The following is a 113,048-nucleotide window of genomic DNA, read 5'->3' on the forward strand; positions in this document are numbered from 1 at the left end:
GGAGGTCAGCGTCGACGACTTCCGCACCCTGGAGCGGATCGAGCAGCGCTTCCTGGCCTCCTCGTGACCACGGTCAGATTCGGCAGCTGCGACGCCGAACGGCAGTGGCGCCCCGAGGGCCTGGCGCAGCTGCCCGCCGTCCGGGACCGGCACGCCGAGCGGCTGATCCAGGGGATGGACGAGCTCCAGGCCGTGCTGTGCGGGCCTGAGGACGTCCTGCTCACCCACCACCGGCCGGATCCGGCGTTCGGCGAGGTTCTGCGTGCCGCCGGGTTCGGCGGCCGGCAGCTGCAGGTGCCGGGCGACCTGGCCGAGACCGTGGAACAGCGCCTCGCCGCCCACGGCCTGCCGCCGGAAGCCCAGCTCACCGGCGCCCGCGCCGAGCCGTACGCGGTGGTCCCCGACACCCACGCCGCGGTCAAGCAGGGCGGGTTGGAGGCGGAGCTGCCGGCGCTGGACGCGGTGCGGCTGGTGAACTCCAAGACCTGGTCCACCCGGCTGGACCTGCCCGGCGCCGGACGGATCGTCACCTCACTCGACCAGTTGCGCGAGGCCGCCCAGGGACCCTGCGTGGTCAAGGACCCCTACGGGGTCTCCGGCCAGGGCAACATCGTGCTCGACTCCCCCGCCCGGCTCGCCATGGTCGAACGCCATCTGCGACGGCAGCAGGAGCAGCGGCAGGACCGGATCGAGCTGGTGGTGCAGCCGCTGTTCGAGCGTCAGGACGACTTCGCCGCCCATCTGACCGTGGGTCGGGGCGGAGCGGTGGTCTGGCACGGCGTCCGGCAGATCCTCAACAACGGGCACTCCTACCGGGGCTCCGCGGCCCCCTCGCCGGAACTGCTGAGCCGGCTGGACCGGGCGGGCTACCGGGAGACCGCGGAGTCGGTGGCCGCCGCCGCGGCGGCCGAGGGCTACACCGGGCCGCTGTCCGTGGACTCCATGACGACCACGGCGGGCGAGCTGATCCCGGTCCTGGAGGTCAACGCGCGGCTCTCCCCCGCCCTGATCGCCCAACGCCTGGGCGTGCGGCTGCGGCTGGTCTTCGTCCCGGTCCCTGCCGAGGGGCACTACGCCCGGCTGGCGAACGCCCTCGACGAGGCCGGGCTGCTGGCGACCGCGAGCCGCCCCGGCGTCCTGCCGCTCGCGGCCGGTACCCTCGCCCCGCCGCGCGGCTGGCTCTTCTACGCCGTCACCGGAGCAGCCGATGACACCGAGCCCGAGCCCGACCTCGGCCCCGTCCTGGAACGACTCGTCTGAGCAGAAAAGAGGAACCCATGTCCGGCAACACCTACGGGCAGCAGGCAGCCGCGGACTACCGGGCGTCCCGGGAGATCCCCCGGGACGGTCTCGACAGCTGGCGCCGGGCCGTCGCCGAGGAGGCCGCGCTGAAGCCCGGTGCGACGCTGATCGACGTCGGCGCCGGGACCGGCGCCTTCGCCGCCGCGTTCCACGACTGGTTCGGCGTACGGGTGCTGGCCGTCGAGCCGGCCGAGGCGATGCGGGCACTGATCCCCGTCGCACCCGGGATCGAGGTCCTCGACGGAACCGGCGAGGCGCTGCCGGTCGCGGACGGCGCCGCCGACGCCGCCTGGCTCGGCTCGGTACTGCACCATCTGAGCGACCTCGGGGCGACCGCCCGGGAACTGCGGCGGGCGCTGAAGCCCGGAGCGCCGGTGCTGATCCGCAACGCCTTCCCCGGCCGCTGCGACCGCGACCTGCGGGTCCGGTTCTTCCCGGAGACCGCCCGCCAGATCGCCGACTACGCCAGCGTCGAACAGGTGACCGCGGCCTTCGCCGCCGAGGGCTTCCGGCAGGTCGCGCTGCGCTCCCTGCCGCAGCAGAACGCGCCCACCCTGGCCGCCTTCGCGGCCGGGCTGCGCCGCGCCTCCGACTCCAAGCTCCGCGCACTCAGCGACGAGGAGTACGAACGGGGCCTGGCCGCCCTGCACGCCGCGGCGGCGGCCGACCCCGCCGAACCCGCCGTCAGCTGGATGGACCTGCTGGTCCTGGCCTGACGCCGAATCCAGTGGCCCGTCCTCCGGCCCGCCTGCTTGGATACGGCCATGAACGCTCTCCCGCCCGGTTATGAAGTCTCCACCGACCCCGAACGCCTGGACCACGCGCTGATCCACCGGTGGCTGTCGCAGGACGCGTACTGGGCGCTCGGCCGGTCGCGGGAGAAGCAGGACCGCGCCATCGCCGGGTCCCTCAACTTCGGCCTCTACGACAGCGCCTCCGGCGCCCAGCTCGGCTACGCCCGGGTGGTCACCGACCGGGCCACCTTCGCCTGGCTCTGCGACGTCTACATCGCCCCCGAGGCCCGCGGCAAGGGCCTGGGCACCGCCCTGGCCGCCGCGGTCGGCGACCACCTCGCCCCGGACGGGCTGCGCCGGATCATGCTGGCCACCCGGGACGCCCACGCCGTCTACGCCAAGGTGGGTTTCGCTCCCCTGGCCGCGCCCGAGAAGTGGATGGCCCTCGGCGAGCAGTGACCAGCCCTTCGAGGTCTACGAGGCCAGCGGCAGTTCGGTGCGGTCGACCATCCCGGCCGCGGAGTCGGCCGAACCGGTGACCTGCTCCCGCAGTCCGCGGTCCTCCGTCCGCGGCGGATTGCGGTCGGCCGTGGACCCCCAGGCCCCGAGGACGACGACCACCAGGGCCGCCAGCAGCCCCCAGCCCGCGAAGGCCAGCACACCGGCGACGGCGACGCAGGAGATCGCGGCGGCGACCCGGGTGCGTCCGGACAGCAGCCGGACGGCGGCGGCGGTGCAGCCCAGGTAGACGACCAGGAACAGGGTGGTCGGGAAGGCCACCATCTGCGCGGTGGTGATCAGCCCGGTGCCGGTGCCGGTCAGCATCACGGCCCCGGTGACCACGATGCCCCACTGCAGCCGGCGCGAGCCCAGCCGGGCCCGGGCCGGGCCGCGGCGCGAGCGCAGGTCCGCGGCCAGGGCCGCGGCGCCGGAGAGGTAGGCGTTGGTGGCGGCGAGCGTCAGCACCACCGCGGCGCCGCCGGCGATCACCGGACCGGCCCCGCCCACCGCGACCCGCAGCAGGTCCGCCAGCGGGACGCTGCCGGCCCGGTCGCCGAGCACGGCGACCGTCGCCAGGGCCAGCGCGAGGTAGACCACGGCGGTCACCGCGAAGGCGATCATGATGACCCGCGGCAGCTGCCGTCCCGGGTCCCGCAGCCGGGCGGTCAGCGGGGCGATGGCCTCCCAGCCGACGAAGGACAGCATCAGCACCGAGGCGGCGCTGCCCAGCGCGGACCAGCCGTGCGGCGCGAACGGCGTCCAGTTGTCGGCCCGTGCGGCGGGCAGCGAGCCGATCACCGCGAACGCGACCAGGGCGACCAGCACCCCGACCAGGACCAGCTGCACCGTGGTCGTGGTCCGCGCGCCGCCCAGGGTCAGCGCGATCACCAGGGCCAGCAGCACCGCCGCCGCGACGGTGCTCAGCACCCGGCCGCCGCCGAACGGGGCCGCCACATAGCTGCCGCCGATCAGGCAGACCACCGGCGCCCCGCACACCGCCCCGGCCAGGAAGCACCAGCCGACCGCGCGGCCCGCCCGCGGACCGAGCCCGGCCTCGGCGTACGAGGCCACCCCGCCGCCGTGCGGCAGCAGCGTGCCCAGCGCGGTGAACACCCTGGCGAGCAGCGCCGAGAGGGCCAGCAGCCCGACCCAGCAGAGGATCGACGCGGGACCGGCGAGGTCGGCCGCCAGGCCCGGCAGGAGGAGGACGCTGGGCCCGAGCAGTGCGCCGATGTAGAGGGCGGCGCCCCGGGCGGTGGACAGACTCGGTGAATTCGTCATAGGACAAGCTTGCGCCAAAACGCGCGGCACGCGATGGCAAACATCCGCCCGCCGAACCCTCTCGGTGCACGAATATTCTGCGATCAGCTGGATAGGCTTGATTTCATGCCAGAGACTTCGTACGACAAGACCGATCTTGCCATCCTTGATCGGCTCCAGCGCGACGGCCGGATCGCCAATGTCGACCTCGCCGAGGCCATCGCCCTGTCCCCCTCGTCCTGCCTGCGCCGCACCAAGGCGATGGAAGGAGACGGGATCATCGCCGGCTACCGCGCCGAGCTCGACCGCGCCAGCGCGGGGCTCGGGCTGACCGTGTTCATCGCGCTCAAGGTCACCCAGCACTCCCGGGAGACCTCGCGGCAGATCGAGGCCGCGCTGATCGCCATCCCCGCCGTCGTCGCCTGCCACGTGGTCTCCGGCGAGGCGGACTTCCTGCTCGAGGCGGTGGTCCCGGACCTGGTCGCGTACGAGCGGATGCTGCTCGACCACATCCTGGCCATCGAGTCGGTCAAGGACGCCCGCAGCACCTTCGCCATCCGCACGGTGCTGAGCCGCGGACCGCTGCCGCTGGACCACCTGGCGCGGACGGCCAGGAGCTGACGCCGTCCCGGTGCCGGACATGGACCTGCGGGGCCCGGTGACCGGGCCCCGCAGGGGTTCACAGGCGCGTGGTCAGGATCACGGACCCGTGGTCAGGTAGGCCACCGTGGGACTTCCGGAGACCTGGCCGCCATTGTTGTTGATGATGTGGCTGATGGTGCCGGTGCCGCCGAGCGAGACCGTGACCATGTCGTGGAACGTGGTACCGCTGGTCGGCACCTCGATGGCGCGGTCCGCCTTCACCGCCGAGTTGGTGCTGAAGTAGCAGTAGACGCCGACGCCCCAGGCCTGGTGCGAGGTCACCGAGTTGGCGACCTTGTAGGAGGGGTAGCCGTTCTGGCCGCCGCCCGGTGTCCAACTGGCGTTGTTGGGAACGTCGTAGGGCATCTCGGACTGGTAGAAGTACGTCCGCCCGCCGTTGCCGTTCCACAGCGTCTGGTACTGCTGGTAGTGCTCGACCGCCAGCCCGTACATGGTGACGTTGGCACCGTTGACCACCAGGCCGTTGGCGGCCGTGTTGGTGCCCCAGCCGTAGGTGCCGTTGTTGCCGTGGTCGGCGCGCCAGATCCACAGGTCGCTGCCGATGGTGTTGGCGCTGTTGACCACCAGGGACTGGGTGGCCTTGCCGGCCACGTCACCGCCGACGCGGAAGAACACGTCCTGCAGCGTGGTCGGGTCGCTCGCGTGGCTCGCGGAGGAGCCCGCCGGGCCGATCTGCACCAGCGTGCCGCTGTTGGTGGTACCGGCGCTGATGATCAGTCCGGAGATGTTGATGCCGTCGACGTCGGCCGTGGTGATCGCGGTGACCCCGTTGTCCGGCATGAACGTGGCCAGGCCCAGGCCCAGCACCACGGTGTCGGGGCGGGTGATGTTCAGCGGCGCGTTCAGGTGGTACACACCGGGCGTGACCAGCAGGTTGAGCCCCGAGGACAGCGCCGCGTTGATGGTGGCGGCGGTGTCACCGGCCTTGACCACGTAGAACTGGCTGATCGGCAGCGAGGTGCCGGCCGTGCTGCCGCCGGTCCAGTCCGGGCCGGTGGCATTGGTGCGCAGCCCCGGGACCTCGACGTTGTACAGGCCGGTGGAGTCCACGTACAGGTACGGCTTCTCCTTGACCGTCGGCGTCTGCGCCACGTTGGTATAGGTCGGGAACGACTGCCCGGGGGCGCCGTTGTCGCCGACGAAGACCATGTTCCAGTTGGATCCGGCCCAGCTGCCCATGCTGGTGTCCTGGGTCAGGAACTGCTGCTGGGTACCGGAGTTGAGCTGGCCGGAGACCCGGGAGTCGCCGATGAAGCCGCCGGAGGACCAGTTGCTGCTGCTGTTGCCCGAGGTGTAGTCGTCCAGGGTCATGTTGCCGTGCACGTCCACCCGCCGGAACGGGTCGGCCTGCGAGACGGCCCACTCCAGCGTCCCCGAGCTCGGGGTGTCGGAGAGGTTCTCCACGTCGCGCCAGAAGTTCTGGGTCGCGTTGCCGCCGGACCAGGCCGCGTCCACGTGCACGCCGCCGCCGGTCAGCGAGACGTCGTCGGGGGACGCGCCGAGGCCGGCGACCTGGGTGTAGAAGCCGACCGGGACGTCCACGTTGTAGCTGCCGGGCTTGAACAGCAGCGCGTAGCGGTTGGTGCCGAACTGGTTGGACTGCTGCGAACTGTAGACCGAGTTGACGGTCGACTGGATCGAGGAGGCCGACATCGACGGGTCGAAGATCTTGACGTTCGGCCCCAGGTCGGGGTTGTTGGGGTTGCTCGGCGGGGTGGTGCCGCCGCCCCCGCCCACGGTGTTCAGCGCGAAGGACTGCGCGGCGGTGCCGTTGCAGGCGTACTGCTGCAGCTGCACCGCGTCGGCCGTGGACGCGCTGGGCACGTCCAGGCACAGGCCGCTGTTGTGGTTGACGAAGTGGTAGCGCCCGCTGCTCTCCAGCACCGGCTGCCACTCCTGGCTGCTGTAGCCGCCGTTGGCCCACAGGTGGATCACCGCGCCGTTCGCGGTGGACGGGCCGTCCACGTCGACGGCCGGCTGCGCGCCGTTGAAGTTGACGATCTCGTAGTAGCCGGAGTCGGCGCCCGCGCGGAACCCCCACTCCTGGGCAGTGGTGCCGTTGCAGGTGTACTGCTGCACGGCGGTCCCGTTGGCGGTACTGGCGGCAGCGGCGTCCACGCACTTGCCGCTGTTGTTCGCCACCAGGTTGTACCAGGACGAGGTCGAGACGGCGGCCTGGGCGCTGGTCATGCCGACGGCCGTGAGCGCGCCGGCGATGAGCACCGTGGCCGCGGCGGGACCGGCCAGTCCCCTGAGATGTTTCATGCTGCCCCTTCGCAACGGATGGATTGCGTTTCTGAAACATGAAGAGCAACAACGTCCGTCGATGCACATCTTGTACAGATCATTTACTGGCCCCCGCCTGCGAAAATGTCTGATAGAGCGCTCTCTGGAACAGGTGTTGCGCACACCCAAGCAGTCTGTTCCGGACGTGTCAAGATGTCCGCACATCGCCGCATGTCAGCCCTGGTCTATGCTCGGGACCGTGGAACACGTGCAGCAGACCAGCAGCCCCGCGGGCAGTGGCGCGACGGTCCGCGACCTCGCCGCCCGGCTCGGCCTGTCGGCCGCCACCGTCTCCCGCGCGCTCAACGGCCGCGCCCATGTCGCGGAGGAGACCCGCCGCCGGGTGCAGGAGGCCGCCGGGCAGCTCGGCAGCCCGGCCGCGCAGCCGCGGCCCCGCCCGCGCAGCGGCCCGGTACTGGTCCGCTGCCCCTACGAGCTGACCGACTACTTCGGCCCGATCGTCTCCAGCGTCGCCGAGACGCTGCGGGTGCACGGCCGCGAGGTGCTGCTCGACGCCGGAAACGCCGGCTACCACGACACCGTGCTCCGGCGGCTGCCCGCGCGCCGGGACATCGCCGGCGCCGTGCTGATCCTGCCGCCGGAGGAGCCCGCCGAGCTGGAGGCGCTGCGCGCCAGCGGGACGCCGTTCGCGGTGATCGACCCCCGGGTCCGGGTCCCGCGCGACGTGCTCTCCGTCGCCGCCGCCAACGCGGCCGGCGCCCAGGAGGCCACCGCGCATCTGGCCGCCCTGGGCCACCGCCGGATCGGCGTGGTCTCGGCCGCGCCGGCCCTGGCCGCCTCCGACGCCCGGATGACCGGGCACGCCACCGCGCTGGCCCAGGTCGGCGCCCTGGTCGACCCGGCGCTGGTCCGGGCCGGGGAGCCGGTCGCCGCCACCGGCTACGCCCTGGGCGGCGAACTGCTCGACCTGCCGCAGCGCCCCACCGCGGTGGTCTGCTTCAACGACAAGGTCGCCGTCGGCGTGCTCCAGGCCGCCGCCGAACGCGGGCTCCGGGTGCCCAGGGACCTCTCCGTCGTCGGCTTCGACGACTCCGACGTCAGCCGGGCCACCACCCCGCGGCTGACCACCGTGCGGCAGCCGCTGCTGGAGATGGGCAGCCTGGCCGCCAGCGCACTCGTCCGGATCCTGGAAGGCCACCGCGCCGAGGCCCTGCACATCGAACTCGCCACCCAGTTGATCGTCCGTGACAGCACATTCCGTGTGCCCGGCTGAGTGGAACCGCGGCGGATCTACCCCGTGGTAATCAAAGCATTTAAATCCCACTAGTATGCCCTTGCCACAGGGGGCACACGATCTGCAGCTGCGTCAGCAGGCTGGGCGGGACTGGTGCCGTGCTGCCCCTGGAACCATCGAAAGGCAGGGCATGTTCGGAATACCAGGGCGGGGAACCGTGCGGATCGCAGCCGCACTTCTGGCGACGGGGGCGTTCGCGGCGGGTGCGCTGACGGCGGCCACGTCGGCGTCCGCCGACCAGAACGGCAGCGCGGTCGCGACGCTCGGCAACGTGCTGCACGGCCAGACCGTGAACATCCCCCACGAGGGGCAGGGTGCGGCCGGTACGGTGGCGCTCAAGGAGGACGGCCAGAGCCTCGAGGTCTACTGCATCGACCTCTACCACGGCACGCGCTCCGGGGTGAAGTACCAGGAGACCGGCTGGGACCAGTCCGTGCTCTCGGACAACCCGGACCGCGGCAAGATCCAGTGGATCCTGGAGCACAGCTACCCGGTGCTCAGCGCGTCCGACCTGGCCAAGGAGGCCGGTGTCGGCAACCTGTCCCAGGACGAGGCGGCGGCGGCGACCCAGATCGCGATCTGGCACTTCTCCGACAAGACGGACGCGACCAGCAAGGACAGCACCACCACGGCGGTCGCCAACTGGCTGGAGCAGAACGCCACCAACGTCTCCGAGCCCGCTCCCTCGCTGGCCCTCTCCCCGGCCTCGGTCGCGGGCCAGAGCGGCGACAAGCTCGGACCGATCACGGTGACCACCAACGCCAAGTCGGTCGACCTCAAGTTCACCGCGCCCAGCGGCGTCCAGCTCGTCGACGGCAACGGCCAGGCCGTCACCAGCGCGGGCAACAACGACAAGCTGTACGTGAAGGTGCCCGCGGGCGCCGACGCGGGCACCGCGCAGCTCAGCGCCTCGACCACGACCAGCCTTCCGGTCGGTCGCGCGTTCAAGGCGCTGAAGGGCAACAGCCAGACGATGATCCTGGCCGGGACCGCTCCGGTGCAGGTCAACGCCGCTGCCACGGCGCAGTGGGCACCCAAGGGCCCGGTCCCGGCGGCCAACGCCACCGAGGACTGCAAGCAGGGCGGCCTGGACGTCACCGTGACCAACGGCGGCGACCAGCCCTGGACCGCGCAGATCGGCGACAAGTCCGTCACCGTCGCGCCGGGCGCCAGCGAGACCGTGCTGGTTCCGGTCAAGGAGGGTGACACCTACAACGTCACCGTCACCGGCCCGAACGGCTTCAGCAAGTCCTTCACCGGCGCGCTGAAGTGCCAGCCCACCGGCGGCGGCGGGACGCCCAGCGCCACCCCGTCGGACACGGCGACGGCCTCGGCCTCTGCCTCCTCCTCCGTCTCGGCCGCGGCGACCCCGTCGCCCTCCGCGACCGGTGGCCTGGCCGAGACCGGTGCCAGCAGCAGCACCCCGATCATCGCGGGTGTCGGCGCGGCCCTCGTGGTCATCGGCGGCGGCGTGGTGCTCTTCCTCCGCAAGCAGCGCGGCTCGCACGCGGGCTGATGCCCGCGTGCGCTGACGTGCCCACCGGCCCCGCCGCACCCGCGGCGGGGCCGGTGGTGTCTCCGCCTCGAAGACCGGCTGCGCACATACCCGGATGCGTCCCGGGCAGGCGCAGGACCCGGGGGCCGCACGGCCGGCGTCCCTCCGACCCCCGACGACAGGACCGGGCCCTTGCGTACCTTCACCAACCGCCTTGACGGCTACCAGCGCCGCCACCGCTGGCTCGGTATGCCGCTGGCCGTGCTCTACAAGTTCGTCGAGGACCAGGGCACCTACCAGGCCGCCCTGCTGACCTACTACGGCTTCGTGTCGCTGTTCCCGCTGCTCCTGCTGCTGACCACCGGCCTCGGCTTCGCCCTGCACGGGAACCCCCGGCTGCAGCAGCAGGTGCTGAACTCGGCACTGGGCCAGTTCCCGGTCGTCGGGGACCAGTTGGGCGCCAACATCCACTCCTTCCACGGCAATTCCTTCGCCCTCGCCGTGGGCGTCCTCGGCAGCGTCTACGGCGCGCTCGGCATCGCCCAGGCGGCCCAGAACGCCCTGAACCGGATCTGGGCCGTGCCGCACTACCGCCGCCCCAACCCGCTCAAGGGCCGGCTGCGCAGTCTGATCCTGCTGGCCATGCTCGGCGTCGGCGTCGTGCTCACCAGCGGCCTGGCGGCCCTGGCCGCCACCTCGCACGTCTTCGGCGTCGACATCAGTTGGGCGGCGCGGATCGGTGCCGTCGCGCTCTCGGTGGCCCTCAACTCGGCCCTGCTGATGCTGACCTACCGGGTGCTGACGGCCCGGGTGCTGAGCCGGGCGCAGCTGTGGCCCGAGGCCCTGGCCGGGGCGGTGGTCTGGCAGGGCTTGCTCGCCGCCAGCACCTACAGCGTGAGCCACACCCTGCGCGGCGCCACCGCCACCTACGGCATGTTCGCCATCGTGCTGGGCCTGCTGACCTGGCTCTACCTCGGGGCGATGACCTTCATCCTGTGCGCGCAGAGCGCCACGGTCCGCTCCCGCCGCCTCTGGCCCCGCAACCTGCTCGCCCCCTTCACCGACGACATCACCCTCACCGGCGCGGACAAGCGCGCCTACACCTCCTACGCCACCACCGAGTCCTACAAGCCCTACGAGGACATCCGCGTCCAGTTCGACCAGCCCCCGCCCCCGGCAGCCCCGGAAGAAGAAGAGCCGACCGGCCCGACGCCGGCCACCTGAGCAGCCCCGGCGTCGGGATCGCAGGCTGCACGCCCGGCCTGCTCCCGGCTCTCCATTGAGCGACGACCGGGGCCAATCCTTTTGCCGCTCGGCTCCGAATACCTGTGCTGGCTGCTGCTCACAGGAGACCCGGAGGCAAGGATGGCGATCGCCGTGCAGAAGAGGGACTGCGGCTACTGCCCCGAGCAGACTGCGGGGCCGCTACGGGGCGAGCGCGGGGGCCGGCGCGCGGCGCAGGACCATCCGGGCTGCTACGGGCGACTGTTGGCCGACCTCAGCGCCGTCGAGTCGGCCACCCGCACGGCCCGCGAGGCGTCCCGCCTGGCCGCACTGCAGACCGGGATCCTGCACTCCGAGGATCGGGCCCTCCTGGACGCCCAGGAGTGGGACCAGCCCGCCGGCCACCGGTACTGCGACGAGTGCCACTGTGACCGGCCCACCCTCGCAGTTGGTGCCGGCCTGCGATGGTGCCGGGTCTGCGCGGGGCGCCGGCTCACCGCCACCCGGGCCCTGGCCGAGGAGCACCCACGTCGGCACACTCCCGCGCTGCCGACGCTCAGGGCGTACTGACTTCCCGTCAATCCCTAAGCCCGCCTCAAGGCGGCCGTATGCCCGGCTATGGGTTTCCGCCTGGGGCAGTCGTGGCTTGACGGGGCATCTGGGGCAGGAAAGGATCGCCAGCATTCACGTTAGGAAAGCTTCCTAAACATGGAAGCCCTTTCTCGATGCTGACGAACCCTCACAGGAGACACCCCCTCATGGCCCCTCGTGCACACGGCCTGCGGCGTCGCAGGACCAAGGCCAAGCACCCCGCGGTGATCGTCGGAGGCTCGGCCCTCGCCGCCGGCGCCCTGGTCCTCACCGGCATACAGGCGATGGCCGCGACCGGCTCCCACCAGGCGACGACCACCACCGTCTCCACCTCCGCGCAGCTCAAGGCCGCGCTCGCCGCGGCCAAGCCCGGTGGCACCATCAGACTGGCCAACGGCACCTACTCGGGCCAGTTCAAGATCACCGCGGCCGGCACCTCCGCCGCCCCGATCACGCTGACCGGCGGCTCGGGCGCGGTGCTGACCTCCTCCGGCGGCAACGGCTACGGCCTGTGGCTCAAGGGCGCCCCGTACTGGCACCTGACCGGCTTCACCGTCGACAACTCCAGCAAGGGCGTGGTCCTGGACGCCTCCAGCCATGTCACCATCGACAGCCTGTCGGTCCACAACATCGGCTACGAGGGCGTGCACTTCCGCTCCGGCAGCGCCTACGGGGTCATCAAGAACTCCAGCGTCCACGACACCGGCACCAGCGAACCGTCCTACGGCGAGGGCGTCTACGTCGGCTCGGCCAACAGCAACTGGGGCCAGTACGCCGGGCCCACCGGGGTGGACGCCTCCGACTACGTCCAGGTCCTCAACAACAGGATCGGCCCGAACGTGGCGGCCGAGGGACTGGACATCAAGGAGGGCACCAAGGGCGGCACCGTCAGCGGCAACACCTTCGACGGCACCGGCGAGAAGAACCAGAACTCCGGCGACTCCACCATCGACGTCAAGGGCGACGGCTACACCGTCAGCGGAAACACCGTCAGCCACCCCTACACCGACGGCTTCCAGGTCCACAACGTCTACGCCGGCTACGGCTGCGGGAACACCTTCAGCGGCAACAGGTTCACCCTGGGCAGCGCGCCCGGCTACGGGATCAACGTCACCGACAACGCCAAGTGCGCCGCCAAGAACACCGTCACCGGCTCCAACACCTCCACCGGCGGCAAGGGCCTGACCAACATCCCCACCACGACGGGGGGCAAGGCCACCGCCACCGCCGCCCCCTCCTCCGCGAAGCCGACCGCCAAGCCATCGACGACGCCCAGTCCCACGCCCACCAAGTCCCAGCCCACGGCGCCGACTTCGGCCCCGGCCAGCAGCGCGGCGGGCCTGGACGACGCGCGCAAGAAGGAGATCGCGATGGAGCTCGTCTCCAGCGCGGAGAACTCCTCGCTGGACTGGAAGGCGCAGTACAGCTACATCGAGGACATCGGTGACGGCCGCGGCTACACCGCCGGCATCATCGGCTTCTGCTCCGGCACCGGAGACATGCTGGAGCTGGTCCAGGCCTACACCGCCACCGAACCCGGCAACGTCCTGGCCAAGTACCTGCCGGCGCTGAAGAAGGTCAACAACACCGACTCCCACACCGGGCTCGGCAACGCCTTCGTGGCCGACTGGAAGACCGCGGCCAAGGACACCGTCTTCCAGACCGCGCAGAACAACGAGCGCGACCGGGTCTACTTCAACCCGGCCGTCAACCAGGCCAAGGCGGACGGCCTGCGGGCGCTGGGCCAGTTCATCTACTACGACGCCATCGTCATGCACGGCCCCGGCGACGACCCCACCAGCTTCGGCGGGATCCGCGCGGCGGCCATGAAGAAGGCCAAGACCCCCGCCCAGGGCGGCAACGAGACCACCTACCTCAACGCCTTCCTGGACGCCCGCAAGGCCGCCATGCTCACCGAGGCCGCCCACGACGACACCAGCCGCGTCGACACCGAGCAGCGCGTCTTCCTCAACAACGGCAACCTCGACCTCAACCCGCCGCTCAGCTGGAAGACCTACGGCGACAGCTACACCATCAAGAGCTAGTTGTACCAACAGGTACACACAGGCACAGCTGCCGCGTACGCCCGCATCCCGGGGCGTACGCGGCAGCTGCCTGCGCGCCTATCCCGCAGACGGCTCCGGAACAGCGGCGTAGCGCTCGATCCGCGCCGGGCTCAGCCCCGCAGCCTCGGCGCGCCGGATCATCGCCGGACGCTCGGCCAGGGTGCGCCGAAAGGCCGCCAGTTCGGCCTGGGCCTCGGCGACGGCCGGGGTCGCCGCGGCGCGGGCGATCACCTCCGCCTCCTGCTCCGTCACCGGGACCTCGAGCCGCGGGACCGCCTCGGGGACCAGATCCGCCTCGTCCGCGGGCACCACGCGCACCAGGGCCTCGCCGTCCTCGGCGCCGAAGGCGTCCAGCCAGCCGTGGACCGCCGCGGTGTCCCAGCACTCCAGCTCCGGCAGCCGCCGGGCATCCACTCCCGGCGCCGCGTCCTGACCAGGCTGAACGATCACAAGCAGAGCCGAATCAGACACCGCGTCACTTCCTTCGGTAGGTCGAGCCTGCACTCTACCGAGCTGGGCCGAACGGCTTACGCCACGGCGCGCCGCGCTCGGATCGAGATCGTCGACCCAAGATCGTCATATAAATAGGCTGTCCTTTTTAGGATGATTTGACCTTGTGTTTGACCATCCTTGGGAGCAGCCCCGATGTCCCCAGCCGGAACCCGTCCGAGCAGCGTGGTGCGCAGCCCACTGCAGACAGCTCTCGCAGTGCTGCTGGTCATGTCGACCCTGTTCGCGCCCCTGCTGTCCGCCGCGAGCGCCGCGGTGGCCGCGGCTCCATTCGGCAAGGCCCGGGCCGCCGGCGCTCCCCTCGACTGCTCGGGCGGGACGATCTACGCCTACCAGCGCGGGTCGAACACCGCGGCCAACGGGACGCTGCTGTCGCTCGACGTCAGCACCCTCGGCTCGGCCACGCCCAGCACCGTCAACGCCACCGTGGTCAGCACCATGCCGGCGGGCTCGGGCCAGGCCAACGCCCTCGGCGTGACCCGGGGCGGCCTGGCCGCCTACGCGGTCGACCAGAGCCCGCCCAGCAGCGGCTCGGTCCACGTCTACGGCTACAACGCGCTCACCCAGACCTGGTCGACCTACACCGGGACGGCGGGGACCGGGAACAACTTCGTCGCGGGCGCGGTGAACCGGGCCAACGGCATCTACTACTACGCCAGCTTCGGGACGGGCACCTCCACCCGGCCCGGCACGGCGACCCTCTACGGATTCAACACCACGACGAACACCGCCATCCCCGGCATCATCGGCACCTTCGCGCTGCCGATCGCCAGCAACATCGCCGTCAACGGCGACATCGCCTTCGACGCCCTCGGCAATATGTACGCGCTGGCCTCGGCCGGCACCGCCTCCGGCATCAGCCGGGTGTCCGGGCCGCTCCCCACCACCGGTTCAACCAACGGGACGGCGCTGACCAGTACGGTCCTCAGCACCCTCCCCAACCCCAACAGCAACAGCTACAACGGCATGGCGTTCAACAACGCCGGCCAGATGTTCGTGGAGTTCAGCAGCACCAGCACCACCTTCATCGAGGGGCTCAACCCCAACACCGGCGCCGTCCTCTCCGGCCCGAAGGGCTACTCCAACAACAACTTCCTCTCGGTGGACCTGGGGGCCTGTTCCACCAACCCGACCCTGAGCCTGCAGAAGAACGTGGTCGGACGGTTCGTCACCTCGCCCGGCTCCAATGACCAGTTCGGCCTGGAGATCACCGGTGGCGGCATCTCCGGCGGCAACACCGCCACCACCGCCGGCACCGCCACCGGCGTCCAGCCGCAGGTGGCCGGCCCGGTGATCACCGTCTCCGGGACCAGCTACACCCTGGCCGAGACCGCGGCCTCCGGCGGCAGCCTCGCCAACTACACCACGGCCTACGCCTGTGTCGACGCCGCCAACGGCAACGCCCCGGTCTCCTCGGGGACGGGCACCAGCTTCCCGCTGGTCTTCCCGGCCACCCGGGTGGACGCCAACACCCCCAACGTCGCCTGCACCTTCACCAACACGCCCAAGGCCCCGGCGCCGTCCCTCACCATCGTGAAGTCGGCCGCTCCGACGACCATCACCGCCGCCGGCCAGAACGTGGCCTACTCGTTCCTGGTCACCAACACCGGCAATGTCGCGCTGAGCGGCGTCTCCGTCGCCGAGACCGCGTTCTCCGGCACCGGCGCCACGCCGGTCGCGACCTGCCCGGCGGGCGCCGCCTCACTGGCCCCCGGCGCGTCGGTGACCTGCACCGCGAGCTACCCCGCCACCCAGGCGGACATCAACGCCGGACGGATCACCAACACCGCCGTGGCCAGCGGCACCCCGCCGTCCGGCACGGCGGTCACCTCGCCGCCGTCCAGCGCCACGGTGACCGCCACCGCCAATCCGGCGCTGCTGGTGGTCAAGTCGGTGGACGCCACCCAGCTGAACGTGACCGGCCAGGTGCTGCACTACTCCTTCGTGGTGACCAACACCGGCAATGTCACCCTGCACACGGTGACCGTCACCGACACCGCCTTCTCCGGCACCGGCACCCCGCCGGTGATCACCTGCCCGGCCGGCGCCGCCTCGCTGGCACCGGCGGCCTCGGTCACCTGCACCGCCAGCTACACCCTGAACCAGGCCGACATCGACGCCGGGAAGGTCACCAACACCGCCACCTCGACCGGTACGCCCCCCACCGGGCCCCCGGTCACCTCGCCGCCCTCGACCGTCACCGTCCCCAACGTCCCCAAGCCGTCCCTCAGCGTGGTCAAGTCGGCCGTGCCGACCACGGTCACCGCGGCCGGTCAGAACGTGGACTACTCGTTCCTGGTCACCAACACCGGCAATGTCACCCTGCACACGGTCACGGTCGCCGACACCGCCTTCTCCGGCACCGGCACCCCGCCGGTGATCACCTGCCCGGCCGGCGCCGCCGCCATGGCCCCGGGCGCGTCCGTGACCTGCACCGCGAGCTACAGCGTCACCCAGCCGGACATCAACGCCGGCAAGGTCACCAACACCGCCGTCGCCACCGGCACCCCGCCGACCGGACCCGCCGTCGACTCACCCCCCTCCAGCGCCACCGTCACCGCCACCGCCAACCCGGCGCTGACCGTCGTCAAGTCGGCCGTGCCGACCACGGTCTCGGCGGTCGGCCAGGGCGTGGACTACTCGTTCCTGGTCACCAACACCGGCAACGTCACCCTCAGCGGAGTGACGGTGGCCGAGACCGTGTTCACCGGCAGCGCGACCGCGCCCGTGGTCAGCTGCCCGGCCGGAGCGGCTTCACTGGCCCCGGGCGCGTCCGTGACCTGCACCGCGAGCTACAGCGTCACCCAGCCGGACATCAACGCCGGCAAGGTCACCAACACCGCCGTCGCCACCGGCACCCCGCCGACCGGACCCGCCGTCGACTCACCCCCCTCCAGCGCCACCGTCACCGCCACCGCCAACCCGGCGCTCAGCCTGGTCAAGTCGGCCGCGCCCGGCATGGTCAGCGCGGCCGGACAGCAGGTGGCGTACTCGTTCCTGATCACCAACACCGGCAATGTCACCCTCAGCGGAGTGGCGGTGCAGGAGATCGCCTTCTCCGGCTCCGCACCGGCGCCCGCCGTCAGCTGCCCGGCGGGCGCCGCCTCGCTGGCGCCGGGTGCGTCGGTGACCTGCACCGCCGACTACACCGTCACCCAGACCGACATCAACGCCGGGCAGATCACCAACAACGCCATGGCCACCGGCACGCCGCCCACCGGACCGACCGTCAACTCGCCCCCGTCCGACGCCACCGTGACCGCCACCCCCGCCCCGGCGCTGGACCTGGTGAAGTCGGCCTCGCCGAAGGCGGTCACCGCCGCCGGCCAGAGTGTGAGCTACTCCTTCCTGATCACCAACAGCGGCAATGTCACCCTCAGCGCCGTGACCGTGACCGAGTCCGTGTTCACCGGGACCAGCACCGCCCCCGTGGTCAGCTGCCCGGCGGACGCGGCCTCGCTGGCCCCCGGCGCGTCCGTGACCTGCACCGCGGACTACACCGTCACCCAGACCGACATCAACACCGGCCGGATCGACAACACCGCGGTCGCCCACGGCACCCCGCCCAACGGGCCGACCGTCGACTCGCCGCCGTCCAGCACCACCGTGACCGCCACCGCCAACCCCGCGCTGACGGTCGTCAAATCGGTCGACGCGACCCGGCTGACCGCAGCCGGCCAGGTCCTGCACTATGCGTTCCTGGTGACCAATTCCGGCAATGAGACCCTCACCGACATCACGGTCCACGAGACCGCCTTCTCCGGGACCGGCACCGCGCCGGTGATCAGCTGCCCGGCCGGCGCCGCCTCGCTGGCACCGGCGGCCTCGGTCACCTGCACCGCCGACTACACCGTCACCCAGGCCGACATCGACAGCGGCCACCTGGCCAACACCGCCGACGCGACCGGCAACCCGCCGTCCGGGCCGCCGACCAGCTCGCCCCCGTCCTCGGTGGACGTGCCCAACACCCCGGCCCCCGCCCTCACCGTCGTGAAGTCCGCCTCGCCGACCACGGTCAGCGCGGCCGGCCAGAAGGTCGGGTACTCGTTCCTGGTCACCAACACCGGCAATCTCACCCTCACCGCGGTGACCGTCAGGGACACCGCCTTCACCGGCACCGGAACCCCGCCGGTGATCACCTGCCCGGCCGCAGCCGCATCGCTCGCCCCCGGCGCGACCGTGACCTGCACCGCGGCCCCGTACAGCGTCACCCAGGCCGACATCAACGCCGGGAAGATCAGCAACACCGCCGTCGCCACCGGGACTCCCCCGTCCGGGCCGCCGGTCGACTCGCCGCCGTCCAGCGCCACGGTGACCGCCGAACGGCACCTGGGGTTCAGCCTGCTGAAGAGCAGCACGACCAAGGAGATCACCGCCGCGGGCCAGAAGGTCCCGTTCACCTTCCTCATCACCAACACCGGCAATGTCACCCTCGTCCGCCTGCTCGTCAGGGAGACCGCGTTCAACGGCAGCGGAAAGCTCGCCGTGACCTGCCCGGCAGGCGTCACCTCGCTGGCCCCCGGGGCGACCCTGCTCTGCACCGCCGTCTACACGGTCACCCAGGCCGACCTCAAGCACAGCACGCTGAGCAACACCGCCGTGGTCGGCGGCAACCCGCCGTCGGGCCCGCCCGCCGACTCGCCGCCGTCCGGCGTCCGGATCCCGATCAAGCCCAAGCCCGTCCCCACACCGACGCCCACGCCCACTCTGAAGCCCACCCCCACCCCCACTCCCACTCCCTCGACGCCGCCCGGCCACATGGCCGCGACCGGGGTGTCCGCCCCGCTGGGCTACCTCGCCGCTGCCGCGCTGGTCGCCTCGCTCCTCGGCGGCACCGGCCTGCTCCTGGCCCGCCGCCGCCGACACTAGGCAGGCGGCAGGCACTGGGCCTGCCGCACCGAGTCGCGGAATGGACAAAAGCCGGAATGACCGGGCAGAGCCTGCGGTTGTCAGCCAAGGCTCTATCCGATCCTTCCCGCTGCAGGAGTCACACGTGACCATCAGTTCCCCCGGTTCCCCCGCCGTTCGCGCGGCCCAGGTCCTGAACCGGCCCATCACCCTGGGCGGGCTGACCGTCCCCAACCGCATCGTGATGGCGCCCATGACCCGCAAGCGATCCCCCGGCGGCGTCCCGGGCGAGGACGTGGCCGGGTACTACGCCCGCCGCGCGGCCTCGGGCGTCGGCCTGATCGTCACCGAGGGCACCTATGTGGGCCACGAGTCCGCCGGGCAGAGCGACGACGTGCCGCGCTTCCACGGCGAGGAGCAGCTGGCCGGCTGGGCCAAGGTCGCCGAGGCCGTCCACGCGGCGGGCGGAACGATCGTGCCGCAGCTGTGGCACGTCGGCATGGTGCGCAGCGCGGGCGAGCCCCCGTTCGCCGACGCCCCCGCGGTCGGCCCCTCGGGCCTCCGGCTGGACGGCACCGAGGGCGGCGGCCGGGCGATGACCCAGGACGACCTGGACGAGGTCGTCGCGGCGTTCGCCACGGCCGCCGCCGATGCCGAACGGAACGGCTTCGACGGGGTCGAACTGCACGGCGCCCACGGGTATCTGATCGACCAGTTCCTCTGGTCCGGCACCAACCGCAGGTCCGACGCCTACGGCGGTGACCCGGTGGCCCGCACCAGGTTCGGCGCCGAGATCGTGGCCGCGGTGCGCAAGGCCGTCTCGCCGGACTTCCCGGTGATCTTCCGCTTCTCGCAGTGGAAGTCCGGCAGCTACGACGCCCGGCTCGCCGCGACCCCGGCCGAGCTCGACGCGCTCCTCGCCCCGCTCGCCGAGGCCGGCGTGGACGTCTTCCACGCCTCCACCCGCCGCTACTGGCTGCCCGAGTTCGACGGCTCCGACCTGAACCTGGCCGGCTGGACCAGGAAGCTCACCGGCAAGCCGGTCATCACGGTCGGCTCGGTCGGCCTCGACGGCGACTTCATCAACGGCTTCCGCGGCGAGGGCGCCCAGGTCAGGGGCATCGACGACCTCCTGGACCGACTGGAACGCGGCGAGTTCGACCTGGTCGCCGTCGGCCGCGCGCTCCTGCAGGACCCCTCCTGGGCCGCCAAGGTCCTCGACGGCCGCTTCGACGAACTCGCCCCGTACGAGGCCTCAGCCCTCCGCGTCCTCAGCTGACACCGGGCAGCGGTTCCGGGGGCGGCGGCCGGCGGGACTCGCCGCCGCCCCCCGGGTGGCAGGGGCGCCTGGGACGGCAGACCATGGAAGGACGCCGACCGGAGCGCAGCAAGGTGATCGGAGGCACGGGAGCAACACGGTGCGCAATCGCGTCCCGCGTGGTCTTGAGCAGCGGAGATCCCTGATGACAGTCCAGCAACCGACCCGTGTCCAGGCAGGCGCCAGTCCCGCTTCACCCGCACGCCGCAAGGGGATCTCGATTCCTCGCGGGGTGGTGTTCGCGGCGGTGGTCATGGCGGTCAGCGGCATCCTCAGCATCCTGCAGGGCGCCGCCGCGGTCGCGCACAACGCTCCCTACGCGGGCGGCCTGCACTACGCCTACCGGTTCAATGTCTCGGCATGGGGCTGGATCCACCTGCTGTCCGGTGTCGCTCTCGTGGTCATCTCCGTGTTCCTGCTGAGCGGAATGCTGTGGGCCCGATGGGCCGGGGTGCTCTTCGCTGCCACCACCATGGCCCTGCAGTTCATCTTCCTGCCCTACTACCCGGCCTGGGCGCTGACGGTCATCGCCCTGGACGTCGTCATCCTGTGGGCGCTCCTGATCCACGCGAGCGAACCGGACTGACCACCGCAACCCGTGCCCGCCGACGAGTCCGCCGAGGAGGCACCGTGCTGCGGATCGAAGCTGTCGAGCCCGGCCCCGACGAGGAGGCCCTCTACCGGGAACTGTTCGCTCCGCTGTCCAGGCCCATGCCCGCGTCCATGCCCGTGTCCGAGCCGCCGAGCGAGGGCGGCCCGGGCCACTGGACCGCACCCGCGGGGGTGCTCGCGGCCCGGGAGGACGGCGCCCTGCTCGCCTGGGTGCTCTACTTCGCGCAGGAGCCGGGCAGCGCCCGTGCCGTGCTGCAGTGGGTCACGGTCGCACGCGAACGGCAGCGCATCACCACCGGCTACAACACCGAGCACCCCGGCACCGCCGCCGAGGTCGACACGCTCGCCGCGCTGGCGACCGAGGCGGCCCGCGCCGCCGCAGCCGCCGGCTACACCCGTCTGCGCTGGCAGCCTGCCGAACCGGATCTCGCCGAGGGCCTCGCCCGGCGACTGCGGGCGCGCACCGAGCACGAGGACGGCTTCACCTTCTACGAACTCCCGCTCCGGCGGCCCTGATCCCCCGTGGCTCCGGGGGCCGGTCCCGGGGGCTTGTCAGGGGCATCGGCGGCTCATAACCTTACTGACTAGTAAGTTTGCTTGCGATCAAGGGAATCGGACCGTGGGCGAGCCGCCAGGGAGGGACCCCTCATGAGTACTGTGGCACAGCTGCCGCGCGGATTCGCCGCGCTCGTCCGACCCGAGCTGCCGAGCCTGCTGAAGGAGATCCGGGAGGAGATCCGCACCGCGGTCCCGCACTACGCCCGGCAGTTGGACGGCCCGTACGCACGGGCCGTGCAGATGAGCGTGGAACTCAGCGTGGCCGGCTTCGTCGACCGCTCGGCCGATCCCGCCACCGCCGCGGCGGCCACGGTCCGGCGGGACAAGCTCTACCACCGCATCGGGCGCTTCGAGGCGTACGAGGGGCGCGGTCTCGAGGACCTGGAGACCGCCTTCCGCACCGGCGCCCGGGTCTGTCTGCGCAGGGGCGAACTCCTGGGAAAGCGGCACCAGTTACCGTCCTCGCTGCTGCTCGCCTACGCCGACCGCATCCTGGCCTACGGCGAGGAGCTGATCGAGGTGGCCCGCGGGGGCTACCTGGAGGCCCGCGCCGAGATGGAGGGCAGCCGGGAGGGCCACCGCCGCCGCCTGCTCAGGCTGCTGCTCGCCGGAACCCCGCTCCCGTCCACCGAGCTCGACGAACTCGCCGACCAGGCCGCCTGGCCGATGCCCCGCCAGGTCACCCTGGTGGCGCTCAGGCGCGGCGCCCTGCCCACCCGCAGCGCGCTCGGCGGGGACGTCCTGGTGGACCTCGCCGACTCGCAGCCGCACGCGATGATCCCCGGCCCGGTGGACGAGGACCGCAGGGCGCTGTTCCGCGCGGCCCCCAGCGACATCGTCGCCGCGATCGGGCCCACCGTGGCCACCTGCGACGCGGCACGCTCCCTGTACTGGGCCCGGCGGACGCTGGCCCTGGTCGCGAGCGGCGCCCTCCCCCGGCAGCCGGTCACCTACACCGACGAGCACCTGGTGACCCTGTGGCTGGCGGAGGACCCGGCCCTGGTCCGCGCGCTGGCACGGCGCCACCTCGGTCCGCTCGCCGACCTGACCGGCGCGCAGCGGGAGCGCCTGGTGGAGACCCTGCGGGCCTGGCTGGCCACCCACGGAAACGCGGTGCGGATGGCGGAGCAGCTGCGGCTGCACCCGCAGACCGTCCGCTACCGGATGCGCCTGGTCGAGCAGCTGCTGGGACCCACGCTGCACGACCCGGAAGGGCGACTGGCCGTCGAGATCGCCCTCCGCGGCTGGCAGCCCGCGCAGGCGTAACGGCGGAGGCGCAACGGCGGACCAGGCTCCGTCAGGCCTCCGGATCGGACGGGCGGTGCAGGCGGCGGAGCACGATCTCGGTGGCGAACTGCTGGTCCGGGTCGTCCAGCCGGTCCCCGAAGGCCTGCTCGAGCAGGCGCATCCGGTAGCGGACGGTCTGCGGGTGGACCGACAGCTCCTCGGCGATCCTGGCGGCCGTGCCCCTGGTCGTCAGCCAGCTGTGCAGGGTCTCGATCAGGCGCTCGCGCTGCAGCGGGGTGAGTCCGGCCAGCGGTTCGAGCTGACGCCGGGCCAGTTGGTCGACCAGGGTGGGGGCGCTGTGCAGCCAGAGCGTCACCAGGTGCTGCTCGCAGTGCACCACGCCGTCCCGGTCCGGCGCGATCGCCCCGGAGGCGGCGAGGGCCAGGGCCTGCCTGGCCCAGCGCAGCGAGTCCGGGGCCTCGGCGGCCGGGACGGTCAGGCCCACCGCCAGCGGCCGGCCCGGTAACGCGGCCAGCAGCGCGGTCCGCCGTTCGTCGGTCATCGGCCCGGGCAGCAGCAGCCGGGGCTCGGACCCGTCGAGTTCGGTGAGGATGTCAGGATCGAGCGCCGGACGCGGCCCGTTGCCACCCGCCCCGCGCGACCCGTCACCGCCCGCGGACGGCTCGGGCCCGACCACCACCGGGGTGACCTCGGGCGGGATCGGCCAGCCCAGCTGCTCGCCCAGTTCGGCGACCGGGACGGACGGGTTCGCCGAGGCGCCGAGCAGTAGTCGCAGCAGCCTGACCCGGCGCTGGTCGTCATGCTGCCGCCGCTCGGCCAGGGCGGACAGGTAGCCCTCCCGGGAGAGCGCGCTGAGCTCGCCGGTGTAGGCGAACAGGGCGTCGGCGAAGGTGAGGATGACCGCCGGGGAGAGGTTGAAGCGCCGGCCGACCTTCCTGGCCCGGCGCAGCGCCAGCCGGGCTCCCACCCGGTAGGTCTCCTGCAGGCTGTCCAGGCTGCGTCCGGACTCGGCCTCCAACCGGCCGAAGGCGCGGCACATCTCGTCCCGCAGCGAGGTGTCCGCGCCCGGCGTGGCGACCTGTTCCACGAAGGTGGCCAGATTCTGTTCCAGGCCGACGCGGGCGAGTTCGGCATTGGGGCCGCTGAAGATCTGCGCGTAGGAGGGAATGACACGAACGATCTCGGCCCATATCTCCTCCACCAGACTGGGGATTTCCGGGCGCATGATCGCGGCCATCTCCCGGGGAAGCGGCCCGAGCCCGTCCTGCCGACCCGCTGATGGAACGTCAATCATGAGCGTGCGCACCCCCTGCACCGGTGAACGGGCGTCCCTGCCCCACCCTGGCCCGAGCAACATAGACCAGCTCGGGCGCATGCGCACCACCTCGGACGCGCGAAGGCGTCCGCTAGTCACTTGCGGACAGTCGGGTATGCGGAATCTGCTCCGGAATCGACAAGGAATTACCGGCGGGTAATCTCTTTGCCCGGAAATCGGCGGCATCCCTTGTCCCGCCAGGTTACTGGCTCGTAACGTCCGGGACTGCTCAGCGATACGCCTCACTCCCCACCCCACCCCTTAGGAGGGATGGCACATGCGCAGCATCGTTCGCAGTTCCGTTCTCACCGCGGCGGCCGTCGCCGCGGCCATCGGATTCGCCGGGTCCGCATCGGCCGCACCGACCTGGACCGTGACCCCCGGCGGCACCTTCACCGGGACCGCAGGCAGCACCACGCTCAAGGACACCAACACCGGCACCACGGTCACCTGCACCGGCTCCACCGCGACCGGGTCGGCCGTGGCAGGCTCCGGGCAGTCCGGAACCGGCCTGGGGAAGATCAACAGCATTTCCTTCACCAGCTGCAAGGGCCCGCTGTCCTTCACCTTCACGGTCTCGGCCGGCAAGCTGCCCTGGAAGATCAACGCGGTGTCCTACGTGGCGTCGACCGGCACCACCACCGGCACCATCACCGGCATCTCCGCCCACCTGGCCGGCGCCACCTGCAGCGCCGACATCGACGGGACGGGCGGCGCGGGCTCCGGTACGGGCACCGTCAACCTGTCCTACGTCAACAGCACCCACAAGATGACGATCAGCGGCGGCGGCCTGACGGTGTACAACTCCGCCGGCTGCCTCGGCCTGCTCAACAACGGCAACACCGCCACCTTCAGCTCGGTCTACACCCTCAGCCCGGCGCTGACCATCACCTCCCCGTGACGGTGCCGGGGTGCCGCGTTGTGCTCACCCCGGCACAACGCGGCACCCCGGGTTTGTCATCGATTGACAAAGCATCAGGATCACGCAGGCCGGAGCAGTTCCTTCCTGTGCGATCTCTTGACCCCTTGATTTCGCCGAACGTAGTGTCCGGCGCCGCGAGCGTTATTCCGCCGGGCCGACGACAGTTGAGGAGAACGCCGATGAACGGTGCAGTCCGCCCGCGTCGTGCGGGCCGCCGACTGGCGGTGCTCGGCACGACGGCTCTGGTGGTCGGACTGATGCCGTTGGCCGCGGGGGCGTCGACGCCGACGCCGACGCCCTCGGGGTCGGCCCCGGCGACACCCTCAGCCCCGGAGACCGGCCCCGCCACCCCCTCGCCGTCCGCGTCCGCGTCCGGGTCCGGGTCCGAAACACCCACCGGCCACGCCGTCCCCACGCCCAGCCGGCCGTCCACCGCAAAAGCGCCCGCCACAAAGGCGAAGCCCCGGACCCGGACCCACGCCGACGAGGCCGCGCTGCCCTGTCCCCCGGTCCCGGAGGGGCAGTTGGACCCGAGCCGCTTCTACCCCTCGCCGCCGCCCGGCTCGCAGACGCTGATCAACCCGGCGTTCCCCGGCTGCGCCTATGTCGTCGGCTACTCCGACGTGAAGAAGCTCAACGGCGCGATGGTGGTCAACGATCCCGCGCGCAGCCCCCAACTGACGGCGATCGGCGTGGGCGTGCGGCTGGTGTACCAGCCGGACACCGGCTACTTCGAGGTCGGCAGCATCGGCGGGCTGACCCTCCCCGACTCCACCTCCACCTTCCTGACCTTCGGCTTCACGCCGACCAAGGCGCGGGTGCACTTCGTCGTGGAGAGCCCGTTGACCATCGAGGGGCTCCAGTTGGACTCCGACGACCTCAATGTGAAGACCTCGGTCAGCTACTACATGCACCTCCAGCTCCAGGACGTACGCGTCAACGGGGTTCCCCTGGACGCGGGTTCCAACTGCCGCAGCGGACGGATCCACGTGGTGCTGAATGGGACCACCGACAAGGGCTACGACATGTACGCGGGCGGGCGGCTCACCGGTTTCATCGACATCCCGCCCTTCACCGGCTGCGTCAGCAGGGGCCAGGACCTCGACCCGCTGTTCACGGCCTCGATCTCGGGGCCCGGCAACTACCTGGACTTCGTGCAGAGCCCGCTGTGCACGGACGTGACCGACTGCCACATCGACGGCCTGGCGCCCCCGCCGCTGCCGGCCTACTGACCACGACAAGAGCGAGTACCGGAACGAGAGAACGAGGAGGTGTGATGGGAATCGAAGTGGTGGTCGAGGGCCTGACCAAGTCCTTCGGCAGGCAGACCGTCTGGCGGGACGTCACGCTCACCCTGCCGCCCGGCGAGGTCAGCGTGATGCTCGGCCCCTCCGGCACCGGCAAGACCGTGTTCCTGAAGTCGATCATCGGGCTGATCAGGCCCGAGCGCGGCCGGGTGCTGGTCGACGGCGTGGACATGGTCGGCAGCCCCGAACGCGACGTCTACCGGGCCCGGAAGCTGTTCGGGCTGATGTTCCAGGACGGCGCGCTGTTCGGGTCGATGCACCTCTTCGACAACATCGCCTTCCCGCTGCGGGAGCACACCCGCAAGACCGAGCAGGAGATCCGCCGCATCGTGATGGAGCGGATCGACATGGTCGGCCTGCTCGGCTCCGAGGCGAAGTTCCCCGGGGAGATCTCCGGCGGGATGCGCAAGCGGGCCGGGCTGGCCCGCGCCCTGGTGCTGGACCCGCAGATCATCCTCTGCGACGAGCCCGACTCCGGCCTCGACCCGGTCCGCACCGCCTACCTCTCGCAACTGCTGATCGACCTGAACGCGCAGATCGACGCCACCATGCTGATCGTCACCCACAACCTCGACATCGCCGCGACCGTGCCGGACAACATGGGCATGCTGTTCCGCGGCGGCCTGGTCGCCTTCGGCCCGCGCGAGGAGCTGTTGACCAGTCAGGAACCAGTGGTGGAACAGTTTCTGAGTGGCCGTCGGGCCGGGCCGATCGGCATGTCCGAGGAGAAGGACGAGGCCGTCATCGCCCGCGAACAGCTGGACCGGACCACCGTCCTCGGCGTCCGGAGCAGGAACGTACCGCAGCAGCTGGAGCCCTCCCCCGGCCTGCCGGCCCGGGCCGCAGTGCAGCGGCGCCGGCAGCGGCTGCTGGAACTGCGGGACGGGGCCACCTCATGAGCACCCCGGTCGCCACGCACCCCGCACTGGCCCCGCTGCGCGAGACCGGGAAGCTGTTCGCACTGGCCGGGAGCGTACTGGCGGCCTGCTTCCGGCGGCCGTTCCAGTTCCGGGAGCTGCTGGAGCAGTTCTGGTTCACCGCGAGCGTGACCATCCTGCCCGCGGCGCTGGTCTCGATCCCCTTCGGCGCGGTCATCGCGCTCCAGGTCGGCTCGCTGACCGCACAGCTCGGGGCCCAGTCCTTCACCGGCGGCGCCAGCGTGCTGGCGGTGATCCAGCAGGCCAGCCCGCTGATCGTGGCGCTGCTGATCGCGGGCGCCGGCGGCTCGGCGATCTGCGCGGACCTGGGCTCCCGGAAGATCCTCGAGGAGCTGGACGCCATGGAGGTGATGGGCGTCTCGCCGATCCAGCGGCTGGTGGTGCCCCGGGTGATCGCCACGGTACTGGTGGCGGTGCTGCTCAACGGGCTGGTCTCGGTGGTCGGCGTGCTGGGCGGCTACTTCTTCAACGTGGTGCTCCAGCACGGGACTCCGGGCGCGTACCTGTCCAGCTTCAACGCGCTGGCGCAGCTGCCCGACCTCTACATCAGCGAGATCAAGGCGCTGGTCTTCGGCTTCATCGCCGGTGTGGTCGCCGCCTTCCGGGGGCTCAACCCGCGCAGCGGGCCCAAGGGGGTGGGCGACGCGGTGAACCAGTCCGTGGTGATCACCTTCCTGCTGCTGTTCCTGGCCAATCTGGTGCTCACCGCCATCTACCTCCGGGTCGTCCCGGCGAAGGGGGCCTGAGCGATGGCGGTCCAGGAGCGCGAGGACCTCGGCCCGTCCGCGGAGCAGCTCGGCCCGTCCGGGTCGGACCGCTGGTTCGGCTGGCTGGACCGGCCCGGCGAACAGCTGCACTTCCATATCGCCGCGCTGCTGTGGATCCCGCGGACGGTGCGCCGCTACTTCCGGGAGGTGCTGCGGCTGCTGGCCGAGGTGGCCTTCGGCAGCGGCGGGCTGAGCGTGGTGGCCGGCACGGTCGGGGTGATGATCATGATGACCCTGGCCACCGGGACCGTGGTCGGCCTGCAGGGCTACGCGGCGCTGGACCAGATCGGCACCGCCGCCTACACCGGGTTCGTCTCGGCCTACTTCAACACCCGGGAGATCGCCCCGCTGGTGGCCGGTCTTGCGCTGTCGGCGACGGTCGGCGCGGGCTTCACCGCGCAGCTCGGGGCGATGCGGATCAACGAGGAGATCGACGCCCTGGAGGGGATGGGCGTGCGCAGCGTCCCCTACCTGGTCACCACCCGGATCGTGGCGGGCGTGGTCGCGGTGGTCCCGCTCTACGGGGTCGGCCTGGTCAGCTCCTACGCCGCCTCACGGACCGTCACCGTGCTCTTCAACGGGCAGTCGTCGGGCACCTACGACCACTACTTCGGGCTGTTCCTCTCCCCCACCGACGTGCTGCTGTCCTTCCTCAAGGTGGTCCTGTTCAGCGTGCTGATCATCATGGCCCACTGCGCCTACGGGTTCCGGGCCCAAGGCGGACCGGCCGGGGTCGGGGTCGCGGTCGGGCGCTCGGTGCGCGCCGCCGTGGTGCTGATCACCGTCACCGACTTCTTCCTCAGCCTGGCCCTCTGGGGCGCGACGACGACGGTGCGGGTGACCGGATGAGCAGCGCCGCAGCCGTGCGCCGCCGGCTCTCGGGGGTGGTGTTCCTGCTGGTCCCGGCCCTGCTGGCGTGGCTGGCGGTGGCCGTCTACAACAAGGACTTCAGCGGCGGCGACACCGTCCAGGTGCGCACCGACAGCGTCGGCAACCAGATGCACCAGGGCGCGGACGTCAAGCTGGACGGCGTGGTGGTGGGCCAGGTGCGGGGCATCAGCGCCGACGGGAACGGCGCCAGGCTGACCCTGGACATCGCCCCGGGGCAGCTGAAGCGGATCCCCTCCGACGTCACCGCGCAGATGCTGCCGACCACGCTGTTCGGCGAGCGCTTCGTGGCCCTGGTCCGACCGGCCGCGGATGCGTCGGCGACGGGGAACGTCTCGGTGACCGGCGGGGGCTCGCTGCGGGCCGGGAGCACCATCCCGCAGGACCGGTCCAAGGACGCCGTCGAGCTGGAGCAGGTGCTCGGCCACGTCCTGCCGCTGCTCACCGCCGTGCAGCCGGAGAAGCTCTCGGCCACGCTGACCGCCGTCGCCCAGGCCCTGGACGGGCGCGGCACCGAGCTGGGCAGCACGCTGACCCAGCTGGACTCCTACCTGGCCGGGCTCAACCCCGACCTCCCCGCGCTGGACCAGGACATCCACCAGCTGGTGCAGGTCAGCCGCACCTACACCACGGCGGCCCCGGACATCCTGCAGGCCCTCACCGAGTTCACCACCACCAGCAACACCATCGTCCAGCAGCAGTCCCAGCTCGCCACCCTCTACGGGACCACCACGGGCACCGCGGACGACCTCACCGCCTTCCTGCGGAAGAACAAGGACAACATCATCCGGCTCTCCACCGACAGCAGGCCGACCCTGCAGCTGCTCTCCCGCTACTCCTCGGAGTTCCCCTGCACCCTGCGGACCCTCACCGACTTCGTCCCGGCGATGGACCAGGCGCTCGGCAAGGGCACCGACGAGCCCGGCCTGCATGTGGACGTCACCATGGTCCCCTCCCGGGGGCAGTACCTGCCGGGCAAGGACAAGCCGGTCTACCGGGCCGACAGCGGCCCCCGGCCCTGCACCCTTGCTCCTGCCCCCGCCGCGACGACAGGTACTGACGCCACGTCAGCGGCGAGGCCGGCCGCACCGAACAGCCCGGCGGAGAACCAGCTGGTGGACGAGCTGCTGGCGCCCTCGCTCGGCCTCGCGCCGAGCGGCCTGCCGAGTTGGAGCAGCGTGCTGGCCGGGCCCGTCTTCCGGGGAGCGCAGGTGACCATCCGATGAGGCACTCCGGAGTGGGCCGTCGCAGCCTGGCCGGGCCGCTGGCCAAGTCCCTGGTGTTCGTCCTGGTGACGGTGCTGGCCACCACCGCCCTGGCGCTGGGCATCGCCAACAGCGGGGTCTCCGACACCGTCGGCTACGCCGCCCTGTTCAGCGACAGCACCGGGCTCAACCCCGGCGACACGGTGCGCATCGCGGGCGTCCAGGTCGGGCAGGTCGACAGCATCGCCGTGGTCGACCGGCGGACGGCCCGGGTGCGCTTCTCGGTGCGCCGCGGGGTGGCGCTGCCGGCGTCCGCCACCGCGTCGATCAAGTACCTCAACCTGGTCGGGCAGCGCTATGTGGACGTCGAACGGGGCACCGGGCCGGTCGGTCAGGACCTCTCCCCCGGCTCCACCATCCCGCTGACCAGGACCACCCCGGCGCTCGACCTGACCCAGCTGTTCAACGGCTTCCAACCGCTCTTCCAGGGATTGTCGCCGAACGACGTGAACGCCCTCGCGGGCGAGATCGTCCAGGTGCTCCAGGGCGAGGACGGCACCGTGCAGAGCCTGCTGCAGCACCTCGGCACGCTGACCACCACGCTGGCCGGCAAGGACCAGGTGATCGGCGAGGTGATCCACAACCTCAGCAGCGTGGTCGACACCGTCAACACCCACGAGGCGGGGTTCACCGACCTGGTGACGACCCTTCAGCAGCTGGTGTCCGGCTTCGACGCCGACCGCAAGCCGCTGGGCGACGCGGTCAGCGCCCTGGCCGACCTCACCACCACGACCAGCAGCCTGCTCAGCGAGGGCCGGGCGCCGCTGAAGTCGGACATCGCCCAGCTGGGACGGCTGTCCACCAACCTCTCCGACAACACACCGCAGCTGCAGAGCTTCCTGCGGAACACCCCCGCCAAGATGCAGGACGTGGGCCGGCTCAGCTCCTACGGCTCCTGGCTCAACCTCTACCTCTGCCAGGTGAAGCTGAGCGGCGTCACCACCTCGGACGGGACGCCGCCGCCCACCGGCATCGGGATCACCCAAGCGAGGTGCGGCTCATGAAGCCCCGCATTCCCCGCCTCCCCAGGCCCAAGCCGATGCGGGAGCGCGACCCGCTCCGGGTCGGCCTGGTCGGGCTGCTGATCGTGGTGCTGCTGGCGCTGCTCGCCTACAACGCCGACAGCCTGCCGCTGGTCGGCGGCGGCACCGGCTACAGCGCCTACTTCACCGAGTCCGCCGGGCTCACCCCCGGCAACGAGGTGCGGATCGCCGGGGTGAAGGTCGGCAAGGTCACCGCGGTGAGGCTCGACGGCGACCGGGTGAGGGTCGGCTTCGAGGTGAAGGGCGCCTGGGTCGGCGACAGCAGCACCGTCGCCATCGGCATCAAGACCCTGCTCGGCGAGAAGTACCTCGCCGTCGACCCGCTCGGCGGCAGTCGGCAGAACCCGTCCACGACCATCCCGGTCAGCCGCACCACCTCGCCGTTCGACGTCACCCAGGCGCTGAACGGGCTGGGGCAGACGACGGGTCAGATCGACAGCGCCCAGCTGGCGCAGAGCTTCCAGGCCATGTCGGACGCCTTCAAGAACACCTCGCCCGATGTCCGCAGCACTCTGACCGGCCTGTCGGCGCTGTCGCAGACCATCTCCAAACGGGACACCGACCTGACCACACTGCTCAGCGGCAGCAAGAAGCTGACCGGCACCCTGGCCGGGCAGAGCGAGGAGTTCCAGACCCTGATCACCGACGGCAACCAGCTGCTGACCGAGATCGAGAGCCGCCGGGACGCCGTGCACGCGCTGCTCGTCGGCGCACAGAACCTCAGCACCCAGCTCAGCGGCGTGGTCCAGGACAACCAACGGCAACTCGCGCCCACGCTGGACGCGTTGGACCGGGTCACCGCGGTGCTGCGCGGCAACCAGCAGAAGCTGGACCAGATCCTGGCCCTGGCCGGCCCGTACTACCGGCTGGTCGGCAACACCCTCGGCAACGGACGGTGGATGGACACCTACCTGTGCGGCCTCACCCCGAAGGCCTACCTCCCGGCGGGGACGACGCCGAGCACCGGCTGCATGCCGCCGAAGGGCGGTCTGTGATGGCCCGGTTCGAAGTGACGCGCTGGAGGGTCATCGTCGCCGTCTTCGCGGTCCTGGCCCTGGTCGTCGCGGTGCTCGCGGTGCGGACGGTCGACGGCCTCGGGGTGACCCGGGTCAACGCCGACTTCGACCGGACGGTCGGAGTCTACGCGGGCTCCGACGTGCGGATCCTCGGCGTCCGGGTCGGCAGCGTCCAGTCGGTCCGCCCGGAGGGCGAGCAGGTGGTGGTGACGCTCCGTCTGGACGACGGGGTCAAGGTCCCGGCGGACGCGCGGGCCGTCGTGGTCGCGCCCAGCCTGGTCGCCGACCGCTACGTCCAGCTCACCCCCGCCTACACCGGCGGTCCCCGGCTGGCCGACCACGCGACCATCCCGGCCGGCCGCACGGCCACCCCGGTCGAGCTGGACCAGCTCTACCAGAGCATCACCCGGCTCAGCGACGCCCTCGGCCCGAACGGGGCCAACGCGCAGGGGGCGCTCTCCTCGCTGCTGGACACCGGCGCGCAGACCCTGTCCGGCAACGGGCAGCAGATCGCCACCACCATCCAGGAGTTCGGCAAGGCCACCAAGACCCTGGACGGCACCAGCCCGGACCTCTTCGCCACGCTGACGAACCTTCAGACCTTCACCGCCATGCTGAAGCAGAACGACACCCAGGTCCGGCAGGCCACCACCCAACTGTCCAATGTCACCGGCTTCCTGGCCGCCGACCGGCAGGACCTCGGCCAGGCGCTGAACCAACTCGCCACCGCGCTGGACCAGGTGAAGACGTTCATCCAGGACAACCGGTCGCGACTGAAGACAGCGGTGGACCAACTCACGCCGATCACGCAGTCGTTGGTGCAGGCGCGAGCCTCGCTGGCAAAGGCTCTGGACACCACCCCGCTCGCCCTGGACAACCTGGTGAACGCCTACGACCCCGCCCACAAGACCCTGGACACCCGGGTGAACCTCAATGAGATCAGCGCGGCGGCGGCGAGTGGAGCGCTCAACCGGAGCGTGGGAAACGGCGCCGCCGAGAGCGCCGGCAGCGGGCTCGCCCTGCCGCTGCCCACGGTGGACACCCCCTCCGGCGCGGGGGCAGGCCAGTGAGCCGGCCGCTGGTCCCCGCCGCCGCGATAGCCGCCGCTGTGGTGCTGGCCGGGACCCTGTCGGGCTGCTCCGGCGTCCAGCAGCTGCCGCTCCCCGGCGGGGCGGACCTCGGCAGCCATCCGTTCACCCTCACCGCCCACTTCGCGGACGTGCTTGACCTGGTCCCGCAGGCCGCCGTCGAGGTCAACGACGTACCGGTGGGACGGGTCACCCGGATCGACCTGGCCGGCTCGGGTACGGGCGCCGAGGGCTGGTCCGCGGTGGTCACCATGCGGGTCAACGGCGACGTCGTGCTCCCGGCCGATGCGGACGCCACGCTGGCCCAGTCCAGCCTGCTCGGCGAGAAGTACGTCGAACTCTCGGCCCCGAGCGGGGGCAGCAGCGGCGGGCGACTCACTGACCACGCCGACATCCCGCTGGCCCGCACCACCCGGGACCCGCAGGTCGAGGAGGTGCTCGGCGCGCTGTCACTGCTGCTCAACGGCGGCGGCATCGACCAGATCCACACCATCACCACTCAGCTCAACAAGGCCATGGGCGGTGACACCGACCAGCTCAGGGACCTGCTGCAGCAGATCAACACCCTGGCGACCAACCTCGACGCCCACCGCGCCGACATCACCGGCGCGCTCGACGGCATCAACCGGCTCTCCGCGACCCTGGCCACCCGCGACCAGCAGATCGGCACCGTGCTCACCAGCCTCAGCCCGGGGCTGAAGGTCCTTGACCAGCAGCGCAGCCAGCTGATCAGCATGCTGAGCTCGCTGGACACCCTCTCCGGCGTCGCCGTGGACACCGTCGAACGCAGCAAGGACGACATGGTCGCCGACCTCAAGGCCCTCTCCCCCACCCTGCAGCGCCTCGCCGACGCGGGCGACGACCTGCCCGACTCCCTGCAGGTGCTGCTCACCTACCCGTTCACCGACCAGGTGCTCAACGGCGTCAAGGGCGACTATCTGAACGCCTATCTGAGCATGACCGCCGCCCCGGGGACCCAGATCATCCCGGCGCTCGACCCCAATGCGCAGCCGCCGGCCACCCCGCAGTCCACCAGGGCCGGCAAGAAGGCCGCGACCGTTCCGCTGCCCCTGCCGTCCAGCGTGGGCGCCGCGCTGCCCGCACCCGAGCGCAGCGCGCTCTCCCGCTATGTGAACGGGGGCACCAAGTGATCACCCTCGCGACCAAGGTCAAGAACCTGGCCTTCCTGGTCGTCGCCGTCCTGGTGCTCGGCCTGGTCGCCGTCCGCTACGCCGACCTCGGCCGCTACCTCGGCCTCAGCGGCTACTACACCGTCCACGTCGACCTGGCCGCGACCGGCGGCCTGTTCCCGCACGCCGACGTCACCTACCGCGGCGTCTCGGTCGGCCGGGTCGGCGCGATCAACCTGACCCCGGACGGAGTGACCGCCGACCTGCGGATCAACGACTCCGCGCCGAGGATCCCGCGCGAGCAGCTCACCGCCACCGTCGCCGACCTCTCGGTGATGGGCGAGCAGTACATCGACCTGCGGCCGAACAGCGACCAGGGCCCGTACCTGGTCGACGGAAGCCACGTCCGACGCTCCGCCACCAGCGTTCCGGCGCCGGTCACCACCATGCTCAGCAGCGTGGACAACCTCGCCGGTTCGGTCCCGCTCAGCTCACTGCAGACCGTGGTGGACGAACTCGGCAAGGGCTTTACCGGACAGGGCGGCAACCTCCAGTCGCTGCTTGACACCAGCAGCGCCTTCGTCCAGGCCGCCCACGACTCCCTGCCCGCCACCCAGTCCCTGATCGTGGACGGTTCGACGGTGCTGCGGACCCAGGCCGACGAGAGCGGCGCGATCACCGGCTTCGCCACCAGCGCACGGCAGTTGGCGACCCAGTTGGTCAGCTCCGACAGCGACCTGCGCCGGCTCGTCGCCACCGTGCCGGTCGCGGCCGAACAGGTCACCGGGCTGCTCAAGGACCTCGATCCGCAACTCAGCGTGCTGATCGCCAATCTGACCACGACCGACGAACTGTTCGTCACCCGCCAGAACGGCGTCCAGGAACTCCTGGTCCGGCTGCCGCAGGCGGCCGAGGACGGTGCGAGCGCGGTGACCGCCAAGGGAGCCAGATTCGGCCTCGCGGTGACCTTCTTCGCCCCACTGCCCTGCACGGCCGGCTACGGCAGCACCAAGCGGCACAACGGCCTGGACACCGGGACCGCTTCCGCCCTCAACACCGGCGCCGGCTGCACCGCCGCGCCCAGCAGCGGCACCGACGTGCGCGGCTCGGCCAACGCGCCCAAGGGCGGCACGCCATGAGCCGACCGCGTGACGGACGCACCCGTTGGGTGTGGGGCAGCGCAACGACTGTGCTGCTGCTGGTCGTTGTGGTGGCCTATGGGTTCTGGCCGCGCCCCGGGCAGGTGCGGGCGGAGGCGGCCCACCCGGTCGGCGCCCCGACTGCGGCGGACGGCCGGGCGGCGGTACTGAGCGCGGCCCGACGGGAGATCGCGGAGCTCAGCGGCAACGCCGGCGCCGATCGCAGCCGTCGGCTGGACGACTCCACCGGGGCCCTGCACGAGGCGGTCGCCCGCGAGGGTGCGGTCCCGGGCGGAGGGGTAACCGCCGTCCCCGGCACGGTCACCGCCGTAGCCACCACCGCCCTCGACGCCGACACGAGCACGGCGGACCTCATCGCCACGGTGCAGTCGCCATCCGCAGGGGAGCAGCGCCTCGCCGCCACCATGGCGTTGGTCGGCGGCTCCTGGAAGCTGAGCGCGCTGAGCGCGGTGCCGGTCGGCGCCGATCCGGTCGCCGTCCCGGCGGGGGCCGGAGTGACCGCCGACGTCGGCGGCGCGCTGGCCCGGATCCTCAGCTACTCGCCGAGCACGGCCGCCGCCACCGCGCAGGCGGCCGACCAGGTACTGGCCGGTGCCGCAGCCACCCAGTACCGGCAGTTGCTGGGCGCCATCACCGCCCAGGTGCGGCAGCAGGGACTCAGCGTCGATTCGCGGGTGGTCCGGATCGGCGTGGAGCAGCAGACGACCGCCGACCGTGCGCAGTTGCTGGTCTTCCTCGACCAGACCGCCCGACGCAACGGCGGGGCCCGGACCCGCGTCGGCGCACAGCTGTCGGTGACCGCACAACTCAGCGGCGGACACTGGCGCATCGTCGCGCTCGCGTCCATATGACCAGGGGGTACCAGTGCTACTGAAACGCAGGACCGGCCGGCGCAACGGCGTCGGCCCCGGCAGGCGCCCGCTGCTCACCGCCGCGCTCGCGCTGACCCTGCTCGCGGCCGGCTTCGCCGCTTGGACCGGCTGGTCCTGGTACGCCGCGGCGCACGACAGCACGGCCGCGACCGGGCAGTCGCGGGACCAGGTGCTCGCGGACGGCGAACAGGCCGTGCAGAACCTCAACACCCTGGACTACCGCAGCGTCGACCAGGGCCTCGACGTCTGGCAGAGCTCCACCACCGGTGATCTGCACAGTCAGTTCACCCAGGGCCGGGCCCAGTTCGAGCAGCAGGTGAAGTCGGCGCAGACGGTGACCACCGCGAAGATCCTCTCCGGCGCGGTCACCGAGTTGGACGGGAAGGCGGGCAAGGCCAGCATCATGGTCGCCGTCCGGATCACGGTCACCGCGCCCAAGGCCGCGCCCTCGACCAAGGACAGCCGGATGGTGGCCGACCTCACCCGGACGGCTGCGGGCTGGAAGCTCAGCGCGCTCGGCCAGGCCGCGGAAGGCTCCTGACTGTCCCTGATCCGACCGTCCCGTACCGCGATCTGTGAGAGGAACCCGATGTCCACCACCCGCCATCTGGTCAACCGCCAGCGGCGGCTGGCCGCTGCCGCCCCCCGCCGGGCCACGTCCGCGGCACTGGCCGAACGCCCCCGGCCGACCGTTCCGGACCTGACTGACGAGGCAGCGGAGGCACCGGCCGCACGCACCCACCACCTGCGGCTGCCCCGTCTGCCACGGGTCGGCCTGCCGCTGCTGTGTGCCGTGCTGGTGCTGCTGCTCGGCGGCTTCAGCGCCTGGGCCGGGACCCGCGCCGACGACCTGGCGTCCGCCCCCGCCCGGCAGAACACCGCGCTCGCCGACAGCGCCCGCACCAGCGAGGTGAAGGGGCAGATCACCACGGCGGTGAACACCCTCTTCTCGTACAACTACGCCGACCCGTCCGCCACCGACAACGCCGCCCGCAAGCTGGTCGTCGGCGACGCCGTCCAGCAGTACGCCAAGCTGCTCGCGGGCGTGCGGCAGCAGGCCCCGGCCCAGAAGCTGGTGCTGACCACGACCGTCACCCGGAGCGGCGTCGAGTCGCTCAGCGGCGACCGCGCCCGACTGCTGCTGTTCGCCGACCAGCGGAACACCAGCACCACCGCCTCGGCCCAGTCCACCTACGGCGCCGCGATGCTCGCCGTGGACGCGGTCTACCAGGGCGGAGCCTGGAGGATCTCATCCATCGACACCTTCTCCTGAGTCCCCTGCGCTCGAGTCCTCGCGGCTACGACCGCGCTGCTTGACGGCCCGGAGCATGGACGCGGGCCAGGTGCGGGTGTCGCGGGGTTCGACGTAGGGCTCCTCGTCCACGGGCAGGCCGCCCTCGATGGCGCGTTCGCGGGCGAGCTCGGCGTCGAACTCCAGGCCCAGCAGGATGGCCAGGTTGGAGATCCACAACCAGACCAGGAAGACGATCACCCCGGCCAGGGTGCCGTAGGTGCGGTTGTAGTTGCTGAAGTTCGCCACATACAGGGCGAAGCCGCCGGAGGCCAGCAGCCAGATCAGCACCGCGAGCATGCTGCCGGGCGACAGCCAGCGGAAGCGCGGGACGTGCACATTGGGGGCGGCCCAGTAGAGGATCGCCAGCACCACCAGAACCGGCCACTTGATGATGGCCCAGACCGTCAGGCCGCTGCTGCCGACACCCAGCAGGTGTCCTGCCTGGTCGGCGAGCGGTCCGGTGAAGACGACGATCGCGGCACTGGCCGCCAGCAGGATCATCATCAGCACGGTCAGGCCCAGACGCAGCGGCAGGGTCTTCCACAGCGGACGGCCCTCGCGGATGTCGTAGACGTTGTTCGCGGCCCGGATGAAGCCGGCGATGTAGCCCGAGGAGGACCACAGCGCGCCCAGCAGCCCCACGATCGCCAGGATGCCGCCGGTGCCCCGGCTGGCCTGGAGCTGGGTGACGGCGGTGTGCAGGATGTCGCGCGCCGAGCCGGGGGTCAGCTGCTGCAGGTTCTCCAGGATCCGGTTGCTGGTCGAGGCCCCGGTCACCCCCAGCAGGGCGACCAGCACCAGCAGCGCCGGGAAGATCGCCAGCACCGCGTAGTACGTCAGCGCCGCCGCCCGGTCCGTCAGCTCGTCGGCGACGAACTGACTGCCCGTCCGCCGCAGCACCAGCCACCACGAACGCGCCGGCACCTCCTTGAGCTCCTCCGGGACGGTCTCGCTGCCGCTGCGCTCACTGCCTACAGGTGCCATACAGCACGACTAACCCCGATGTGTCCCCCGAATCCTGCCGCGCGTCGAAACGGGCGCTGGTGTGGCGCCGGGCCACCCGATCGCCGCCCTGGCAGGATGGCGGCATGGAACGTGTGCTTGGAATCGGTGGATACTTCATGCGGGCCGCGGACCCGGCGGCCCTGGGCGCCTGGTACCGCGACTGCCTGGGCCTCGACGCCGACGAGAACGGCCTGTGGAGCCCGGAGGCCGGGCCGACGGTCTTCGCGACGTTCGAGTCCGAGACCGACTACTTCGCCTCCCGCGCCCAGCAGACCATGCTCAACTTCCGCGTCCGCGACCTGGACGCGATGCTCACCCAACTCCGCGCCAAGGGCGCGAACGTGGCCGAGGAGACCCAGTCCATGGACGGCATCGGCCACTTCGGCTGGGTCACCGACCCCGAGGGCAACCGCATCGAACTCTGGCAACCCGTATCCGACCGGCCGTGAGCGCCGGCCTGCTTGGTCCAACCCGAGCAACGGCCGGACCGCGGTTCACTCCGAAGAGTGGAGATGCAGCGTCTCCCGTATGCAGCCGACCACGGATCCCGAGGATATGCGACCGAATCGGGACGGTCCCGCATCGAGGATCAGGCTGTCCCTGGAGAAGACCTGGACCTCTCGATCCTGGTGCGGCCCCTCAAGGACCAGACTCACCGCCGGGGCACACGAGTCGCGGATGACCCGGTGCAGGACCTCGCTCGACATCGTGTATCGCGTGCCTGACGGAAGCAGCGCATCGAAGGCGCATTCCAACGCACCCGTCCCCGTGGGCACCAGGAGGTATGATCCCGGGTCGATCGAATCCTTGCGGTACTGGTAGGAGAAGAATTTCACGCCTCCGGCCGAGGCCCGGAACTCCTGGTGCCGGTACCTTCCGGCGAGGATGACCGTGCAGAAGTCCCAGCGATGATTGTGGATGTTCTCCTGGAGCGCCACCGGCCAGCCCGGCGGCCTGTTCCAGAAGTGTAAGCGCAATCGGTAGTTGTGCTGGGAGAGGAGAACTATCTTGGCGAATCCGTTCGGATGCCAGACGGATTGGCCGACGACCCTTCGGAGTAGGACCGGGTCCTCAAGGACACCGCCGAGCAGCACTTTGAGATTGGCCTGTGAGGTCAGGAAACCCAGGCCGCCGGCAAGCGCTTGGCGGTCACCCGAGGTGTATTCGTCGACGTACTCGGACAAGCCTTCTTGGATTTCCGCTACCGACATTACTCCCTGCAATTCGATGCTCAAGAGCGGCTGCCTATCCCTGAGAAATATCCGCGTTCGAGTAGTCGCGCTCCCCGGTAACCTCTCTTTCCAGGTCAAGAAAGGCCGGAAGGATGACTTCCTCATGCTCGTCGGCGATCTGCACCTCAAGGAGCAGACAGGCCCGGCTGCGCGGTGCACGAATGTCGTCCAACTCCAGGAGGTGTCCCTCGAACGGGAACTTCCACCGCCTCTTCAGTACCGGGTTCCGGGCTTGGTCTGCAGATTTCCGGAGGCCTTCGTACTCGGCCCTGGTGATACTCCGCTCCTGAATCTCACGCACTCCGGCGCGCCGTGCTGTGAGGAAGGTGTGCACATATTCGGTTCCCGACACGGAGGAGGTGGCACGTATGCGCTCCTCGACCCCGGCGGCGACCTTCAGGTAGCACTGCTCGATCTCCAGGGCCTCGACGCCGAGCGAGACCAGCGCGGCCTGGGGAGGGAACGTGCGCAGGAGGAACTTCCGCTCGATCTCGATGACCATGGCGCCCCCAAACGGTTTGATCCTGATGGTCCCTAGATGTCGAACATCTTGAGAACGGGCAGCGTCGCCAGGTCGTCCTCGAGTTGCGCGGCGAAGGTCAGAGCACGCTGCAATCCGGCGACGATCTTCGGAGTGCCGGCCAGGATGCACTGGTCCTCGTTGCCTCCGCGGAGCCGGGAGACGAAGGGGACACCCGTGAATTCGTTCACGCTCAGCCCGGACTCGGTGGCGATCAGCGCGCCGGCGTGCAGGTCGATCTCCCCGATCCGATACCCGACGATGCCGTCGATGTCTCCGCGGGCAAGCATGGTCCAGCAGGTCAGCGGTGCCCACAGCTCGAGCAGCCGGTGTGCGTTGTGAGCAAGAGTGGCCTTCAGTGCGCGCGCGCCCACATCGCAGTTGTCCACCCCGTAACCCTGGATCCAGGCCAGCAGGGGCTTGCGCCTGGCCGGACCGGGCACGCGTGTCGGGTCGCTCGTTCCCCATGCCCCCTGCCCCAGCACGGCTGACGAGGTTCTTCCGGAGACGGGGTCATGGACCACGCTCACCACGGGAACCCCGTTGTGGCAGAGCGTGATCCCCACGGAGATCACTCGCAGGTCGAGAACCAGATTGTTGGTCCCGTCGATCGGATCGATGAGCCAGGTCCAGGTGGCGTCCCCGGCGATACGGCCGGCTTCCTCCGAGATGATGAGGCTGCCGGGGAACTCCCTGGTGATGCTGTCGATGATCAATCTCTCGGACGCCAGGTCCAAGCTTGTGACGACGTCTCCGTGGCCGCCCTTTTCCCGGACTTCGATTCTGCGTGTGAGTGCGGCCCGAACCAGGTCTCCGGCAGCCTCCGCTGTCCTGACTGAGAATTCGTGCTCATGCGCGAGACGCGTGTCCATGGAAGGTCTCTTCCTGCTCATCAAGACTGGTGCTGTATCACCCGTATGGATTCTTGGCATTCACGGCCTTGCTGACGATCTGTTCGACGTCTGCGCTGCCGTATCCCCTCGGCAGCGGTATGCCGATTGCCTCGAAGAGATCCCTCGCCTCCAGTTCGGTGGGTACCGGACTCAACTGGAGGGCGCCCACTGCTTCAAGGGGGACCGGGCGTGCCTGGGCGAGGCTCATACGCAGTTCTGTCGCATAGCCGTCATAGAGGGAACTCGCACTTGATATGAGGACCGCCGGGAACTGGGAGTCGTCCTGAGTGATGATCACCTGACTGGCTGACAGGTCGTACCGAAAGGTGGACATCGTGCCCGAAAGGCCGAGTCGGATATCGAGCAGCTGGAAGTTCTGCTTGTGCCAGCACGCAGCCAGGACGGTAGCGAAGGACTCCTTGCGCGTTCTGTCCGAGGTCCAGGTCTCGCCAGTGCCGTCGGGTTCCTTCGACAGGGACGAGCGATACCGTGCGTACTGTTCGCAGAGGGCTTCGTCGGTCGGGTCGATGATCTCCAGCCAGACCGCCAGGGCCCGACGTTCACAGTTGGTCGAGTTCGGAGATGAGTGGAAGCTTGTCCCGGAGTTCTTCGAGGGTTCGATCGGAGGCATCATTGCTCCATCGCTCACGGAGCAATGCGAATGAAAGCACAGCCAGAGCAATCAGGATCGAATTGTCAACAGCCTTGGGCGAGGCGAGATCCAACAGACTGAGAACGCTCACTGCGACACCCAGCAGCAGTGGAACCAGTGCGTCGACGTTCCGTGCGAACTGTAAGAACAGCCGCTTCGCTCTACTGTCGAGCATCTGATCCATGTACCGTCGCCCCCAGAGTCGATTGAAACAACTCCGGCCCGTTGCTCCCGCCTTCCGGAGTTCCGGGAACGATACCCTCTGACGGGCCGGCAGAACCCCGGAACCCCACCCGGGCTTCGGCGCGGTCAGGTCGCGGCGCGCCTCCACCGGCGCCGGCCTCCGCCCCCCTTTCCGCCCTCGCCCGGGTGGCGGGCGGATTCGGTGATGTTGCGGGCCATGCCGCCGAAGACGACGGAGTGGAACGGGGCGACGCTCCACCAGTACAGGTGCCCGGCCAGCCCGTGCGGGTGGAACAGGGCGCGTTGGCCGTAAACCGTCTCCCCCTGCTGGTTCTGACTGACGGTGAGTTCCAGCCACGCCAGCCCCGGCAGGCGCATCTCGGCGCGCAACCGGAGCAGCCGCCCCGTGGTGATCTCCTCGACACGCCAGAAGTCGAGGGCGTCGCCCACCCGCAGCCGCTGGCCGTCGCGCCTGCCGCGGCGCAGGCCGACCCCGCCGACCAGGCGGTCCAGCCAGCCGCGCAGGGCCCACGCCAGTGGGAAGGAGTACCAGCCGTTCTCCCCGCCGATGCCCTCAATCACGTCCCACACCGCCTGCGGACTGGCGTCGACCGCGCGTTCCCGGTCGTCCTGGTAGAGGCTGCCGCCCGACCACTGCGGATCGCTGGGCAGCGGGTCGCTCGGCGCCCCGCGCAGGGACGCGGAGGACCATCGGGTCTCGACCTCCGCCCGGCGGATGCGCTTGAGCGCGAGCGCCACCGCGTCGTCGAAGTTGACCAGCCCGGCCGCCGGGTCCGGTACATGGACGGCGATGTCGTGCTCCGCGCAGACCACCTCGTGCCGCAGCGACTCCACCAGGGGGCGCGCGATGGAGCTCGGGACCGGCGTCACCAGTCCCACCCAGTGGCTTGAAAGCGCCGGTGTCAGCACCGGCACCGGGACGATGATCCGGCGCGGCAGCCGGGCCACGGCCGAGTAGCGCAGCATCATCTCACGGTAGGTCAGCACCTCCGGTCCCCCGATGTCGAAGGCCCGGTTGACCTCGGGCGGCAGCAGAGCGGCGGCGGCCAGGTAACGCAGCACGTCCCGTACCGCGATCGGCTGGATCCTGGTTCCGACCCAGCTGGGGGTGACCATGACCGGGAGGCGCTCGGTGAGGTAGCGCAGCATCTCGAACGACGCCGAACCGGACCCGAGGACCACCGCCGCCCGCAGTTCCGCCGTCGGCACGCCCGAGGCCCTGAGGATCCGTCCGACCTCCGCCCGTGAACGCAGGTGCGGGGACAGGTCGCGTTCGGCGACGTCGGAGGGGATCAGTGCGCCCAGGTAGACGATGCGTCGTACCCCGGCCGCCGCCGCAGCCGCGCCGAAGGCCTCCGCCGCCCGGGCGTCGACTCGTTCGAACGAGCCGCCCGTCCCCAGCGCGTGCACCAGGTAGTAGGCGACGTCGATCCCCTCGAACACCCCGTCCAGGGTCTCCGGACGGGTGACGTCCGCCCGCACCACCTCGACCTGCCCGGCCCAGGGCTGGTCCCTGAGCCGCAGCGGGTCGCGGACCGGACAGCGTACGGTCGCACCGGCGGCCAGCAGGGCCGGGACCAGGCGGCCGCCCAGGTAGCCCGTACTGCCGGTGACCACGCAGCGCAGGCCGGCCAGACCCGCCAGGTCCAACTCGTTCGCCGGGGGGCTTACCGTCACGACCGGGCTCCTTGCATCGAGGGTCCACCGGCAGCTCGTCGCGCGGCCCCAGTATGAGATCTCTCCTGTTTGAGTATCTTCATCCCCCTTTCGGCAATATCTCTGCCCCATCGAACCGCTCGGCGAGTCGCAGCGGGGGGGGCTCCGACGATTCGAATCAGGCAGCGCAGCAGCGGCACGGAGTCCGCCGAGCTGGACCTGCGGCTGTCCGACCGCGCCTGACCCCTCGCAGCGATGAGTTCCGGCGGCCTCGACCGTCCTATCCAAGAAGCCATCAACGCCCACCAGGGAGCGCCCACATGACCCAGACTCAGATCCCCGTCACGTCAGCCACGTCAACCACGATCACCTTGGCCAACGCCACGACGCGGCGGCGTTCGACCGTCGCGGTGTGGTGCCTGCGCATCCTGCTGGCGCTGTTCTTCGCCGGGGCCAGCGCCCTGCCCAAGCTGCTCGCGATGGGCCCTGCGGTGTCCTCGTTCGACAGCATCGGTATCGGCCACTGGTTCATGTACCTGGTCGGTTCACTGGAGCTGGCCGGGGCCGTGGGTCTGCTGCTGCGGCCGTTGGCCAGGACCGCCGCGCTGTGCCTGATCGCCCTGCTGGCGGGTGCGTTCGCCACCCAGCTGGTGGTGTTCCACGGCGCCAACGCCGCGACGCCGTTGATCCTGATGGTGCCGCTGGCCGTGATCGCCCGGTACCACCGCCGCTGACCCCGTCCCGCTCGGGGCGCGCGCGAGCAGTCACCGGTCCTGAGGGCGGGCCCCACCCCCAGGACCAGGGTCACCAGTACACCGTGCGAAGGCCCCGGCGGGGCGAACCCCGCACGCACTGGCCACCGATACGGATGCCGGTCCTCGCGCGACTGTCCAGCACCCTACGGAGTGGGCAGAGAACGCCCTGATTCCTTCGGACACAGCCCCGGTACCAGGGCCACGCCCTCGGCGGAGCTCCGCGCACCGCCGATTCCATCATCGTGACTCAGCCACGACAGAAGTCAACCTCCCGAAAAACAGTCGCCCGGGAAGGTCGCCGCTGCCACCGCCGCTGCCCCAGCCACCGCCCCAGCCTCAGTCACCGCCCCAGCCGCCGCCCCGACCTCCGCCCGGCCCGGCCCCGCCCCGCCCCGCCCCGCCCCGCCCCGCCCCTGACAGCGGTGCCCGCAGTTGCCGCTGCCCTGGTAAGTGGGAGTTGGGGATTCGGCGACCTTGGACGCGAACCTTGACAGTCATGTGCGCGAGCCGTAGAAATCGAGTGGCTAGAGAGCGCTCTCTTCCGCACGAATGACGCCAACCGGACTTGTGGGCACCCCTGTTGTGGCATCACCCGGCCACGGCTGTGCCATGCCCGCTGCTGGAACCGTGAAGGCGCGAGCCGCGCTGAAGGGAAGGCAACGTGTTCGTCATACCGCGCATCGGCCGCAGAGCCGGCCGTCCATCCGAACCTCCGAAGCTGCTGTCCCCCGCGTCCCGGAAGGGCCGCTCGCTACTGGCCACCGTGGCACTCCTCGCCGCATGCCTCACCGGCACCGTGACCGCGACCATGGTCGCCGCCCCCGCCGCGCAGGCGGACACGGTTCCACCGGCGCCCGCAGGCTGGACCACCGTGTTCGGCGACGACTTCGCAGGGGCCGCGGGCTCCGCGCCGTCCGCCGCGAACTGGTTCTACGACATCGGCACCGGCTACGGCACCGGAGAGCATGAGCAGACCACCAACTCGACCGCCAACTCCTACCTGGACGGCAACGGCCACCTGGTCCTGAAGGCCATCAACAACGGCGGCACCTGGACGTCGGCGCGGCTGGAGAGCACCCGGGAGGACTTCCAGGCCCCGGCCGGCGGCAAGCTGGAGATGACCGCCTCGATCCAGCAGCCGAACCCGGCCAACGGCCTCGGGTACTGGCCGGCGTTCTGGGCACTCGGATCCCCGATGCGGGCGGGCGGCGGCTGGCCCCAGTCCGGGGAGATCGACATGATGGAGGACGTCAACGCCCTCAACCAGGCGTCCCAGACCCTCCACGACTCGGCGAACAGCCCCGGACACCCGTTGATCGCCTGCCCCGGCGCAGGGTCCACCTGTCAGACCGGCTACCACACCTACTCGGTCATCATCGACCGGACCAACACCAGCGCGGAGACCCTGCAGTTCCTGATGGACGGCACGGTCGAGAGCACCATCACCGAGGCCTCGGTGGGCACGGCGGCCTGGCAGCAGGCCATCGACCACGGCTTCTTCATCATCTGGGACCTGGCGATCGGGGGCAACTACCCGGACGGCATCTACGGTTCGCCGACACCCACGGCGGCGACGTCCTCCGGCGGCGCCATGAGCGTGGGCTATGTGGCCGTGTACGAGCAGGGCGGCAACTCCACTCCCACCGGGACCGCCACCGCAACCGGGACGGTCAAGGGGATCAACGGCCTCTGCCTGGCCAACCAGAACTCGCTGAACACCGAGGGCAACCCGATCGGCGTCAGCGCCTGCAACGGCAGCGCGGGCCAGCAGTGGTCGCCCTACACCGACAACACGGTGCGGGTCCAAGGTGGTTGCCTGGACGTGGTGAGCGCGGGGACGACCAGCGGTACCAACGTCGACTGGTATCCCTGCAACGGCACCGCCGCACAGGGCTGGACGCATCAGGCCAACGGTGAGCTGCTGAACCCGAGTTCAGGACTGTGCCTGACCGATCCAGGGGGCAACACCGCTTCCCGGCTCGACATCGAGACCTGCACCGACTCCGCCCAGCAGCAGTGGACCCTGCCCAGCGGCGGAGGCACCGGCAACACGGTGACGGTGACCGGCCCCGGCAGTCAGAGCGCCACCGTGGGTACCGCAACCAGCCTTCAGGTGCACGCAAGTGACTCCGCGTCAGGCCAGACCCTCAGCTACGCGGCGAGTGGTCTCCCGGCCGGACTGTCGATCAACGCCTCGTCGGGTCTCATCTCCGGCACCCCCACCACCGCAGGCACCTCCAATGTCACCGTGACCGCCACCGACACCACCGGGGCGGTCGGATCCACCACCTTCAGCTGGGTCGTAGCACCGACCGGTGGTGGCGGCGGCTGTGGCACCACCAATATCGCGCTCAACAAGACGGCGACCGCGTCCTCCCAGGAGAACGCCGGCACACCGGCCCAGGACGCAGTTGACGGCAACACCGGAACCCGCTGGTCCAGCGCCTTCTCCGACCCCCAGTGGCTCCAGATCGACCTCGGCACCAGCCAGAACATCTGCAAGGTCGTCCTCAACTGGGAGACCGCCTACGCCACCGCCTTCCAGATCCAGACCTCCAACGACGCCACCACCTGGAACACCATCTACAGCACCACCACCGGAACCGGCGGCACCCAGACCCTCAACGTCACCGGCACCGGCCGCTACCTCCGCATCAACGGCACCGCACGCGCCACCCAGTACGGCTACTCCCTCTGGGAGGTGCAAGCCTTCGCGGGAACGACCGGCACCGGCAACACGGTGACGGTGACCGGCCCGGGCAGTCAGAGCGCCACCGTCGGTACGGCGACGAGCCTGCAGGTGCACGCAAGTGACTCCGCGTCAGGCCAGACCCTGACCTACGCGGCCAGTGGTCTCCCGGCCGGGCTCTCGATCAACGCCACCTCCGGGCTGATCTCGGGAACCCCCACCACCGCAGGCACCTCCAATGTCACCGTGACCGCCACCGACACCACCGGGGCGGTCGGATCCACCACCTTCAGCTGGGTCGTGGCCGCCGGCAGTGGCGGATGCGGGACCACCAATATCGCGCTCAACAAGACGGCGACCGCGTCCTCGCAGGAGAACGTCGGCACCCCGGCCCAGGACGCGGTGGACGGCAACACCGGAACCCGCTGGTCCAGCGCTTTCTCCGACCCCCAGTGGCTCCAGATCGACCTCGGCACCAGCCAGAACATCTGCAAAGTCGTCCTCAACTGGGAGACCGCCTACGCCACCGCCTTCCAGATCCAGACCTCCAACGACGCCACCACCTGGAACACCGTCTACAGCACCACCACCGGAACCGGCGGCACCCAAACCCTCAACGTCACCGGCACCGGCCGCTACCTCCGCATCAACGGCACCGCACGCGCCACCCAGTACGGCTACTCCCTCTGGGAGGTGCAAGCCTTCAGTAGCTGATTGATCCCGCACACGGGTGGGGCCGGGAATCGGATTCCCGGCCCCACCGCTGTTACTCAAGGACGCTAGGCCTTCGTCCACTTCTGGTTGCTGCCGCCGTTGCAGGTCCAGAGTTCCACCCCGGTGCCGTTGGCGCTGGCACCGCCGCCCTTGACGTCGAGGCACAGGCCCGACTGCACACCGGTGATGGTGCCGTCGCTGTTGACCGTCCACTGCTGGTTGGCCTGGCCGTTGCAGGTGTACAGGTCGACATTGGTCCCGGACGTGGTGCCCTGGTTGAAGGCGTCCAGGCACAGGCCCAGTTCCCGCAAGGTGCCGCCCGAGTAGGTCCACTCCTGGTTGGCGCCGTGGTGGCAGTCCCAGATCTCCTGGAGCGTGCCCGGCGTGGCGTTGGAGTTGGGGTCGTCCAGGCAGCGCCCGGACGCGGCGCTGACGTACTCGGCGGCGCTGTCGGTGCCGGGCGGGGTGCGCAGCAGTTGGACCGCCCCGGGGCCGAGGTTGACGCTGTAGGTGCCGCTGATCGTGCCGATCGAGGAGCCGGTCCACAGGTCGGTGGCCGTGGGTGAGCCGGTGATGCCGGCCGCGGCCAGGTTGACGCTGACGGTCTGGCTGGCGCTGCCCGAGTAGTTGAACAGGCCGATGATCACGCTGCCGTCCGGTTCGGCCTTGCTGAACACCTGCTGGTTGCCGTTGCTGACGATCCGGGACGCGTCGATGGCGTCCTGGTCCACGGCCTGCACCGCCTTGTTCTTGAGGTAGCCGAGGTCGGTGGAGTCCAGGTGGGTCAGGTCGGTGCCGAGGATCAGCGGGGAGGCCCCCATCGCCCAGAGGCTGAGCTGCGACTGCCGTTCCGGCGCGGTCAGCCCGTCGTTGGAGCCGTTGCCGACCTCGATCGAGTCGTAGTCGTTGAACGCCCCCGGACCCCCGTAGGGCTGCCAGGCGGCGACCGAGGCGAAGCGCTGCTGGACGTTGCCCCAGTTCGTCAGCGGGAAGCTGCTGCCGTTGCTGCCGCAGTAGCACTCCACGTCCCCGCCGGTGCGCCAGCCGTTGGAGTACTGCGCCCAGGTGCTCGCGCTGCCGATGGCGAGGTTGTTGGACAGTTCCAGGTGGATCGGCCGTCCGGTCTGCTGGAGCGCGGAGGACCAGGCCTGGACGTCGCCGACGTCACCGGTGCCGACGCCGTCGATCTTGACGTAGTCCACCCCCCAGGAGGCGAACTCATTGGCCCAGGAGTTGATGAACGCCTGGGCGCCGGGCTTGCTGTAGTCGATGCCGACCATGCCGCCGCAGTTGTAGTTGGCCTCGTTGCTGGTGGTCGCGATGTCGTCGGCGTGGTAACTGGTGCCCTGGATCGGGGTGTTCTGGGCGACGGCCTGCTTGGAGATGCCCGGGGTGACGTAGATCCCGAACTTCAGCCCGTCGGCGTGCACATGGGACGCGACCACGGCGATCCCGTCGGTGGAGCCGGACGCTGGGAACTTGGTGGTGTCGGTCGCCCAGCGGCCGTACTGGTCCACCGTCGGGCCCTGGCTGCCGGGGCACTGGTAGTAGAAGTCGTCGATGTTGACGTACTGGTAGCCGGCCGCCTGCAGTCCGCTGCTCTTCATCGCGTCGGCCTGGGCGTCGATCACGGCCGCGGTCGGCGAGTACCGCACGAAGCTCCAACTGCTCCAGCCCAGCGCCGGGGTGAGGCCGACGCCGTTGCCCTCGGCCTGGGCCTGCGGCATCGGCAGCAGCGCCATGGCCAGCGCTGCCGCGCCCGCGCTGAGCGCGGCCACCAGCCTTCGTGCCCTTCTGGGGATTCCTGCGCGCATGAGTATCTCCGTCCTCGGGTGTGCCCGGGTGGGGACGTGCCGAAAGGAGCCTCCGACAGGGCAGACCGGATCCGGGGAGCGCCGCCGTGTCATGTTCGAGGCGACTGGAACTCAACTCCTGAGCCGACGGGCTGTCAATATATGTTGCAGAATGAGCACTAGGACTCTGGTAATTGTTTGAACTTCTTGCTTTCCCGAGAGCTCAGGGGCACAGCACGGAACCCGCGGCAGGGGCTGCCGCGGGTTCGCTCGGGCCGGCTGCAGGGGCTCAACCCACTGCGGCGATCCAGGCCTCGAGCTGCTCCTGGGTGGTGGACGGGTCGGCGACCAGGTTGCCCAGGTCGTCGTCCTTCGAGACCAGACTGGACACCGCAGGGCAGTGGTGGCAGGCGTCCACGCCCCGCTGGTTCCACCACATGCACTGGCTCCGCAGGTGGCACCGCGGCACGGCGGACCCCCGAGGGGGACCGGGGAGGGCGACGATCCGGTTGACCAGCCCGCACTCGGTCCCCACCCGCTGCCTGCAGTCCGACTCGCAGTGCGAGGCGAAGCGCAGGATCCGCCGGGGCTCGATGCCTTCCGGCACCAGGCTGATGACCTCCTTGGCCGGCACCGGTTCGGCGAGGTAGGCAACACTGCCGTCCTCCCCGGACCGTACGCCGAGGACCACGGACTCAGGACGGTCCGCAAGGCCGCTGGGACACCAGGACACCGTCTGCTCGGTGGTGCTCTCCACGGTCCCCGCCCCCTCAGCCGGGGAAGACCGGCGGGGGCGGCGGCGGGTAACCGCCCATCGGGTGGACACCGAAACCGGCTGCCGCGCTGCAGACCGTGTTCTGGGTGGCGACGGCCGCGAGAATGCTCGCGTGGAGCTGCTCCTGACCGGTGATGCGGGTGGCGCTGTGCGTGGTGGGGCGGGGCTGGGCTGCGTTGGCCGGTCCGGCGGTCGCCAGCCCGGCAGCCAGTACGGCGGCGGCCACGGCCGCGGCACGGGTGCCGGTGGTGTGCTTCATGCGTTCCTCTCCATGCGCCCGATGGGTGCGTACCCATGAGTTTCCGGACCCGGACGGGTCCGAAAGGAAAGCAGACAGCGATATTCGAAATCCACCGCCTGCAGCAGAACTTTAGGGGAGGCATTTCCCTTCCGGAAGAGGAGAGGGTGATTTCCACTGTCACCATTAATTGCATTACCTTTTACACAATGACTTCTGACACCCATGGGCCGCTGCCCTAGACTCGCGCGATGACCGCCGCTGAAGCACAGGTGAATGCCGAACTGCTCGTGAACTGCGCCATGGCCCAGCCCCCGGCGATCTCCCCGGACGGGGCTCTCGTCGCCTACGCCGTCTCCTTGCCCGGCCCGAACGGCGGGCGATCCAGCCAGCTGTGGCTGAGCCCCAGTGACGGATCGTCACCTCCCCTGGCGGCAGCCCCTGGTGTGCCCTGCCAGCATCCGCGCTGGGCCCCGGACTCGGCCTCGCTGCTGTTCCGCTCCCTCGGGCAACTGAACCGGATACGGACGGACGGCACGGACGGGGGCGTGCCGGAGGCGCTGACCGACTGGCAGGCCGGGATCGTGGACTACCGGCCGCTCGCCGACGGCAAGACCGTCGTCCTGCTCGCCGAGGACGAGCCGGAGGACGAACCGGACAAGGCCGACGCACCCGGCCGGGGCGATCCGATCGTCTGGGCGGAGCAAGGCCCGGGCGCCCGGCTCCGCCTGCTGGATCTCGGCACACGTGAGCTACGGGTGGTGGACGGACTCGGCGACCGGCACGTGGTCGAGGTCTCCCAGCGGCCGGACGGCGGGCCCCTGGCGGTGATCAGCTGGGCCCACCCGGATTCCGATCCGGGGGCCTTCACCGCCGAACTGCACCTGGTTGATCCCGCGACCGCCGAGGTCCGTGGCCTCGGCCGTCTCGAACTGGAGGCGGGCTCCCCCACCTGGTGGCGAGCGAAGGACAGTTGGCACCTGGCCTATCTGGCGCTGACCCCGCCCGGACCGGTTGGCGGCCGTGCCGTCCTCGACATCGCGATACCAGCCATCGGCCCCGCAGGAGAACACCGCAACCTGACTGCGGGCATGACCGCCTGCCCGACCGAACTGGTGCAGATATCGGACGGCGCGCCACTGGCTCTGTTCGCCGACGGCCTCGACACCGCGATCCACCGGCTCGACGCCGACACCGGCAGCTTCCGGCACGTATCCACAAGCAGAGGTCGGCTCACCTCGCTGACGGCCAGTCATACCGCAGGCCCGGTGGCAGCCCTGGTGAGCACCGCCCATGTACCGATGGATGTGCACGCCGGACCGGCACGGGGCCCGCTCCTCCGGCTCAGCGACACCAGGCCCGAACTACGCGGATTCAGCTGGGGCAGCCAGGAGCGGCTCTGCTACCGGGCCGACGACGGCCTCGGCCTCGACGGCCTGCTGATCCTTCCGCCCGGCCGGACCCGCGCGGACGGCCCCTTCCCTCTGGTCACCCTGGTGCACGGCGGCCCCTACGACCGCTGGGCCGACGAGTTCAACAACTCCTACTTCGCCCCGGCGCAGTGGTTGGCGACCGCCGGCTACGCGGTCTTCCTCCCCAACCCGCGCGGCGGCGAGGGGCACGGCCACGCCTTCGCGGCGGCGGTCGCGGGCCGGGTCGGCCTTGAGGAGTGGACCGACATCGTCACCGGAATCGACCTGCTCACGGCCGAGGGCGTCGCCGATCCGGACCGGCTGGGCATCGGCGGCTGGAGCCACGGCGGGTTCATGGCGGCCTGGGCGGTCGGGCAGACCGACCGGTTCAAGGGCGCGCTGATGGGCGCCGGGATCAGCGACTGGGGCATGCAGGCCGCGACCGGTGAACAGGGAGCCCTGGAAGCCGGCCTCGGCGGCAGCCACGGCTGGGAAGGCCCCGGGCCGCACCGGCACGACGAGCTCAGTCCGATCAGCTACGCCTCCAGGATCCGTACCCCCGTACTGATCGTGCACGGCGAGGACGACACCAATGTGCCGCTGGGACAGTCGGTGTTCTTCCACCGGGCGCTGCGCCGCTTCGGGGTGGACCACGAGTTCGTGGTCTATCCACGTGAGGGACACGGGCTCGTGGAGCCCGGTCACCGGATCGACGTGCTCCACCGTACCCGCGACTGGTTCGACCGCTGCCTGAGCGATAGCTGAGACGCCATCGATCGGAGCGGCCGGCCCGCTCCCGGCTGCTCCGATCGTAGGCGGAGCATTTCCGGCCATTTCCGGAACGTCTGTCTTGGGCACTTCAACTTCTGACGGTTTGTGAGCTACGTTGGCTGTGGATTTGGTTGCTTTTGCCATCCATCTGTCGACGTCCACCCGTCTTCCCGGTCCAGGAGGTGCCCATGCGCGTCAGCGTAGACACAGACCGTTGCTGCAGCTCGGGCCAGTGCGTGGCAGCGGTCCCCGAGGTGTTCGACCAGGACGAGGACGAGGGGCTGGTCCTGCTGCTGGACGCCGAGCCGCCGGTGCAACGGCAGGCCTCGGTCCGGCTGGCGGCCGGCATCTGCCCCGGCCGGGCGATCACGATCCACGAGGAATGATCCGGTCCCACCGGTGACCCCACCGGTGGGTTCGACCCGGCTCCACCCTGCAAGGGCTCCAACTGTGAGGGAGATCCACCCGTGACGACTTCCACACCAGCCACCCCGGCCGCACCCGCCACACCCCCGTCCTTCGCGTTTCCGGCGGAGCGCGGCGGGTGCCCGTTCGACCCCGCACCCGTCTACGAGCAGGCCCGGAAGGAGCAGCCGACCTGCCTGGTCTCGCTCTGGGACGGGTCCCGCACCTGGCTGGTCACCAGGCACGAGGACGTCCGCACGGTCCTCGGCGACCGGCGGTTCAGCGCCGACGCGACCAACCCCGGCTTCCCGTTCCTCAGCGCCGGACGCCGGGAGTTGGCCACGCGGAGCCCGAGCTTCATCCGCATGGACGACCCCGAGCACGCCCACCTGCGCCGGATGCTGACCGGCGACTTCATCGTCAAGCGGGTCGAGGCCCTCCGCCCGCGCGTCCAGGAGGTGGTCGACGACTTCCTGGACCGGATGACCACGGACCGGACCTCGGCCGACCTGGTCAGCGAATTCGCCCTGCCGGTGCCCTCGCTGGTGATCTGCCTGCTGCTGGGCGTCCCGTACGAGGACCACGACCTCTTCCAGCGCTGCAGCGCGGTCCTGCTCGACAGCCGTTCCACCGCCGACCAGACCCGCCAGGCCAGTGACGAACTGGTCGGCTACCTGGAGCACCTGGCCGGGGAGAAGGAGCACAGCCCCGACGAGGCGATCATCAGCCGCCTGGTCGCCCGCGGTGAGCTGAGCCGGCAGGAGGTGGCCCGGATGAGCCTGTTGCTGCTGGTGGCGGGCCATGAGACCACCGCCAATATGACGGCGCTCTCCACCCTGGCGCTGCTGCGCAACCCGGACCAGCTGGCCCGGCTGCGCGCGGAGCCGCAGCTGATCAAGGGCGCGGTGGAGGAGTTGCTGCGCTATCTGAGTGTCGTTCAGGCCGGGGTGACCCGGGTCGCCGTCGAGACGGTGGAACTGGGCGGGCACACCATCCGGGCGGGCGAGGGTGTGGTGTGTCTGCTCTCCACCGCCAACCGCGACGAGGGGGTGTTCGGGACTCCCGACGACCTCGACGTCGCCCGCGACGCCAGGCGGCACGTGGCCTTCGGGTTCGGGGTGCACCAGTGCCTGGGCCAGCCGTTGGCCCGGTTGGAGTTGCAGATCGCACTGGAGACCCTGCTGCGACGGCTGCCCGGCCTGCGGCTGGCGGTGCCCTTCGAGGAGATCGAGTTCAGGCCCGACATGGCCGTCTACGGCGTGAAGGCCCTCCCCGTCACCTGGTGAGACGGTCGGCGGCGCGGGTCAGGGCGTGGGCGCCGGTCAGGACGTGGGCGCCGGTGTCGGTGTCGACGATGCGGCGGGCTCCCAGGCGAAGCCGTCCGGGTCGGTGAAGGGCCCGGCGTCGCTGCCGATCACCAGCCGGTGCGATCCGGTCCCGTCCATGGGGACGCCGACGTCCTTGGCCGCGGCGCGCCGTCCGTACAGGGCCAGCTTGACCGGGCTCGACCCGGAGTCGAACTCGACGTACTTGCGGCCGAAGCTCTTCGCCACGGTGAGGCCGCGGTCCAGGTAGAACCGCTTGGTCGCGGCCACGTCCGAGGCTCCGAGCAGCAGCACCACTTGGTCGATCTCCTTGGCGGCCGGGCCGGTGTCCTTCTTCGCGGACGTGGCGACCTTCCAGATCGTCCCGTCCGGGGCCTGGACCACGCCGCCGTAGCCCCAGAAGGACTTGGCAGCGGGCTTCAGCGGCGTGGCGCCGGCGTCGAGGGCGGCGTCGATGAAGCTGTTGACATTGGCCGGCTGGGACACCGTGAGCGACAGGGTGAAGCCGCGGAAGCCGGTCGTCGGCGCCTCCGAGGCCCGCAGGCGCACCCGGGAGCCCAGGCCGAAGGCGGTGTAGAAGCGGTCGGCGGCCGTGGGGTCGGCCACCTCGAGGGTGAGGGTTTGAATGGATGTCATGACGATCACGCTAGTTGCGGCACGGGCGCCGACGCTTCTCGAATCCTGACCGGTCTGGTCACCTGCTTGGCCACGCACGAGGGCATCCCCTCGGCAGCACCCGACGCCGCGGTGGCCGCGGCCGCCTGGCGCTGGTAGGCGCTGGGCGGCAGGCCGACCAGTTCGGTGAAACGGGTACTGAACGTGCCCAGCGAGGAGCAGCCGACCGCGAAGCAGACCTCGGTGACACTAAGCTCGCCGCAACGCAGCAGCGCCATCGCGCGCTCGATCCGACGCGTCATCAAATAGGAGTACGGCGACTCCCCGTAGGCGAGCCGGAACTGCCGGCTGAGGTGCCCGGCCGACATGTGCGCGCCGCTGGCGAGCGCCTCGACGTTCAACGGCTGCGCGTACTCCCGGTCGATCCGGTCACGGACCCGGCGCAGCCGCGCGAGGTCCTTCCGACGCTGCGCCTCGGCCAGCGCACGCCCCCATTCGGGATGACACATGCGAGAACTCCTTCTCTCTCCGACTGTGATTCCGACTCCGACTCAGCGAAGTTCCTGGATCCGTACCAGGTTGCCCGCAGGATCGCGGAAGGCGCAGTCGCGGATGCCGTACGGCTGCTCGGTCGGCTCCTGGACCACCTCGGCGTCCCCCGCCTGCAGCTTCTCGAAGGTGCCGTCGAGGTCCCGGGTGGCCAGCAGGATCCAGCCATAGGTGCCCTTGGCCATCATGTCCAGGATGGTCCGGCGCTCGTCCTCGGTGACGCCCGGGTCGACGGCCGGCGGCGCCAGCAGGATGGAAGTGCCGGGCTGACCGACGGGACCGACCGTGATCCAGCGCATCATCCCGTGCCCGACGTCACTGCGGACCTCGAAACCGAGGATGTCGCGGTAGAAGGCCACCGCGGCGTCCGGATCGTCGTGCGGCAGGGCGCTGGTATGAATCGTGAGGTCCATGGCCGTCACGCTAACCGCGCCTCGGCCACCGCCGCTTCTCCGTTCCTGACCGACGGCACCAGGGCCAGCCGTCAGCCGGGGCTAACGGGGGTTCCTGCGTGGGACGGCGAAGGCGACAAGGGTGCCTGCGCAAGTGGCCGCGGCGCACAGGATCAGCGCCCCGATGTAGCCCGAGGCGGCCGGGGCAGTGCTGCCGGCCTGCGCGGAGCCCACGATGATCGCGGCGGCCAGTTGGCCGCCGACCGCGCCCCCGGCATTGCGCACGACGGTGTTCACGGCCGTGGCCGATCCGGTGCGGGCGGCGGGTACCGCGGAGACGACCTGGTTGGGCAGGGCCACCAGGCACAGCCAGAACCCGATTCCGAGCACCGTGGTAGCCGCGTAGATCTGCCAGGGGGCTGCGTGCCAGACGGCGAGGCTGCTGAAGCCCGCCGCGCAGCTCAACTGACCGGCGATCAACTGTGCCCGCAGGCTAAACCTGCGGTGCAGCAGGCCGGACGCCGGGCCGAGGAGCAACTGCACCGCGGCGGTCGGAAGCATGAACAGGCCCGCCCCGGTCACCGACGCGCCGAAGCCGTAGCCGAGCCGCACTGGCGACTGGACGAATTCTGGGATGATCAGGAACGAGGCGTACATGCCCATGCCGATCAGCATGGCTGCCGCGTTCGCCGTCCACACCCCGCGCAGCCGCATCAGGCCCATGTCCACCAGGGGGTTGCTGCTGCGGGCCTCCGCGCGGCCCCATCCCAGCAGGGCCGCCGCGCCGAGCAGCAGCAGGCCCAACGTCCTGATGTCCGCCCAGTGCCAGGTGGCCGACTCGCTCACGGCGACCAGTACCGCCGACAGGCCGAGCGCCATCATCAGGCTGGAGCCCCACGGAATCCCCGCCCCGGCCTCGGCGGGACCGTCGGCCGGAATGTAACGGGCGGCCAGCACCAGGGTCGCGAGGATGACAACGAGCGGCAGCCAGAACAGCCACTGGTAGGAGAGCCGGGCCATGATCGGGCCCGGCAGCACCAGGCCGAGGCCGCCACCGATGCCGAGCAGTGACGAGATCAGGCCGATGCCCGCCGGGACACGTTCCCGCGGCAGACGGTCCCTGATGATCGCGAACGCCAGCGGGTAGATACCGCCCGCGGTGCCCTGGACCACCCGCCCGGCGACGAGCTCGCCCAGACTGCCCGCGGTCGCGCAGACCAGGGTGCCGACCGCGAAGGTGGCCAGGCTGGCCAGCATCATCCGCCGCTTGCCCACCATCTCGCCGAGACGGCCGATGACCGGGGTGAGGATGCAGGCGCTCAGCAGGTACGCGGTGGAGATCCAGGCAGCACCGTCCGCGTTGGTGCCGAGGCTGGTCTGGATGCGCGGCAGGGCGGGGATGACCAGCGCCTGCATCAGCGCGAAGACGGTCCCGGCGAGCCCGAGCACAAGCAGCAGCGCGCGGGCGCGCACCGGCGGGACGTCGACCGGAGCACGGGGCACCGGACTGATCAGGAGGGTTTCAGCAGAGTCCACGAGAGACCTCCGACGAGGTTGGGTTCGGGCGTTTCGTGGACCACCGTCAGGTCTCCCGTGGGGGACGAGTCAACCCGCGCCTCGGTGCCGGTACCGCACCGCCGCGGCTTGACTCGTCCCCCACGGGAAACCTGAGGATTCGCCTATGCAGCAGTTGACCATCGGGGCGTTCGCACGCCTCACCCACCTGAGTGTCAAAACGCTTCGCTACTACCACGAAGTGGGCCTGCTCGAGCCTGCCATGATCGATCCGGACAGTGGCTACCGCTACTACCGGCCGGGCCAGGCGCACTCCGCGCACCTGGTCAGACGGTTTCGGGAGCTCGGCCTGCCGGTGGCCGACGTGAAGGCCGTCCTCGCCGCTCCCGACCAGTCCGCCCGCGACGCGCTCCTGGCCGGCCATCTGGACCGGATGCGCCGACAACTGCGGCAGACCGAGGCCGCGGTCGATTCACTGCACCGGATGCTCGAGGGCGGCCCGGCGGTCACCGCCATCGAGGAGCGTGGACTCGAAAGCGGGCCCACGGTCTCGGCCTCCGCCCACCTGTCGCGGCAGGACCTCGCCTCCTGGTGGGGGGACACCGTCGCGGGCCTACGAGCGATCGCCGCCGAGGCCGGGCTCGAACCCACCGGGCCTGTGGGCGGACTCTACGACGACGAGCTGTTCACGCAGGACGCCGGGCACGCGCGCATCTACCTGCCCGTCAAGGACTCCCCTGCGCTGGACCGTACGGGTGCGCGCTGGGAACTCCCGGCCGGCCGGTTCGCCGTCGCGCTCCACACCGGCGCGCACACCGACTACGACCGCACCTACGCGGCGCTCGGCATGTATGCCGCCGGGCAGGGCCGTGACGGCACAGGTCCGGTGCGCGAGCGGTACCTCGTCGGCCCGCTGGACACCCCGGACGTCACCCGGTGGCAGACCGAGATCTGCTGGCCGCTGGCCCCGGCGGCCGGTCGGCCGTGATCGATCGACGCATGACGACGTCGGCGCCGGGCGGGGGGCTCGGCGCCGACGTTTGGTGCGATCGGGGCTCAGACGACGATGCGGTCGAGGTTGGGGGCACCGGCCGAGGGGTTGGAGAATTCTATGGTGTTGCCGCTGCCGGCCTTGAGTTGGACGGTGATGGTCTTAGTGACGACGGTGTTGTAGTCCGGCGTCTCGGGGAAGCTGACGGTCTGGTTGACGCCGTTGGCGGTGACGGTGGCGGTGCGGGCCTGGCCGACGCTCATGAAGTAGATGGTCAGGGTGTAGCTGCCGGCCGCCGGTTCGGAGACTCCGGTGAAGGTGGCGGTGCCGCCGTTGCCCAGGTAGCTGAGCTTCTTGCCGCCGCTGCAGTGGGCGCAGCTGGTGATCGTGGTGCCGCCGGCCAGCGTGGCCGCCTCAGCCTCGTAGGAGACATTGCCGCCGGTCGGCGGGGTGGTCGTGGGCGGCGCGGTGGTGGGCGGAGCCGTGGTCGGCGGGGTGGTCGTCGGCGGGGTGGTGGTGCCGCCGGTGATCTTGTTGAAGGTCCGGGAGTAGGCGTAGCCAGTGCCCTTGTCGTAGCCGTCGACCTCCCAGAAGGACAGCTCCTGAACGCCGTTGGTGGCGGCGAAGCTCTCCAGCGAGGTGGCGTTGGCCTGGGTGAAGTTCTCGTTGTCGTCGTTCTTGCCGGCGATCGGGGTCAGGCCCAACCGGGCGTAGGCCGCCGAGGTGGAGATGCCGTACAGGCTGGCGAGCTGCGCCGCGGTGCCCTTGGCGGCCGAGATCGCGTCGTTGTAGGCGTTCTGGCCGTTGCCGAAGTCCATGGTCATGATGTTGACCAGGTTGACGTTGACGCCCTTGCTCTTGGCGTCCTTGAGCACGTTCAGCGTGTCGGACTCCAGGCCGGACGGGTCCACCGCCAGGGTGTAGTCGACCTGGACCGACGGGTTCTGCGCCTGCAGCGCGGCCAGGGCCTGGTTGCGGCGGGTGTTGGCGGCGGTGTCGCCGAGGGTGTCGCCCTCGATGTCGAAGTCCAGCCGGGTGATGCCGTAGGTGTTGACGATGCTGGCGTAGGCGGCGGTCAGGGAGGTCACCGAGGTGCAGGTCTGGGCCAGTTCCCCGCCCGCCTCGCCACCGGAGGAGATGATGACATTGCCGCCGGCCGACTTCAGCGAGTTCACCTGCGAGGTGAAGGCGTTCAGCGCGCCGTCGCCGTCCTCCCACTTGGGGGTGCAGCCGGACTTGGGGATCAGGAAGGCCAGCGTGTAGTACTTCAGCCCGGTGGCGCTCATATCGGCCGCCATGTCGCCCGCGGTGCCGCTGGAGAGCTCCAGGTAGGGCGCGGCGTAGTGGGCCGGGAACGCGCTGGTGGCCTGTGAGCTGGCGCTGGCACTGGCGTTGAGGGCCATCGCCATCGCTGCGACGGGCAGCGTGGAGGCGGCAAGGATCTTATAGCGGCGTGACCATGTCACAGGATTCCTCCTGGTGAGGTCGAGAGTGGGGGTGCTCCCGAGGCGAAAAGCGGCGCGCTGAAGTGGGGTCGCTGCGTTCGACGTCTCGGCAGGGAGTGAGAGTTCGCGCTGCGGGTCGAGGCGTTCATCTACCTTTCGCGGCAGAGTTAACTAGCGTGCGCAGGGGTCGTCAAGAGTTCTCGTAAGGAAACTTTCCTAACTATGCAGGAAGGACCGTGCCCGGTCGGCGGGATGCCGACCGGGCACGGTCCAGATGCTGGTGCCGGTCCTGATGCTGCGTCAGGCCTGTTCGGTCAGGGCAGCAGGTACTGGTCGTTGAGGGCCGCGCCCTTGTCGGGCTGGGTCTCGTCGTATCCACGGGCGTTGCACTGCAGACCGCCGTTGATGCAGTGGGAGACCATCGCCTGCAGGGTGGCCGGGTCCCAGCCGTTCATGAAGTCGTAGTGGAAGGAGAAGCCCCGCCCACTGGAGAGGTGGACCTGGGACATGTCGCCGCTGACCGGGAAGGCCATCTTGAACTCGATCATCGGCAGCGCCACCGGGTGGTCGGCGGGGCAGACCCCGTTGACCGGGTAGGCCATGTGGCTCTTGTGGTCGGGCGTGTCCAGGTACAGGCCGTTCCAGCAACTCGGCGCCTGGAAGCGGATGTTCAGCTCGGTTCCGGCCGGGCAGGTGGTCGGGAAGTCGATATTGAACGAGGAGTTGCCGCACTCCCAGCCCTCGACGAAGCCGGGGTGGCCCTTGAAGTCCGCGGCGTTGGAGGCCGGGTCGCCCACCACGAAACGCAGGCCCGGCGGGAAGGGGCGGACCGCCTTGTAGTCGTTGATGCCGGTCTTGTAGTAGATCACCTGCGGGCCGATCGGATCCATCGCCTTGTCGCCGTTGTACAGCGTGGGCATCCAGTAGCCCGACTTGTCACCGGGCGCCTTGCAGGCGGTGCCGCCGGTCAGCAGCTGGCTCGGGGTGGTTCCGGCGTTGGTGATGGTGCTGCCCATGAAGGTGTGCATGTGCGAGGCGCCGGGCTTGCCGGCGAAGACGATCGGGTCGTCCGGCAGGTCGTGGGTGACCGAGCAGTTCGCCTGGAACTCGTGGAAGTACGCGTGCGCGGGGGTGCCGGTGGCCGGAACCGCATTCGTGACCTGGGGGTTGGCCAGAATGTAGCCGGGGCCGCCCGGTGCGACCGCACCCGCGATCGAGCCGAAGACCTGGAACTCCCAGAGCGAGACGCCGTTCTGGCCGCTGCGGGCGGTGGCGTAGAGCCGGATGAACCGGCCGCCGGCGGTCAGGTCGAGGTTCTGGTTGCCGCCCTTGCCTGTGTTCGTCGAGTAGACCGTGGTCCAGGTGTTCGCGTCGGGCGAGACCTGGATCTGATAGGCCGTCGCATAGGCGTTCTCCCAGTGCAGCGCCACCCGATGGATCGTGGCCGTGTTGCCGAAGTCGACCTGGAGCCACTGCGGGTCGCTGAACTGGCTGGACCAGCGCGTGCTGTCGTTGCCGTCGGTCGCCCCGCGGGCCGCGAAGCCGCCGCTCTCGATGGACGAGGCCACCGTGGGACGGCCCTGCGAGATCAGGGTGTCGTCGCCCGCGGGCGCGGTGGTGGCCACGCCGGAAGGCATCGCGGAAGCGGGCGGCGCCGACGTGGCGGCGCCGCTCCCCGACGTACCGTAGACCTGGAACTCGTAGAGGGAGAAGCCGTACTGGCTACTGCGGGCGGTGCCGTACATCCGCACGTAGCGGCCGGTGCCGCTGACGGCCAGGGTCTGGTTGCCGCCCTTGCCGGTGGTCGTCGAGTAGACCGAGGTCCAGGTCTTGGCGTCGGGCGAGACCTGGATCTGGAAGGCGGTCCCGTAGGCGGCCTCCCAGCGCAGGACGACCTGGTTGACGGTGGAGGACGCGCCCAGGTCGACCTGGATCCACTGCGGGTCGCTGAAGGCACTGGACCAGCGGGTGCTGTTGTCGCCGTCGACGGCCGCCGAGGCGGGCCACTGGCCGCCCTCGACGGAGGACGCGGTGGCCGGCTTGCCCTGCGAGATGAGTCCGTCGGCAGCGGAGGCGGGTCGGTTGACGACCTGGAACAGCGCGAAGACAACAGCCAGCGCGGCCAGCACGGCCACGCCCGACAGGCCGAGCCATCGGCGTCGGGCATGTCGCCGCCCGCTGCGGTTCGGGGATCCCATGGATACTCCTCGATGAATAGGGACGTCGGAATTGCCCCTCCGCCGGCAATGGCGGGCACAGAAGGGGGCGGCAATGCCGGTGGTTCCGCACGGTCCCGCGGAACCTGCTGCCGGCTGGAAGAAACCACGCGGCGCGAGAAAGAAGACGATTACCGATCGGCGCCGGTAAACTCCGGAGCCGACTGCGCCTGTGACAACGTTGTGATTATTACCGTCCCGTGACGGCGGAAGCAAGCCCCGCAGGAGGAGCCAATTCCGCTTCGCCGGTCGCGGAGAAATCTTCGAAAAAAGTGTTATCCAGCAGGCCCTCGCCCGTCCGCATGGCTGCTGAGCTGGCCTTGCGGAGGTTTTGTGAGCAAGACATGGGGACCCGGTCAACATGATCTGCAATTGAGGGGAAGGGCGAATAAAAAGCGTCGGAGATTTCGTGGAATGCCTTCCTCGGACCGTCACCGACGTGCAAGGCTGTGCCGCGTCCGGAGGACCAATTCCCGGATCCAACCCCGTATGTCGATTCCACGACTGACCCGACCACTGGGGCGTCCATGCGCCGCGTCCGACAGTTCCGTGCCGCTCTGGGAACCCTTGTGCTCCTCGGGCTCGCCCTCGGGGCCGTCGCCGTGGCCGCCTCCTGGTGGCGGGCCGGCGGCTCCTCCCTGGACGGCGGCGACGCGGTGGACGCGGCAGCCCGGCTGGCCGGACTGCTCGCGGGCTACACCGGCGTGGTGATGCTCGCGCTGATGGCCAGGGCCCCGCTGGTGGAGCGCACCGTCGGGTCGACCCGGCTCGCCCGCACCCATGCGCTGGGCGGCAGGCTCGTGGTGCTGCTGATGTCGGTCCACGCGCTCCTGGCGACCGCGCACTGGGCGGAGGGAGCGTCGGCCGCCCAGTGGCGGGGGCTCGCGGCGTCCCTGGTCCGGCATGTGCTGCTGCTGGAGGCGGTGATCGCGTTCCTGCTGCTGCTCGGGGCGGCCGTCGCCTCGATCCGCAGTGCCCGCCGCCGGCTCGGCTACACCGCCTGGCACGCCGTGCACACCACCACCTATGCCGCCACCGCCCTCGGACTCGGCCACCAGCTCGTCGGGCCCGACCTGGCCGGCCGACCATTCGCCAGGGCCGCCTGGTGCGCGCTGTACGCCGTCACGGCGCTGCTGCTGGTCCGCTACCGGCTGGTCGAACCGCTGCGGGCGGCACGGCGGCACCGGCTGCGGGTGGCCGGGGTCGTCCCCGAGGGCCCCGGTGTGGTCTCGGTTCTGATCACCGGTCAGCACCTGGCCGAACTGCGCTCCGAGGCCGGTCAGTTCTTCCGCTGGCGGTTCCTGGCGGCGGGGCTCTGGTGGACCGCCAACCCCTACTCGCTGTCGGCGCCGCCGCGCGGCGACAGCCTGCGGATCACGGTCAAGGCCCTCGGCCCGCACAGCCGCGCGCTCGCCCGGCTGCGACCCGGCACCCGGGTCTGGGCCCGAGGGCCCTACGGCGGGCTCACCGGCCGGTCCGGCCCACCAGCGCGCAAGGTGCTGCTGCTCGGCGGAGGTATCGGCATCGCACCGCTCCGGGCCCTCTTCGAGACCCTGCCCGGCGAGGTGACCCTGATCTACCGGGCCCGCCGGGCCGAGGACCTGGTGCTCCGCAGCGAACTGGACGCCATCGCCGCGACCAGGGCGGCCCGGGTGATCTACGCGATCGACGGCTCCGGTGCGGACTCCCTGCCGCTGACCGGGCGGGCGCTGCGGGCGGCGGTCCCCGACATCGCCGACCACGTCGTCTACCTGGCCGGCCCTCCGGGCATGACCGCGGCGGCCGAGCGCTCGCTGCGGCGGGCCGGGGTGCCCCGACGCCATGTGTACTGCGAGGCGCTGGAGATATGACAGGGGTTCAGGAAGCCTCAGGCGCCCGTTCCGGGCAGGAGCCGCAGCGCGGACATCCAGACCGTGAAGGGGTTGATGCGCTCCGGGTAGAGCCGCACCAGCTGGGTGAGGAACTCCTCGCGGCCGGGCTGCGCGGCGAGCAACTCCTCGGCGGTGTCCAGGTATTCGCGGGTCGCGGCGATGTCGGAGGGCCGGTTCCCGCGCGACGGGTCCTGGTGTCCTGCGACCACGTCGGCCGGGTCGAGCGACTGCACCACCTCCAGTGCCTTCCGCCATGCCTCCAGCCCGCCGTCGGCGGACTCGCCGAGGTACTGGTGCACATTGTTGTAGACCACGTCACCCGCGACGACGAGTCCGATCGAGGGCACGTGCAGCACCGTCGAGGCGTCGATGTCGCTGTGTCCGACCTCGACCGGGAGCAGCGCGTGGCCGTCGATCCGGAACCCGTCGTCGGCCACCGGCTCCACCTCGAAGCGTGCGTCCGCGAGTTGACCGGGGAAGGCCGCGGGCCAGATGCCCGTGGCCACGCCGTCCGGCGCGGTCGCCCTGATCATGTCGACGGTCGCCCGGGTGGCGCGGACGGTGACCCCGGGGAACCGCTCGAGCAGCGGTGCGGTGCCGAGCCAGTGGTCGGCATGGCCGTGGGTGAGGTAGATCGTGGACAGCCGCTTGCCCGAGGCTCCGATCCTGTCCTCGATCCAGTCGCCCAGTTGCGCGGACTGGGCCAGGGTGATGGGCGGGTCGACCAGGACGGCCTCGGTGGGGCCGTGGATCAATGTGTGGGCCAGCGGCGACCAGTGGGCCTGCGCGCCGCCCGGAAGGCTCAGCGCGGACGGCGACAGCGCGGTCATGGCCGAGACGTGGACGTCATAACGGAGGGTGCTCATACCGGTGGCTTCCTTCGAGCTTTCGGACATACTCACCATGGATGTGACTGTGTCAATGAGTGGCGCGCCCGGCCGTCCTCAGCCGGCGGACTCCGCGAGCAGTTCACGGGCGAGGGCGGGAGTGAGGAAGTAGTCGGCGTACGGCGTGCCGGCGAAGTGCTCCCCCATCAGCCGCGACCAGGTCACCACTGCCCGCAGCGGCCGATGGCTGATCACGATGCCGCGCGTCAGGCCCTCCTCGTCCAGGCGGACCACCACCACGCTGCCGATGGGCCCGGCGGCCATCCGGGAGAGGTAGTCCTCGGCGAAGCCATTGGGGCCGTGCTCGCCCACGTAGACGAACTCCTGGTAGTCGTAGAGCGTCCGCGCGTAGCCCAGCACCGTCCGCACCGCCTGGGCACCGCGGATGACCCCGTCCATCACGGACGCCTCCATGGTGACGTCGTCCGCGAGGTTGTCGAGCCAGGCCGGGTAGTAGTCCGTGCGCTGCCGCGCCGGATCGCCGCCGTCCAGATAGGTACCCATGGTCTTCCCTTCTCCGTGAGATGCAACGACATAATCATAAGCACAGTGCCTATGTCCATGCCACCCGAAGGGCGGAGCCCGCGCCCGCCGCTCCGCCCGCACCGGCAGTCGGTTGTCCACACTTACGAGAGAGCGCTCTCCAATGTCAGGCGGCCGGACCTGCGCAAACACTCCATAACGGGTCCCCACGTCACACCGAGAAGCGGCACACCTGCTTCCGGGGATATTGACGCGCCCCATTCGCCCTGCTTCACTCTGCACGGGAGAGCGCTCTCCCTGCAGTGTGACTCCCAGCCTTCCCCACCCCCGGAGGCGTCCGCATTGACCGTCGGCACGGCATCGCCCTGCAGTGATGCCGCAAGCCACGTGCTGCTCCGGCGGCTTGACACCGCCTCGGACTCCACCCCCACGTACCCCGGTGCCCGCCTCTGCCTGGCGTACCGGTTCACCTTCTGCGCGGGCCACCTACCCGCGTCCCACCTAGGTAGAAGAGGTGCGGTCTCGTATGACCGAGTTCAGTAGCAGGACCAGACGCGAAGCGACCCCCGGGCCGACGGCACTGCGGCGCGGGGCCGCAGAGCCGGGTCGGCCTCGCCGCCTCCGTACCAGCGCGGCGCTGCTCGCGGCCGGCGCGGTCGTGGCGGCGCTCGCCGCCCCCGCGGTCACCGCCAGCGCGGCCACCGAGACGACGCTCAGCCGCACCGGCTGGACCGCCAGCGCGAGCACCAACTCCGCGGCCGGGGACGCGCCGGCGAACGCCATCGACGGCAACACCAACTCCCGGTTCAGCTCCGACGCGGTGGCCGCGACGGGGATGTGGTTCCAGGTGGACCTCGGTTCGAGCAAGAGCTTCAACCAGGTCGTCATGGACTCCACCAACTGGGCCGGCGACACCGCCCCCGGCTACAAGGTCGAGGTCTCCAACGACGGCACCAACTTCACCGTCGTGGACACCGAGGCCGCCGCGACCGGCACCGAGACCGCGACCTTCGCCGACCAGACCGACCGCTACATCCGGATCGTGCTGACCGGCAACTCCACCGGTGCCTGGTGGTCCATCGGCGAGTTCAACCTCGCCACCGACGGCGGCACGGGCACCGGCGGCGGCGGAGGCGGCACCGGCGGAGGCACCGAGACCACCCTCAGCCGCACCGGCTGGACCGCCAGCGCGAGCACCAACTCCGGTGCCGGGGACGCTCCGGCGAACGCCATCGACGGCAATGCCGGCACCCGCTACAGCTCGGACGCGGCAGCCGCGCCCGGCATGTGGTTCCAGGTCGACCTCGGTTCGAGCAAGAGCTTCAACCAGGTCGTCATGGACTCCACCAACTGGGCCGGCGACACCGCCCCCGGCTACAAGGTCGAGGTCTCCAACGACGGCACCAACTTCACCGTCGTCGACACCGAGGCCGGCCACGCCACCAGCGAGACCGCGACCTTCGCCGACCAGACCGACCGCTATGTGCGGATCCTGCTGACCACCGCGTCCACCGGCGCCTGGTGGTCCATCGGCGAGTTCAACCTCGCCACCGACGGCGGCACGGGCACCGGCGGAGGCGGCACCGGCACCCCGCCGCCGCCCACCGGCGGCAGCCTCGGCGCCAATGTGATCGTGTTCAGCCCCACCCAGGCGCAGGCCGACATTCAGAACCAGCTGAACACCATCGCCAACCAGCAGGTCGACAACGAGTTCGGCACCCAGCGCTACGCGCTGTTCTTCAAGCCGGGAACCTACGGCTCCACGGCCAACCCGCTGGTCTTCACCGTGGGTTACTACACCGAGGTGGCCGGCCTGGGCAAGAACCCGGGCGACGTCACCATCAACGGCTCCATCAACGCCTTCAACCGGTGCCAGGGCGGCGGCTTCAGCAACTGCAACGCCACCGACAACTTCTGGCGCTCCGTCAACAACCTGACCGTCAACGTGAGCGGCAACACCGGCTGCTACTCCGGTGACGACTTCTGGGCCGCGTCCCAGGCGTCCCCGATGCGCCGGGTGCACATGAACGGCAACGTCACGCTGATGGACTACTGCACCGGCGCGCCCGACTACGCCTCCGGCGGCTTCATCTCCGACTCGCAGTTCACCGGCGGCGGCATCACCAACGGTTCGCAGCAGCAGTACCTGACCCGGAACACGGCCCTGGACGGCTGGAGCAACGGCGTCTGGAACCAGGTGTTCAGCGGTGACACCGGCGCCCCGGCGCAGAGCTTCGCCGCCAACTCCGGTGCCAGCGGCGGCCCGAACCCGTACACCACGCTGGCCACCAGCCCGGTGACGCAGGAAGAGCCGTACCTCTACACCGACGCCGCGGGCAACTACAACGTGTTCGTTCCTGCCAAGCAGACCAACTCCACCGGTCCGACCTGGCTGAACGGCAGCACCCCCGGCACCTCGCTGCCGCTGAGCACCTTCTACGTGGTCAACGCGAGCAGCACGGTGGACCAGATCAACGCCGCGCTGAACGCCGGTGACAACCTGCTGTTCACCCCGGGTGTCTACAACGTCCCGAGCACCATCCAGGTCACCCACCCGGACACCAAGATCATCGGCCTGGGCTTCCCGACCCTGATCCCGACCAACGGCAACACCACCATGTCGGTCGCCGACGTGGACGGTGTCAACGTCTCCGCGATCATCTTCGACGCCGGACCGGTCAAGTCCCCCTCGCTGCTGCAGATCGGCACCCAGGGCTCGACCGTCAGCCACGCCAATGACCCGGTCACCGTGGACGACGTCTTCCTCCGCGTCGGCGGCGCCACCGTCGGCTCGGTCACCACCGCCTTCATCGACAACAGCAACAACTCGATCATCGACGACATGTGGTCCTGGCGTGCCGACCACGGCGCCGGAGGCGGCGTCTGGACCAGCGACCAGGCCGACACCGGCGTGATCGTCAACGGCAACAACGTCACCGCCTACGGCCTGGTCTCGGAGCACTACCAGAAGGACGAGGCCATCTGGAACGGCCAGGGCGGCACGGTCATCTTCTTCCAGAACGAGAACCCGTACGAGGTGCCGAGCCAGGCCGCCTGGATGGCGAGCGGGACGCAGAAGGGCTACCCGGCCTTCCACGTCGCCAACAACGTCACCAGCTTCCAGGGCTACGGCATGGGCGCCTACTCCTACTTCAACCAGGGGGTGGACATCCACAGCTCGATGGCCTTCCAGGCACCGAACAACCCGGGAGTCCAGTTCCACGACATCCTGACCGTGTTCCTCAACGGCAACGGCGGGATCGACTCCGTCATCAACGGCACCGGTGCCGCGGTCTCGCCGACCTTCGGCGGCCCCAGCAACGTGGTCTCCTACCCCTGAGCCTCATCCGCAGGATGAGGTGGTAGCCGCACCAAAGCACACCGGACCCCGCCAGTCGTCGACTGGCGGGGTCCCTGCGCGTTCAGCGGGGTGTCGGGACGGTTCCTGTCACGGTGAGGGCGTCACCGTCCAGGGTGATGACGGCGCCGCTGCCGCCGTCAACGGTGGTGAGCTGGAGCAGGCCCGGGCCCGCGAAGGCCTCGGTCCTGACCTGGAACCGCGTGACCGGTTCGAGCGCGCGGGCGTGCAGGAGCCAGCCGGACGGGCCGGGGGCGTCGGCCCCAGGCGGCCGGGCGAACTGGACCAGTGCGGAGGACTGGTGCTCGTAGGAGTACGTGGTGTGGGAGGCGGTGTGGCTCACCAGTCGGAGTTCGACCGATGCCTCCACCGGGGCCGCGCGGGCGGCCTTCGCGGCCGAGACGCGGACCGCACGGTCCGTAGCGGGAGCAGCCGGGTGCTGGAATTGGAGATCCCGTACCCACGCCGCGGTGTGCCGCGGAAGGGGTGTGCCCTCTGCCACCTCGCGCAGGCGTTCGGCGAACCAGGGCTCCAACTCGGCTCCGCCGCGCCGTATCCAGGCCTCGACCAGTGCGCAGAAGGCCCGCTCGCGACCAGCCACGGACCGTACCGCTCCGGCGCGGGCGACGGCCGTCCCGCAGTCGGAAAGAGCCCGGCACAGCGCCTGGAGCGGTATCCGGTGGGCTTCGGCGGCGAAGCGTACCGAGCGGATCTCAAGCATGGCGAAGTGCAGCAGCCGGGCGGCGAGGGCAGCCGCACCGAACGGCCCGAGGCCCCCGGGCGGATCACCCGGCGACCTTCTTCCGCCTCGTCGAACGAGTGCCGGAACGACGGCATCAGCCGCTCGTCCCGCCGTCGAGAGGTGCCAGACCCAGTCGTGCACATAGGCCCGGGACCGGCTCCCGCGCAGGACTCCCTGTCGGCCGAGACTGATCCCGACCCGCCCGTCGGCCTCCACCGTCAGCATGGCACCGGTCGGATCGTCGGAGTCGAAGCAGACCTCTGACACCTCGTCCAGCGAGATCTGCAGCTCGGCCGGACTGGCAGCGGCCCGTGCCTCCTGCCCGGCGACCGGAAAGCGGCGTTCGGCCTCCAGCAGCACGAACCCGGTCAGCGCCGAACCGACCCGTTCCAGCCGCAGGGTGCGGACCCGCGCCCGGTCCAGCGCGTAGTCGCGCGTCCACGCCTCGGCGAGAGCAGCGTCCAGTACGCCCGAGTCCGGACGGACGACCCCCGCGTAGTCGCGGCTCGGTCCGCTGTCCGGGGCGGGCTCTCCCAGCAGCGCTCCGATCCGGTGGCCCGCGACAGCTGCCTGCTCCTCCATCCACGCCTGTCGGGTACTGCTGAGGGCCGCCATCCACCGCAGTGCCGCCCGGGCCCGGCGCTCGCGCCGCCATGCGGTGCGTGCTGTGGCTGCGCGGAAGAACGGATAGGTGTTGTTGTCCCACACGTCCGCGACGCGTGCGATCAGCAACCGGTCGAAGGTACGCGCGTCCGCGGCGGCCTCGGCGATCTGCTCGACCGAGCGGTCGAGCAGCGCGGCGTACGCGGCGAGGGTGTGGCGGGGCGTCATGCACATCCGTTCAGCAGCGGTGTCCGGCTGCCGAGGCTACTCCGGTCGGCCAGTACGGCGTGGAGGGCGCGGCCTGGCTGATGGGCGGGGTCGACACCTGGCTGGACGACCCGATCCGATCCGAACTGCTGTTGCAGGCCCTGCGGTTGACCGAGTCGGAGCCGTCGCTGCTGGGCCTCAGCGGTCATCTCCTGACGGCCGGCGGGTGAGGTCAGCAGGTCAAGTCAGCGGGTGAGGTCGGCGGGTTCGTCCAGGCGGGTCAGCTTCCGGGGGTTGCGCATCACGTAGATCCGGGTGATCCGCCCGTTCTCCACCACCAGGCTCACCGCCGTGGCGAGTTCACCGTCGATCTCGATCCGGCCAGCGGGCGCGCCGTTGAGCCACACGGTTGTCATCCGCAACGCAACGGCCTGCTGGTCCACGCGTGCGAGCAGCTTTGCCACCAGTTCGGCGCCGTGCAGCGGGGCCAGAACGGCTGCCGCGACCCCGCCGCCGTCGGCGATCAGGACCACATCGGGGGCCATGACCTCCATCAGCTCCTGCAACCGACCGGTCCGCAACGCCAGCAGGAACCGCTCCACCACGGCCTGTTGCTCCGAGCGGCTCACCTGCACCCGCGGCCGCCGGGCCGCCACATGCTCGCGGGCCCGCCGGGCGATCTGCCGCACCGCGGCGGCGGACTTCCCGACGGCCGCGGTGATCTCCTCGTACGGCATCTCGAAGACCTCGCGGAGTACGAACACCGCCCGCTCGGTCGGGCCGAGGGTTTCCAGCACGGTCAGCATCGCGATCGAGACGCTCTCCGCGAGTTCGACGTCCTCGGCGACATCGGGGCTGGTCAGCAGCGGCTCCGGGAGCCACTCGCCGACGTAGTCCTCGCGGCTGCGCGACAGTGACCGCAGCCGGTTCAGCGCCTGCCGGGTGACCACCCGGACCAGGTACGCCCGCGGGTCGCGCACCTGCGTCCGGTCGACGTCGGCCCACCGCAGCCAGGACTCCTGCAGCACGTCCTCCGCGTCGGCCGCCGACCCCAGCATCTCGTAGGCGACCGTGAACAGCAGGTTGCGATGGGCGACGAACGGGTCCTCGGTCATACCGTGGACGCTACCCCGGCCCGGCCGGACCGGGTGGCCAGCGGAATCTCGCAGGCGGCGGAGAAGCCCTGCGACTCGATGCCGAGTGCCGTGTTGCTCCTGGTCGCGAAGTTGGCGAAGGCGACGAACACGGTGAGCTCGACCAGAGCCGCCGGGCCGAGCCGGTCGAGCAGCCGCGCCGACAACTCGTCGGTGACGGTCGGCGGGGTGTTCGTCATGCCCTCGGCGTACTCGAGCACATCCCGCTCCAGCGGTGTGAACACCTCCGACTCCCGCCAGCGCGGCACCTGGCTGGCCTTGGCCAGGTCCAGATTCTGGTTCTGCGCCTGGAAGTAGCCGATGTCCAGGCACCAGCTGCAGCCGACCTGGGCCGCGACGGCCATGTGCGCGAAGGACTTGAGGCTCGCGTCGGCCGCGTCCCACGCGCCCACCTTGCCCCCGAGCTCCTGGGCCGCCTGGGCGACCTGGGGGTTGTGCCAGGTCGCCTGCAGCGGCTCGGGCACGGCACCGAACTGCTCGACCATGCTCTCGCTGAGGCCGGTGGGGAGTTCCGCCTTCGGAACACGTAGCGCCATGATGTTCTCCTTGGAGTATCGAAAGTGTCTGCTTGCGGGTACGGCATGAAGACACCGACCGGCCCGCGCTTGTGACAACCGCCGCCGACGCGTGGCGTGGTGCACGACCACATCGTGAAATTCCCCCGACCGCAGGACCGCGGCTTCGTAGGGTGGCTGGGCATGACGACCACAGCCGCAGCCGGCCCCGCCGACGTCCCTGCCCTTGCCGCCCGTACCGCCGCCGTGGGCGGATCACCCGTCCGGGAGATCCTGGCGCTGACCGCCCGCCCCGAGGTCATCTCCTTCGCGGGCGGCCTGCCCGCGCCCGAGCTCTTCGACGCCGAGGGCATCCGCGCCGCCTACGACGCGGTGCTGCGCGAGTCGCCGCGGCAGGTCCTGCAGTACTCCACCACCGAGGGCGACCCCGCGCTGCGCGCGGCCGTCGCCACCCGGCTCACCGCCCGCGGCCTGCCGACCGGTCCCGAGGACCTGCTGATCACCGGCGGCTCGCAGCAGGGCCTGTCGCTGCTGACCTCGGCCCTGCTGGAGCCCGGCGACACCGTCCTGGTCGAGGACCCGACCTATCTCGCGGCCCTGCAGTGCTTCGGACTCGCCGGCGCACGGGTCGTCCCGGTCCCCACCGACGCGGACGGCATCATCCCGGAGGCACTGGACGCGCTGGTGGCGGCGGAGCGTCCGAAGCTGCTCTACCTGGTGCCCAACTTCCAGAACCCGACCGGCCGGACCCTCCCGCTGACGCGCCGTCAGGCGGTCGCGGAGGTGGCGGCGCGGCGCGGGCTCTGGATCGTCGAGGACGACCCGTACGGCGAACTGCGCTTCAGCGGCGAGCCGGTGCAGTGGATCGCGGGCTGCGCCGGGGCGGAGGACCGCACGGTGCTGCTGAGCAGCTTCTCCAAGGTGATGGCCCCCGGGCTGCGGCTCGGCTGGCTGCGCGGCCCGGCCGCGCTGCGGCGGGCCTGCGTGATCGCGAAACAGGCCGCCGACCTGCACACCTCGACGGTCGACCAGGCCGCCGCGGCACGCTATCTCGCCGACCGCGACCTCGACGCCCACCTCGCCACCGTCCGCGACGCCTACCGCGGGCGCCGCGACGCCCTGCTCGCCGGGCTGGCCGACGCGCTACCGGCCGGCAGCAGCTGGAACCGCCCGGACGGCGGCATGTTCCTCTGGGCCCGCCTCCCCTCCGGCTACGACGCGACCGCCCTGCTCCCGCACGTGGTCACCCACCAGGTGGCCTACGTCCCCGGTGCCCCCTTCTACGCCGGCCGCCCCGACCCGGCGACGCTGCGCCTGTCCTTCACCACCCACACCCCGCCCGAGATCGCCGACGGCCTCACCCGCCTGGCCAAGGCCCTCGGCTCCGCCTGACACCGGCTCAGCGGACGCCGTCAATGGCCCTGGACCAGGAGTTCGACTCTGGTCCGGGGCAAGGTGGTGCGCAGGTAGTGGTCCTCGGCGGCGCGCCAGCGGCTGATCCACTGCTCGGAGTTCTCCCCGCGGGCCCGCACCCGCCGCAGGCAGACGTCCCGTGGCGTGTCGACGAAGGCGGTGACGTGGTAGTGGGGAGCCAGCTCCGGCCTGGCGGTGTAGACCCCTTCGACGATCACAACCGCTCCGGGGGCGACCTCGTGCCAGGCCCCGAGCTGTCCGGTGGTCCAGTCGTAGAGCTGGTAGCGCGCGGTCCGGTCCTCCCGCAGCGGCACCAGGACCTGGTCCCGGAGGCGCTCCCAGTCGAAGTAGCGGTGGTAGCCCTGCTCCGCGTCGAGCTGCTCCCGCTCGAGGTCGGGCATGGGCCGGTAGAAGTCGTCGCCGTGGACGACTCGGCACCTGTCGAGCCGCCCGGCCACTGCCGCAGCCAGCGTCGACTTGCCTGATCCTCCCGCCCCGTCCAGGGCCACGAGCCTGGTGCCCCCTGCCGTCGGCGCCACCCGCAGGATGCCTTCGGCAACCGATTCCGCTGTCATGCCTCAGCGCCCAGCGCCCCGGAGACGTCCAACTGTTCCAGGCGCTCCAGGCAGCCACTGAGCTCCGCGACGAGGTCGTCCGCGCCGGAGGGGAACTCCGGCGGACCAGCGGTCAGGAGCTCCATGCCGTCTTCGCCGTCCTCGGACTCCAGCGAGGCCCTGACCGTGAAGTCCGGTCCCTGCGCGCCGAATTGGATGGACAGTTCGCAACTGACCGCACCTCCGCGTGCCAGGACCAGCGCCTGCCCGTCGAAGTAGCCGGGCCGGTCGTGGTCGCCGGATTGCCATACCGGGCCGAGGGCCTCGCAGCGCGCCACCGATCCGGCCGGTGCCAGCGCCTCCCACCTCTTCACCACGCGCCGCAGCCTGACGTGCGCATCCTGCAGGGCCACCGCGAGGGCGAAGGCCCCGCGCCCGGACTCGTCCACCTGATACTCCCCGTCCCCGAGCGGGCAGCGCACCCCCCGCACCACGATCATCGCCGCCACAGGGTACTGGGGTCGGGGTCGGGGCCGGTGCTCAGTAGCGGACGGGGCTCTGGAGCAGCGGCGGGTAGACGGTGGAGGTGTGGCCGTCGACCGTGGTGCCGGCGAACTGGAGCATGGTCCGCAGGTCACCGTGCAGCGGCGCCGGGTAGTTGAGGTCGGGGGCGGAGACCTCGTCCAGCGTGCGCAGGTGTTCGGGGGTGAGGGTGACCCGCAGGGCGGCGAGGTTGTCCCGGAGGTGCTCCACCCGCCTGGCGCCCAGGATCGGCACCACGGTGCCCTGCCGGGCGCGCAGCCACGCCAGAGCGACCGCGGCGGACGTGGTGCCGAGTTCGTCGGCGATCGCCGCGACCGCGTCGATCACCGTGAACTCGTCCTCGCTGGGCCCGCCGACGAACGCGGCCCGGGCCGAGTCGGCGACCTGGTTGTCGCGCCGGTACTTGCCCGACAGGAAGCCGTTCCGCAGCGGGCTCCACGGGACCAGCGCCATCCCCTGGTCCCGTGCCAGCGGCGCGAGTTCACCCTCGACGGTGCGGGCCAGCAGCGAGTACTCGACCTGCAGCGCGATCAGCGGGGTCCAGTCCTTCAGCAGCGCCGTGGTCTGCGCCTGCGCGGTGAGCCAGGCCGGGGTGTTGGAGAACCCGATGTAGCGGATCTTGCCGGCCCGCACCAGGTCGTCCAGGGTGCGCAGGGTCTCCTCGATCGGTGTCTGCCGGTCCCAGTTGTGCAGCCAGTACAGGTCCAGGTAGTCGGTCCGCAGCCGGCGCAGCGTCTGCTCCAGCTGCGCGATGATCGACGAGCGCCCCGCCCCGCCGCCGTTGGGGTCGCCCGGGAAGAGGTTGGTGCAGAACTTCGATGCCAGGACCACGTGCTCGCGCCGTCCCGGTCGGGCGGCGAACCAGTCGCCGAGGATGCTCTCCGAATGGGTGTTGGTGTAGAAGTTCGCGGTGTCGATGAAGTTCCCGCCCAGGTCCAAGTAGGCGGCCAGGATCCGCTCGGACTCCTCGACGCTGCACCCGGCGCCGCCCGGGTCCTCCCCGAAGGTCATCGCGCCCAGCGCGAACGGGCTGACTCGCAGCCCCGAGCGGCCAAGGGTGACGTAGTGGTCGAGCGACATGACGGTGCTCCTCGGATGTGTCGGAAGGGATGACTCCATCGAATCGCGGGCCGCCGGTCCGGGGTAGACCGATCCGCGCAGGCTCTTGCACAATCCTCTCCACTTCGCCAGGAATGGGCTTGCCAGGCAGCGGCGCCAGTGGTTCGGTGAAGCATGCACAGCACCCATGAGCTCCTGGACGAGGTCCGCGACCTCATCGCCGCCCGGGCCCGGCCGGACCTGCGGACCGCGATCCCCGGGCTGCTGCTGTCCAGGGTCGAGACCGAGGAACCCGACTACTCGCTGACCCAGCCGCTGCTCGTGGTCATGGCCCAGGGCGGCAAGCGCCTGCTGCTGGGCGACCAGGTGTTCGAGTACCGGGCGGGGCAGTATCTGATCGTCACCACCGACCTGCCCGTCACCGGCCACTTCCTCGAAGCCGGGCCACGGTCCCCCTCCCTCGGCCTGGGGCTCGTGCTCCGCCCCGCCACCATCGCCCCGCTGCTGCTGGAGACCCCCCTCGCCCGCCGGCCCAGCGCCGCCGAGAGCGGACCTGCCCTGGCGACCGGCCAGGCAGCCCCGGAGTTGCTCGACGCGCTGGCCCGGATGGTGCGGCTGCTGGACCACCCGGCCGACGCCCGGGTGCTGGCCCCGATGGTCGAACGGGAGATCCTGTGGCGGCTGCTCACCGGCCCGCACGGCGCGATGGTCCGTCAGATCGGCCTGGCCGACAGCTCGCTGACCCACATCAGCCGCACCATCCGGTGGATCCGCGACAACTACGCCGAACCGATGCGGATCGAGGACCTGGCCGCGCTGGCCGGTATGAGCCCGTCCGCCTTCCACCGCCACTTCCGTGCCGTCACCGCGATGAGCCCGCTGCAGTTCCAGAAACGCATTCGGCTGCAGGAGGCCCGCACCCTGCTGGCCACCCGCGCCGGTGACGTCGCCGGGGTGGGGCACCTGGTCGGCTACGACAGCCCGTCGCAGTTCAGCCGGGAGTACCGCCGCCTCTTCGGCCACCCTCCCGGCCACGACACCCGCCACGAGGCCCGCCATGGCGTCCGCCTCGCCACCGCGCCCGCCACCGACCCGCACCCGGGCCCGCAGCCCGGCCGGCACCTGCCCTGATCAGCTGAGGACGGCGAGGTCGAGCCGCCGCAGCCGGTCGGGGTCGGCGATGACCTCGTACTCGGTGATCCGGTCGTCCTCGATGGCGAAGGTGAGCACAAACAGCAGCCGTCCGCGCGGGGCCACGACCACGCCCACCGCGCCGTCCACCAGGGCCGGCTCGGCGAACTGGGACCTGCGGGCGAGCGCGGCCGTGCCCTCGGCCACCGCTCGGGCCCCGCGGACCACAGCCGCCACCCCGGGCGGCAGCGCGGCGGGGTCGGCGCGGCGCACGACGTCGGGGGCCAGCACGTCCAGGATCCCGGGCAGGTCGCCGGCCCGCGCCGCGGTCAGGAACGCGGTGACGACGCGCCGGTTCCGGGCCAGCTCCGCCGCCGGGACCACCGGGGTGCCACGGACCTTGCGGCGGGCTCGGCTGGCCAGCTTCTTGGTGGCATCCGTGGTGCGCTCGACGATGGGCGCGATCTGGTCGAACGGCACGGCGAACATGTCGTGCAGCACAAACGCGATCCGTTCACCGGGCTCCAGGGTGTCCAGGACCACGAGCAGCGCACGGCTCACCGAGTCGGCCAGCAGCGCCTCCTCCTCCGGGTGACTCCCCCGCGCGGTGACCGGGACCTGGTCGAACTCCTGCTGTTCGGCCAGGTCCTCCCGGCGTGACCTGCGGGAACGCAGCATGTCGAGGCAGATGCGGGTCACCACCGTCCGCAGCCAGCCGCCCAGGTTCTCCACCTGGTCCGCGTCGACCCGCTCCAGCCGGAGCCAGGTCTCCTGCACGGCGTCCTCGGCCTCGCTCAGCGAGCCGAGCATCCGGTGGGCGACCGTGCGCAGCTGCTCGCGGTGCGCCTCGAAGCGTTCCGCCAGCCCGTCCCGCTCGTCCATCGGTCACCTTTCCTCGTTCCGGCCCGTCAGCAGCTATGACGAACGCGGGACCGCCGACGTGACACGCATCAGGTAACACGTACACCAGGAGAAGCCGATGACATCCTTGCTGCATCTGGATTCCAGTGCCGACAGTTCCGGCGGGTCGGTGAGCAGGCAGCTGACCGCGCTGTTCGCGCGGACCTGGCGGGCCCGGCACGGCGACTCGGCCGACTACCGGTACCGGGATCTGGCCGCGGAGCCGGTACCGCCGCTGGACTCCGGCTACTGCGCCCTCGGCCGCAGGGTCGAGCAGGAGGGCCGCCTTCCGGCGGACGGGGTGGCCGGCCTGGCCGCGGACCAGGCCGAGCAGCGGGCCTGGGAGCTCACCCGGCCGCTGGTCGCCGAGCTGCTGGCGGCCGACACCGTGCTGATCGGCGCCCCGATGTACAACTACTCGGTGTCCGCCTCCCTGAAGGCCTGGATGGACCGGGTGAACTTTCCCGGGGCCTTCACCGATCCGGCCACCGGGGACCAGTTGCTGCGTGCCACGCGCGTGGTGGTGGTGAGCGCCCGGGGCGGCGCCTACGGTCCGGGGACGCCGCGGGAGGCCTGGGACTTCCAGACGCCCTACCTCCGGGCGTACCTCGAGAGCCTGGGCCTGGCCGGGCAGAACCTCCGGTTCGTCAGCGCCGAGATGACCCTGTCCACGCTGGTCCCCCAGCTGGCCGAGTTCCGGCCGCTGGCGGCGGACTCACTGGCGGCGGCACGGGCGGAGCTGACCGCGCTGGCCGGGTTGTCCGGGCCGGCCGCCGACACGGGCCTGGTCACGACGGGTGCCTGCGGCGGGTGACCCCGGATGCGGTGGGGCCGCCCGCACGGGACGGCCCCACCCACGTTCCGACTACATTCCGACAGCTCAGCGCCGCAGGCTCAGCGCCGCGGGCTGACCACCGCCGCCGAACCGCCGCCGCGCCGCACCGGTTCGGCCGCCGCGATGTAGCCACCACCGCGGGTCGCCTGGATCCCGGTGGCCGCGCCGATCTCGGCCGGCGCGTTGTAGCTCTCCCCCAGCGCCTGCAACTGCGCCGCGTACGGCTGGTCCAGGAAGGCCTGTTCCACGTCGCTGTGCGCGGCGTTGCGCTGGCTGGCCCGGGGCGCGGCGATCGCCTGTTCCAGCGTCAGGCCCCGGTCGATGTGGCCCAGCAGGATCTGCAGCACCGTGGTGATGATGGTCGCCCCGCCCGGCGAGCCGGTCGCGAAGTCGAAGCGGCCGTGGTCCAGCACGATGGTCGGGGAGATCGAGGAGCGGGGCCGCTTGCCCGCCGCCGGGAGGTTGGGGTCGGGCACCCCGGCCACCAGCGGAGTGAAGTCGAAGTCGGTGAGCTCGTTGTTGAGGATGAACCCGCGCCCCGGCACCGTCATGGCGCTGCCGCCGGTCTGCTCGATGGTCAGGGTGTACTCGACCACATTGCCCCAACGGTCGGCCACCGTCAGGTTGGTGGTGTTGATCCCCTCGTAGCCTGTGGGCGCGGCCACGGCGTCGGTCGAGCAGCTGCTCGAGGGGTGGTACGGGTCGCCGGGCGCGAGCGGGCTGGTCAGGCTGGTGGTCGGGCTGATCAGGCAGGCGCGCGAGTCGGCGAACCGCTGGGAGGTCAGCCGGTCCGTGGGCACCGTCTCGAATGCCGGGTCGCCGACCCAGCGGTTGCGGTCGGCGAAGGCGATCCGGCTCGCCTCCAGGTAGTCGTGCAGGTACTGGGTCTGCGAGGCGTGCTTCAGGTCGAAGTGCGACAGGATGTTCAGCGCCTCGCCGACCGTGGTCCCGCCCGAGGAGGAGGGCGCGATCGAGTACACGTCCAGGCCGCGGTAGTTCACCCGGGTCGGCTGCTGCACCTTGGTGCGGTACCCGGCCAGGTCGGTGGTGGCCAGCTTGCCCGGCCGTACGGTCAGCGTGGTCCCCGCCGCGGTCTGCGGGTGCTGCACGGTCTTCGCGATGTCCGCGCCCACGCTGCCGCCGTAGAGCGCGCGGATGCCCTGCCTGCCGATCTGCTGGTAGGTCCTGGCCAGGTCCGGGTTGGTCTGCACGCTGCCCACGGCCGGCGGTTGGCCGCCCGGCAGGTACAGCGCGGCGGTGGCCGGGAAGGCCGCGAACCGGGTCTGGTTCTGCGCCACCTGGTCGTGGAAGGTCTGGTCGACCGTGAAGCCGTGCTTCGCCAGCGACTCGGCGGGTTTGAACAGCTGCCCCAGCGACTGGGTGCCCCACCGGTCCAGCGCGGTCTGCCAGGTGGCCAGGGAGCCCGGGACGCCGACCGACAGCCCGCTGGTGACCGCGTCGGCGAAGGACAGCGGTTTTCCGTTCTCCAGGAACAGGCTCTGGTCGTCGGCCGCCGGTGCGGTCTCGCGTCCGTCGATGGTGGAGACGGTATGCGTACGGGCGTTGTAGTACACGAAGTACCCGCCGCCGCCGACCCCCGCGGAGAACGGCTCGGTCACCCCGAGCGCCGCCGCGGTGGCGACCGCGGCGTCCACCGCGTTGCCGCCCTCCTTGAGCACCTTCAGCCCGGCGGCGGTCGCGTACTCCGAGACGCTGGCGACGGCGCCGCCGTAGCCGGCGGCCTCGGCGGCCTTGGGGACCGGCGGCAGGATGTCGGACGCCCCGCCGCGGGCGACGGCGGCGCCACCACTGCAGGCCACCACTACCAGCGCGGCCACGGCGGAAAGAGCCAATGGGGCCGAACGTAACGGGATTCGCACAGCTTCCTCCTGAGTTGGCATCAGCCCATTACGACACAGCACTCAGAGGACGCACAACCGTACCCGCCCGGACCCGTCGGGCCGCCCCGTGGGGCCGCCCGACCGGAACTACTTGGTGGCCAGGTACTTCTCGATGACCTCGGCGGGAACCCGGCCGCGCGGCGCCACATCGATGCCCTGGGCCGCGGCCCAGGCCCTGACCTCGACCGGGTTCGGCCGGTCGTTGCCCACCGCGATGCGCTTGGGTCCACGGCGGGCCCCGCCCTGCCTGCGGCCGGCCTCCACATAGGGCACCAGGCTCTTGCGCAGCTTGCCCGCATTCTTCTCACTGAGGTCGATCTCGTAAGACCGGCCGTCGAGGGCAAAGGTGACGGTCTCAACAGCCTCGGAGCCATCCAGGTCGTCGGAGAGCTCAATTACTACCTTCTGCGCCACGGTGTTCCTTTCGGCGATGCCTGCTCTCGAACGAGTGGGCACTAAACCATGCTTCTCTTTGTCGCAGACTACGCTACCGGAATATCCCCCGCGCACGCACCCGATGATTCCCCGCAAGAAAATTCAGTCACTCCTCAGGTACATACCAGTGATACACAGGGAGCTTTCACTGTCATCTGCCGGATATGCCCGACTTCACCGCGGCCGACCCCTGGCCAGGAAGGGCAGCGGGCCCAATCGTGAAGGAATTGAGGACGGATACGGCCGACGGAATTCCCGCCGCGGGCCCATACCCTCACGATTCCGGGTGGACCAGCAGCTCGACGGCCAGGGCTATGCCGAGAAGAGCGACGCCCCATCGCATGACATTGGCGGGAAGAAGACGGGTAACCCGCGGCCCGAGCACGGCCCCGGCGAACATGCCGACGGCAAGGGGAACGACGACGGCCCAGTCGACCGGCCCGAACAGGACCAGGGCAATCGCCGACGTCACTGTGGCCGCGCCGATCAGCATGTTCTTGAGGGCATTGGCCTTCGGCAGGTTCCCGTCGACGGTCAATAGCATCAGCGCCAGTGTCATCACTCCTGACCCGGCGCCGAAGTATCCGCTGTAGAGCGACACCGCGACCAGCCCGGTCGGCATCGCGGGACCGCCGTGGCGGGTGCGGCGCCGTTGGCGCCGGGCCGCCAGCCGGGGCTGCGCGAGCAGGGTGAGCGAACCCGCGGCCACCAGGAACGGCACGACCAGGGCAAAGGCACTGGTCGGCGTCGACAGCAGCAGCGCCGCGCCGACCGCCCCGCCGACGGCGGCGACCGGGGTCCAGCGGAGCAGCCACGGCCCGCGCCGCTCCAGCTCGACCCGGGAGGCGAGCGCCGCGCCCGGCCAACAGGCCACCGCGGCAATGATGTTGGCCACATTGGCGGCCAGCGCCGGGACGCCCACCGCGAGCAGCGCCGGATAGGAGACCAGGGAGGTGATCCCCCCGGCGGTGCCCACCAGACCGGCGACAGCCCCCGCGCCCAGCAGGGCTGCTGCCTCAACCACCGTGTTCACCCGGACGTCTCCTCGTTCCGGCCGGGCTGTCCGCCCGGCCGCAGGACAGGCTACGGCGTGAGGATCACCTTGCCGGAGACGGTGCCGGACTCGGCCAGGCGCAGCGCCTCGGCCGCCTCGGCGAGCGGGAATTCGGCCGCGACACGGGCGGTGATCTCGCCCCGCCGCAGCGCGGCGAGGACCTCGCCGAGGTCGGCCCGCAGCCTGGCCCGGAAGCGGGCGGGGGTCAGCGCGCGGCCCGCCCAGACGTTGAAGAAGTAGGCGTGCCGGCGGTTCGGCAGGCTGTTCCACCACCAGACCCGGCCGAGGAGCTTGAGCACCGGCCACTGCTTCGACCCGGTGTCGTCCCGGGTGGAGGCGCTGCCGTAGGCGACGAGCGTGCCGCCGGGGGCCAGCATCCGCCAGGAGTCGAGGACGCTGGGCCCGCCGACGTGGTCGAAGACCGCGTCGACTCCGTCCGGTGCCAACTCCCGGACCCGGGCCGGGACATCCTCGGTGCGGTAGTCGACCGGGGTGACGTCCAGCGCCCGCAGCGCGTCGTGGTGGCGCGCGGATGCCGTGCCGATGACCTGGATCCCGGCCGCGCGGGCGAGCTGGACCAGGACCGAGCCGACGCCGCCGCTGGCGCCGTGGACCAGGATCGTCCCGCCCTTGGCCACCCGCGCCTTGCGGTGCAGCATCTGCCAGGCGGTGATGCCGTTGAGCACGGCGGTCTCCGCCTCGGCCGGACGGAGCCCGGCGGGCACCGGGACGGCGTCGGCCGCGTCGAGCAGGAGGTGGCTGGCCCAGCCCCCGGTCTTGGTCAGCGCCGCGACACGGGTGCCGACCAGCGAGGCGTCCACCCCTTCGCCCACCCGGTCCACCGTGCCGACCAGGTCGTAGCCGGGCACGAACGGGAACGGCGGCTGGTCGTAGTACCTGCCCCGCCGCATCTGCTGCTCGGCGAAGGACACGCCCGTCGCCTCCATCCGGACCAGCACCTGGCCGGGGCCGGGCGCGGGGACCGGGCGGTGCCGCAGCTGCAGGCCCTCCGGCTGCACCACACCCGGCAGAACGATCTCGGTGAGCTGTTCGGGGTTCATGGCCCAACTTTCGTTAGTAGCCCTCGCCTCAGTTAGAGGCTATAACTAAAGCATGACCATGTTATGGTTCCTGTGTCAAGAAGGACAGGACAACGCAGGAAAGTCGGAGGAGGCAGGTGGACGGCCAGCCAGCAACCACCCCGCGTGAGCGCTACCGGACCCAGATCAGCGCGGAGATCAAGCAGCGGGCCTGGGCCCAGATCGCCACGACCGGGGCGTCGGCACTCTCCCTCAACGCCATCGCCAAACAGATGGGCATGAGCGGACCCGCCCTCTACCGCTACTTCGCCGGCCGCGACGAACTACTCACCGAGCTGATCGGCGACGCCTACCGCAGCCTGGCCGACGCCCTGCGGGACGCCGCGGCAACGCACGGCGGCAAGGCCGACGGACCGGCCGACCTAGCCCGCGCCCTGCGCGACTGGGCCCTGGCGGACCCGCAGCGCTATCTGCTGATCTACGGCACGCCGATCCCGGGCTACCACGCCCCGGCGGAGAGCACACACATCGCCCGCAGCATCATGGAGCTGCTGCTCGACGCCTTCGACGGACTCCCCGAGCCTGCCGCCGAGCCGCTTGACCAGCACCTCGCCGCCCACCGGGCCTGGGCCGGTGACCATGCCGCGTCCGGCGGTGTGCTCCGGCGCGCCCTCACCTTCTGGACCCGGCTGCACGGCGTCATCAGCCTCCAGGTCGCCGGGCACTTCACCGGCATGGGATTCGACCCGGAAAGGCTCTTCGACGCCGAGGTCGAGCACCTGCTCGACCAGTGACGGACGGTCGACCACGGACGACGGGGCCGCAACCACAAGGTTGCGACCCCGTCCGGTGACCCCGTCGGCTCAGCTCACGTCGAAACCACCGTGAAGCCGCCCTGCCGGCCGACCGTCAGGTAGAGGTAGCCGGAGCCGGCGTGCGCGGCGGTGACGCCGGCTGCCGGGGTGAAGGCGCCGTGCCGCCACACCGTCCTGCCGTTGACGGTGACCACCGGGTTCCCACCGGAGACCGGGACCGCGATGGTGCCGCTGGTGCTCCTCGGGGCGGTCACCGTCAGGCTGAACCCGTGCCCGGGCTGCTGCGCGGTCCAGCGGACGTCGATGTCGCCGTGCGGGGTGGGCACCCGGCCCTGGGACCAGGCGAGGTCGCCGGGGTGGGGCTGGACCGTCCAGGTCGCGAATCCGGCCGTGGCCGGCTGCACGCCCAGCACGTAGCCCGACAGCGCGGAGGTCGGTGCGGTGGACCAGCCGTGCGACAGGCTCGCTCCCGCGCCGAGGCCGGGGGTGCCGTCGGTGCTGGAGATGTTCTCCCACAGGGTCCCGGTCTGGTCGGGCCCCGGCGCGATCATATGGCCCCACTCGGTGTCCAGCAGCGCCTCGGCGTCGGCGGTGTCACCGGTCGCCAGCCGCGCCTGCAGCTCGAAGCCGCTGACGAAGGGGCTGATCAGCTCGCTGTATCCGGCGTCGCGGGAGTACGGCAGCGGACCGTAGGGGGTGGTCCACAGCTCGGTCTTCAGCTTGGCCAGGATTGCGGCGTCCTGCGACGCCGGGGCGACCCCCCACAGCACGGCCAGGGCGTTGGCGTCCTGGGCGGTCCCGGTGGGCTGGGTGTCGCTGATCCGGTAGAGCCCGGTGGCCGGGTTGTAGAGGCGGTCGTTGATACGGGTCTTCAGCGCCTGCGCGTCGGCGGTGTACGTGGCCGCCGCGGACGCGTCCCCGGCGGCGGCGGCCAGCGACGCGCCGTCGACCAGGGCCTTGTAGTAGAGGATGTTGTACGCGGAGACCTCACCGCCCTTGTCGCTGTCGTAGAAGTCCCAGTCCGCGCCGTCCACCCCGCCCTTGGTGGCGAACAGCCCGTTGGCGTCCAACTGGGTCGCGTTCCAGGCCAGTTCGCGCTGGACCGCGGGCCACTCCTGCGCCAGGAACGCATGGTCCCCGGTGTAGAGGTAGTAGCCGGCCAGCGCGGTGACGAAGTACATCGAGTAGGAGGCCGAGTAGGTGGTGGTGCTGCCGGGGGTCAGCGGCCCGAGGTGCGGCACCGCCGCCGGGGCCAGCGCGCCGGGGACGAAGCCGCTGGAGAGCTGGCGGCTGCCGAGCAGGTCGAGCGACTGCTTGATGTACTCCGGGTTGTCGACCGAGTAGTAGTCGGTCAGGCCCTCGGTGTTGATGTCGCCGGACCAGATCGCCCGGTCCCGCCTGGCCCCGTCCAGGACGGAGGGCAGCGCATTGGAGCCGGCCGGGGTGAACTTGGCCAGGCTCGCGGCCCGGTCCAGTCCGTCCTTGAAGAGCGTCCTGCCGTCGCTGCCGACGACGGTGAGGTCCTTGAACGACGCCTCCTCGCCGGCGAACTCGCGGAAGCCCACGGTCCCGGCCGGGTAGGCGACGGCGTCGGACGGCATCGCCGAGGTGTCGACGGTGGCGACCCGGGTGCCGTCCAGCGAGACCGTGAGGCTGCTGCCGGAGACCGAGGTGGCCACGGTGTGCCAGCTGTCCGCGGCCACGGCGGCCGGGAGCGGGACGGAGCCGAGCGAGGTGTAGGCGCCCGCGTGCAGGTCGAACTCCTGCAGGGTGTTCGGCGCCCCGGTGCTGTCGCTGCTGTCGTTGAGGATGAACAGGTAGCCGTCCTGCGCGCCCTGGGCGCGGACCAGCCAACCGGCCTGGTTCAGCTGGATCCTGGCCTGGAAGGTGCTGGTGTAGTCGCCCCAGGAGGTCCCGCTGTTCAGCGTCCCCGCGCCGTCGTTGAGCTTGGACCCGCCGACGTCGAGGGCGCCGTCCGCGACGGTCCAGTTGCCGGGCAGGGAGTGGGCCGGCGCCAGGTCGGTCTGCAGGGTGTAGGCGCCCGCGTACCAGATCTTGTTGAGCTGGTCCGAGCTGGAGACGAAGTAGCCCCCGTAGTCCTTCGCCTGGGTGCGGTCGGCGATGTAGTGGATGCCGGCCTTGCCCAGGGTCAGACTGCCCGGCGTGGTCAGCGTGATCTGCTCATAGCGCTCACCGCCCTGGACGAAGCGGTTGGTGATGGTCCCGGTCGACGACACCTGGTAGCTGTCGGAGCGGGCGCTGTCGCCGTCGCCCCAGGGCGCGGAGCCGTCGCCGGACGGGCCCACGTAGTTCAGCCCCTCGCTGTACGAGGCCGTGAATGACGGCGTACCGGTCCGGGCGGAGACCGTGAAGTAGGGCAGGCCGCCGACCTCCTTGCCGTAGTCGAGCACGATGCTCGCCGCGGCGCCGCCCTCGGCCGTGGTCAGCGTGGTCCCGCCGGAGCCGCCGCAGAGCAGGTTCCGCGCCCCGGCCACCGTGCCCGAGGTGCGGACCACCGCGGTGGGGCAGACGTCCGCCTTCGCGGGGGTCTCCACATACGACTGCCAGTCGGAGGCTTTGGGCCCGGACGCCCGGGACCCGGAGGACGCCGACACCGCCCCGGCGGACGGCGACAGGCCGGGCTGGGCGAGCAGCGCCAGGACGGATCCGAGGACCAGGGCCGCGCCGACCGGTCGTTTCCGGTGCGGCCGGCCGGCTCGATGACGAAGGGTCATACGTACTCCATCTGAAACGATTCAAGTCTCTGGCACAGAGAAACGTACGATCACGGCCGCGGGCCGTCAATGGTTTGGACATGACTGCCACTACTGGATGGAGCAGGTCTTGGCCGTGTTCGGGATCGGGTCCCCGAACACGGCGTTGTCGCAGGGAGTGCCGCCGGTGAAGCTCCCGTAGGCGTAGCGGCCCGCCGCCCCGTAGGCGACCTCATGGGTGCCGCTGAAGCTGCAGCTGCTGTTCTCGGCGCCGCAGGGGGTCCAGCCGGTCACCGTCGGTGGCGCGGCCATGAGGTAGCAGACCTTGTGGACATCGGGCGCGGGGTCACCGAATACCGTGTTGCTGCAGGAGGCCCCGCCCACGGCCGTGGCGTAGTTGAAACTGCCGCCGGCCCCGAAGGCGACGGTGGCCGCGCCGCTGAAGGAACAGGTCCCGGTCTCGTCCGCGCAGTGCTGCCAGGCGCCGGCCGCAGGCGGTGCGGGCTGGAGGTAGCACTGCTTCTGCGTACCGGGCGCCGGATCCCCGAAGACCGCGTTGCCGCAGGCCACCGGGCCGGTGAGGGTGGCGTAGTGGAACTGGCCCTTCGCCCCGAACGCCACCGTCCGGGTTCCGGAGAAGCCGCAGGTCCCGGTCTCCGCCGCACAGGGGGTCCAACTACCGGGCAGCGTCGTGCCCGGCGTGGGCGCGGCCGTCCCGGTGAAGTGCCAACTGCCGGAGCCGACGCGGTAGTCGGCCTCGGTGCCGGTGGTGGACAGCAGCACCGCGCCGGTCGAGGGATCCGGGCCGACCTGGCCGCCGCCGAAGTCCGGTACGTCCACGGTGGCGGTGGTCCCCACCGGGACGGTGACGTCCAGCGCGATCTGCGGCCCGGTCCTGGTCCAGGAACTGGCCACGGTCCCGCGCACGGTGTTGAGCGACGCCGCCGCGTGCTGGAGTCCGTCCGGCGTCTGCGGGTCGACGGTCACGGTGCCGTAGCCGGGACCGGTCGGCTGGATGCCGCCGAGCTGGGTGTACAGGGAGGCGTTGATACCGGCGAACATCGCGTGGTCGTGGCTCTCCATGGCCGAGGCGTAGGTCCACTCCTCCCAGTCGGTGGTGGCGCCCTTGCCGATCTCGTAGCCGAACCCGGGGTAGCCGGCCTGGTCCAGCGCTGTCATCGCCACATCGGTGCGGCCGACGGCGGCGAGGGCGTCCATCAGGTAGCGGGTGCCGAAGATGCCGGTGTCCAGATGGCCGTGGTCCTGGTTGAGGACGGTGTCGACCAGCCGGGCGCCGACCGCGGTGACGTCGGCGGCGGGCACCATCCCGAAGGCCAGCGGCAGGATGCTGGTGGTCTGCCGGCCGTCCGCGTAGCTCGCGCCGTCGGGATTGAGGAACGCGGCGTTGAACGCCTGCTTGATACTGTTCGCCAGCTGGTTGTAGTGGGTGGCGTCGGCGGTCTGCCCCAGCGCGGTCGCGGCCTTGGCGACGTCCTGCGCCTGGAGGTAGGACAGCGCGGTATCGACCACCGGAACCTCGCTGGTGCAGGCGCCGGCGCTGGGCGACCCCAGCCCTCCGTTGGCATGGGAGCTGAGGTCCGGCGGGCACCAGTCGCCGAAGCCGGTGGACCAGATGTAGCCGGGGACACGGGCGGCATTGGTGTCGACAAACGTCTTCATCGCCGGATAGGTCGCGGCGAGGGTGGCCCGGTCCCCGTACTGCTCATAGAGGATCCAGGCCAGGGTGACCCCGTCACCGCCCATGTCCGGCTGCTGCGCGTTGCCCGCGTCGCTGGGCAGAGCGGTGCCCGGAGGCAGGTCCAGCAGGTAGTTGGCGTAGTAGCCGTCCATGCCGAACTCGCGGGTGGAGGCGTCGTGGTACGCCTGCACGTCCATTCCCGGGGGTGTGCGCTCGTCCCGCACCGGGTTGTCGGTGGGGGTGCTCATCGAGTTGTTCAGGATGGTCCAGCGGTTGTTCTGCCAGATCTGGTTGAGCAGCGGGTCCGAGGAGCTGAAGCTGCCGGTGGACACCAGGTCCGCGTGCACCACTCTGGCGTCGAGGCTGCTCAGGGTCGGTGTCTGCGGGTCGCCGGTGACCTCGACATAGCGGAAGCCGTGGTAGGTGAACCGGGGTTCATAGGTCTCGGTGGCTCCGGTGCCGGCCAGGGTGAAGCTGTCGGTGGACGCCGCGTTCCGGTTGGTGGTGGTGTCCAGCATCCCGTTGCCGCCGACCTCCTCGGCCGTGCGCATCCGGACCGTGGCCCCGGCCGGGCCCTGCACCCTCAGCCGCTCCCAACCGGCGATGTTCTGGCCGAAGTCGTATACATAGACCCCAGATTGGGGCTGGGTGAGCTTCACCGGACTGATCGTGCCGGTGACCCGAAGCGGCGGAAGGGACGCCGCGGTGAGCGCGCCGGACGGCGCCGCCACGGTGCGCACCGGCTGCCAGCCGGCGTCGTTGAATCCGGGCCGGTCCCAGCCGGGGTGCTCGAGCCGGGCGTCGTAGGACTCGCCGTTGTAGAGGTCGTTGGCGCTGATCGGACTCGCCGCCCAGGTCCAACTGCCGTCGCTGGCCACGGTCTGCCGGCTCCCGTCGGCGTAGGTGACCACCAGCAGCACGATCGCCTGCTCGGGACCGGTCCAACGGAAGCCGTAGGGGCTGAAGTTGGGGCCGTAGCCGGTGCCCAGCCACATTCCGACGGCATTGGCGCCGGGCGTCAGCAGGGAGGTGACGTCATAGGTGGCGTAGAGGTCGCGCCGGTCGTAGGGGGTGCTCGCCGGGGCCAGCACCTGGTCACCGACCTTGCTCCCGTTCAGGTGCAGTTCGTAGAAGCCCAGGCCGAGGACATAGGCGCGGGCCCTGGCGATCGGCTGCGCGCTCAGAGTGAAGCTTCGGCGCAGCTGGGGCGAGCTGCTGCTGGTCGTGCTGGGACTGATCCACTGCGCGCCCTGCCAGTCCGCGGCGGTCAGCAGGCCGGTCTCCCAGTGGGCGACCGCACTCCAGGGCGAGGGCAGGCCCTGCGCGTCCCACACCTGCACCTGCCAGTAGTAGAGCTGGGCGGACTTCAGGGACGGCCCGCCGTAGCCGACCGAGACCGACTCGCTCGAAACGACCTTGCCGCTGTCCCAGACGTCGGGGTTCCCCGCGGCCAACAGAGCCGTGCTGCTGGCCACCTGCACCCGGTACGCGCTCTGCGCCTGATTGTTGTGCGCCGACTGGAGGATCCAGCCGAGGCTGGGGTGGGGGTCGTCGATCCCCAACGGGTCCGTGCTGCTGTCGGTCCTCAACTGCCCGGCGGTGAGGTCACCGACCGGGGCCGCGGCGACCGGGGCGGCGGCGACCGGGGCCGCACCGAAGCGCACCCCGCCGAGGCACACCGCGATCGCCAGGACGGCCACGGCCAACCAGCGGGTGGCTCCGCTCCGCACGCTACCGGACATGGCGCCCCCTGGGCTGAAACGATTCAAGTCATGTACATGCTACCTCCGCTCCACCCGACGGGACCATACCCGTGCACGGATCGTCCGGCCGCCCCTCGGCCACGGAGGCGTCAAGGCCACGGATGCGTCAAGGGCGCGGAGTTGCCAGCAGCGGCGCGCGGCCACGGTCGCCGCACCGCCATACGGGTGACGCTTCGTCGTTCGTCTGCGGACGATAACTCACGGCCCCTAGGTTCCCGTTCGGGGGCACGTCTGGGCTCCCGCCAGGTTCGTCCGCAGGGGCTCTCCGCCCGTGCGGCAGGGCCTGGCCGCGTCACGTGGAGAGGGCTGCCGCCATGACCGACTCGAACCACCCCCCGCGATCCGTCCCGGGGTCGACCGCGACCCCCGACAACCAGTCAGGCACCAGCACCGCCCGGTCAGGCATGCGCCGACGGGCCTTCATCGGCACGGCCGCAGCCGTCACCACCACCGCCACCGTCGCCGCGACCACCGCGCTCGCCCCGCCGCGGACCACCCCCGCCACCACTCCCGGCGTCTCCCCCGACACCTTTCCCGGCACCTTCCGCCGCGCCGCCCCGGCATCCGCGCCAGGCGGCGCCGACCCCACCGCCAGCGCGGACCTCGCCCGCAAACTGCTGCTCGTCGGCGACAAGGGCGAGGACCTGAAGCTGGAGTACCTGCGCATCCTGATCGACGGCAAGCTGCCGCCGCGCGGCCCGGCCAAGAAGGTCCTGATCATCGGCGCCGGCGTGGCCGGCCTCACCGCGGCCACCCTGTTGAAGGCCGCCGGGCACCAGGTCGTGATCATCGAGGCCAATGGCAACCGGATCGGCGGGCGGGTCAAGACCTTCCGCGGCGTCTTCTCCGACCAGGCCCTGCACGCCGAGGCCGGCGCCATGCGGCTGCCCGACTTCCACCCGCTGGTGCTGGCCCTGGCGGACAAACTGAAGCTCAAGCGGCGGCTGTTCTACAACGCCGACGTCGCCCCCGGCGCGAACCCCACCGGCACCGTGCCGCCGGTGACCTACCAGGCGTTCACCGGCGAGCTGTGGAGCAACGGCACCGACGACGGCAGCTTCAAGGCCCCGGCCGCCACCAACCGCACCCGGATCCTGGTCAACGGCGGGGAGACCAGCCGCGCGGCCTACGCCGCCACCCCCGCGAAGGTCAACAAGTCCTTCGGCGACACCACGGACACCACCACCATGGCGGCGGCGGTGGACAAGGCCCTGGCGAAGGTCACCGTCGCCGCGTCCGGCACCATCAACGACAAGCTCGCCGCCTGGACGAAGATCCTGGAGCAGTACGACGGCTACTCCACCCACCGCTTCCTGGTGGAGGAAGCAGGCTGGGATCTGGCCCGGATCCAAGCCGCGGGCACCATCGAGAACCTCACCTCGCGGCTGCACTACTCGCTGATCCCGACCCTGATGGACCGCGCCGCGATCAGCCCCACCGGCCGCTACTGGGAGCTGGAGGGCGGCACCGACACGCTGACCACCGCCCTGGCCGCCCCGCTCCGCAACGACATCCGGCTGGGGCGCAGGATGACCCGGCTGGTGCAGACCGGCCACGGGGTCAAGGTCGAGACCACCGCCGAATCCGGCAGCGAGACCTCCTGCGACGGCGCGCCCGTCAACCCGGTCGAGACCTTCACCGGCGACTACGCCATCGTCGCCATCCCCTTCTCCGCACTGCGCTTCTGCACCGTCGAGCCTGCCATGTCCTACCCCAAGCGCCGTGCCGTGACCGAGCTGCACTACGACTCGGCCACCAAGGTGCTGCTGGAGTTCAAGACCCGCTTCTGGGAGCAGGGCGCCACCGGCTTCACCGGCGGCGGCTGCGTCTCCGACAGCCCCAGCCGCTTCACCTACTTCCCCTCCCACGCGCCCGACGGCTCCAAGGGCGGGGTGGTGCTCGCCGCCTACACCTGGTCCGACGACGCGACCCGCTGGGACTCGCTGACCGAGGGCGAACGCTACGCCTTCGCGCTCAACGACCTCGAGCGGATGTTCGGCCCGGTCGTCCGGAAGGAGTTCACCGGCACCGGCGCCACCCAGTCCTGGGCCCGGGCCCGCTACGCACTCGGCGAAGCGGTCATCTTCACCCCCGGACAGCTGCACGAACTCCACTCCGCCAGCCGGACGGTGGAGGGCCGGGTGCACTTCGCCGGCGAGCACACCAGCCTCAAGCCCGCCTGGATCGAGGGCGCGCTGGAATCCGGCGTACGCACCTTCCTGGAGGTCCACCCCCGCTAGGCGGTTCGATCGCGGTGTGTGGTCCCGGTCATCCGACCGGGGCCACACCAGGACGGAGAAGCCGCAGGTCTGACCGTGCGTCAGTGGGCCCGGTAGCGGCTGGCGAGCTCGGGGCTCTGGCCGGCGAAGGCCGCGAGATCGGCGTGGAAGACCGTGTCGAGGAGGGTGGCGTCCTCCACCCCCGGGGCGCAGACGACCTCGCCGAGCTCCAGGCCGCGGAGCCCGGCGGTGACCACGTCCTCGGCACTCATCCGGGGCACCATGCTGAGGTCGAGGCCCTGGCGCTCGTGGAACTCGGTCGCCACCACGCCCGGGCAGACCACCTCGACCCGCACGCCGGTGCCCTCCAGTTCGGCGCTGAGGGTCTGCGACATGGCGACCAGGTGGGCGAGGGTTCCCGCGTAGACGGCGCGGCGCGGCATCTGGGCCTGCGGGGCGGGACCGCTGAAGGCGATCATGCCGGCCACATTGATGATCGACCCCTGCCCGCGCTCCAGCATGCCCGCGACCGCGGCGCGGGTGATCAGGGTGGGCGCGAGGACCTTGACGTTGACCAGTTCGCGGGCCTTGTCCGCGGGCAGGTCGGCGAGCGGCATGTAGTGGGACACGCCCGCGTTGTTCACCAGCAGGGTGAGCGGCTCGGTCGCGCAGATCTGCGCGACGGTGTCGATCCCCGCGTCGGTGGACAGGTCGGCCACCACCGGGCGGACCTTGACCTCGGGGTGGGCGGCGGCGAACTCGTCCAGCCGCTCCTGCCGACGGCCGACGATCACCAGGTCGTAGCCGTCCGCGACGAGGCGCTCGGCGAAGGCCCTGCCGATGCCGGAGGTGGCGCCGGTGACGAGGGCGAGGTTGCTGGCGGTGCTGCTCATGAGTGCTGTTCCTTCTCGGTTGTGGTGTCGGTTGTGGTGCCAGGGCGGCGCCCGCTTCGCGCAGGGCCCGGTCGAAGCTGTTCAGCAGGGTCAGCGCGGTACCGGAGGGGCTGCCCGGCTTCAGCACCTCCACCAGCCGGGCCGGCGGACGTGCGGCACACCGCTCAGCCCGTCCAGGGAAGCGGGACACCGGGCCCAGGCCTGCAGGGCGAAGCCGGCCTCGGCGGCGGCCGTGGCCATGGGCAGGCCCTGGTCGCCCAGGCCGATGAAGCCCACCACCGGGTCCTGGCCCACCACCGTTGCGGTTCCCGTTGCTGTCATGCCTCCACGATGAAGACAAAACAGCAGAAGAGGTAGTAGACCAGCCTTCATAGGACTACCAGTACCAGGCAGATCTTTCTGCCGATAAGCCACACTGTCAGCATGGCAACGACAGAACTCGGCGCTGCCCTGCGGCGTCGGCGGGACCAGGTCTCACCCGAGACGGCGGGCCTTCCCGCAGGCGGTCACCGCCGGGCGGCGGGGCTGCGGCGCGAGGAGCTCTCCCAGCTGGCCGGAGTCTCCGTCGACTACATCACCCGCCTTGAGCAGGGCCGGTCCACCAACCCCTCCGCGCAGGTGGTCGAGGCCCTCGCCCGGGCCCTGCGGCTCTCCGGGGACGGGCGGGCCCACCTCTTCCAGCTCGCCGGACTCGTCCCGCCGGGCCCGGAGACGGTCTCCGCGTACATCACGCCGAGCGTCCAGCGGATGTTGGACAGACTCACCGGCACCCCCGTCGCGGTCTTCGACGCCGCCTGGACCCAGCTGCTCGCCAACCCGCTGTACACGGCGCTGATAGGGGAATGGCACGGCAACGACCGCAACGCCGTCTGGCGCAACTTCCTCGGCGCGGGCACCCGGGTCCGCCACACCCCCGAGTCCGCAGGCGCCCTGCGGGCCGCGCAGGCGGCCGATCTGCGCAGAACGGCGAGCCGCTACCCGGCCGACCAGCAACTGCACCGCCTCATCTCCGAACTGCGGGCCAAGAGCACCGAGTTCGACCGGCTCTGGGAGTCCGGCACGGTCAACGAGCACCGCTCCGCCCGCAAGACCATCGACCACCCCCACGTCGGCGCCCTCACCCTGGACTGCGACGTGCTCAGCGTCGCCGGCAGCGACCTGCGCATCATGGTCTACACCGCCGAACCCGGTACCCAGGACGCCGAACGCCTCGCCCTCCTCGCCGTCATAGGAACCCAGGCCCTGACCGAGTGACCGAATAACCGTCAGCCTGACAGTCCGTCAGGCGTCAGTCCGTCAGCCTTGCTCGCGGTCGTCCGCGGGCCGGCGGACGGCGCGCACGCTCGGCAGCAGCAGCACGGCCGTCGCGCTGACCAGGGCCGCGACCGCTCCGAACCCGAGCACCGGGCGCGCGCCGAGGACCGTGGCCGCCGGTCCGGCCAGGGCGAACGCCAGTGGGCCGAGGGAGAACGCGCCGAACGTCTGGAAGGTGCGGACCCGCGCCAGGACGCTGACCGGCGTGAGCTGCTGGGTGGTGGTGTCGGACAGCGCAGCCGACACCGTGGACCCGACGCCGGCCAGGCAGGCGCCCGCCGCGATCACCGCGGTCGGCGCCTGCAGCGCGAACAGGGCGCACGGCGCCGCGTAGCCGATCGTCGCCGCCGTCGCCACCACCAGCGGCCGGGACGGACGCCGGCCAAGGGCTACCAGACCGCCGAGGATCGAGCCCGCCCCGTAACCGCTCATGATCAGGCCCCAGCCCCGCGCGCCCGAGGGGTGCTGGTGCATCAGAACCGGCCCGAGCAGCAGGAACGGTCCCCAGACCAGGAAGTTGACGCAGATGAACTGGACGGTGGAGGCGACCAGCCAGGGGCGGGAGGTGAACTCGGACCAGCCCTCCGCCAACGACCGGAGCATGGACGGCCTGCGGCGCCCGCCGACGTCCCGCAGGCGCAGCAGGCCGAGTGCCACCAGACTGCACCCGTAGGTGGCAGCGTCGGCCGCGAGGACCACCCCGGCGTTGCTGACCGCGATGAGAACCCCGGCCAAGGTGGGACCGGCGACCTTGGCCACGGACTGCGAGAACCCCAGCAGCACGTTCGCGTCTCCACGCCGTTCGCTCGGCACGACGTGCACCACGAGGGCGCCCAATGCGGGGTTGAACAGCGCCTCGCCCAGTCCTCGCACGGCGGCGAGCGCCATGAACACCCACAGCGAGGGCCGACCCACGAGGACCGCCGCCGCGAGCGCCGTCTGCGCCGCGCACCGGATCACGTCTCCGGCCAGCATGATCCGGCGCGGGCCGAGCCAGTCCGCCAGGACGCCGCCGAACAGCATGAACACCAGTTGTGTGGCCGGCACGGCGGCGAGCACCAGGCCGAGGTCGCTCGCGCTCCCGCCGTCGTCGAGGACGGCGAAAGCGAGGGCGACGCCTGCCATCGACGATCCCAGCAGGGAGGTCGAATAGCCGCAGTAGAAGAGCCTGAAGTCCCGTCCGTTGAGTGTCCTCAGGGCGTGCACTGCCGCGTGGGGCTGGAATCGCGCCCACGCCGCCGTACGGGATCTCACTGCGCCGCTAGTCACCGTGCTTGTCGCCCGCAGCAAGGTCGCGCCGCGCCGCCGGGCGGCGGGAGGCGCGCCCGGGACTGCTGCCCGGGAAATCCTGGAGGGCCGCGACAACCAGTCCTCGCAGCGCCTCCAGCTCACCGCACGGGTCGACGGAGACCGGTCCGAGGTCGTCGAGCCGCGCCCGCAAGGCCTCGGCCAGGGAGGCCGATCCCTGCGACCGCACCAGCCTGTCGGCCGAGTCGAGGTGGCCCCCGACCCGCGCCAGCAGCACCGCGAGACGCTCGGGATCCGGCTGGTCGGCAGTGGAGAGGATCGAACGGAATTCAAACACAAGCTCTCTTGCGCACTGCAGGTGGTCGAATGCGACAGGTCCGACCCTCTGGTCGAACAGGCCCAGGACGGAGGTGAGCCGGTCGGCCTGCTCGCAGACGGCCGCGACCGCACCCGGTCCCAGCCGCCAAGTCGACGGTGCGGGAGCCGACGCGGGAGCCGCTGCGACAGCCGGACGTTCCAGGCCGGCCCGCGCGAAGACATCCGCCAGCCCCGCGTCGAAGTCGAACGAGCCGTCAGCACGCTGGATGAACGCCCCGCGGACCTCGCCGCAGAGCTCCTCCGGCCCGCGTTCGCCGCTTCGGTCAGAGTTCATGCGCGTCTCCTTCAGACATCAGCTCGCGCAGGGAGCGGCGGGCACGGGAGAGGTTCTTGCGGACCGCGGGTTGCCGCGAGCCCAGCTCCGCGGTGATCTCCTGGATGCTGAGACCCTCCAAGTGGAGGCAGAACACCACCCGCTGGCGCGGCGGCAGCGCGTCGAGCAGGGCCAGGACGAACTGTTCACGCGACCGGGCCTCAACGACGTCGTGGACGCTCGCAGCCGAGGCCGGGGCGGCATCCGGCAGATCGTAAGGGGCCATGGTCTCGACCGCGATCCGTCCGCCGCCGCCCTCCGCCCGCCGGGCGCGCCAGAGGCACCGCGTGGAGACGGTTCGCAGCCAGGCGTGCCAGGCAGCCGGGTCGTTGATCGCAGCGGACCGCAGCGCGGCGGCGAAAGCCTCCTGGACCGCATCGTGCGCCTCCGCGTCGGCGGCGCCGCGGGATCGGAGGTACCACACCAGAGGTGATCGGTACTGGCGGTACAGATCAGCGACGAGTTCCGCCCTACTTCGCTCCTCCGGGGAGAGCTGTTCCCCCACCTCACCGGCCACCCGCACGCCGCACCGCCCCTCGCCTCGCCCCAACGCCACTGACCATAGGTGTCGGCACGACGGGAATCTGTGACATCCAACGGGCACGGCGCTGCCGCCCCGATGAGGGGGTGGCAGCGCCGCGGGGCAGGGGACGGGCGGTTGGCTAGCCGAGGGTGAAGTCGTCGGCGTCGACGTTGGCCTGGCCGTACCAGCCGTGGACGTAGACGGTGACGGTGCCGCTGCTGCCGGTGGTGAAGGCGAGCGTCAGCTTGTTCCAGGTGCTGCTGTTGGACCAGGTGCTGCCGCTGGCACCGCCGCTGACGCCGATGTAGGCGTAGGGGCCCTGGACCCAGCCGGTCAGGGTGTAGGCGTGGTTGGGGGACAGGGTGACGGTCTGGTCGCACTCGCCGGTGCTGCTGGCGCTGGGCGTGACCTGGAGGGCGTGGCTGCCGGAGTGGACCGGGCTGGAGACCACCGCGCTGCCGCCGGTGCAGGTCCAGGGGCTGAGGCTGCCGGTCTCGAAGCCGGCGTTGGTCAGCGAACCGCCGCCGCCTCCGCCGCCCCCGCCGCCGCTGGTGGTGACGGTGAGGGTGTAGGTGGCGGTGTGGCTGCCGGTGGAGGCGGTGCCCTTGACCGTGATCGGGTAGCTGCCCGCGGCCACGGACGCGCCGACCGTCGCCGTCAGCGTCGAGCTGCCGCCGGAGTTGACCGAAGTGGGGCTGAAGGCGACGCTGACGCCGGAGGGCGCGCCGGTGGCGGAGAGGCTGACCGATTCGGCGCTGCCGGAGGTCACCGACGTGGAGACGGTCGCGCTCGCGCTGCCGCCCTGGGCGACCGACGCGGAGCCCGGTGCCACCGACAGCGAGAAGTCACTGGTGGTGCCACCGCCCCCACCGCCGCCGGTGCTGCCCTCGTACGGGACGAAGGCGTCGGTGAAGGCGAGCTGGTTCTGGCTGATCTCGGTGCAGGTGGGCAGCGAGTTGCCGCCGCTGCCGCAGGCCTGGTCCCGGGTGATCGCCCAGAACGCCAGCCGCCCGACGCTGTGCTGGACCGCGAAGCTCTCCACCGTCTGGGCGTCCGCCAGGGTGAAGGTGGAGCCGTCGTCGTTCTTGCCGATCATCGGGGTGATCCCGAGGTTGGCGTAGGTGTAGCCGGAGTCGACGGACTGCATCTGCGCCAGCGTGGCCTGGGCGGCGGCGACGGAGCCCTGGCCCATCTCGGTGCCGGTGCCGGCGTAGTAGTCCATGGTCATGATGTTGACGACGTCGATCCTGATGCCCGCGTTCTTCGCGGCCTTGAGGATGTTGACGCCGTCGTTGGTCAGACCGCTCGCCAGGACCGGCAGGGTCATCGAGAACTGCAGGCCGGGGTTGGACGCCTTGAGGTCCTTCATGGCCTGCATCTGGCGGGCCGCGGCGGCGGTGTCCGCGATGGCGGCGCCCTCGATGTCGAAGTCCAGCTGGGTGACCCCGTAGTCGTTGATGATGGCCTGGTAGCCGGCGTCGATGCTGCTCTGGTTGGAGCAGGTCCAGGCGAGCGCCAGGCCGCTGGAGCCGCCGGAGGAGATGATGACGCTCGCGCCCTCGGCCTTCGCCCTGGCGATCTCGGGGTCGGTGAAGGAGTCGGCGCCGATGGGGAGGGTGTCGCCCCAGATCTGGTTACAGCCCTCGCCGAGGACGAAGGCCGCGGTGTAGGCCTTGAGGTGGTGTCCGGTGATGGCGGTGTCGAGCAGCCCTTCCTGACCGTTCGACAGATCGACGTAGGGGGCGACGGAGTAGACGCTGCCCGCGGCGGCGCTGCTGGTGGGGGCCAGCGCGACGACCGTGCCTGCGGTCGCCAGCGCAAGAGCGCAGGCGGATGCGGCGATTCTTGCCAGGTGCATGACAGTGATCCCTCTCGGGAATGCCCGTCGGGCGTGGGGGTGAAGGGGAGTCGTGCCGCGCAGGCCTGGCGTTGGTACATACCAAACAACCTGCGCACCTCTGCGTCAAGAGGACTAGACCAAATACTCTGCCGGGGCCGCCGGGCGACAACTCCGGCCCGGAGCAGGCATTACAACGATATAACCGGAAGTCAGGACCGCCTCCCCTGTTCAACGGTGGCCATGTGACCTCGTCAGATCCACTGCGGGCAGCCGCCGGAGCGGGTCGGCGTCGACCAAGGAGCTGTTTCCGCAGGATGCCGTCCCCGCCACCGACAATGAGCCGACACAGGCCTCATCCGCCCCGTAGATGACGGTATTTATCAGGGATGCAGCAGTCTTGACGGCCCGCCAGCACGTGCCCCAAGGTAAACATGCAACGTTGTACAAGCTGTTGTGGGCACATCAGGTCAACCGCCGGACCGGGCCCGGCCGGCCCCACCAGCACCCCGAGCAGTCATGGCAAGGATCTCCCCCACCCCCTGGAGCCGCTGACATGCGCAACACTCCCCCTTCCACGGCCGCGGCCGTCGGCCGAATACTGCGCCGCTCCTGGCGCAGAACGCTCGTGTCCGCGGTGGCGACACTGGGGCTCGTCCTAGGAGCCCTGGTCGGACTCTCCGGCACCTCCCAGGCGGCAGGTTCGCTGCCCTGTGACATCTACGCCGCCGCCGGCACCCCCTGTGTGGCCGCGCACAGCACCGTGCGTGCTCTGTTCTCCTCCTACAACGGCCCGCTCTACCAGGTCACCCGGGCGTCCGACGGCGGCACCGCCGACATCGGCCTGCTGGCCACCGGCGGATACGCCAACGCCGGTGCGCAGGACGCCTTCTGTGCGAACACCACCTGTCGCATCAGCAGGATCTACGACCAGAGCTCCCGGCACAACGACCTGACGCCGGGACCGGCGGGCGGCGCGGGCAGCGCCGACCGCGGAGCGGATGCCAGTGAGATCGCGGTCTCGGCCGGCGGCCACAAGGCCTACGGCATCTGGATCTCGCCGGGCGTCGGCTACCGCTACACCGGCGTCGCCTCCGGCGTCGCCGTCAACGGCCAGGCCGAGGGCGCCTACATGGTGGCCAGCGGAACCCACGTCGGCTCGGACTGCTGCTTCGACTACGGCAACGCCGAGTCCACCCCGAACGACACCGGCAACGGCCACATGGACGCCGTGAGCATCGCCACCACCTGCTACTTCGCACCGTGCAGCGGTTCCGGCCCATGGGTCGAGGCCGACATGGAGAACGGCATGTTCCAGGGCAACAACGGCTCCAACACCGCGAACGCCGGCAACAGCAGTGCCTTCGTGACGGCCGTCCTGAAGGACAACGGGCAGACGACGTACGCCCTCAAGGGCGGCAACTCCCAGTCCGGCGCCCTGTCGACCTGGTGGAACGGCGCACTGCCGACCCGGGGCGGCTACCAGCCGATGCACCAGGAAGGCGGCATCATCCTGGGTATCGGCGGTGACAACAGCAACCGGAACATGGGCACGTTCTTCGAGGGCGTGATGGTCTCCGGCTTCCCGACCGACGCCGCCGAGAACGCGGTCCAGGCCAACATCGTCTCGGTCGGCTACTCCGGGGAGACCAACATCCCCAACGGCCCCCAGGGGACGATCACCGGCCCGGGCAACCAGTGCGTCGACGTCGCCGCGGACGACACCGGAGTGAACGGGACCGGCGTGCAACTGTGGAACTGCCAGTCCTACGCCGAGGACCAGCACTGGACCCACAACTCCAACGGCTCGCTGACCACCATCGGCCGCTGCCTGGACATCAACGGCAACGGCACCGCCAACGGCACCCAGGTCGAGCTCTGGGACTGCAACGGCGTCGGCGGCCAGAAGTGGGTCCAGCAGGCCGACGGCTCACTGCTCAACCCGCAGTCCGGCCGCTGCCTGGACTCCCCCAGCGGCGCCACCGGCAACGGCACCCGGCTGCAGATCTACGACTGCAACGGAACCGCCGCCCAGAAGTTCGCCGTCAACGGGGGCGCCCCGATCGCCGGGCCCGCCGCCAAGTGCGTCGACGTGGGCGGCGACGACACCGGCGGCAACAGCACCGCCGTGCAGTTGTGGGACTGCCAGTCCTACGCCGTGGACCAGCACTGGTTCCACCGGTCGGACAGCTCGCTGAGCACCCTCGGCCGCTGCCTGGACATCGACGGCAACAGCACCGCCAACGGCACTCTGGTGGAGCTCTGGGACTGCAACGGCGTCGGCGGCCAGAAGTGGGTCCAGCAGGCCGACGGCTCACTGCTCAACCCGCAGTCCGGCCGCTGCCTGGACGACCCCAACGGCACCACCGCCAACGGCACCCAGCTCAGGATCTGGGACTGCAACGGATCCGCCGCCCAGAAGTTCGCACTGGGCTGAGACCGCCCCGTCCGTCCGTCCGTCATGCTCCCTCGTGATGCGTGACGGATCGTGACGATCCGTCAGGGACGCAACCCCAACCGCCGCAGGCCCACCCGGGAGAGGTCGTCGATCACCGCCTGGTCGCCCCGGCGCCAGGCGTCCGCCAGGCCCCTGGCCGGAGTCTCGACTCCGGCCAGGTCGCGGAGCGGGCCGGTGAGCGCCCTGAGCGCGAACAGGTCCGCGCCGCCGGGAGCCTCCAGCAGCCTGCGGGCACTGGCCGACGCCCGCATCCAGCGCAGCCGCGGCGGCAGCCACAGCGCCAGCACGGTCAGCACCGGCAGCACCACCAGGACGACCGCCACCAGGAACGCCAGGTGGCTGACCGAGTGCTGCACCGACTCGCCCGCCCGCGCCAGTCCGCTGCCGGCCTCGGCGGCCGACACCAGCGGCTTCTTCAGGGTGTCCCCCAGCAGCGGCACCTTCGACGCCGCGTTGCCGGCGTCGTTCAGACCGCCGGCCAGCTGATCGCCCGCGCTCTCCGCCGCCCGTCCCGGGCCGGCCAGCAGCATGATCGCGTCATGGACCAGCAGGGCGAACCAGACCGAGACCGCGATCACCGCCAGCGCGAACAGGTCCGCCACCACCTGACGCGTCCTACGCGCAGGCGTCTGTGCATACATTCTCATGATGTGTCCCGTTCCCCACGCATCGTCAACTCTCGGCACTGAGTCTCTTCACAGAGCAGGCTGGATGACCCGCAGGCGCGCCAGGCGGCGGTAGGAGTCCAGCAGAGCCCCGCGATCGTAGCTGCTCGTGGTGACCAGGTACTCGTCCGCGCCGCTGCGGGTCAGCAGCCGGTCCAGGGCGGCCTCGACCTCGTCCTCGGTGCCGTACAGCTGACCGCGCTGCGCCTCCTCGAACAGCGAGCGCTCGCGCCCGGACATCGCGGCGGCGTCGGCCAGCACCGAGTCCAGCGGGGCGAGCGGCGGGAAGTCGCCGTGGGTCCGCGCGTAGGCCGTGGCCCGGGCCTCGGGCAGCAGCAGGTCGCGGGCCTCCCCGGTACTGGCCGCGACCGCCACCGCACCGGACAGCACCACGTAGGGACGCTCGGCCCAGACGGACGGGCGGAAGCCCGCCCGGTACGCCTCGACCGCCCGCAGCATCGCGTCCTCGCCCCGCACCGCCGCGATCACCAGCGGCAGCCCGGCCTCGGCGGCGACCTGCGCGCCCTGCCCGGTGGCCAGCACGAACACCGGCAGCCGCAGGCCCTCGGCGGGGTGGGCGTGCACCTGGGGATGCGCGGTCTGGGTACCCGTGAAATAACCGAGCAGTTCGGCCAGCAGACCGGGGAAGTCCTCGGCGGCGGCCTTGTCCCGGCCGAGCGCCCTGCGGATCCCGTCGGTGAAGCCGACCGAGCGGCCCAGGCCCATGTCGACCCGGCCCGGGAAGAGCGACTCCAGCACCCCGAACTGCTCGGCGACGACCAGCGGCCGGTGGTTGGGCAGCATCACCCCGCCGGTGCCGACCCGGATGGTCGAGGTCGCCGCGGCGACGGCAGCCGCCAGCACGGTCGGCGCGGACCCGGCGATCCCGGGCACGCTGTGGTGCTCGGAGACCCAGAAACGGTGGTAGCCGAGCGCCTCGACCTGCTGGGCGAAGCGCACGGTGTCGCGCAGCGCCTGCGGCGCGTCCTGCCCCTGGCGGGTGCGGGAGCGGTCGAGTACGGAGAAGGGGATCGGCGCGCTGACGGGGCTCACCTGTGGTTCAACGCCTGCGGCCGGCCATGATTCCCACCCGTAGGCTGGCCCGCGTGACGGAGAATCCGCAGCAGCCGCAGACGACCAAGAACAGCAGGCCGCTGGCCGTGTTCGACCTGGACGGGACGCTGGCCGAGACCGGGCACCGCCAGCACTTCCTGGAGCGGCGGCCCCGGGACTGGAAGGGCTTCTTCGCCGCCGCGGCCGAGGACCCGCCGCTCGCCGAGGGCGTGCGGCTGGCCCTGGAGGCCGCCGAGACCTGCGAGGTCGTCTACCTCACCGGCCGCCCCGAGCGCTGCCGCCGGGACACCCTGGCCTGGCTGGCCCGGCACGGCCTGCCCGAGGGCCGGGTCCGGATGCGGGCGAACGACGACCGGCGCCCGGCGCGGACGACCAAGCTGGAGGTGCTGCGCCGCCTCGGCCGGAGCCGGGAGGTCCGCCTGCTGGTGGACGACGACCTGCTGGTCTGCGACGCGGCCGAACGGGCCGGCTTCCGGGTGCTCCGCGCCGACTGGGCCAGCACCTCCCGGTCGGCGTCCACGGCACTGCAGGACGCCCAGGAACGCGAGGGCCGGACCTGACCCGGCGCCGGCGCCGGTGCCCTCAGACGAACGCCCCGATGCCGGTGACCGCGCGCCCGGTGATCAGGGTGTTGATCTCCCTGGTGCCCTCGTAGGAGTAGAGCGCCTCCGCGTCGGCGACGAAGCGTCCGATGCTGTAGTCGAGCACGATGCCGTTGCCGGCCAGCAGTTCGCGGCCCCAGCCCACGGCCTCCCGCATCCGGGAGGTGCAGTACGCCTTGGCCAGCGCCGACTGCTCGTCGTGGAAGGTCCCGGAGTCCTCCAGTGCGGCCAGCCGGGTGACCATGCCCAGACAGGCCGTGGCATTGCCGAGCATTCGCACCAGCAGGTCCTGGACCAGCTGGAAGCGGGCGATCGGGCCGCCGAACTGCTCGCGCTGCAGGGTGTATTCCAGGGCGATCCGGTAGGCCCCGAGCATCACCCCGACCGCCTCCCAGGCGACCCCGCTGCGGGTGCGGCGCAGCACGTCCGCGGTGTCGCGGAAGCCGTGGGCCTCCTGGAGCCGGTCGGCCTCGGGCACCCGGCAGTCCTGCAGCACGATGTCGGCGTTCTCGACGGTGCGCAGGGCGATCTTGTTCTCGATCCGGGTGGCCTTGAAGCCGGGATTGCTCCCCTCGACGACGAAGCCGAGGACGTGTCCGCTGTCCTCGTCCTTGGCCCACACCACCACCAGGTCGGCGAAGGTCGCGTTGCCGATCCAGCGCTTGGCACCGTTGAGGACCCAGCTGTCGCCGTCGCGGCGGGCGGTGGTGTGCAGGCCCGCCGCGACGTCGGAGCCGCCCTGGGGTTCGGTCAGCGCGAAGGCGCCGATCTGCTCCATCCGCCCCATGGCCGGCAGCCAGCGCTCGCGCTGCTCCGCGGACCCGCAGCGGGCGATGCTGCCCATCGCCAGCCCGGAGTGCACACCGTAGAAGGTGGCCATGGACGCGTCCACCCGTGCCATCTCCAGCGCGATGAAGCCGGTGAGCATGGTGCTGACCGGCTCGGGGTGGCAGTCGCGGAAGGGCAGTCCGGCGATGTCCAGCGCCGCGTAGCGAGGGATCAGGTGGTGCGGGAAGGCGGCGCGGCCCCACCAGTCGTCGGCGTGCGGCGCGACCTCCTGCCGCAGGAAGTCGCGGACCCGGTGCAGGATCTCCGCCTCGCCCTTCGGCAGCAGGTCCTCGAAGCGGTACAGGTCCTCCACCAGCGTGCCTTCGGCCATCTCTGCCACTCCCAACGGTCACAGCGGCGACGGATCCACCGCGGTTGATCGTCTACCCCCCGACCCGCCGCCCACGCTTCAGTGCCAGTCGCTGATCCGGACGTCGTGCGGGGCCGGAGCGCCCTCGCCGGTCTCCAGCAGGGCCTTGAGGCTCATCAGGAAGGAGCCCCACTTGGTGCTGCAGTGGTGCATGAACTCCACCGGTTCGCGCCAGCCCTGGTGCTTGAACAGGATGATCGTGTAGTCGCCGTCCTGGCGCAGCTCCCAGTCGACGGTCGTGCCGACCCACTCCTCGGGACCGTCGACCACCCGCCAGCGCACCCGCTCGTTCGGGCGCAGCTCGACGACCTCCATGTCGAAGCCGCCGACCGGGAAGCGGAACGCGAGGACGCCGCCGACCTCGCCGCTGCCCTTGGTGTCCTCGGTCCACCAGCCGGCGAGGCCGTCGACCGTCGTCAGCGCGTTGTAGACCTGGTCGGGGGCCGGGGTGCTGACCCCGACCCGGTGCAGGATGTCCACCATGTCGTCTCTCCTCAGTCCTCGGTACGGTCCTGTCGGGTGCGCTGGATCGTCTCGGCGATGCGCTTGATCCGCTGCAGTCGGGCGTCCCAGGCCGAGCCGACCGATGTCAGCTGGGCCACCGCGCGGGCGAGCTGGGCGTCGTCCACCCGGTACCGCTTCTCGCGGCCCGCGGGCGCCGCCCGGACCAGGCCGGCCCGTTCCAGGACGCCGAGGTGCTTGGCCACCGCCTGGCGGGTGACCGGCAGCTGCCGGCCCAGCGTGGTCGCGGTGCCGTCGCCCCCGACGAGCAGCAGGTCGAGCATCCGGCGCCGGGTCGGGTCCCCGATCGCCGACCACAGGTCGTCGTCGACCTGCTCGGCCACCGCGGGGCTCATGGCCGCACGTCCAGCTTCGCGGCGTACGAGACCAGCCGCGGCAGGTAGAAGTCCCAGCCGGTGGCATGGTCCTGGTACTGCTGCTCCAGGACGGCGACCTCCCAGCCCATCTCGCGGAAGCCGGTCTCGGTCATCCTGAGCAGCGTTCCGCCGCCCGACGGGGTCAGGTCGAAGGTGACCAGCAGCGAGTTGCCCTCCGCCGCGACCTGCTCGGCCGGATGCGTCCAGCGGAACGAGAACGTCCGCGGCGGTCGTGCCTCGACGACGGTGAGCGACACCACCATCCCGTCGGCGTCGCGGTCCCCGAAGACGATCTCGCCGGTGGATCCGGGCGTCGGCTCGTAGCGGGCGTCGTCGGGCCACCACTCCTTGAGGTGGTCGGGGCTGCTCACCACCTCGAAGACGACCTCGGGCGGGGCCTCGACGTAGATCTCGCGCTCGATGGTTCCGAACTCCATGACAGCCTCCTGCAACGTTTGGTTGCACATCAGGCTATCCCGCACCTCGACATAATGCAACCTTTGGTTGCGCTGACTCACCCCTGCCCGGAGGGGCGGGCGAAGCGGGCTCGTACGGCGACCGCGACCAGGGGCAGCAGGGTGACCGCGGCCAGCGCCTGTCCGGCCAGGGCCCAGACCTTGTCGGTGGACCAGATCGGCTCGTACATGTCCGGCAGCGGGCCGAAGGCGCCGACGTCGACATAGCGGTAGACCAGGATCGCGGCCAGCCCGGCCAGCGCGGTCAGCAGGGCGAACAGATCGCCCGGGAGCCTGCGCCAGGCCAGCACCAGCACCACCGCCAGCGCGGCGGCGCCGGCCTCGACCCGGAACAGCGTGCCCTCGCTGACGGAGGCGGTGACGGCGTCGTACTGGCCGGCCAGCCTGGCGTGGATGGCGGCGTCGACGGCCAGGCCGAGAGCCGCCAGCAGGCGCAGGATCGTACGGACTACGGCCATGACGGGCTCCCTAACGGACGGTCAGTGTGCCGTGCATGAACTGGTGGATGGTGCAGATGTAGGGGTAGCTGCCGGGCTTGGCGGGTGCGGTGAAGCTGCCGGACTTGCCCGGGCCGATGGACCCGGTGTCGAAGGACTTGTCGCTCGCGGTGAGGGTGTGCGCGGTGGAGTCGTGGTTGAGCACCGTGACCTTCTGGCCCGGACCCACCGTCAGCGTCGTCGGCGCATAGGCGAAGCCCTCGATCACGATCTGCGAGCCGGTGGCCGCCGATCCCCCGGCAGAAGCGGACGGGGACACAGGCGCGGCCGTAGTCGCGGACGGGGTGCTGGACGCGCCGGAGCCGGAGCTTGAGCAGCCGGCCAGGGCGAGCAGCAGCACGGCCGCGGTCAGGGCCACCCGACGCGAATTCCGGGATACGTCCATGTCGTCACCTTTCACAGAGCATTGAGTAGGGGGCGGTGCACCCGTCCGCCGTGCGGATCACGCACGGCGGACGGAGATCAGGGAGCCCGGCTGCTCAGACCGTGAGCAGGGTCGGGCTGGCGGCCTTGTCGACCGGCAGGAAGTCGTCGGGGACCGGGTACTGGCCCAGGACGAAGTTGAGGATCGCCGCGTGCATCGCCTCGACCGGGGCGATGCTGGCCGCGGTGGCGATACCGGCCGGGCTGGTGACGTTGTAGGTCGCGAAGAGGTAGGTCTGCGCGGCCTGGTTCTCCAGCATCAGGGCCAGCTTGGCGACCCCGCCGACGTCGGTGACCGCGCCCAGGGCCTTGAGCGTGGCGGGCTGGTTGCTCAGCGGCACCGTGGTGATGGCCGGCTTGCCCGCCCCGGTCAGCACCGCGTTCCACGCCTTGGCGTGGTCCGCGTGCTGGCTCATCGCGGTGGTCGCGAAGGTCGCCACGGCCGGTGGGACCGCGCCGAGCTTGCCCGCCTTGGCCGCCGTCAGGGCCGCGCCATAGGCGCCGACGGCCTGGTTCTCCAGCGCTGTGGCCAGCGCGACCACCTGCAGGTCACCGGTGTACATGCTGCTCGCCGTCGCCGAGGCGGAGGCCGCTCCCGCGGAGCTGCTGGCAGCACCGGCCGTGGACTTGGTGGAGTTGCTGGAGCAGGCGGCCAGTGCCAGGCCCGCCGCCACGGCGCCGGTTCCCATCAGGAAGCGGCGCCGCGAGGCGCGGACCTCCTCGGTCAGGTCGGCCGCGGCGGCGTGCATCGCGGGCAGGTACTCGCGGTGCGCCTCGTCCAGTTCGCGGGTCAGCCGCGAGAGCTCGCCCTCGGAGATCGGCAGCTCCCAGCCACCGTTGCCAGCACTCACTTCACGGCCCCTTCACTGATCGGCGAAGCACTCTTGGTCGGGTAGAACGCGTCCGGGAATCCGACGCTCCCGGCGGCGGCGGGCAGCTTGGCCGCGTCCGTCGGGATCGCGATCAGCTGCGGCGCGCCGCCGGCCAGCAGCGCCTGCACCGCCAGCAGGGTGGAACGGTGCTGGGCCTCGACCGGGGCCACCGACGCGAACAGCTTGCGCAGCTGCGGGTCGCTGACCTTGGAGACGTAGCTGGTGTAGGTCTGCGCGGCCACGTCCTCCAAGGTGATCGCCAGTTTCACCACGTCCGCCGGGGTCTTGATCGAGGGCAGCATCTGCTTCACCACCGCCGCGTACTTCGGGTCCGGCGCGTTCTGGGCCTTGCCGCCGGCCTGGGTGGCCGCCGCGTTGAACGCCTGTCCGTGCGCGGTGTGCTGACTGGTCGTCTTGGTGATGAACGCCACCACCGTCTTGTTGCCGTCCTTGATGAACGGCAGCCCGGCGGCGGTCTTGTAGACGCTCACCGCCAGGTTCTCCAACGACGCCGCCGTCTGCAGCGCCATGATGTCGTCGCTCGACGCCGCGGCGGCACGGGCCGTCCCCAGCAGCGCCGCGCCGCCGACCAGCGCGGTCACCGCGGTGCCGCGCTGCCACCAGCGCCGCACGGGCTCCTGCTGCTGCTTGTACTCGGTCAGCGCTTCCCGAGTGATCCGCAGCGCATCGCTGTTCAGATCCTGCGACTGCTCGGTCAACTCCGCCAGCAACCGGGTATCGAGGTGTTCCTCGCCCATCACGCCCCATCTCGAAACACTCACGGCGTACCGGCCGAATACCGGTACCTCCATGCGACTGCTTCGACACCGCATCCCCGGTGGATGGGTCAAAATCGCGGGCAAAACCTGGATTCACTCCTGCGGGCTATCTGTCGAACGGAGGTACAGGACCCATCCGCCCTCCCGACGGCGACGAATACCAAGTACAGCCGACGCAGGCCCGAACCGACCGAGAGGGATCCACGTGCTTGAGAACCGCGGACTTGAAATCCTCATCATCGCCGTCGTGGTGCTCCTGCTCTTCGGAGCCAAGCGCCTTCCCGACTCGGCCCGCGCGCTGGGCAAGTCGCTGCGCATCCTCAAGTCCGAGGTGGGCGCGATGAAGTCGGAGGACGCTCCGGACAGCGCCACCGCCACGCGGCCCGAAGCCCTGGCGACGCCGACCAGCACCATCCAGTCGGCGCCCGAGCACCAGTCGGCCGGCCGCGCCTGACGGGGGCTGCGGCGCCCGTCAGGGATCCCAGGGATTGATACAGGAAGCGACAACTGTTGCCACAGTCGTCCATGTGTGCTGATATCTAGCTTGCATTTGGTCACTTCGGGCGTTTCCTGTCCGGCTGTGAACCGGCGATGCGTGTGCGCTGCTGACGTACACCACGACCTTCAGGTTCTGGCCGCCTCTCCTTCCTTGATGAGCGCGCCATGCCCCAGAACCTCTTCGAGCCCCGCCGTCCCGTCGCACGCAACCGGCCTCCCGGTTTCGCCGCCGGGCCGCTGCCCATGCCCGAAGAACCGGTCGAACCGGACGGGCCGTTCGAACAGCAGGCGCCGGGCCGCGAGCCGTCCTGGCTCCGGGTGTACTGGAACACATTCCGCTCCTTCGCCCGAAGACGGCTGGGCCTCGGGCCCAGACCACCGCAGATCCGGCAGGGGGGCAGGTCGACCGGCCGAATAGTGCTCACCGTGCTGGCCGGAATCGTTGTGGTGATCGGGCTGGCCGGCGCGGGCGTGGCGCTGGGTGGCAAGCAGGGCAGTGGCAGCCAGGGCGGTGGTACGACCCGTCCGCAGGCCGCCCCCCTCGCGTCCGGCCCCGGTACTGCCGGCGCCGAGCCCAGCGGGGTGCCGTCCCCGGCGGTCCGGACCCAGGTCGCCCAGTGGGTGATCGCCGACATCGGCCCCGGCAACCTGGTCGCCTGCGACGCCGCCCTCTGCGGAACGCTGGCCTCGCTCGGCTTCCCGCTCTCCTCCCTGGTCCCGGTCGGCGACAGCGCCGACGCCCTGCAGGGAGCGGACGCGGTCCTGGTCACCGCAACCCTGCGCAGCCGACTGGGGGACGCGCTGACCGCACTGACGGCCGATCAGCCGCTCGCCGAGTTCGGCACGGGCGCCCAGGTCGTGACGGTCCAGCCGATCGCCCACGCCGGACGCGCCGCCTACACCCGGCAGCTGGCCACCGATGTGGCCGAGCGCGAACAGGCGGGGACTGCGCTGCTGTCGAACAGCCGGATCGTCTTCGCCCCGCAGGCCCGGCTCCAGATCAGCCAGGGCCTGGTCGACCTGCGGGTCTGCGCGGTCCTGGCCACCCTGGGCACCGGACATGTGCTGACCGTCTCCTCCTTCGGCCCGACCGCTCCCGGAGCCGGGCCCGCGATCCCGCTCACCGGGCTGGAGATCACCACCATCGACCACCGGCCGGCGACGGGCACCGGCCCCCAGGCCCGCGCGCTGCGCACTCTGATCGGCGCCCAGCAGCCGCCCTACCGCCCGCTGAGCACCAGCACCGTCGCGGCGCACGGCGACTCCGCCGCCGCGCTGCTGCTGCGCTACTCCGAACCCGGCCCACTCGCCCCGGCGCAGTGAGGACGACCCGGAACCCTCCGACGCTCCGACACTCCGACGCTCCGACCCAGAGAGTTGCGACCCATGACACCACGTCAGCTCAGACCCACGGCAGCCCTGCTCGCGGCAGCCCTCGGCTCCGCGATCCTGGCGGCCCCCGCCGCCACCGCCGCGTCCGCGCCCAGCCCCGACGCATGGAACGGCGGCTGGCTCCGGCTGGCGCACTTCTCCCCCGGCACCCCGCCGGTGGACGTCTACCTCTACCCGTACGGCGGCGCCGCCGCGGCCCTGGTGCTCAAGCACGTCGCCTACGGGGACGCCTCCCCCTACGAGTCGGTGGCGACCGGCGAGTACACCGTCGCCATGCGGCTCGCGGGCGCCAAGTCCACCGTGCCGCCGGTGATCTCCTCCACCGTGGACGTGGTGCGCGGCAGGGCCTACACCGTGGCCGGCCTCGGCCCCACCAAGGCGCTGCAGCTGCAGACCCTCCCGGACCAGCTGTCCGCCCCCAGCGGGGAAGCGGGGGTCCGGGTGATCCAGGCCTCGCTTACCCAGCCGAGCGTCTCGGTGAACGTGGCCAGCCGGGACCAGGGCGATCTGCGCTTCCCGACCTCGACCCCGTACCGGACCGTCCCGGCCGGCAGCACCACGGTCAGGGTGGCGGCCGGAGCCGCCAGTACCACCAAGACGGTGGACCTGGTCGGCCGCAGCACCCACACCCTGGTGGTGCTGTCGTCCACCGATGCCGCCCCGCGGGTGGTGGACCTCATCGACTCCGCCGGAGCGGCGGTCCAGCCCAAGGGCGGCGTGGCCGCCGGGCTCGGCGGCGCGGCGGCCCCGGCGGGCAGGTCGCTCACCGACACTGCGGGCTGGGCCGCCGCCCTGCTGGCGGGCACAGCGGTGGTCCTGGTCGCCGCCAGGCGTCTGCGGCGGCGCTGAGCCGCCGGTGGGACGCCACGCGAAGCCCTACCTCTGGGGCCGTACCGCGCCTCGACCGCTGATGCTGGTGCTGGTGGGGACAGCATCAGCGGTCGCGGGCGCGATCGGGCTGGGGGTATCCCTGGACCACCCGGCCGCATCGGTGCCGAACCCGGTCGTGGCCGGCGCCGACGCGGCCCCGACCGGGCCGGTCCCCGGGCCGGTGGTGGCCCAGCGCGGCGCGCCGGCGGCCAGGACCGCCGCCCGTCCGCGCGAGATCGGCATTCCCGCGCTGAAGGTGCGGGCCTCGACCGAGTCGCTCGGCCTCACCGCCGACGGCGCGCTGGCCGTTCCCAAGAACCCGGACCAGGTGGGCTGGTTCGACGCGGGCCCCGTCCCCGGCCAGGCCGGACCGGCCGTACTGGTCGGGCATGTGGACTCGTACAGCGGGCCCGCCGTGTTCGCGGACCTGCGGCTGCTGCGGATCGGCGACATCGTCACGATCACGCTGACCGACGGCAGCACCGTCCGCTTCCAGGTGACCTCGGTGGAGCACTATCCCAAGGACGCCTTCCCCACCGCCGCCGTCTACGGCGCCCGCCCGGACCCGGAGCTGCGGCTGATCACCTGCGGTGGACCGTTCCAGAAGCAGGAGTACCAGGACAACGTGGTCGTCTACGCTCGCCTCCTATGAACCAGCAGCTGAACCAGCGACAGGTCCCGGCTCCCACCGCGCGGCTGACGTTCCGCCGGATGACCGAGGACGACCTGGACGACATGGCCGCGCTCCTCGGCGACCCGCGGGTGATGCGGTACTACCCGCGTCCCAAGGACCGGGACGAAGCGCTCTCCTGGATCCGCTGGAACCAGGGCCTCTACCGACAGCAGGGGTTCGGGCTCTGGCTGCTCACCCTCCGGGCCACCGGTGAATTCGTCGGCGACTGCGGCCTGACTCCGCAGCAGGTCGAGGGAGTCGTCGAACTCGAGGTCGGCTACCGGGTCCGGGCCGAGCTCCAGGGCAACGGCTACGCCACCGAAGCCGCGGCGGCCTGCCGCGACCACGCCCGCGACGTGCTCGACGCCAAGCGGCTCGTCGCGATCATCCGACCGGACAACACGCCGTCCCAGCGGGTGGCGCAGAAGATCGGGCTCCCCTTCGAACGCGACGCCGTCTCCCGGAACGGGCTGCCGGTCCGCATCCATGCCGCCTCCCTGTGACAGCCGGCAGGCCGGTGCGGGTCGGGCCAAAAGCGGATGCGAGGAGCGTCCGGGGCTGCCAGGCTGCGCGGCATGAACCCTGAAATGATCTCCGAACTGGCGCATACCCAGCACCCGATCAACAGCCCGCTCGGCGACGCCTCGGTGGACCGGCTGCTCGACCGCACCGTGAACACCGTGCCTTCCGCGAGCCTCGCGGACACCGCGAGCACCGGGCGCGGCGGCCGGACCCGGGTGCTCGACCTCGGCTGCGGGGAGGGGGCCTGGCTGCTGCGGGCGCTGGCCAGGTATCCGGGGGTGACCGCCGAGGGCGTCGACCTCTCGGCCCGGGCCCTCGCCAAGGCCCGCAGCGAGGCCGTCGCCCTGCGGGTGGATCAGCGGCTGCTGCTGCACCAGCAGGACGCCGCGGAGTTCGTCTCCGCCGAGCCCTTCGACGCGGTACTCAGCGTCGGTGCCACTCATGCCTTCGGCGGCCTGCTGCCCACGCTCGACGCCGCCGGCAAGCACCTCGCACCCGGCGGGCGCGTCCTGGTCGGCGACGCTTTCTGGCA

At 71.0% G+C, this 113,048-nt stretch carries 102 protein-coding genes and 3 pseudogenes (2 of these 105 only partly in view); 54 read left to right on the forward strand and 51 right to left on the reverse strand.

Annotation, left to right across the window (positions count from 1 at the left end):
* The 4 genes in view from ACEZDG_RS06210 to ACEZDG_RS06225 are tightly spaced (at most 48 nt apart) and all read left to right on the forward strand, a layout consistent with a single transcriptional unit that may run on beyond the window.
* Positions 1-67 carry the 3' end of an acyl carrier protein gene (locus tag ACEZDG_RS06210; protein ID WP_380503864.1) on the forward strand. Its footprint begins 161 nt before the window's first position, so the window shows 67 of its 228 coding nt (coding positions 162-228); the start codon falls outside the window, past its left edge; the stop codon is at positions 65-67.
* On the forward strand, positions 64-1,260 hold the full coding sequence (locus ACEZDG_RS06215; RefSeq protein ID WP_380503503.1) for a hypothetical protein: 1,197 nt from the start codon (positions 64-66) through the stop codon (positions 1,258-1,260). The genes ACEZDG_RS06210 and ACEZDG_RS06215 overlap by 4 nt, the downstream gene beginning before the upstream one ends.
* 17 nt (positions 1,261-1,277) lie before the next feature.
* A complete protein-coding gene (locus ACEZDG_RS06220; protein ID WP_380503506.1) occupies positions 1,278-2,018 on the forward strand; it encodes a class I SAM-dependent methyltransferase in 741 nt (246 codons plus the stop codon).
* A 48-nt stretch (positions 2,019-2,066) separates the two neighbouring features.
* Complete coding sequence (locus tag ACEZDG_RS06225; RefSeq protein ID WP_380503509.1) at positions 2,067-2,495, forward strand: GNAT family N-acetyltransferase; 429 nt, start codon at positions 2,067-2,069, stop codon at positions 2,493-2,495.
* 15 nt (positions 2,496-2,510) lie between these two features.
* Here ACEZDG_RS06225 and ACEZDG_RS06230 read toward each other — a convergent pair whose 3' ends face one another.
* Positions 2,511-3,818: an APC family permease gene (locus tag ACEZDG_RS06230; protein WP_380503512.1), complete on the reverse strand. Its 1,308-nt coding sequence runs from the start codon at positions 3,816-3,818 to the stop codon at positions 2,511-2,513.
* 105 nt (positions 3,819-3,923) lie between these two features.
* On the opposite strand from ACEZDG_RS06230, the gene ACEZDG_RS06235 reads away from it, so the two are divergent.
* Positions 3,924-4,418: an Lrp/AsnC family transcriptional regulator gene (locus ACEZDG_RS06235; RefSeq protein ID WP_380503515.1), complete on the forward strand. Its 495-nt coding sequence runs from the start codon at positions 3,924-3,926 to the stop codon at positions 4,416-4,418.
* 78 nt (positions 4,419-4,496) lie between these two features.
* Here ACEZDG_RS06235 and ACEZDG_RS06240 read toward each other — a convergent pair whose 3' ends face one another.
* The gene (locus ACEZDG_RS06240) at positions 4,497-6,725 is read right to left on the reverse strand and encodes an RICIN domain-containing protein (RefSeq protein ID WP_380503518.1); all 2,229 of its coding nucleotides are present in this window, start codon (positions 6,723-6,725) and stop codon (positions 4,497-4,499) included.
* A 220-nt stretch (positions 6,726-6,945) separates the two neighbouring features.
* On the opposite strand from ACEZDG_RS06240, the gene ACEZDG_RS06245 reads away from it, so the two are divergent.
* The 6 genes and pseudogenes from ACEZDG_RS06245 (at position 6,946) to ACEZDG_RS06270 (ending at position 13,356) form a co-directional block, all read left to right on the forward strand.
* Positions 6,946-7,980 (forward strand): LacI family DNA-binding transcriptional regulator, encoded by a 1,035-nt coding sequence (locus ACEZDG_RS06245; RefSeq protein ID WP_380503520.1) that lies wholly within the window; start codon positions 6,946-6,948, stop codon positions 7,978-7,980.
* Positions 7,981-8,158: 178 nt separating this feature from the next.
* Complete coding sequence (locus tag ACEZDG_RS06250) at positions 8,159-9,517, forward strand: Cys-Gln thioester bond-forming surface protein (RefSeq protein ID WP_380503523.1); 1,359 nt, start codon at positions 8,159-8,161, stop codon at positions 9,515-9,517.
* A 171-nt stretch (positions 9,518-9,688) separates the two neighbouring features.
* A complete protein-coding gene (locus ACEZDG_RS06255) occupies positions 9,689-10,720 on the forward strand; it encodes a YihY/virulence factor BrkB family protein (RefSeq protein ID WP_380503526.1) in 1,032 nt (343 codons plus the stop codon).
* Between the two features lie 141 nt (positions 10,721-10,861).
* Positions 10,862-11,290 carry a hypothetical protein gene (locus ACEZDG_RS06260; protein ID WP_380503530.1) on the forward strand — a complete coding sequence of 143 codons (429 nt, stop codon included), beginning with the start codon at positions 10,862-10,864 and terminating at the stop codon, positions 11,288-11,290.
* Positions 11,291-11,595: 305 nt separating this feature from the next.
* Positions 11,596-12,213 (forward strand): annotated as a pseudogene (locus ACEZDG_RS06265) (right-handed parallel beta-helix repeat-containing protein); the annotation flags it as partial.
* A 279-nt stretch (positions 12,214-12,492) separates the two neighbouring features.
* Entirely contained in the window at positions 12,493-13,356 is an 864-nt protein-coding gene (locus ACEZDG_RS06270; RefSeq protein WP_380503867.1) for a chitosanase, read from the forward strand.
* A gap of 78 nt (positions 13,357-13,434) precedes the next feature.
* On the opposite strand, the gene ACEZDG_RS06275 is transcribed toward ACEZDG_RS06270, so the two are convergent.
* Positions 13,435-13,881, reverse strand: a complete 447-nt coding sequence (locus tag ACEZDG_RS06275) for a DUF6003 family protein (protein ID WP_380503533.1) — start codon at positions 13,879-13,881, stop codon at positions 13,435-13,437.
* Positions 13,882-14,022: 141 nt separating this feature from the next.
* Between ACEZDG_RS06275 and ACEZDG_RS06280 the strand changes: the two genes are divergently transcribed.
* The 5 genes from ACEZDG_RS06280 to ACEZDG_RS06300 all read left to right on the forward strand — a co-directional run bounded on the left by ACEZDG_RS06280 (position 14,023) and on the right by ACEZDG_RS06300 (position 22,489).
* A complete protein-coding gene (locus ACEZDG_RS06280; RefSeq protein ID WP_380503536.1) occupies positions 14,023-18,756 on the forward strand; it encodes a beta strand repeat-containing protein in 4,734 nt (1,577 codons plus the stop codon).
* A gap of 124 nt (positions 18,757-18,880) precedes the next feature.
* A complete protein-coding gene (locus ACEZDG_RS06285) occupies positions 18,881-20,014 on the forward strand; it encodes an NADH:flavin oxidoreductase (protein WP_380503539.1) in 1,134 nt (377 codons plus the stop codon).
* A 184-nt stretch (positions 20,015-20,198) separates the two neighbouring features.
* Positions 20,199-20,639, forward strand: a complete 441-nt coding sequence (locus tag ACEZDG_RS06290) for a DUF7144 family membrane protein (RefSeq protein ID WP_380503542.1) — start codon at positions 20,199-20,201, stop codon at positions 20,637-20,639.
* A 44-nt stretch (positions 20,640-20,683) separates the two neighbouring features.
* On the forward strand, positions 20,684-21,181 hold the full coding sequence (locus ACEZDG_RS06295) for a hypothetical protein (protein ID WP_380503544.1): 498 nt from the start codon (positions 20,684-20,686) through the stop codon (positions 21,179-21,181).
* A 132-nt stretch (positions 21,182-21,313) separates the two neighbouring features.
* Complete coding sequence (locus ACEZDG_RS06300) at positions 21,314-22,489, forward strand: PucR family transcriptional regulator (protein WP_380503547.1); 1,176 nt, start codon at positions 21,314-21,316, stop codon at positions 22,487-22,489.
* Positions 22,490-22,520: 31 nt separating this feature from the next.
* On the opposite strand, the gene ACEZDG_RS06305 is transcribed toward ACEZDG_RS06300, so the two are convergent.
* Positions 22,521-23,696: a helix-turn-helix domain-containing protein gene (locus tag ACEZDG_RS06305; RefSeq protein ID WP_380503550.1), complete on the reverse strand. Its 1,176-nt coding sequence runs from the start codon at positions 23,694-23,696 to the stop codon at positions 22,521-22,523.
* Between the two features lie 367 nt (positions 23,697-24,063).
* Between ACEZDG_RS06305 and ACEZDG_RS06310 the strand changes: the two genes are divergently transcribed.
* The 14 genes from ACEZDG_RS06310 (at position 24,064) to ACEZDG_RS06375 (ending at position 37,455) form a co-directional block, all read left to right on the forward strand.
* Positions 24,064-24,687, forward strand: a complete 624-nt coding sequence (locus ACEZDG_RS06310) for a hypothetical protein (protein WP_380503553.1) — start codon at positions 24,064-24,066, stop codon at positions 24,685-24,687.
* Between the two features lie 200 nt (positions 24,688-24,887).
* Entirely contained in the window at positions 24,888-25,940 is a 1,053-nt protein-coding gene (locus tag ACEZDG_RS06315; protein WP_380503556.1) for a hypothetical protein, read from the forward strand.
* 44 nt (positions 25,941-25,984) lie between these two features.
* Positions 25,985-26,914 carry an ABC transporter ATP-binding protein gene (locus tag ACEZDG_RS06320; RefSeq protein WP_380503559.1) on the forward strand — a complete coding sequence of 310 codons (930 nt, stop codon included), beginning with the start codon at positions 25,985-25,987 and terminating at the stop codon, positions 26,912-26,914.
* Complete coding sequence (locus ACEZDG_RS06325; RefSeq protein WP_380503562.1) at positions 26,911-27,699, forward strand: MlaE family ABC transporter permease; 789 nt, start codon at positions 26,911-26,913, stop codon at positions 27,697-27,699. Before ACEZDG_RS06320 ends, ACEZDG_RS06325 begins: the two co-directional genes overlap by 4 nt.
* 3 nt (positions 27,700-27,702) lie before the next feature.
* Positions 27,703-28,569: an MlaE family ABC transporter permease gene (locus ACEZDG_RS06330; protein ID WP_380503566.1), complete on the forward strand. Its 867-nt coding sequence runs from the start codon at positions 27,703-27,705 to the stop codon at positions 28,567-28,569.
* The gene (locus tag ACEZDG_RS06335) at positions 28,566-29,834 is read left to right on the forward strand and encodes an MCE family protein (RefSeq protein ID WP_380503569.1); all 1,269 of its coding nucleotides are present in this window, start codon (positions 28,566-28,568) and stop codon (positions 29,832-29,834) included. Before ACEZDG_RS06330 ends, ACEZDG_RS06335 begins: the two co-directional genes overlap by 4 nt.
* Positions 29,831-30,877, forward strand: a complete 1,047-nt coding sequence (locus ACEZDG_RS06340) for an MCE family protein (protein ID WP_380503573.1) — start codon at positions 29,831-29,833, stop codon at positions 30,875-30,877. Before ACEZDG_RS06335 ends, ACEZDG_RS06340 begins: the two co-directional genes overlap by 4 nt.
* Positions 30,874-31,911 carry an MCE family protein gene (locus ACEZDG_RS06345; RefSeq protein ID WP_380503576.1) on the forward strand — a complete coding sequence of 346 codons (1,038 nt, stop codon included), beginning with the start codon at positions 30,874-30,876 and terminating at the stop codon, positions 31,909-31,911. Before ACEZDG_RS06340 ends, ACEZDG_RS06345 begins: the two co-directional genes overlap by 4 nt.
* Entirely contained in the window at positions 31,911-33,002 is a 1,092-nt protein-coding gene (locus ACEZDG_RS06350) for an MCE family protein (RefSeq protein ID WP_380503579.1), read from the forward strand. The genes ACEZDG_RS06345 and ACEZDG_RS06350 overlap by 1 nt, the downstream gene beginning before the upstream one ends.
* Entirely contained in the window at positions 32,999-34,171 is a 1,173-nt protein-coding gene (locus ACEZDG_RS06355) for an MCE family protein (protein WP_380503582.1), read from the forward strand. The genes ACEZDG_RS06350 and ACEZDG_RS06355 overlap by 4 nt, the downstream gene beginning before the upstream one ends.
* Positions 34,168-35,289: an MCE family protein gene (locus tag ACEZDG_RS06360; RefSeq protein WP_380503585.1), complete on the forward strand. Its 1,122-nt coding sequence runs from the start codon at positions 34,168-34,170 to the stop codon at positions 35,287-35,289. Before ACEZDG_RS06355 ends, ACEZDG_RS06360 begins: the two co-directional genes overlap by 4 nt.
* Entirely contained in the window at positions 35,286-36,161 is an 876-nt protein-coding gene (locus ACEZDG_RS06365) for a hypothetical protein (RefSeq protein WP_380503588.1), read from the forward strand. Before ACEZDG_RS06360 ends, ACEZDG_RS06365 begins: the two co-directional genes overlap by 4 nt.
* A 13-nt stretch (positions 36,162-36,174) precedes the next feature.
* Positions 36,175-36,723, forward strand: a complete 549-nt coding sequence (locus ACEZDG_RS06370) for a hypothetical protein (protein WP_380503591.1) — start codon at positions 36,175-36,177, stop codon at positions 36,721-36,723.
* Between the two features lie 48 nt (positions 36,724-36,771).
* Positions 36,772-37,455 (forward strand): hypothetical protein, encoded by a 684-nt coding sequence (locus tag ACEZDG_RS06375; protein WP_380503594.1) that lies wholly within the window; start codon positions 36,772-36,774, stop codon positions 37,453-37,455.
* On the opposite strand, the gene ACEZDG_RS06380 is transcribed toward ACEZDG_RS06375, so the two are convergent.
* Positions 37,432-38,460, reverse strand: coding sequence for a YihY/virulence factor BrkB family protein (locus ACEZDG_RS06380; RefSeq protein ID WP_380503596.1), 1,029 nt, complete (start codon positions 38,458-38,460; stop codon positions 37,432-37,434). The genes ACEZDG_RS06375 and ACEZDG_RS06380 overlap by 24 nt on opposite strands.
* Positions 38,461-38,564: 104 nt before the next feature.
* Between ACEZDG_RS06380 and ACEZDG_RS06385 the strand changes: the two genes are divergently transcribed.
* On the forward strand, positions 38,565-38,930 hold the full coding sequence (locus ACEZDG_RS06385) for a VOC family protein (RefSeq protein WP_380503599.1): 366 nt from the start codon (positions 38,565-38,567) through the stop codon (positions 38,928-38,930).
* A gap of 45 nt (positions 38,931-38,975) precedes the next feature.
* Here ACEZDG_RS06385 and ACEZDG_RS06390 read toward each other — a convergent pair whose 3' ends face one another.
* From ACEZDG_RS06390 to ACEZDG_RS06410, 5 genes are all read right to left on the reverse strand, one after another.
* Entirely contained in the window at positions 38,976-39,716 is a 741-nt protein-coding gene (locus ACEZDG_RS06390; RefSeq protein ID WP_380503602.1) for a hypothetical protein, read from the reverse strand.
* Between the two features lie 10 nt (positions 39,717-39,726).
* A complete protein-coding gene (locus tag ACEZDG_RS06395; RefSeq protein WP_380503605.1) occupies positions 39,727-40,215 on the reverse strand; it encodes a hypothetical protein in 489 nt (162 codons plus the stop codon).
* 32 nt (positions 40,216-40,247) lie between these two features.
* Entirely contained in the window at positions 40,248-41,105 is an 858-nt protein-coding gene (locus tag ACEZDG_RS06400; protein WP_380503608.1) for an inositol monophosphatase family protein, read from the reverse strand.
* 37 nt (positions 41,106-41,142) lie between these two features.
* Positions 41,143-41,775 carry a hypothetical protein gene (locus ACEZDG_RS06405; protein ID WP_380503611.1) on the reverse strand — a complete coding sequence of 211 codons (633 nt, stop codon included), beginning with the start codon at positions 41,773-41,775 and terminating at the stop codon, positions 41,143-41,145.
* A gap of 312 nt (positions 41,776-42,087) precedes the next feature.
* Complete coding sequence (locus ACEZDG_RS06410) at positions 42,088-43,659, reverse strand: SDR family oxidoreductase (RefSeq protein ID WP_380503614.1); 1,572 nt, start codon at positions 43,657-43,659, stop codon at positions 42,088-42,090.
* A gap of 299 nt (positions 43,660-43,958) precedes the next feature.
* On the opposite strand from ACEZDG_RS06410, the gene ACEZDG_RS06415 reads away from it, so the two are divergent.
* Together ACEZDG_RS06415 and ACEZDG_RS06420 are read left to right on the forward strand one after the other, a co-directional pair.
* The gene (locus tag ACEZDG_RS06415; protein ID WP_380503617.1) at positions 43,959-44,372 is read left to right on the forward strand and encodes a DoxX family protein; all 414 of its coding nucleotides are present in this window, start codon (positions 43,959-43,961) and stop codon (positions 44,370-44,372) included.
* Between the two features lie 784 nt (positions 44,373-45,156).
* Complete coding sequence (locus ACEZDG_RS06420; RefSeq protein ID WP_380503620.1) at positions 45,157-47,796, forward strand: discoidin domain-containing protein; 2,640 nt, start codon at positions 45,157-45,159, stop codon at positions 47,794-47,796.
* A 65-nt stretch (positions 47,797-47,861) separates the two neighbouring features.
* Here ACEZDG_RS06420 and ACEZDG_RS06425 read toward each other — a convergent pair whose 3' ends face one another.
* The 3 genes from ACEZDG_RS06425 to ACEZDG_RS06435 form a co-directional block, all read right to left on the reverse strand.
* Positions 47,862-49,610, reverse strand: a complete 1,749-nt coding sequence (locus tag ACEZDG_RS06425; RefSeq protein ID WP_380503623.1) for a glycoside hydrolase family 27 protein — start codon at positions 49,608-49,610, stop codon at positions 47,862-47,864.
* Positions 49,611-49,878: 268 nt separating this feature from the next.
* Positions 49,879-50,346, reverse strand: coding sequence for a hypothetical protein (locus tag ACEZDG_RS06430; RefSeq protein WP_380503626.1), 468 nt, complete (start codon positions 50,344-50,346; stop codon positions 49,879-49,881).
* A 13-nt stretch (positions 50,347-50,359) separates the two neighbouring features.
* Positions 50,360-50,623, reverse strand: coding sequence for a hypothetical protein (locus ACEZDG_RS06435; RefSeq protein WP_380503629.1), 264 nt, complete (start codon positions 50,621-50,623; stop codon positions 50,360-50,362).
* 230 nt (positions 50,624-50,853) lie between these two features.
* Between ACEZDG_RS06435 and ACEZDG_RS06440 the strand changes: the two genes are divergently transcribed.
* From ACEZDG_RS06440 to ACEZDG_RS06450, 3 genes are all read left to right on the forward strand, one after another.
* On the forward strand, positions 50,854-52,779 hold the full coding sequence (locus tag ACEZDG_RS06440; RefSeq protein WP_380503632.1) for a S9 family peptidase: 1,926 nt from the start codon (positions 50,854-50,856) through the stop codon (positions 52,777-52,779).
* A 194-nt stretch (positions 52,780-52,973) separates the two neighbouring features.
* The gene (locus ACEZDG_RS06445; protein ID WP_380503635.1) at positions 52,974-53,171 is read left to right on the forward strand and encodes a ferredoxin; all 198 of its coding nucleotides are present in this window, start codon (positions 52,974-52,976) and stop codon (positions 53,169-53,171) included.
* 81 nt (positions 53,172-53,252) lie between these two features.
* Positions 53,253-54,476: a cytochrome P450 gene (locus tag ACEZDG_RS06450; RefSeq protein WP_380503638.1), complete on the forward strand. Its 1,224-nt coding sequence runs from the start codon at positions 53,253-53,255 to the stop codon at positions 54,474-54,476.
* A gap of 36 nt (positions 54,477-54,512) precedes the next feature.
* On the opposite strand, the gene ACEZDG_RS06455 is transcribed toward ACEZDG_RS06450, so the two are convergent.
* The 4 genes from ACEZDG_RS06455 to ACEZDG_RS06470 form a co-directional block, all read right to left on the reverse strand.
* A complete protein-coding gene (locus ACEZDG_RS06455; RefSeq protein WP_380503641.1) occupies positions 54,513-55,151 on the reverse strand; it encodes a glyoxalase in 639 nt (212 codons plus the stop codon).
* Positions 55,152-55,156: 5 nt separating this feature from the next.
* Positions 55,157-55,639 (reverse strand): helix-turn-helix transcriptional regulator, encoded by a 483-nt coding sequence (locus ACEZDG_RS06460; protein ID WP_380503644.1) that lies wholly within the window; start codon positions 55,637-55,639, stop codon positions 55,157-55,159.
* 42 nt (positions 55,640-55,681) lie between these two features.
* On the reverse strand, positions 55,682-56,092 hold the full coding sequence (locus ACEZDG_RS06465; protein WP_380503647.1) for a VOC family protein: 411 nt from the start codon (positions 56,090-56,092) through the stop codon (positions 55,682-55,684).
* Between the two features lie 81 nt (positions 56,093-56,173).
* A complete protein-coding gene (locus tag ACEZDG_RS06470; protein ID WP_380503650.1) occupies positions 56,174-57,607 on the reverse strand; it encodes an MFS transporter in 1,434 nt (477 codons plus the stop codon).
* Between the two features lie 145 nt (positions 57,608-57,752).
* Between ACEZDG_RS06470 and ACEZDG_RS06475 the strand changes: the two genes are divergently transcribed.
* Complete coding sequence (locus ACEZDG_RS06475) at positions 57,753-58,574, forward strand: MerR family transcriptional regulator (RefSeq protein ID WP_380503653.1); 822 nt, start codon at positions 57,753-57,755, stop codon at positions 58,572-58,574.
* Between the two features lie 68 nt (positions 58,575-58,642).
* On the opposite strand, the gene ACEZDG_RS06480 is transcribed toward ACEZDG_RS06475, so the two are convergent.
* From ACEZDG_RS06480 to ACEZDG_RS06490, 3 genes and pseudogenes are all read right to left on the reverse strand, one after another.
* Positions 58,643-60,043 carry a glycosyl hydrolase family 18 protein gene (locus ACEZDG_RS06480; RefSeq protein ID WP_380503656.1) on the reverse strand — a complete coding sequence of 467 codons (1,401 nt, stop codon included), beginning with the start codon at positions 60,041-60,043 and terminating at the stop codon, positions 58,643-58,645.
* A gap of 293 nt (positions 60,044-60,336) precedes the next feature.
* Complete coding sequence (locus ACEZDG_RS06485) at positions 60,337-61,329, reverse strand: DUF1996 domain-containing protein (RefSeq protein ID WP_380503869.1); 993 nt, start codon at positions 61,327-61,329, stop codon at positions 60,337-60,339.
* A pseudogene (locus ACEZDG_RS06490) lies at positions 61,315-62,601 on the reverse strand (discoidin domain-containing protein); the annotation flags it as partial. The pseudogene ACEZDG_RS06490 and the gene ACEZDG_RS06485, both read right to left, overlap by 15 nt.
* Before the next feature lie 206 nt (positions 62,602-62,807).
* Between ACEZDG_RS06490 and ACEZDG_RS06495 the strand changes: the two are divergent.
* Positions 62,808-64,088: a ferredoxin reductase family protein gene (locus ACEZDG_RS06495; protein ID WP_380503659.1), complete on the forward strand. Its 1,281-nt coding sequence runs from the start codon at positions 62,808-62,810 to the stop codon at positions 64,086-64,088.
* A 17-nt stretch (positions 64,089-64,105) separates the two neighbouring features.
* On the opposite strand, the gene ACEZDG_RS06500 is transcribed toward ACEZDG_RS06495, so the two are convergent.
* Positions 64,106-64,975, reverse strand: coding sequence for an MBL fold metallo-hydrolase (locus tag ACEZDG_RS06500; protein ID WP_380503662.1), 870 nt, complete (start codon positions 64,973-64,975; stop codon positions 64,106-64,108).
* Between the two features lie 78 nt (positions 64,976-65,053).
* Positions 65,054-65,500, reverse strand: coding sequence for a hypothetical protein (locus tag ACEZDG_RS06505; protein ID WP_380503664.1), 447 nt, complete (start codon positions 65,498-65,500; stop codon positions 65,054-65,056).
* Between the two features lie 505 nt (positions 65,501-66,005).
* Between ACEZDG_RS06505 and ACEZDG_RS06510 the strand changes: the two genes are divergently transcribed.
* Positions 66,006-68,819: a discoidin domain-containing protein gene (locus ACEZDG_RS06510; protein WP_380503667.1), complete on the forward strand. Its 2,814-nt coding sequence runs from the start codon at positions 66,006-66,008 to the stop codon at positions 68,817-68,819.
* Between the two features lie 82 nt (positions 68,820-68,901).
* On the opposite strand, the gene ACEZDG_RS06515 is transcribed toward ACEZDG_RS06510, so the two are convergent.
* The gene (locus tag ACEZDG_RS06515) at positions 68,902-70,410 is read right to left on the reverse strand and encodes a hypothetical protein (RefSeq protein WP_380503670.1); all 1,509 of its coding nucleotides are present in this window, start codon (positions 70,408-70,410) and stop codon (positions 68,902-68,904) included.
* Between the two features lie 59 nt (positions 70,411-70,469).
* On the opposite strand from ACEZDG_RS06515, the gene ACEZDG_RS06520 reads away from it, so the two are divergent.
* Positions 70,470-70,619 (forward strand): hypothetical protein, encoded by a 150-nt coding sequence (locus tag ACEZDG_RS06520; protein ID WP_380503673.1) that lies wholly within the window; start codon positions 70,470-70,472, stop codon positions 70,617-70,619.
* A gap of 15 nt (positions 70,620-70,634) precedes the next feature.
* On the opposite strand, the gene ACEZDG_RS06525 is transcribed toward ACEZDG_RS06520, so the two are convergent.
* Complete coding sequence (locus tag ACEZDG_RS06525) at positions 70,635-71,504, reverse strand: RNA polymerase sigma-70 factor (protein WP_380503676.1); 870 nt, start codon at positions 71,502-71,504, stop codon at positions 70,635-70,637.
* Complete coding sequence (locus tag ACEZDG_RS06530; RefSeq protein ID WP_380503679.1) at positions 71,501-72,079, reverse strand: carboxymuconolactone decarboxylase family protein; 579 nt, start codon at positions 72,077-72,079, stop codon at positions 71,501-71,503. Before ACEZDG_RS06530 ends, ACEZDG_RS06525 begins: the two co-directional genes overlap by 4 nt.
* A gap of 162 nt (positions 72,080-72,241) precedes the next feature.
* Between ACEZDG_RS06530 and ACEZDG_RS06535 the strand changes: the two genes are divergently transcribed.
* Positions 72,242-73,450: an aminotransferase-like domain-containing protein gene (locus ACEZDG_RS06535; protein WP_380503682.1), complete on the forward strand. Its 1,209-nt coding sequence runs from the start codon at positions 72,242-72,244 to the stop codon at positions 73,448-73,450.
* 20 nt (positions 73,451-73,470) lie between these two features.
* On the opposite strand, the gene ACEZDG_RS06540 is transcribed toward ACEZDG_RS06535, so the two are convergent.
* The 3 genes from ACEZDG_RS06540 to ACEZDG_RS06550 all read right to left on the reverse strand — a co-directional run bounded on the left by ACEZDG_RS06540 (position 73,471) and on the right by ACEZDG_RS06550 (position 75,648).
* Entirely contained in the window at positions 73,471-74,046 is a 576-nt protein-coding gene (locus tag ACEZDG_RS06540; RefSeq protein WP_380503685.1) for a uridine kinase family protein, read from the reverse strand.
* Positions 74,043-74,474, reverse strand: a complete 432-nt coding sequence (locus ACEZDG_RS06545; RefSeq protein WP_380503688.1) for a hypothetical protein — start codon at positions 74,472-74,474, stop codon at positions 74,043-74,045. The genes ACEZDG_RS06540 and ACEZDG_RS06545 overlap by 4 nt, the downstream gene beginning before the upstream one ends.
* Positions 74,475-74,565: 91 nt before the next feature.
* Positions 74,566-75,648: an aldo/keto reductase gene (locus tag ACEZDG_RS06550; RefSeq protein ID WP_380503691.1), complete on the reverse strand. Its 1,083-nt coding sequence runs from the start codon at positions 75,646-75,648 to the stop codon at positions 74,566-74,568.
* A gap of 153 nt (positions 75,649-75,801) precedes the next feature.
* On the opposite strand from ACEZDG_RS06550, the gene ACEZDG_RS06555 reads away from it, so the two are divergent.
* Positions 75,802-76,758 carry an AraC family transcriptional regulator gene (locus ACEZDG_RS06555; protein WP_380503694.1) on the forward strand — a complete coding sequence of 319 codons (957 nt, stop codon included), beginning with the start codon at positions 75,802-75,804 and terminating at the stop codon, positions 76,756-76,758.
* Here the strand turns inward: ACEZDG_RS06555 and ACEZDG_RS06560 are convergent, their stop codons facing one another.
* Complete coding sequence (locus tag ACEZDG_RS06560; RefSeq protein WP_380503697.1) at positions 76,759-77,640, reverse strand: sigma-70 family RNA polymerase sigma factor; 882 nt, start codon at positions 77,638-77,640, stop codon at positions 76,759-76,761. It lies immediately after the preceding gene.
* Positions 77,641-77,737: 97 nt separating this feature from the next.
* On the opposite strand from ACEZDG_RS06560, the gene ACEZDG_RS06565 reads away from it, so the two are divergent.
* A complete protein-coding gene (locus tag ACEZDG_RS06565; protein WP_380503700.1) occupies positions 77,738-78,472 on the forward strand; it encodes an FMN-dependent NADH-azoreductase in 735 nt (244 codons plus the stop codon).
* Positions 78,473-78,552: 80 nt separating this feature from the next.
* Here the strand turns inward: ACEZDG_RS06565 and ggt are convergent, their stop codons facing one another.
* The 4 genes from ggt to ACEZDG_RS06585 all read right to left on the reverse strand — a co-directional run bounded on the left by ggt (position 78,553) and on the right by ACEZDG_RS06585 (position 82,944).
* Positions 78,553-80,394 (reverse strand): gamma-glutamyltransferase, encoded by a 1,842-nt coding sequence (gene ggt, locus ACEZDG_RS06570; RefSeq protein ID WP_380503703.1) that lies wholly within the window; start codon positions 80,392-80,394, stop codon positions 78,553-78,555.
* 87 nt (positions 80,395-80,481) lie between these two features.
* Complete coding sequence (locus ACEZDG_RS06575; RefSeq protein ID WP_380503706.1) at positions 80,482-80,808, reverse strand: histone-like nucleoid-structuring protein Lsr2; 327 nt, start codon at positions 80,806-80,808, stop codon at positions 80,482-80,484.
* A 295-nt stretch (positions 80,809-81,103) separates the two neighbouring features.
* On the reverse strand, positions 81,104-81,862 hold the full coding sequence (locus tag ACEZDG_RS06580) for a sulfite exporter TauE/SafE family protein (protein ID WP_380503709.1): 759 nt from the start codon (positions 81,860-81,862) through the stop codon (positions 81,104-81,106).
* A 50-nt stretch (positions 81,863-81,912) separates the two neighbouring features.
* Positions 81,913-82,944 (reverse strand): medium chain dehydrogenase/reductase family protein, encoded by a 1,032-nt coding sequence (locus ACEZDG_RS06585; protein WP_380503712.1) that lies wholly within the window; start codon positions 82,942-82,944, stop codon positions 81,913-81,915.
* Positions 82,945-83,060: 116 nt separating this feature from the next.
* On the opposite strand from ACEZDG_RS06585, the gene ACEZDG_RS06590 reads away from it, so the two are divergent.
* Entirely contained in the window at positions 83,061-83,717 is a 657-nt protein-coding gene (locus ACEZDG_RS06590) for a TetR/AcrR family transcriptional regulator (RefSeq protein ID WP_380503715.1), read from the forward strand.
* Positions 83,718-83,791: 74 nt separating this feature from the next.
* On the opposite strand, the gene ACEZDG_RS06595 is transcribed toward ACEZDG_RS06590, so the two are convergent.
* A complete protein-coding gene (locus ACEZDG_RS06595; protein WP_380503718.1) occupies positions 83,792-86,473 on the reverse strand; it encodes an alpha-L-rhamnosidase-related protein in 2,682 nt (893 codons plus the stop codon).
* 696 nt (positions 86,474-87,169) lie between these two features.
* Positions 87,170-89,893, reverse strand: a pseudogene (locus ACEZDG_RS06600) (family 78 glycoside hydrolase catalytic domain); the annotation flags it as partial.
* Positions 89,894-90,228: 335 nt separating this feature from the next.
* Here ACEZDG_RS06600 and ACEZDG_RS06605 point away from each other — a divergent pair.
* Positions 90,229-92,154, forward strand: coding sequence for a flavin monoamine oxidase family protein (locus ACEZDG_RS06605; RefSeq protein ID WP_380503724.1), 1,926 nt, complete (start codon positions 90,229-90,231; stop codon positions 92,152-92,154).
* An 80-nt stretch (positions 92,155-92,234) separates the two neighbouring features.
* Here the strand turns inward: ACEZDG_RS06605 and ACEZDG_RS06610 are convergent, their stop codons facing one another.
* Positions 92,235-93,026: an SDR family NAD(P)-dependent oxidoreductase gene (locus tag ACEZDG_RS06610; protein ID WP_380503727.1), complete on the reverse strand. Its 792-nt coding sequence runs from the start codon at positions 93,024-93,026 to the stop codon at positions 92,235-92,237.
* 120 nt (positions 93,027-93,146) lie between these two features.
* Entirely contained in the window at positions 93,147-93,347 is a 201-nt protein-coding gene (locus ACEZDG_RS06615) for an NAD(P)-binding domain-containing protein (protein ID WP_380503730.1), read from the reverse strand.
* A gap of 102 nt (positions 93,348-93,449) precedes the next feature.
* On the opposite strand from ACEZDG_RS06615, the gene ACEZDG_RS06620 reads away from it, so the two are divergent.
* Positions 93,450-94,280, forward strand: a complete 831-nt coding sequence (locus ACEZDG_RS06620; protein ID WP_380503733.1) for a helix-turn-helix transcriptional regulator — start codon at positions 93,450-93,452, stop codon at positions 94,278-94,280.
* Between the two features lie 42 nt (positions 94,281-94,322).
* Here the strand turns inward: ACEZDG_RS06620 and ACEZDG_RS06625 are convergent, their stop codons facing one another.
* The 4 genes from ACEZDG_RS06625 to ACEZDG_RS06640 all read right to left on the reverse strand — a co-directional run bounded on the left by ACEZDG_RS06625 (position 94,323) and on the right by ACEZDG_RS06640 (position 98,660).
* Positions 94,323-95,609 carry an MFS transporter gene (locus tag ACEZDG_RS06625; protein ID WP_380503736.1) on the reverse strand — a complete coding sequence of 429 codons (1,287 nt, stop codon included), beginning with the start codon at positions 95,607-95,609 and terminating at the stop codon, positions 94,323-94,325.
* Positions 95,602-96,240 (reverse strand): hypothetical protein, encoded by a 639-nt coding sequence (locus tag ACEZDG_RS06630; protein ID WP_380503739.1) that lies wholly within the window; start codon positions 96,238-96,240, stop codon positions 95,602-95,604. Before ACEZDG_RS06630 ends, ACEZDG_RS06625 begins: the two co-directional genes overlap by 8 nt.
* Positions 96,230-96,802: an RNA polymerase sigma factor gene (locus ACEZDG_RS06635; protein WP_380503742.1), complete on the reverse strand. Its 573-nt coding sequence runs from the start codon at positions 96,800-96,802 to the stop codon at positions 96,230-96,232. Before ACEZDG_RS06635 ends, ACEZDG_RS06630 begins: the two co-directional genes overlap by 11 nt.
* A 139-nt stretch (positions 96,803-96,941) precedes the next feature.
* Positions 96,942-98,660, reverse strand: a complete 1,719-nt coding sequence (locus tag ACEZDG_RS06640) for a carbohydrate binding domain-containing protein (protein WP_380503745.1) — start codon at positions 98,658-98,660, stop codon at positions 96,942-96,944.
* Between the two features lie 535 nt (positions 98,661-99,195).
* On the opposite strand from ACEZDG_RS06640, the gene ACEZDG_RS06645 reads away from it, so the two are divergent.
* Complete coding sequence (locus ACEZDG_RS06645) at positions 99,196-101,076, forward strand: arabinofuranosidase catalytic domain-containing protein (RefSeq protein ID WP_380503748.1); 1,881 nt, start codon at positions 99,196-99,198, stop codon at positions 101,074-101,076.
* A gap of 62 nt (positions 101,077-101,138) precedes the next feature.
* On the opposite strand, the gene ACEZDG_RS06650 is transcribed toward ACEZDG_RS06645, so the two are convergent.
* Together ACEZDG_RS06650 and ACEZDG_RS06655 are read right to left on the reverse strand one after the other, a co-directional pair.
* The gene (locus ACEZDG_RS06650) at positions 101,139-101,702 is read right to left on the reverse strand and encodes a hypothetical protein (RefSeq protein WP_380503752.1); all 564 of its coding nucleotides are present in this window, start codon (positions 101,700-101,702) and stop codon (positions 101,139-101,141) included.
* A 90-nt stretch (positions 101,703-101,792) separates the two neighbouring features.
* On the reverse strand, positions 101,793-102,815 hold the full coding sequence (locus ACEZDG_RS06655) for an MsnO8 family LLM class oxidoreductase (RefSeq protein WP_380503754.1): 1,023 nt from the start codon (positions 102,813-102,815) through the stop codon (positions 101,793-101,795).
* Between the two features lie 53 nt (positions 102,816-102,868).
* Here ACEZDG_RS06655 and ACEZDG_RS06660 point away from each other — a divergent pair, with 53 nt between their 5' ends.
* Entirely contained in the window at positions 102,869-103,396 is a 528-nt protein-coding gene (locus ACEZDG_RS06660; RefSeq protein ID WP_380503757.1) for a phosphatase domain-containing protein, read from the forward strand.
* Positions 103,397-103,418: 22 nt separating this feature from the next.
* On the opposite strand, the gene ACEZDG_RS06665 is transcribed toward ACEZDG_RS06660, so the two are convergent.
* The 8 genes from ACEZDG_RS06665 to ACEZDG_RS06700 all read right to left on the reverse strand — a co-directional run bounded on the left by ACEZDG_RS06665 (position 103,419) and on the right by ACEZDG_RS06700 (position 108,540).
* Positions 103,419-104,597, reverse strand: a complete 1,179-nt coding sequence (locus tag ACEZDG_RS06665; RefSeq protein ID WP_380503760.1) for an acyl-CoA dehydrogenase family protein — start codon at positions 104,595-104,597, stop codon at positions 103,419-103,421.
* A 78-nt stretch (positions 104,598-104,675) separates the two neighbouring features.
* Positions 104,676-105,119: an SRPBCC family protein gene (locus ACEZDG_RS06670; RefSeq protein WP_380503763.1), complete on the reverse strand. Its 444-nt coding sequence runs from the start codon at positions 105,117-105,119 to the stop codon at positions 104,676-104,678.
* A gap of 11 nt (positions 105,120-105,130) precedes the next feature.
* On the reverse strand, positions 105,131-105,493 hold the full coding sequence (locus ACEZDG_RS06675; RefSeq protein WP_380503766.1) for an ArsR/SmtB family transcription factor: 363 nt from the start codon (positions 105,491-105,493) through the stop codon (positions 105,131-105,133).
* On the reverse strand, positions 105,490-105,951 hold the full coding sequence (locus ACEZDG_RS06680) for an SRPBCC family protein (RefSeq protein ID WP_380503769.1): 462 nt from the start codon (positions 105,949-105,951) through the stop codon (positions 105,490-105,492). The genes ACEZDG_RS06675 and ACEZDG_RS06680 overlap by 4 nt, the downstream gene beginning before the upstream one ends.
* A 77-nt stretch (positions 105,952-106,028) precedes the next feature.
* Complete coding sequence (locus ACEZDG_RS06685; RefSeq protein ID WP_380503772.1) at positions 106,029-106,448, reverse strand: hypothetical protein; 420 nt, start codon at positions 106,446-106,448, stop codon at positions 106,029-106,031.
* 10 nt (positions 106,449-106,458) lie between these two features.
* A complete protein-coding gene (locus ACEZDG_RS06690; RefSeq protein WP_380503775.1) occupies positions 106,459-106,872 on the reverse strand; it encodes a cupredoxin domain-containing protein in 414 nt (137 codons plus the stop codon).
* 94 nt (positions 106,873-106,966) lie between these two features.
* Positions 106,967-107,761, reverse strand: coding sequence for a ferritin-like domain-containing protein (locus ACEZDG_RS06695; protein WP_380503778.1), 795 nt, complete (start codon positions 107,759-107,761; stop codon positions 106,967-106,969).
* Entirely contained in the window at positions 107,758-108,540 is a 783-nt protein-coding gene (locus ACEZDG_RS06700) for a ferritin-like domain-containing protein (RefSeq protein ID WP_380503781.1), read from the reverse strand. The genes ACEZDG_RS06695 and ACEZDG_RS06700 overlap by 4 nt, the downstream gene beginning before the upstream one ends.
* A 226-nt stretch (positions 108,541-108,766) precedes the next feature.
* Between ACEZDG_RS06700 and tatA the strand changes: the two genes are divergently transcribed.
* The 6 genes from tatA to ACEZDG_RS06730 all read left to right on the forward strand — a co-directional run.
* Positions 108,767-109,015, forward strand: coding sequence for a Sec-independent protein translocase subunit TatA (gene tatA / locus ACEZDG_RS06705; RefSeq protein ID WP_380503784.1), 249 nt, complete (start codon positions 108,767-108,769; stop codon positions 109,013-109,015).
* Positions 109,016-109,224: 209 nt separating this feature from the next.
* Positions 109,225-110,382, forward strand: coding sequence for a hypothetical protein (locus ACEZDG_RS06710; protein WP_380503787.1), 1,158 nt, complete (start codon positions 109,225-109,227; stop codon positions 110,380-110,382).
* 63 nt (positions 110,383-110,445) lie between these two features.
* A complete protein-coding gene (locus tag ACEZDG_RS06715; protein WP_380503789.1) occupies positions 110,446-111,300 on the forward strand; it encodes a DUF4397 domain-containing protein in 855 nt (284 codons plus the stop codon).
* Between the two features lie 73 nt (positions 111,301-111,373).
* Positions 111,374-111,973: a class F sortase gene (locus ACEZDG_RS06720; protein WP_380503792.1), complete on the forward strand. Its 600-nt coding sequence runs from the start codon at positions 111,374-111,376 to the stop codon at positions 111,971-111,973.
* Positions 111,970-112,497, forward strand: a complete 528-nt coding sequence (locus ACEZDG_RS06725) for a GNAT family N-acetyltransferase (protein ID WP_380503796.1) — start codon at positions 111,970-111,972, stop codon at positions 112,495-112,497. The genes ACEZDG_RS06720 and ACEZDG_RS06725 overlap by 4 nt, the downstream gene beginning before the upstream one ends.
* 72 nt (positions 112,498-112,569) lie before the next feature.
* Positions 112,570-113,048: the 5' portion of an SAM-dependent methyltransferase gene (locus ACEZDG_RS06730; protein ID WP_380503799.1), read on the forward strand. The gene runs 328 nt beyond the window's last position; only the first 479 of its 807 coding nucleotides appear in the window; its start codon is at positions 112,570-112,572; its stop codon lies off the right edge, out of view.

The organism is Streptacidiphilus alkalitolerans (genome assembly GCF_042511045.1).
GTDB classification, from domain to species: Bacteria; Actinomycetota; Actinomycetes; order Streptomycetales; family Streptomycetaceae; genus Streptacidiphilus; species Streptacidiphilus alkalitolerans.

Bases quoted from the DNA above. Each gene is read 5' to 3' on its own strand.
- ACEZDG_RS06260 (WP_380503530.1), top strand. From the start codon at position 10,862: ATGGCGATCGCCGTGCAGAAGAGGGACTGCGGCTACTGCCCCGAGCAG.
- ACEZDG_RS06455 (WP_380503641.1), bottom strand. From the start codon at position 55,151: ATGACATCCATTCAAACCCTCACCCTCGAGGTGGCCGACCCCACGGCC.
- ACEZDG_RS06425 (WP_380503623.1), bottom strand. From the start codon at position 49,610: ATGCGCGCAGGAATCCCCAGAAGGGCACGAAGGCTGGTGGCCGCGCTC.
- ACEZDG_RS06290 (WP_380503542.1), top strand. From the start codon at position 20,199: ATGACAGTCCAGCAACCGACCCGTGTCCAGGCAGGCGCCAGTCCCGCT.
- ACEZDG_RS06525 (WP_380503676.1), bottom strand. From the start codon at position 71,504: ATGACCGAGGACCCGTTCGTCGCCCATCGCAACCTGCTGTTCACGGTC.
- ACEZDG_RS06310 (WP_380503553.1), top strand. From the start codon at position 24,064: ATGCGCAGCATCGTTCGCAGTTCCGTTCTCACCGCGGCGGCCGTCGCC.
- ACEZDG_RS06445 (WP_380503635.1), top strand. From the start codon at position 52,974: ATGCGCGTCAGCGTAGACACAGACCGTTGCTGCAGCTCGGGCCAGTGC.
- ACEZDG_RS06230 (WP_380503512.1), bottom strand. From the start codon at position 3,818: ATGACGAATTCACCGAGTCTGTCCACCGCCCGGGGCGCCGCCCTCTAC.
- ACEZDG_RS06235 (WP_380503515.1), top strand. From the start codon at position 3,924: ATGCCAGAGACTTCGTACGACAAGACCGATCTTGCCATCCTTGATCGG.
- ggt (WP_380503703.1), bottom strand. From the start codon at position 80,394: ATGCCAACTCAGGAGGAAGCTGTGCGAATCCCGTTACGTTCGGCCCCA.
- ACEZDG_RS06325 (WP_380503562.1), top strand. From the start codon at position 26,911: ATGAGCACCCCGGTCGCCACGCACCCCGCACTGGCCCCGCTGCGCGAG.
- ACEZDG_RS06670 (WP_380503763.1), bottom strand. From the start codon at position 105,119: ATGGTGGACATCCTGCACCGGGTCGGGGTCAGCACCCCGGCCCCCGAC.
- ACEZDG_RS06615 (WP_380503730.1), bottom strand. From the start codon at position 93,347: ATGACAGCAACGGGAACCGCAACGGTGGTGGGCCAGGACCCGGTGGTG.
- ACEZDG_RS06375 (WP_380503594.1), top strand. From the start codon at position 36,772: ATGTCCACCACCCGCCATCTGGTCAACCGCCAGCGGCGGCTGGCCGCT.
- ACEZDG_RS06280 (WP_380503536.1), top strand. From the start codon at position 14,023: ATGTCCCCAGCCGGAACCCGTCCGAGCAGCGTGGTGCGCAGCCCACTG.
- ACEZDG_RS06435 (WP_380503629.1), bottom strand. From the start codon at position 50,623: ATGAAGCACACCACCGGCACCCGTGCCGCGGCCGTGGCCGCCGCCGTA.
- ACEZDG_RS06560 (WP_380503697.1), bottom strand. From the start codon at position 77,640: ATGGACGAGCGGGACGGGCTGGCGGAACGCTTCGAGGCGCACCGCGAG.
- ACEZDG_RS06240 (WP_380503518.1), bottom strand. From the start codon at position 6,725: ATGAAACATCTCAGGGGACTGGCCGGTCCCGCCGCGGCCACGGTGCTC.
- ACEZDG_RS06550 (WP_380503691.1), bottom strand. From the start codon at position 75,648: ATGTCGCTCGACCACTACGTCACCCTTGGCCGCTCGGGGCTGCGAGTC.
- ACEZDG_RS06605 (WP_380503724.1), top strand. From the start codon at position 90,229: ATGACCGACTCGAACCACCCCCCGCGATCCGTCCCGGGGTCGACCGCG.
- ACEZDG_RS06665 (WP_380503760.1), bottom strand. From the start codon at position 104,597: ATGGCCGAAGGCACGCTGGTGGAGGACCTGTACCGCTTCGAGGACCTG.
- ACEZDG_RS06565 (WP_380503700.1), top strand. From the start codon at position 77,738: ATGACATCCTTGCTGCATCTGGATTCCAGTGCCGACAGTTCCGGCGGG.
- ACEZDG_RS06640 (WP_380503745.1), bottom strand. From the start codon at position 98,660: ATGCACCTGGCAAGAATCGCCGCATCCGCCTGCGCTCTTGCGCTGGCG.
- ACEZDG_RS06440 (WP_380503632.1), top strand. From the start codon at position 50,854: ATGACCGCCGCTGAAGCACAGGTGAATGCCGAACTGCTCGTGAACTGC.
- ACEZDG_RS06500 (WP_380503662.1), bottom strand. From the start codon at position 64,975: ATGAGCACCCTCCGTTATGACGTCCACGTCTCGGCCATGACCGCGCTG.
- ACEZDG_RS06505 (WP_380503664.1), bottom strand. From the start codon at position 65,500: ATGGGTACCTATCTGGACGGCGGCGATCCGGCGCGGCAGCGCACGGAC.
- ACEZDG_RS06460 (WP_380503644.1), bottom strand. From the start codon at position 55,639: ATGTGTCATCCCGAATGGGGGCGTGCGCTGGCCGAGGCGCAGCGTCGG.
- ACEZDG_RS06225 (WP_380503509.1), top strand. From the start codon at position 2,067: ATGAACGCTCTCCCGCCCGGTTATGAAGTCTCCACCGACCCCGAACGC.
- ACEZDG_RS06535 (WP_380503682.1), top strand. From the start codon at position 72,242: ATGACGACCACAGCCGCAGCCGGCCCCGCCGACGTCCCTGCCCTTGCC.
- ACEZDG_RS06510 (WP_380503667.1), top strand. From the start codon at position 66,006: ATGACCGAGTTCAGTAGCAGGACCAGACGCGAAGCGACCCCCGGGCCG.
- ACEZDG_RS06335 (WP_380503569.1), top strand. From the start codon at position 28,566: ATGAGCAGCGCCGCAGCCGTGCGCCGCCGGCTCTCGGGGGTGGTGTTC.
- ACEZDG_RS06685 (WP_380503772.1), bottom strand. From the start codon at position 106,448: ATGGCCGTAGTCCGTACGATCCTGCGCCTGCTGGCGGCTCTCGGCCTG.
- ACEZDG_RS06610 (WP_380503727.1), bottom strand. From the start codon at position 93,026: ATGAGCAGCACCGCCAGCAACCTCGCCCTCGTCACCGGCGCCACCTCC.
- ACEZDG_RS06340 (WP_380503573.1), top strand. From the start codon at position 29,831: ATGAGGCACTCCGGAGTGGGCCGTCGCAGCCTGGCCGGGCCGCTGGCC.
- ACEZDG_RS06555 (WP_380503694.1), top strand. From the start codon at position 75,802: ATGCACAGCACCCATGAGCTCCTGGACGAGGTCCGCGACCTCATCGCC.
- ACEZDG_RS06465 (WP_380503647.1), bottom strand. From the start codon at position 56,092: ATGGACCTCACGATTCATACCAGCGCCCTGCCGCACGACGATCCGGAC.
- ACEZDG_RS06675 (WP_380503766.1), bottom strand. From the start codon at position 105,493: ATGAGCCCCGCGGTGGCCGAGCAGGTCGACGACGACCTGTGGTCGGCG.
- ACEZDG_RS06330 (WP_380503566.1), top strand. From the start codon at position 27,703: ATGGCGGTCCAGGAGCGCGAGGACCTCGGCCCGTCCGCGGAGCAGCTC.
- ACEZDG_RS06320 (WP_380503559.1), top strand. From the start codon at position 25,985: ATGGGAATCGAAGTGGTGGTCGAGGGCCTGACCAAGTCCTTCGGCAGG.
- ACEZDG_RS06710 (WP_380503787.1), top strand. From the start codon at position 109,225: ATGCCCCAGAACCTCTTCGAGCCCCGCCGTCCCGTCGCACGCAACCGG.
- ACEZDG_RS06385 (WP_380503599.1), top strand. From the start codon at position 38,565: ATGGAACGTGTGCTTGGAATCGGTGGATACTTCATGCGGGCCGCGGAC.
- ACEZDG_RS06715 (WP_380503789.1), top strand. From the start codon at position 110,446: ATGACACCACGTCAGCTCAGACCCACGGCAGCCCTGCTCGCGGCAGCC.
- ACEZDG_RS06395 (WP_380503605.1), bottom strand. From the start codon at position 40,215: ATGGTCATCGAGATCGAGCGGAAGTTCCTCCTGCGCACGTTCCCTCCC.
- ACEZDG_RS06305 (WP_380503550.1), bottom strand. From the start codon at position 23,696: ATGCGCCCGGAAATCCCCAGTCTGGTGGAGGAGATATGGGCCGAGATC.
- ACEZDG_RS06530 (WP_380503679.1), bottom strand. From the start codon at position 72,079: ATGGCGCTACGTGTTCCGAAGGCGGAACTCCCCACCGGCCTCAGCGAG.
- ACEZDG_RS06540 (WP_380503685.1), bottom strand. From the start codon at position 74,046: ATGACAGCGGAATCGGTTGCCGAAGGCATCCTGCGGGTGGCGCCGACG.
- ACEZDG_RS06300 (WP_380503547.1), top strand. From the start codon at position 21,314: ATGAGTACTGTGGCACAGCTGCCGCGCGGATTCGCCGCGCTCGTCCGA.
- ACEZDG_RS06415 (WP_380503617.1), top strand. From the start codon at position 43,959: ATGACCCAGACTCAGATCCCCGTCACGTCAGCCACGTCAACCACGATC.
- ACEZDG_RS06680 (WP_380503769.1), bottom strand. From the start codon at position 105,951: ATGGAGTTCGGAACCATCGAGCGCGAGATCTACGTCGAGGCCCCGCCC.
- ACEZDG_RS06380 (WP_380503596.1), bottom strand. From the start codon at position 38,460: ATGGCACCTGTAGGCAGTGAGCGCAGCGGCAGCGAGACCGTCCCGGAG.
- ACEZDG_RS06620 (WP_380503733.1), top strand. From the start codon at position 93,450: ATGGCAACGACAGAACTCGGCGCTGCCCTGCGGCGTCGGCGGGACCAG.
- ACEZDG_RS06700 (WP_380503781.1), bottom strand. From the start codon at position 108,540: ATGGGCGAGGAACACCTCGATACCCGGTTGCTGGCGGAGTTGACCGAG.
- ACEZDG_RS06350 (WP_380503579.1), top strand. From the start codon at position 31,911: ATGGCCCGGTTCGAAGTGACGCGCTGGAGGGTCATCGTCGCCGTCTTC.
- ACEZDG_RS06315 (WP_380503556.1), top strand. From the start codon at position 24,888: ATGAACGGTGCAGTCCGCCCGCGTCGTGCGGGCCGCCGACTGGCGGTG.
- ACEZDG_RS06595 (WP_380503718.1), bottom strand. From the start codon at position 86,473: ATGACCCTTCGTCATCGAGCCGGCCGGCCGCACCGGAAACGACCGGTC.
- ACEZDG_RS06725 (WP_380503796.1), top strand. From the start codon at position 111,970: ATGAACCAGCAGCTGAACCAGCGACAGGTCCCGGCTCCCACCGCGCGG.
- ACEZDG_RS06400 (WP_380503608.1), bottom strand. From the start codon at position 41,105: ATGGACACGCGTCTCGCGCATGAGCACGAATTCTCAGTCAGGACAGCG.
- ACEZDG_RS06365 (WP_380503588.1), top strand. From the start codon at position 35,286: ATGAGCCGACCGCGTGACGGACGCACCCGTTGGGTGTGGGGCAGCGCA.
- ACEZDG_RS06475 (WP_380503653.1), top strand. From the start codon at position 57,753: ATGCAGCAGTTGACCATCGGGGCGTTCGCACGCCTCACCCACCTGAGT.
- ACEZDG_RS06515 (WP_380503670.1), bottom strand. From the start codon at position 70,410: ATGACGCCCCGCCACACCCTCGCCGCGTACGCCGCGCTGCTCGACCGC.
- ACEZDG_RS06630 (WP_380503739.1), bottom strand. From the start codon at position 96,240: ATGAACTCTGACCGAAGCGGCGAACGCGGGCCGGAGGAGCTCTGCGGC.
- ACEZDG_RS06345 (WP_380503576.1), top strand. From the start codon at position 30,874: ATGAAGCCCCGCATTCCCCGCCTCCCCAGGCCCAAGCCGATGCGGGAG.
- ACEZDG_RS06220 (WP_380503506.1), top strand. From the start codon at position 1,278: ATGTCCGGCAACACCTACGGGCAGCAGGCAGCCGCGGACTACCGGGCG.
- ACEZDG_RS06645 (WP_380503748.1), top strand. From the start codon at position 99,196: ATGCGCAACACTCCCCCTTCCACGGCCGCGGCCGTCGGCCGAATACTG.
- ACEZDG_RS06585 (WP_380503712.1), bottom strand. From the start codon at position 82,944: ATGAACCCCGAACAGCTCACCGAGATCGTTCTGCCGGGTGTGGTGCAG.
- ACEZDG_RS06690 (WP_380503775.1), bottom strand. From the start codon at position 106,872: ATGGACGTATCCCGGAATTCGCGTCGGGTGGCCCTGACCGCGGCCGTG.